This is a genomic window from Streptomyces sp. Qhu_M48 (genome assembly GCF_051305195.1).
GTDB lineage: Bacteria > Actinomycetota > Actinomycetes > Streptomycetales > Streptomycetaceae > Streptomyces.
In genome coordinates this window covers 5,487,557-5,601,885 of the sequence record NZ_CP195432.1, presented here as the reverse complement: position 1 = coordinate 5,601,885, position 114,329 = coordinate 5,487,557, and the positions used below count along the sequence as shown (strand labels likewise).

Sequence of the window (114,329 nt, the reverse complement as noted above, 5' to 3'; positions counted from 1 at the left end):
GCGCTCCTGGAGGCCGACCGGCTCGTCGGGGACGAGGGCCAGGGCCTGCAGATCGCCTTCAGCGCCCTCGACAGCGGCCGCCTCGGCATCGCCGCCTGCGCCACGGGCCTCGCCCAGGCCGCCCTCGACGCCGCCGTCGCGTACGCCAACGAGCGCACCACCTTCGGCCGCCGGATCGTCGACCACCAGGGCCTCGGCTTCCTCCTCGCCGACATGGCCGCCGCCGTCGACGCCGCCCGCGCCACCTACCTGGACGCGGCCCGCCGCCGCGACCTCGGCCGCCCCTTCAGCCGCCAGGCCAGCGCGGCCAAGCTCATCGCCACGGACACCGCCATGAAGGTCACGACGGACGCGGTCCAGGTCTTCGGCGGCTACGGCTACACGCGCGACTTCCCCGTCGAGCGCTACATGCGCGAGGCCAAGATCACCCAGATCTTCGAGGGCACCAACCAGATCCAGCGACTCGTCATCAGCCGCGGGCTGGCGCAGGCCTGAGACGCGCGCCTCCGAGGAGGCGCGCGATCTCCACGAGCCCGTGGCGGACGGCGTGGTCCAGTGCCGCGCGGCCGTGGCCTCCGCGATCGACTTCACGCTGGACGTGAGGAAGGCCGCGGACCCCGAGGGCGGGGAGCGCGCGGTCATCACGCTCGACGGCAAGCACCCGCCGACCAGGCCCTCTGACCGCTCCCCCGGCAGGTCCTCCCCGGTCGTGCCGACGCGCCCCGGACGGTCCTCCCGGTTCCGCTTCCGGGGGCGCGGCCCGCGGTTCTATGGTGGGCGGCGCAGATCGCGCGGACCGCGCGGTCCTCCGCGGGCACGCGCCCGATCCGGCGGCCAACCCGGCGGCAGGGTCGCACCCGCACGACCCGAACGAGGAGTTCCATGGACATCGCCGGCTCCGCCGCTCTCGTCACCGGCGCCGCTTCCGGTCTCGGCGCCGCCACCGCGGCCGCGCTCGCCGCCCGGGGCGCCACCGTGTACGGACTCGACCTGGACAAGGCCGTGGCCGCCGCGGGGCCGCTCCCCGAGGGCGTCCGACTGCTCGCGGCGGACGTCACCGACGAGCAGCGGGTCCGCGAGGCCCTCGCCGCGATCGACGCCGACGGCGCCGAGCTGCGGCTGGCCGTGAACTGCGCCGGCATCGCGCCCTCCGCCCGCATCCTGGGCCGCACGACCTCGACCTGTTCCGGTCCGTGCTCCACGTCAACCTGCTCGGTACGTTCAACGTCATGCGGCTGGCCGCCGAGGCCATCGCCCGCCACGAGCCCGACGAGCACGGCCAGCGCGGTCTCGTCGTCAACACGGCCTCGATCGCCGCCTTCGAGGGCCAGGTGGGCCAGATCGCCTACGCCGCCTCCAAGGCTGGCGTCGCGGGCATGACCGTCACCGCCGCGCGGGACCTGGCGCAGTTCGGCATCCGGGTCGTCACCATCGCCCCCGGCATCGTCGACACCCCGATGATGGCCGGGTTCGGGGAGGACGTCAGGGCGGGTCTCGCCGCGAGCGTCACCTTCCCGCAGCGGCTCGCGCGCCCGGAGGAGTACGCCCGGCTGGTGACGATGGTCGCCGAACACGACTACCTCAACGGCGAGACGATCCGGATGGACGGCGCGCTCCGGATGGCGGCTCGCTGAACCGGCCCGTCGGCGGCCACTGAGCCGTCCCGTCGGCGGCCCGGGGACAGCCCGCCGGCCGTTCCACCGCCCCCGCCGGCTGTCCCACGGCCCCCGCCGGCCGCCCCACCGCCTCTGTCGGCGGTTCCACCGCCTCCGCGGTCGGTGTCACCGGCGACCTCACTGAGCCTCCGTACCCTCGTGAGAGCACTCGGTGCCGGTTTAGTCCGGCACCAAGTGCCGCGTGAGGGCCGTCCGGATGTTAGGTTCGGGCCATGGGAACAGCGTCGACGAACTCCACGAAGCCCGCGATGCGGGATTCCCTCATCGCCGCGGCCTTCCAGCTCTTTCTGGAGCGGGGCTACGAGCAGACCACGGTCGACGACATCGTCACCCTCGCGGGCGTCGGCCGGAGGTCCTTCTTCCGGTACTTCCCGTCGAAGGAGGACGTGGTCTTCCCCGACCACGAGCAGTGCCTCGCCGACATGACCCGCTTCCTCGCGGCGAGCGCGGACTCCGACGACCCGATGGTCCGGGTCTGCGGCGCCGCCCGGCTCGTCATGCGGATGTACGCCGAGAACCCGACCTTCTCCGTCCAGCGCTACCGGCTCACCCGTGAGGTGGCCGGGCTGCGCACGTACGAACTGTCGGTCGTCTGGCGGTACGAGAAGACCCTCGGCGACTATCTGCGCACCCGCTGGGCGGACCGCAGGGACGGCACCCTGCGCGCCAACGTGGCCGCGGCGGCCGTGGTCGCCGCCCACAACCACGCCCTGCGGCACTGGCTGCGTTCGGGCGGGGAGGGCGACCCGCTGGCGGAGGTCGACCGGGCCCTGGAGTTCGTCCGCACCACCTGGAGCCCCGACGCCGTCGTGGACACGCCGGCCGAGGAGGCCGAGGACGTCGTGGTGGTGATCACCAAGCGCTCCACCCCGATGTGGCGCGTGGTGCGCGAGGTGGAGGCGAGCCTCGGCGAGGGCTGAGGGCGGCCGTGGGCGGCGTCGGGGATCTCGGTATCTCTAATTGAGGGAACTCAGGTCTTTATTTGATGGCACTCAGTGCCATATCTTTGCTCCATGCACGGTCGAGCCGCCGAGTGCAAGGAGAACCCATCGTGTTCCACACCGGACTGAGGAGCGGGACCGCCTTCCAGGCGGCCGAGGAGTCCGCCCCCGACGCCGAGCTCTACTTCCAGCGCTGCCGCTGGTGTCACACCACGACCTTCCAGCGACTGCTCTGCCCGACCTGCGGGTCGACCGAGCTCTCGCCCGAACTCAGCGAGGGCGAGGGCGTGATCTCCGTACGGCGCGGGGTCGCCGCGGCCGACGCGGATCTCTGGCCGGTGTACATGACGGAGGGGTTCACGGTCCGCTGCCACGTCGACGGTCCCCTCCACGCGGTGCGTCCGGGGGTCCGGGTCAAGGTCTCCTCGGGCGTCGGCGTGACCGGCCGCCGACCGGTCGTCCGGCTCTGCGAAGAGGTCCCGCTCGACGGCTGGATCTGACGCTCGACGGCTGGATCTGACACGGCGCACACGAGAAGGGGCGGTGGGTGGCACAGAGTGCCACCCACCGCCCCTTCTCGCGTCGGGCGACGGGACGGTCAGCGGGCGCCGATCTCGTCCGTCAGCTGCGGCAGCACCTCGAAGAGGTCACCGACCACGCCGTAGTCCACCAGGTCGAAGATCGGGGCCTCCGGGTCCTTGTTGACCGCGACGATCGTCTTCGACGTCTGCATGCCGGCCCGGTGCTGGATCGCGCCGGAGATGCCCGCGGCCACGTACAGCTGCGGCGAGACCTGCTTGCCGGTCTGGCCGACCTGGTTGGAGTGCGGGTACCAGCCGGCGTCCACGGCGGCGCGGGAGGCGCCGACGGCCGCGCCGAGCGAGTCGGCCAGCTTCTCGACGACCGCGAAGCCCTCGGCCGCGCCGACGCCGCGGCCGCCGGAGACCACGATCGCGGACTCGGTGAGCTCGGGGCGGCCGGTGGAGACGCGCGGGGTGCGCGAGACGACCTTCGCGGCCTTGCCGGTGAAGGAGACGGTGACGTTCTCGACCGTACCGGCGGCCGAGGAGGCCTCCGGGGCGGCGGAGTTCGGCTTGACGGTGATGACCGGCACGCCGTGCGTGACCGTCGAGCGCACCTGGTACGAGGCGGCGAAGACGGACTGGGTGGCGACCGGGCCGTTCTCGCCGGCCTCCAGCTCCACGGCGTCGGTGATCAGGCCGGAGCCGAGGCGGAGCGCGACGCGGGCCGCGATCTCCTTGCCCTCGCCGGAGGAGGTCACCAGGACGGCGGCCGCCCCCTTCTCCTGGGCGAGCTGGGTGAGCGCGTCGACCTTCGGCACGACCAGCTGGTCGGCGAACTCGGCGCCGTCCGCCACGTACACGGTGGCCGCGCCGTACTCGCCGGCGGTGGCGGCGATCGAGGCCGCGGCCTCGCCGGCGCCGAGGACGACCGCCGAGGGCTCGCCGACGCGGCGGGCCAGGGTCAGCAGTTCGAGGGCCGGCTTGCGGACCGCACCGTCGGCGTGGTCCACGAGAACCAGGATCTCAGCCATGATTCGTTGCTCCTGTGTGGGTGTCAGGCTGACGGCAGGTCAGATGAACTTCTGGGTGGCGAGGAAGGCGGCGAGCTGCTTGCCGCCGTCGCCCTCGTCCGTGACGATCGTGCCCTGCGTACGGGCCGGGCGCGCGGCCACGGCGTCGACCAGGGTCCAGGCACCGGCGAGACCGACCTCGTCGGCGTCGATGTCCAGGTCGTCCAGGTCCAGCTCCTCGACCGGCTTCTTCTTGGCGGCCATGATCCCCTTGAAGGAGGGGTAGCGGGCCTCGCCGGACTGGTCGGTGACCGAGACGACGGCCGGCAGCGGGGCCTCCAGGAGCTCGGTGGCGGCGTCGCCGTCACGGCGGCCCTTCACGGTGCCGTCCTCGACGGAGACCTCCGAGAGCAGGGTGACCTGCGGGAGGCCGAGACGCTCGGCGAGCAGCGCGGGCAGCACGCCCATCGCGCCGTCGGTCGAGGCCATGCCGCAGACGACCAGGTCGAAGCCGGTCTTCTCCAGGGCCTTGGCCAGGATCGCGGAGGTCGCGAAGACGTCCGATCCGTGGATGTCGTCGTCGTTGACGTGGACGGCCTTGTCGGCGCCCATCGACAGCGCCTTGCGCAGCGCGTCCCTGGCGTCGTCCGGTCCCACGGTCACGACGGTGACCTCGGCGTCGTCGGCCTCCTCCGAGATGCGCAGAGCCTGCTCGACCGCGTACTCGTCCAGCTCCGAGAGCAGACCGTCGACGGCCTCGCGGTCGGTCGTCAGGTCGTCGGCGAATCCGCGGTCGCCGGTCGCGTCGGGGACGTACTTCACACAGACAGCGATCTTCAGGGTCACGGCCTGTCTCCTTTCGGGGAGCTGGGGTTACGGGAGGTTGCGGGCCATGACGATGCGCTGGACCTGGTTGGTGCCTTCGTAGATCTGGGTGATCTTGGCGTCGCGCATCATGCGCTCGACGGGGTAGTCGCGGGTGTAGCCGTAGCCGCCGAGGAGCTGGACGGCGTCGATGGTGACCTCCATGGCGATGTCGGAGGCGAAGCACTTGGCGGCGGCGCCGAAGAAGGTGAGGTCCTGCTTGTCGGCTCCGGCGGAGACGCGTTCGGAGCGGGCGGCGGCGGCGTAGGTGAGCTGGCGGGCGGCTTCGAGCTTCATGGCCATGTCGGCGAGCATGAACTGGACGCCCTGGAAGTCGGCGATGGGCTTGCCGAACTGCTTGCGTTCCCGGACGTAGCCCTTGGCGTAGTCGAGGGCGCCCTGGGCGATGCCGACGGCCTGGGCGGCGATGGTGACGCGGGTGTGGTCGAGGGTCTTCATGGCGGTGGCGAAGCCGGTGCCCTCGGCGCCGATCATGCGGCTCGCGGGGATGCGGACGTTGTCGAGGTAGACCTCGCGGGTGGGGGAGCCCTTGATGCCGAGCTTCTTCTCCGGGGCGCCGAAGGAGACGCCTTCGTCGGACTTCTCCACGACGAAGGCGGAGATGCCCCGGGAGCGCTTGTCGGGGTCGGTGACGGCCATCACGGTGTAGTACTCCGAGACGCCGGCGTTGGTGATCCAGCGCTTGACGCCGTTGAGGACCCAGAAGTCGCCGTCGCGCACGGCGCGGGTCTTCATGCCGGCGGCGTCGGAGCCGGCGTCGGGCTCGGACAGGGCGTAGGAGAACATCGCGTCGCCCTTGGCGAGCGGGCCGAGGTAGCGGTGCTTGAGCTCCTCGGAGCCGGACAGGATCACCGGGAGCGAGCCCAGCTTGTTGACGGCGGGGATCAGCGAGGAGGAGCCGCACGCGCGGGCGACCTCCTCGATCACGATCACCGTCGCGAGGGCGTCCGCGCCCGCGCCGCCGTAGGCCTCGGGGACGTGCACGGCGTGCAGGTCGTTGGCGACCAGCGCGTCCAGGGCCTCCTGCGGGAAACGGCCCTCCTCGTCCACCGCCGCGGCGAACGGCGCGATCTTCGCCTCCGCGAGAGCACGGACCGACTCCCGGAGCATGTCGTGCTCCTCGGAGGGCCGATACAGGTCGAAGTCCTTGCCCATGATGTGGAGCTCCCCTAGACGCTTGTGGCACTGAGTACCCTCAGCAAAACACACTCAGTGCCATGACGCCAGAGCGCCCCGACACTGTTCGTGTCGGGGCGCTCAAGGGACCGCTCGGTCGGTTTTGTCAACCGGGAGTGTCTGCGAGGTTTCCTTCTTCCCGCCGGAGCCGGCTCGCGTCGTAGTCGAGGGCGAGTTGCCGGGCGCGGCCCTCGCTCATGTCCAGTCCCGTGAGCAGTGCGGGCGTGCAGATGCTCGGCAGGACGTGCTGGAGCAGAACCACAACACGATGCGTCAGATCATTACGTTCGCAAAGAATCTGAGACATCGTCTGAATTCCCGCGAAAGCACCCGAGAAGAGTTCCGCCGTATCCGTCACATTCACGTGGAGCAGGATTTCGCCCCGCGCCTTGGCCACCGTGAGCACCTCCGACACCTGGTCGATCCAGGCACGGAAAGGCGCGGCCCGGTCGACGCTCGTGGCCCCGCTGTCCAGGGCGAGGGCCACGCTCGCGCGCACGAGCGGGTCGCGCTGGAGTCGGTGCGCGAGCAGGAAGCCCTGGTCCACCAGCTCCTGGAGCTTGATGTCCTGGGGAGTGAGCGGCTCGTCGAGCAACTGGGCGTCGAGAACGCCGAGGGCGAGATCTTCCTTGGAAGCAAAGTGGAAGTACAGGGCTCCCTTGGTCACCCCGGCGCGCACCAGGATCTCGCCGATGGTCGTGCGCTCGTAACCACGCTCGGCGAAGACGGCTGCGGCCGATTCGAGGATCACCCGACGGGTTCGAATTGCACGCGCTTGCTGCGCCAAGGCGCCTCCTGCTGTCTCGCTGTCTGTGCTCAACGTGTGACGTGAAGCATTGAAAAGAAAACCGCGCTGTACGTATTCTACTTCTGGCGGGTTTCGCCGCCGGGGGTGTGGGGAAGGTAGGGGGATCCATGGAGGGGAACCGTCGAGGCGTGACGACGCACGTCCCTGGGGAGTACGTCCACCGCGCGGACCCCGCAGACATCATCCCCACGGGTTGGACGCAGCTGCAGGAGAATCGGTTCTCCGTCTCCGCCCGCTGGCCTGCCTCACATCCCTTCTTCTCTCCGGTGGCCGGGGTCCGTCACGACCCCGTACTGGTGGCCGAGACGATACGCCAGACGACCATGCTGGTGGCTCACGCCGAACTCGGGGTACCCCTGGACGATCAGTTCGTCATGTGGAGCGTCTTCTACGACGCCGACCCCGACGCGCTCGCCGTGGACGGACTCTCCTCGGACATCCAGGTCGACGTGGTCTGCTCCGACGCCACCACCCGGCGCGGACGCCTCCGGGAGCTGCGCGTCTCCATGGCGCTCACCCGTGACGGCCGGCTCCTCGGCACCGGCGGCGGCGAGGCCCGCTGCACCTCCGCCCTCGCCTACCGCCGGATGCGCGGCGAGCGGATGGACGCGCTCGGCCGGCCCGTACCCCTGATACCCGGCGTCGCCCCGCACCTCGTCGGCCGCGAGCGCTCCGAGGACGTCGTCCTCGGACCCGGCACCCGCCCCGGTCAGTGGCAGCTCCGGATCAACACCGCCCACACCACCCTCTTCCGGCGCCCGAACGACCACGTCCCCGGAATGGTCCTGCTCGAAGCCGCCCGGCAGGCGGCGACGATCACGCTCGGGAACCCGGCCTACCTGCCCACCGCCCTGGACACCTCCTTCTCGCGCTACGTCGAACTCGACAGCCCGTGCTGGATCGAGGCCGAAACCGTGGCTGGCCCGGACCCCTCGACGACCACGGTCAGGGTCTCCGGGCACCAGGACGGCACGCCCGTCTTCGTCTCCATGCTCACCTCCCCGACCCGCGAACCGGCGGTGGCCTCGACCGGCCTCGACCGTCGGCTGGCGGGCTGAACCGGATCGTCACGATGGGCCCTCGCATCCTGATCACCGGCGCGACCGGATTCATCGGCGGCCGGGTGGCCGCGGCGGCCACGGCGGGCCCGGCGGCGGGGAGGGCGGCGGCACCCGCCACGGCCCGGACCGCGGCACCGGCCCCGGAGGGGGCGGCAGCACCTGTCCCGGCGCCAGCGGCGGCCTCGTCGCCGACGTCCACGACGCCGCTGTTCTCCGCGACGGAGCCCCCGTACGTACGGCTGCTCGTCCGCCGCCCGCCCACCCGCGAGGGAGCCCAGGCCGGACCCGAGACCGTCCTGGGCGACCTGCGCGACCCCGACTCGCTGCGCCGCGCCTGCGAGGGGATCGACGTCCTGATCCACTGCGCCTCCGCCATCGGCGGCGACGAGGAGTCGGCCCGCGCGGTCAACGACGAGGGCACCCGGGCCCTCGTCGACGCCGCCGTGTGGGCCGGAGTGACCCGCGTCGTCGCTCTCAGCACCGCCTCCGTCCACGGCCGCGGCCCCTTCCGCGCCGCCGCCCCCGGCACGCTGCCGCTCGCCCCCGGCTCCGCGACCAGCCGCACGCGCGCGGCGGGTGAGCGGTACGTCCTGGACGCGGGCGGCTCGGTCCTGCGGCCCCACCTCGTCTACGGCGCCGGTGACCGACAGGTGATCCCCGGCCTGGTCCGGCTTCTCTCGGCCCTGCCGGGCCCACTCGACGGGGGGAGTTCGCTGCACTCCCTGGTCGAGGTGGACGGCCTGGCGCGCGCCCTGCTCGGCGCGGCGCTCTCACCCGCGACCGAGGCGGGGCCGTACTACGTCGCCCACCCCGACCCGGTCCCGGTCGCGGAACTCCTCGCGGCCGCGGAGGCACTGCTCGTCCACCGCACCGGCACCCCGCGGGGCCCGGTGGTGGACCTTGCCACGGCCCGCGCGCTGCTCGCCGAACTCCCCTTCGCGCAGCACCACTTGGCCATGCTCGCCACCGACCACTGGTTCGCCGACGACCGCCCCTGGCGGATGCCGGGCGTCGACCCGGGGCCGGGCTTCACCGAGGGGTTCGCCGACCACGCTCCGTGGTACCAAGGTCTCCTCGCTCGTTCCTGAACAGAAGGTAGGCACCACCGACATGTCCGCGCTGGCCGGCAGGACCGCGATCGTCACAGGGGCGAGCCGCGGCATCGGAAGAGGCATCGCCGAGCGGCTGGCCGGGGACGGGGCACTCGTCGCCGTCCACTACGGCAGCAACGAGAAGGCCGCCCTGGAGACGGTGGAGATCATCGAGGGGCGCGGCGGCCGGGCCTTCGCCTTCCGCGCGGAGCTCGGGGCGCCCGACGCCGTCGACACCTTCTACGCCGCCCTTGACGAGGGCCTCGCGGCGCGGGGCGAGGAGCCCTCGTTCGACATCCTCGTCAACAACGCCGCCGCGAGCGGATCGGGCCGCATCACCCAGCTCACCACCGAGGTCTTCGACCGGCTGGTCGCGATCAACGTGAAGGCCCCGCTCTTCCTCATCCAGCGGGGCCTGGACCGGCTGCGCGACGGCGGCCGGATCGTCAACATCTCCTCGGCGGTGACGAAGCACGCCTTCCCCGAATCGGTCACCTACGCGATGACCAAGGGCGCCGTCGACACGATGACCCTCGCCCTCGCCAAGGAGCTGGGTCCCCGGGGGATCACGGTCAACGCCGTGGCCCCCGGCTACATCGCGACGGACATGAACGCGTGGCGCAGGGCGACCCCGGAGGCGAGCGCGGCCCTCGCGGCCCTCTCGGTCTTCAACCGGATCGGGACTCCGGCCGACATCGCGGACGTGGTCGGTTTCCTCGTCTCCGACGACGCGCGCTGGATCACCGGCCAGTACGTGGACGCCACGGGAGGCACGGCGCTCTGAGTCAGCCGACCGGCGCGTGCGTCCGCCCCGTGCCGGCCATGGTGCCCGCCGGTTGCAGGCCGGCGAGCGCCTCCGGGTGGGCCAGCATCGGCAGCAGGGTCCGCCACAGGCCGGTGACGGTGCGGGGCGACAGCCACTCGTCGTTGTCCCGGCACAGGGCCTCCAGGCCGATGGTGGCGGCCACGATCGTGCGGGCGAGGTCCTGTCGGCTCCCTATGCCGGTGGCCAGCAGCTCCTCGTCGGCCGCCTCCGCGAGGCGTTGTTGTACGCAGCTCTGCCATTCCTGGCGCAGATTCAGCTCCGTACGGCCGCTGTTGGAGCAGCTGAGCCGGAATCCCGCGCGGACGACGATGTCCTCGCGGAGCAGTCGAGCGGCGGCGTGCGCGGTGTCGGTGAGGTTCTGCAGGGCGTTCGACCGTTGTCGGTACACGATCCGGGCGGTCCTGCGCAGTGCGGTGGAGGCCGCGCACTCGACGGCGGCGGCGACGGCCGCCTTGTTCTCGAAGTGGAAGTGGAGCGCGCCGGGGCTCACGCCCGCTCCCGAGCTGATCGCGGACAGTTTGGCCAGGGCGTAGCCGTGCCGGTCGAATTCGATGGCCGCCGACTTGATCAGCGCGTCGCGGGTCCGTGTGGCCCGCTCTTGTTTGGTCACCAATGGCTCCAGAGCACCATGCGTCTCAGCGGTACGGGCTCGCGCCCCGTCGCGCCGTACCGCTCGACGACAATTAAACCGACTGCTTGGTATTGTACGAGCTTTTCGTGTGGCCTTGAGCGCTTACCGCGCGGGTGAATTCCCGGCCCGGGACGGAAGCGGAACGCGTCGGTGCCCGAAGGGCGGACGGGGGCGGGGTCGGCGAACCGTACCAGTGGAGTGACGCCCCCATTAACAAACCGTGGTGCCGGTTTGTCAAGAAGTAGTCAAGGCTGCTCGTGTCTTCCGCTGCATACGGGGGAGTGCTGTTAAAGCGTGGAAACAAGCGGACAAACCGCCTGTGAATGCTTGATATCGGGCACTGAAATGTCAACTCGATGTCAACTTTCTGGCGCGAAGGTATCGGCATTCCCTGAAGTACGTGATAGGGAAATGACCTTTGACAAACCGGCGCAGCGGTTTCTATCGTTCCGGTGCGGGGTCCCACACGGGCCTCGCAAGTCCGGGATTCCGCGAGGGGCCCGGAGCTGAGGAAAATAGGTCCTAGGGGGAACCGTGAGCCTGTCGTCCGTAGAACTGAAGGAGCCCCATATACCCGCCCCACGTCTCGTCGGCAGGGCGAGCGTGTCGGGCGTGAGTGTCGACACACGCGGGAGACGCGGCCCTGCCGCCGCCACCGGCTGGCGGGTCCTGGTCGTGGAGAGCTGCGGCAGGGAGGGGGAGGAACTCGTCCAGGGGCTCCGGCGGCACGGCCACGAGGTCTGCCGGGTGGACACCGGAGGCGCCGCCCTCCAGGCCTACGGAGACTGCGACCTGGTCCTGATCGACCTGGAGCTCCCGGACCTGGACGGCCTGGAGGTCTGTCGGGGCATCAGGAGTGCCGGGGACGTCCCGGTGATCGCCGTGACGAGACGGGGAAGCGAACTCGACCGCGTCCTCGGACTCCAGGCCGGCGCGGACGACTACCTGGTGAAGCCCTACGGCTTCCGTGAACTGATGGCCCGTATGGAGGCCGTCATGCGCAGAGCCCGGCCGAGGCCGTCGACATCCCGCGTGGTCACCCGGGGACCGCTGCACATCGACGCGGCGGCGCGGCAGGTGACCCTCGACGGCAAGGACGTCGATCTGACGCGCAAGGAGTTCGACCTGCTCTTCCTGCTCGCCTCCTACCCCGACACCGTCATCCCCCGGGAACAGCTCATGCAGCAGGTGTGGGGGGACACCTGGTCCCGGCGGACCGTCGACACCCACGTCAGCAGCCTGCGCCACAAACTCGGCGCGAGCGACTGGGTGATCACGATCCGAGGCGTGGGATTCCGCCTCGGGCGCGGCTGAGCCCACCCCCACCCCTCCCCGACCCCCGTGACCCATCGGCACCGCCGACGCTGACCGAGGGGGACACGACCGCCCCGGCCTGACCCGCCCGGCACCACCACTGGTGCCGGGCGGGGCGGGCCTCTTTCATGTCGTGCCGGTCACCGGGGTGTCTGACGCGGTTCTGACATTCGCCTGGCGCTTCTGCCACACAGGCGCCATGGGCTTGTGAATTCTGACCGAGCCCTGAACCGATGTGTCTTGAACGACCAACCGAATCCGAACAAGCTTGTGGTGAAGGTCCGGTGCACCGGCTTCGGGCCTCTTTCCGGAAATCCGGAAGAGGCGTGGAGAAGGCGAGTCGATCAGGAGTTGAAACCGTCGTGCGTAAGGTGCTCATCGCCAACCGTGGCGAAATCGCTGTCCGTGTGGCCCGGGCGTGCCGGGACGCGGGTATCGGCAGCGTGGCCGTGTACGCCGAGCCGGACCGGGATGCTCTGCATGTCCGGGCGGCCGACGAGGCGTTCGCTCTGGGCGGTGACACTCCGGCGACCAGTTATCTGGACATGGGCAAGGTGCTCCAGGCGGCGAAGGACTCGGGTGCGGACGCCGTTCACCCGGGGTACGGGTTCCTGTCGGAGAACGCGGAGTTCGCGCAGGCGGTGCTGGACGCGGGGCTGACGTGGATCGGGCCGCCGCCGCAGGCCATCCGGGATCTGGGTGACAAGGTCGCCGCCCGTCACATCGCCCAGCGCGCCGGCGCCCCCCTGGTCGCGGGCACCCCCGACCCGGTCTCGGGTGCGGAGGAGGTCGTGGCGTTCGCGAAGGAGCACGGGCTGCCGATCGCGATCAAGGCCGCCTTCGGTGGTGGCGGGCGCGGCCTGAAGGTCGCCCGCACCCTGGAGGAGGTCCCCGAGCTGTACGACTCCGCCGTGCGTGAGGCGGTGGCGGCCTTCGGCCGGGGTGAGTGCTTCGTGGAGCGCTACCTCGACCGGCCCCGGCATGTGGAGACGCAGTGCCTGGCCGACACCCACGGCAACGTGGTCGTCGTCTCCACCCGTGACTGCTCGCTGCAGCGCCGGCACCAGAAGCTGGTGGAGGAGGCCCCCGCCCCCTTCCTGACCGAGGCGCAGAACGCGGAGCTGTACGCGGCGTCGAAGGCGATCCTGAAGGAGGCCGGCTACGTCGGCGCCGGGACGGTGGAGTTCCTGGTCGCGGCCGACGGCACGATCTCCTTCCTCGAGGTCAACACCCGCCTCCAGGTCGAGCACCCGGTGACCGAGGAGGTCACCGGCCTGGACCTGGTGCGGGAGATGTTCCGGATCGCCGACGGCGAGGAGCTCGGTTACGGCGACCCGGAGATCCGGGGTCACTCCTTCGAGTTCCGTATCAACGGGGAGGACCCGGGCCGCGGCTTCCTGCCCGCCCCTGGCACCGTCACCCTCTTCGCCCCGCCGACCGGTCCGGGGGTGCGTCTGGACGCGGGCGTCGAGTCCGGCTCCGTCATCGGCCCGGCCTGGGACTCCCTCCTGGCCAAGCTGGTCGTCACCGGCGCCACCCGCGAGCAGGCCCTCCAGCGCGCCGCGCGTGCCCTGGGCGAGTTCAAGGTCGAGGGCATGGCCACCGCCATCCCCTTCCACCAGGCCGTCGTGGTGGATCCCGACTTCACCGCCGACCCGTTCCGGGTGCACACGCGGTGGATCGAGACGGAGTTCGTCAACGAGATCAAGCCCTTCGCCCCGGCCGGCACGGACGCCGACGAGGACGAGTCGGGCCGCGAGACCATCGTCGTCGAGGTCGGCGGCAAGCGCATGGAAGTGTCGCTCCCGTCCTCCCTCGGCATGACGCTGGCCCGGACCGGTCTCGCGGCCGGTGCGAAGCCGAAGCGCCGCGCGGCGAAGAAGTCCGGCCCCGCCGCCTCGGGTGACACCCTCGCCTCCCCGATGCAGGGCACGATCGTGAAGGTCGCGGTCGAGGAGGGCCAGGAGGTCAAGGAGGGCGACCTGATCGTCGTCCTGGAGGCCATGAAGATGGAACAGCCCCTCAACGCCCACCGCTCCGGCACCGTCAAGAGCCTCAACGCCGAGGTCGGCGCGTCCATCACCTCCGGCGCCGCCCTCTGCGACATCAAGGACTGAATTCACGCGGCGGTGCCCGATCACCGCGAATTCCATCCCTTTCACGCCGTTTCCCGGCCTTCTTCAGTACGTCCTTTTCCAGGACTTCTTCCGGTGAGGAGAGAACGCAATGCACAGCACTCTGATCGTGGCCCGTATGGAGCCCGGATCGAGCACCGACGTCGCCAAGCTGTTCGCCGAATTCGACGCCTCCGAGATGCCTCATCTCATGGGGACGCGACGCCGTCAGCTTTTTTCGTACCGGGGTCTCTACTTCCACCTCCAGGACTTCGACACGGACAACGGCGGTGAGCTCATCGAACGGGCCAAGACCGACCCGCGGTTCGTCGGGATCAGCGAGGACCTGAAGCCGTTCATCGAGGCCTACGACCCGGCCACCTGGCGCTCGCCCGCCGACGCCATGGCCACCCGCTTCTACACCTGGGAGGCGAACGCGTGACCGCGCGACGCGTCGTCATCACCGGCATCGAGGTCCTGGCCCCCGGTGGCACCGGGTCCAAGGCCTTCTGGGACCTGCTCAGCGAGGGCCGCACGGCCACCCGGGGCATCACCTTCTTCGACCCGGCACCGTTCCGCTCCCGCGTCGCCGCCGAGATCGACTTCGACCCGGCGGCCCACGGGCTGAGCCCGCAGGAGGTCCGCCGCATGGACCGGGCCGCCCAGTTCGCGGTGGTCGCCGCACGCGGGGCGGTCGCCGACAGCGGCATCGACCTCGGCGCCCACGACCCGCACCGCGTCGGCGTCACCGTCGGCAGCGCGGTCGGCGCCACGATGGGGCTCGACGAGGAGTACCGGACCGTCAGCGACGGCGGCCGGCTCGACCTCGTCGACCACGAGTACGCGGTCCCGCACCTCTACAACTACCTGGTGCCCAGCTCCTTCTCGGCCGAGGTCGCGTGGGCGGTCGGCGCCGAGGGCCCCAACACCGTGGTCTCCACCGGCTGCACCTCCGGCCTCGACTCCGTCGGCTACGCCGTGGAGCTGATCCGCGAGGGCTCGGCCGACGTCATGGTCGCCGGTTCCTCCGACGCCCCGATCTCCCCGATCACGATGGCCTGCTTCGACGCCATCAAGGCGACGACCAACCGGCACGACGACCCGGCGCACGCCTCCCGGCCCTTCGACGGCACCCGCAACGGCTTCGTGCTCGGCGAGGGCGCGGCCGTCTTCGTCCTGGAGGAGCTGGAGAGCGCCCGCAGACGCGGGGCCCACATCTACGCCGAGATCGCCGGCTACGCCACCCGCAGCAACGCCTACCACATGACGGGTCTGCGGCCGGACGGCGCCGAGATGGCGGAGGCGATCCGGGTCGCGCTCGACGAGGCGCGGATGAACCCGACCGAGATCGACTACATCAACGCGCACGGCTCGGGCACCAAGCAGAACGACCGCCACGAGACCGCCGCCTTCAAGAAGAGCCTCGGGGACCACGCGTACCGGACCCCGGTCAGCTCCATCAAGTCGATGGTGGGTCACTCCCTCGGCGCCATCGGCTCCATCGAGATCGCCGCCTCGGCGCTCGCCATGGAGCACAACGTGGTCCCGCCGACGGCGAACCTGCACACCCCCGACCCCGAATGCGACCTGGACTACGTGCCGCTCGTCGCCCGCGAGCAGCTGACGGACTCGGTCCTGACCGTCGGCAGCGGATTCGGCGGCTTCCAGAGCGCCATGGTCCTCGCCCGTCCCGAGAGGAAGACCGCATGAGCGCGTCCGTGGTGGTGACCGGCCTGGGCGTCGCGGCGCCCAACGGCCTGGGACGGCAGGACTTCTGGGCCTCGACCCTCGCGGGCAAGAGCGGCATCGGCCGGCTCACCCGCTTCGACCCCTCCGGCTACCCGGCCCGCCTCGCGGGCGAGGTGCCCGGCTTCGCCGCCGAGGAGCACCTGCCGAGCCGACTGCTGCCGCAGACCGACCGGATGACCCGGATCGCGCTCGTCGCCGCGGACTGGGCGCTCGCCGACGCGGGCGTCAGCCCGGACGAGCAGGGCGAGTTCGACATGGGCGTGGTCACGGCCAGCTCCTCCGGCGGCTTCGAGTTCGGCCAGGGCGAGCTGCAGAAGCTGTGGAGCCAGGGCAGCCAGTACGTCAGCGCGTACCAGTCCTTCGCCTGGTTCTACGCGGTGAACAGCGGCCAGATATCGATCCGCAACGGCATGAAGGGCCCCAGTGGCGTGGTCGTCAGCGACCAGGCCGGCGGGCTCGACGCCGTCGCCCAGGCCCGCCGCCAGATCCGCAAGGGCACCCGGCTGATCGTCTCCGGTGGCGTCGACGCCTCCCTCTGCCCCTGGGGCTGGGTGGCGCAGCTCGCCTCCGACCGGCTGAGCACCAGCGAGGAACCGACCCGCGCGTACGTGCCCTTCGACCGCGAGGCCCGCGGCCACGTGCCCGGCGAGGGCGGTGCGATCCTCGTCATGGAGGCCGCCGAGGCAGCCCGGGAGCGGGGGGCCCGGATCTACGGCGAGATCGCAGGGTACGGCTCCACCTTCGACCCCCGGCCCGGCAGCGGCCGCGAGCCCGGCCTGCGGAAGGCGATCGAACTCGCCCTGGCCGACGCGGACGTGACGCCCGGCGACATCGACGTCGTCTTCGCGGACGCCGCCGCCGTCCCCGAGCTCGACCGCGTCGAGGCCGAGGCGATCAACGGCGTCTTCGGCACCGGGGCCGTCCCGGTCACCGCGCCCAAGACGATGACCGGCCGCCTGTACTCCGGTGCCGCGCCGCTCGACCTCGCCGCCGCGTTCCTCGCGATGGACGAGGGCGTGATCCCGCCCACCGTGAACGTCGACCCGGATGCCGCGTACGGCCTCGACCTGGTCGTCGGCCGGCCCCGTGACGCGGACGTGGACACCGCCCTGGTGCTCGCACGCGGTCACGGCGGCTTCAACTCCGCGATGGTCGTCCGCTCCGCGCGCTGACCTTCCCCGCGCCGAACACCGCGGGACACACACCGCACATGTCATACACACCACACACGTCACCCACCCCGTACAGGAGAAGAACCATGAGCACCCAGCCCTTCACCCTCGACGACCTCAAGCGGATCCTGCGCGAGGGCGCCGGCGCCGCCGAGGGCGTCGACCTCGACGGCGACATCCTCGACAGCCACTTCGAGACCCTCGGCTACGAGTCCCTCGCCCTCCTGGAGACCGGCAGCCGCATCGAGCGCGAGTACTCCATCACCCTCGACGACGACGTGCTGTCCGACGCCGACACCCCGCGCGCCCTCGTCGAGGCCGTCAACACGCACCTGTCGGCCGCCGCCGCCTCCTGACCGACCCGACGACACCCGGGCGCCCCGCACCCGCCGCCCGTACCGCCGCCCCTGGCAGAGAAGAGACGACACCGCATGTCCCAGCAGGAGAAGCAGCAGGAGAAGAGGGTCGCCCTCGTCACCGGAGCCACCAGCGGCATCGGCCTCGCCGTCGCCCGGCTCCTCGCGGCCCAGAACCACCGGGTGTTCCTCGGCGCCCGGAGCGCCGAGAACGTCGCCGCCACCGTCAAGCAGCTCCAGGACGAGGGGTACGAGGTCGACGGCACGACGCTCGACGTGCGCTCCGGCGACGACGTCCAGGCCTTCGTCCGCGCCGCCGTCGACCGCTTCGGCACCGTCGACGTCCTCGTGAACAACGCCGGCCGCAGCGGTGGCGGCGTCACCGCCGACATCACCGACGAGCTGTGGAACGACGTCATCGACACCAACCTCAACAGCGTCTTCCGGCTCACCCGCGAGGCCCTCACCACCGGCGGCATGCGCGAGAAGTCCCGCGGCCGCATCATCAACATCGCCTCGACCGCCGGCAAGCAGGGTGTCGTCCTCGGAGCCCCCTACTCCGCCTCCAAGCACGGCGTCGTCGGCTTCACCAAGGCCCTCGGCAACGAACTCGCCCCCACGGGCATCACCGTCAACGCGGTCTGCCCCGGCTACGTCGAGACGCCGATGGCCCAGCGCGTCCGCCAGGGCTACGCCGCCGCGTACGACACCTCCGAGGACGCGATCCTCGAGAAGTTCCAGTCGAAGATCCCGCTCGGCCGCTACTCCACCGCCGAGGAGGTGGCCGGCCTCGTCGGATACCTCGCCTCCGACACCGCCGCCTCCATCACCTCGCAGGCGCTCAACGTCTGCGGAGGACTCGGCAACTTCTGACCTCCCGCGCCCGACCGGCGCCCCCGGTCCGCGCCTTCCGATCCCCGGCGACCAACCCGCCCCATCCCGAGGAGAGTTCACGATGACGACCCGTGAGGTCGAGCACGAGATCACCGTCACGGCCCCGGCCCCGGCCGTGTACCGGCTGATCGCCGAGGTGGAGAACTGGCCGCGGATCTTCCCGCCCACCCTCTACGTCGACCACGTCGAGCGCGGCGAGCGGGAGGAGCGCATCCGGATCTGGGCCACCGCCAACGGCGCTCCGAAGAACTGGACGTCCCGGCGGACCCTGGACCCCGAGAACCTCCGGATCACCTTCCGCCAGGAGGTCTCCACCCCGCCCGTCGCGGCCATGGGCGGCACCTGGATCATCGAGCCGCTCTCCTCGACCGAGTCCCGGATCCGGCTGCTGCACGACTACCGCGCGATCGACGACGACCCCGAGGGCCTGAGGTGGATCGACGAGGCCGTCGACCGCAACTCGCGCTCGGAGCTCGCCGCCCTCAAGACCAACGTCGAACTGGCCCACGCCTCCGAGGAGATCACCTTCTCCTTCGAGGACACCGTGACGGTCGACGGCTCCGCCAAGGACGTCTACGACTTCGTGAACGAGGCCGACCACTGGCCGGAGCGGCTGCCGCACGTCGCCACCGTCCGCTTCGAGGAGAAGACGCCCGGACTGCAGAGCCTGGAGATGGACACCCGGGCCAAGGACGGCTCCACCCACACCACGAAGTCGTACCGGGTGACCTTCCCGCACCACCGGATCGCCTACAAGCAGATCACCCTGCCGGCGCTCATGACCCTGCACACCGGCTACTGGACGTTCGAGGAGAACGAGGACGGCCAGGGCGTCACCGCCTCCTCGCAGCACACGGTCGTCCTCGACACCGGGAACATCGCGCGGATCCTCGGCGCCGACGCCACCGTCGCCGACGCCCGCGACTACGTGCGCACCGCGCTCAGCACCAACAGCCGCGCCACCCTCGGGTACGCCAAGGAGTACGCCGAGGGCAGGGCCCGCACCGAGGGCGGCGTCCGCACCGAGGGCAAGGGCTGAACCATGCCGACCCTGGAGACCGACGTCGTCGTGATCGGAGCCGGGCCGACCGGTCTGATGCTCGCCGGCGAACTGCGGCTCGGCGGTGCGGACGTGATCGTCCTGGAGGCCAGGGCCACCCCCACCACCGAGTCCCGGGCCTCCACCCTGCACGCCCGCACCATGGAGCTGCTCGACGACCGGGGCCTCCTCGCGGCGCTCGGCACCCCGCCGTCCGAGCCCCGCGGGCACTTCGGGGGCATCCCTCTCGACCTCACCCTGCCCGGTCCCCACCCCGGACAGTGGAAGGTCGAGCAGACCCGGACCGAAGCGCTGCTCCAGGAGTGGGCCACCGGCCTCGGGGCCGACCTCCGGCGCGGCCACGCGCTCCACTCCCTCACCGTGACGGAGACGTACGTCGAGGCCGGGGCGGCCGGCCCGGACGGGGACGAGGTCCGGGTCCGGGCCCGGTACCTCGTCGGCTGCGACGGCGAGCGGAGCACCGTACGGGCCCTGGCCGGGGCCGAGTTCCCCGGCCAGGAGGCCCGGCGCGAGCTGCTCCGCGCTGACGTCGCCGGGATCGACGTGCCGAACCGGCGCTTCCAGCGGCTGCCCGGCGGACTCGCCGTCGCGGCGCGCAGGGACGGCGTCACCCGGGTGATGGTCCACGCCTTCGGCCGGCCCGCGTCCCCCCGTACCGGGGAGCCTGCCTTCGCCGAGGTCGTGGACGTCTGGAAGCGGGTCACCGGCGAGGACATCGGCGGCGGGACCCCGCTCTGGGTGAACGCCTTCCACGACGCCAACCGCCAGCTCACCCACTACCGCGAGGGACGCGTCCTCTGGGCCGGGGACGCCGCCCACCAGCAGATGCCCATCGGCGGCCAGGCCCTCAACCTGGGCCTCCAGGACGCCGTCAACCTCGGCTGGAAGCTGGCCGCGACCGTACGCGGCACCGCCCCGGCCGGGCTTCTCGACACGTACCACGAGGAGCGGCACGCCGTCGGCCGTCAGGTCCTCGCCAACATCAGGGCGCAGGCCCTGCTGCTCCTCGGCGGCCCCGAGGCGGAGCCCGTCCGCTCCCTGCTCGGCCCGCTCATCGGCCTGGACGAGGTACGGACGCACCTGGCCGGGAAGATCTCCGGACTCGACATCCGGTACGGGCCGGGCACCGGGACCGGACACGGCGCCGGGGAGGCGGCCGTCCACCCCCTGACCGGCGCCCGGCTGCCCCCCACCGCGCTCGCCGAAGGCCACGAGGCCGTGACCGCGCACCTGCGTGCCGGACGGGGCGTGTGGGTGGCGCTGTCCGGCGCCCCCACGGACACCACCTCGGCCGACGGCACCGGCGCCCCCACGGCCGGTGTCGTCTCCGAGACCGTCGCCGCCTGGCCGGGCCGGGTCGGCGTGGCCGCCGCCCGGCCCGTGCCCGGCGGCGCGCTCGACGGCCTCGACGCCGTCCTCGTCCGGCCCGACGGCTATCTCGCCTGGTCCTCGGTGGACGGCGAAGGACCGGAGGCGGCCCTGCGCCGCTGGTTCGGCGCTCCCACCCACCCACCCCGACGAAGGGCTCGGAACCATGCCTCTGATCAGTCCTGACGACGGACACCCGACCGCCACCGACCGCCTCCGGGCCGAGACCGGCACCGGGACCTCGGACGGCACGCGCGCGTCCTCGTCCGACGCCTCCACGGACGCCGACGTCATCGTCGTCGGCGCCGGACCCACCGGCCTCATGCTCGCCGGCGAACTGCGCCTCGGCGGCGCCCGGGTCCTCGTCACCGAGCGCCTGGAACGCCCCACCGGCCAGTCGCGGGGCCTCGGCTTCACGGCCCGCGCGATGGAGGTCTTCGACCAGCGCGGGCTGCTGCCCCGCTTCGGCCGGGGCGAGACCCCGGAGACCAGCCCGATGGGGCACTTCGGCGGCGTGCAGTTCGACTACACCGTCCTGGAGGGCGCCCACTTCGGCGCCCGGGGCATCCCGCAGTACACCACCGAGACGGTCCTGGAGGAGTGGGCGGCCGAGCTCGGCGCCGACATCCGGCGCGGCTGGGAGTTCACCGGACTGGCCCAGGACGCCGACGCGGTGGAGATCACCGTGCGCACCCCCGAGGGCGAACGGACGCTCCGCGCGGCGTACGTGGTCGGCTGCGACGGCGGGCACAGCGCGGTACGCGGGGCCGCGGGCTTCGACTTCCCCGGCACCCCCGCCACCCGCGAGATGTACCTCGCGGACGTCGTCGGCTGCGGCCTGAAGCCGCGCTTCCTCGGCGAACGGCTGCCCGAGGGCATGGTCATGGCCGCGCCGCTCGCCGAGGGCGTGGACCGGATCATCGTCTGCCCGCACGGCACCCCGCCCCGGGACCGCCGCGACTCCGAGGCCGTGGGCTTCACCGAGGTGGCCGCCGCCTGGCAGCGCATCACGGGCGAGGACATCAGCGGCGGTTCCGCGGAGTGGGTCAGCTCCTTCACCGACACCACGCGGCAGGCCACCGAGTACCGGCGCGGCCGGGTGCTGCTCGCGGGCGACGCCGCCCACATCCACCTCCCGGCCGGCGGGCAGGGACTCAGCACCGGCGTCCAGGACGCCGCCAACCTGGGCTGGAAGCTCGCCGCCGTGGTCCGCGGCTCGGCGCCCGACGGCCTGCTCGACACGTACCACGGCGAGCGCCACCCGGTGGGGCAGCGCCTCCTCATGAACACCCGGGCCCAGGGCACGGTCTTCCTCGGCGGCGAGGAGTCGGACCCGCTGCGCGAACTGTTCACCGAACTCCTCGCGTACGACGACGTGAAGCGGCACCTGGCCGGTGTCGTCAGCGGCCTCGACATCCGCTACGACCTGAGCGGCACCGGCCCGGACGGCACAGCCGCACCCGGCGGTCCGCACGGCCCGCTCGTCGGGGCGCGCCTCGCACCCCGGGCGCTCACCACCGCGGCGGGGGAGACCAGCACCACCCGGCTGCTCCACTCCGCGCAGGGCCTGCTGCTCGACCTCGCCGACGACACGGGGGTACGGGAGACGGCGGCCGCCTGGAAGGACCGGGTGGTCACGGTGACCGCCGTACCGCGCCCGGTCGACGGTACGGACGCGCTCGCCGGGACGTCCGCCGTCCTCGTCCGGCCCGACGGCCACGTCGTGTGGACCTCGGACGGGCAGGGCGCCGCCGGGAGCCTGGAGGCGGCCCTGCTCCGCTGGTTCGGGGCGCCCGCCACGGGCCCGGGCTCCACATCCGACGGAGGCGCGACCCGGTGACCGCCACGACGAGTGTTCCGGCGGCGCCCCTCACCGGGGGCGTACGCCGGATCGTCCTGGACGGCGCGGGGGTCCCGCTCTCCGCCCTGCTCGCCGAACCGGAGCCCGGGCCCCTCGGCGAACCGGCCGCGCCGCGCGCGACCGTCGTCGCCCTGCACGGCGGCGGCATGAGCGCGGGCTACTTCCACGGGCAGGCCCAGCAGGGCCTGTCCCTGCTCACCCTGGGAGCCCGTCTGGGGTTCACCGTCCTCTCCCTGGACCGCCCCGGATACGGCGAGTCCACCGCCCGGCTGCCCCACGGCCAGACACTGAAGGAGCAGTCGGACACCCTGCGCGCCGCCCTCGCCGACCACTGCGCCCGGCACGCCACCGGGGCGGGGCTCTTCCTGCTCGCCCACTCCTACGGCGGGAAGCTGGCGCTCACCGCGGCCGCCGACGACACCGGGGACGCCGGCGCCCGCCTCCTGGGGCTCGACGTCTCGGGCTGCGGACAGGAGTACGCGGTGGGGCCCGACGACCTCCCGGGGACCCGCGGCCACGGCCACTGGACCCGGAACTGGGGCGCCCTGCGCCTCTACCCGCCGGGCACCTTCACGGCCAGCGGCGCCCTCGTCGCCCCCATGCCGGAACGGGAGCGGGCCGAGGCCCTGCGCTGGCCGGGGATGTTCCCCGACGTGGCGGCCCGGGTCCGTGTCCCGGTACGGCTTACGTTCGCGGAGTACGAGTCGTGGTGGCGTCACGACGAGGCGGCCCTCGCCCGGCTCACCCGCCGCTTCACCGCCGCGCCCCGGCTGCTCGTCGAGCGGCTGCCCGGCGCCGGCCACAACATCAGTCTGGGTCTGACGGCCCGTACGTACCATCTGCGGGCCCTCGCGTTCCTGGAGGAGTGCCTCGCGACCCTGCGACCCGAGGTGTGACCCGCGCTCATGGTGAAGGACCGAACGAACACCTTCCGCTCCCTGTCCGTCCGCAACTTCCGGCTCTTCGCGGCCGGGCAGGTGGTGTCGGTGGCCGGGACCTGGACGATGGTCGTCGCCCAGGACTGGCTCGTCCTCGGTATGACCGGCGACTCGGGGACGGCCCTCGGGGTGGTGACCGCCCTGCAGTTCGCCCCGATGCTGCTCCTCACCCTCTACGGAGGGCGCCTCGCCGACCGCTACGACAAGCGGATGCTGCTCACCGCCGCCAACCTGGCCGCCGGGGCGCTCGCCCTGGTCCTCGCCGTGCTCGTGCTGAGCGGCACGGTACGGCTCTGGCACATCTGGCTGCTCGCGCTCGGCATCGGCGTCGTCAACGCGGTCGAGGTCCCCACCCGGATGTCGTTCGTCGGTGAACTGGTCGGGAACGACCTCCTGCCCAACGCCTCCGGCCTGAGCGCCGCGTACTTCAGCGTCGCCCGGGTCGCGGGGCCGGCCCTCGCCGGACTGCTCATCACCGGCTTCGGCACCGGCTGGGCCATCGCCGTCAACGCCGCCAGCTACCTCGCCACCGTGGCGGGGCTGCGCATGATGCGGCCCGAGGAGAACCTCGGGGGAGTCCGGGGAGAAGGCGGCGGAGGCGAGGGCGAGAGCGGGTTCGGGCACGCGACCGGAGACGGGACCGACGCCGGGGACGGGGACGCGCGGAGGAACGCCCGGATCATCGACGGACTCCGCTACACGGCCTCCCGCGCCGACCTCACCCTCCCCATGGCACTGGTCGCGGTGATCGGCCTGTTCGGCATGAACTTCCAGCTCACCCTGCCGCTGCTCGCCAAGACCGTCTTCCACGCCGACGCCACCTCCTTCGGCCTGCTCACCACCGCCTTCGCCGCGGGCTCCCTGCTCGGCGCCATTGCCGGCACCCGACGGAGCGGCCGCCCCGCCGCCCGCACCGTCATCGGCGCGGCCCTCGCCTTCGGTGCGCTGGAGACGGCCGCCGGATGGGCGCCCGGCTTCCTCGGCGCGGTCGTCCTGCTCACGCTCACCGGATTCGCCTCGATCTACTTCGTCCAGGCGGCGAACCACCGGATCCAGCTCGGCAGCGACCCCCGCTACCGGGGCCGCATCCTCGCCCTCTACACCCTGATCCTGCAGGGCTCCACCCCCCTGGGCGCCCTGCTCGTCGGCCTGCTCACCGAACAGCTCGGCGCCCGCGCGGGCCTCTGGCTCGGCGGTCTGGTCTCCCTGACCGCCGCGCTCGCCGCCCTCGGCGTCGAGTACCGCGGGACGCGCGGGGGCGCCGCCGGGACGGACACCGACAGCGGCGCCCGGGACTCCGCCCCCACCCCCACCCCCGCCCCCGCCCGCGGCCGTGGCCGCGTCTCCGACTCCGACTCCGACGAAAGGCCGGTCCGCGATGCCGCTCCCGAGGGTCGCGGACGATGACCTCCACCTGTGGACACTGCGCCCGCCCCCGGCGGACTCCGCCCTCGCCCGTGCCCTCACGACCGGGGAGCTCGACCCCGCCGAACGGCGCCGGGCGGCGGAGTACGTACGGCCCGGCGACCGCGTCCAGTACCTGGCGGCGCACCTCGCGCTGCGCCGGGTCCTCGCCCGGTACACCGGGGTCCCCGCCGGGCGGCTGCGCTTCGGGAGGGAGGCGTGGGGCCGGCCGGTGCTGCTCGGCGTACCCGACCCGCCGTCCTTCTCGCTGTCCCACAGCCACGGTCTCGTACTGCTCGGCGTGGCACGGCGGACGGTCGGCGTCGACGTGCAGCGCGTCCCCTCGTACGCGACCGCCGAACTGTGCCGTACCGCGCTCCACCCGGCCGAGCGGGAGGAACTCGCCGAGCTGCCCGAGGAGCGGCTCGCGGAGGCCTTCGCCCGGCTGTGGACCCGCAAGGAGGCCTATCTCAAGGGGCTCGGCACGGGGCTGGCGCGGGGGCTCGGCTCCGACTACCTCGGCGCGGCCGAGCGGGCCGGGGCCCGGCGCCCCGCCGGCTGGGCGGTCCTCGACCTGCCGGGCGGACCGGACCACGCGGCGGCCGCCGTGCTGCGCAGCGACACCACGCCGCGCGTCACGACGAGGGAGCTGCGGCCCGAGCGACTGGCCACCCCGTCCGCGTACGACACGCACGCGTCCACCCCGCACGCGTACGACACGCACCTGTACGGCCCGAACACCACGCACCCGTACGCCACGCACCCGAGCCACTCGCACGACATGCACACCGAAAGGGGAGTGGGAAGCGCATGACCACGACGTCCACGGCCGGAGGGCCCCTCGCGGACCGTCTCGCCGAACTCGGCCGGCTCCGGGAGCTGGCGCAGGAGGGTCCCGACCCCCAGGCCACCGCACGCCAGCACGCCAAGGGCAAACTGACCGCCCGTGAGCGGATCGCGCTGCTGCTCGACAAGGGGAGCTTCACGGAGGTCGAGCAGTTGCGCCGGCACCGGGCCGTGGGTTTCGGCCTGGAGGCGAAGAAGCCGTACACCGACGGTGTGATCACCGGTTGGGGGACGGTCGAGGGCCGTACGGTCTTCGTGTACGCGCACGATTTCCGGATCTTCGGTGGCGCGCTGGGCGAGGCGCACGCGACGAAGATCCACAAGATCATGGACATGGCGATCGCGGCGGGTGCTCCGCTGGTGTCGCTGAACGACGGCGCGGGTGCCCGTATCCAGGAGGGCGTCTCGGCGCTCGCCGGGTACGGCGGGATCTTCCAGCGCAACACGCGTGCGTCGGGTGTGATCCCGCAGATCTCGGTGATGCTGGGCCCGTGCGCGGGTGGCGCGGCCTACAGTCCGGCGCTGACGGACTTCGTGTTCATGGTCCGCGAGACCTCGCAGATGTTCATCACCGGTCCGGACGTCGTCAAGGCGGTCACCGGTGAGGAGATCACCCAGAACGGGCTCGGCGGCGCCGACGTCCACGCGGGTGTCTCCGGTGTCTCCCACTTCGCCTACGACGACGAGGAGACCTGCATCGCCGAGGTCCGCTACCTCCTGTCGATGCTCCCCCAGAACAACCGCGAGAACCCGCCCGTCGCGCACACCTCCGACCCCGTGGACCGCCCCGGCGACCGGCTGCTCGACCTCGTCCCCGCCGACGGCAACCGCTCCTACGACGTCCGCGAGGTCATCGAGGAACTCGTCGACGACGGGGAGCACATGGAGGTGCACGCGGCCTGGGCGCCCAACCTGGTCTGCGCCCTCGCCCGGCTGGACGGGCACGTCGTCGGCATCGTCGCCAACCAGCCGGCCGCCATGGCGGGCGTGCTCGACATCAAGGCCTCCGAGAAGGGGGCGCGCTTCGTCCAGTTCTGCGACGCCTTCAACATCCCGATCGTCACCCTCGTCGACGTCCCCGGCTTCCTGCCCGGCGTCGACCAGGAGCACGAGGGCATCATCCGGCGCGGCGCCAAGCTGCTGTACGCCTACTGCAACGCGACCGTGCCCCGGATCTCCGTCGTCCTGCGCAAGGCCTACGGCGGCGCGTACATCGTCATGGACTCGCGCTCGATCGGCGCCGACATCTCCCTCGCCTGGCCCACCAACGAGATCGCCGTCATGGGCGCCGAGGGAGCCGCAAACGTGGTCTTCCGGCGCGAGATCGCCGCCGCCGAGGATCCCGAGGCCATGCGCCGCCGCAAGATCGAGGAGTACCGCGCAGAGCTCGTCCACCCCTACTACGCGGCCGAGCGCGGTCTCGTCGACGACGTCATCGACCCGCGCGAGACCCGCCGCGTGCTCTGCCGGTCCGTCGCCATGCTCGCCGCCAAACACGCCGACCTGCCGCGCCGCAAGCACGGCAACCCGCCCCAGTGACACCGACGCACGCCCCCGACCCCGCCCCGATGACAGGAGCCGTCCACGTGACCGCACCCGCCCACCTGTTCCGCGTCGAGAAGGGCGCGCCGAGCGCCGAGGAGCTCGCCGCCGTCACCGCCGTCCTGCTCGCCCGTACACAGGATGCCCCCGTCCCGGCCGCCCCCGTCTCCCGGTCCGTCGCCGGCTGGCGCCGCCCGGAGCGGGCCCGCGGCTTCGACGGGCCCCGCACCTGGCACTCCACGGGCTTCGGCCACCACTGACGCCCGCTGTCCCCGCACCGCCGACCGGAGAGGGTCCACACCATGACCACGACCGACACGACGACCGGCATCACGACCGATGCGACGACCGGCATCCCGACCGACCGTACGACCGGTGCCACGCGCGCCGAGCTCGCCGAACTCCGCTCCACCGTGAAGACGTTGTCGGACCGCGCCGAGATCGCCGCCGTCTGCGACCGCTACGCCATGCACCTCGACAGGAACCGCGGCGACGACGACTGGTTCGGCGCGGTCTTCACCGAGGACGTCCACCTCGTCTTCCCGATGGGCGAGTACAAGGGCATGGAAGGCCTCGCCGCCTTCCAGCGGATGGCCCGTACGACCTTCGCCCGCACCCACCACCTCACCGGCGCCTACGCGATCGACCTGCGCGGCGACGAGGCCGAGGTGCGTGCCCACCTCACCGCCTTCCACGTCCGCGACCCCGCCGAACCCTCGGCCCACTTCGCCATCGGCGGCCACTACGACGCCCGGGTGGTCCGTACCTCCGCGGGCTGGCGCATCCGCTCCTTCACCTTCGACCTGGTCTGGAACGCGGGCGTGGCGCCCGGCGCGAAGGGACACTCCTGATGAGCACCGCCACGACACGCGCCGGCGTCACCCCGCAGGCCACCGCCGCGACACGGGCCGACACCACGGCGCGGGCCGCCGCCCCGCCGACGGTCGCCCTCACCCCACGCCGCCCCGCCGGGCTCGCCGAGCGGATAGCCCTGTCGGCCGCCACCGGCCGGGGCGCCCACCTGTCGACCGAGGAGTTCCACGGCTGGCTCGAAGGACGCCGCCGCGCGCACACCTTCCGCGTCGACCGGGTCCCCTTCGACGCGCTCGACGGCTGGTCCTTCGAGGAGGGCGGCGGCAACCTCGTCCACCGCAGCGGCCGCTTCTTCACCGTCGAGGGCCTCCACGTCGTCGAGGAGGCCGGACCGTACGGCGACGGCCCCTACCGCTCCTGGTACCAGCCCGTCATCAAACAGCCCGAGGTGGGCATCCTCGGCATCCTGGCCAAGGAGTTCGACGGCGTCCTGCACTTCCTCATGCAGGCCAAGATGGAGCCCGGCAACCGCAACCTGCTCCAGCTGTCGCCCACCGTCCAGGCCACCCGCAGCAACTACACCAAGGCGCACCGCGGCGGCGACGTGAAGTACATCGAGTACTTCACGACCTCGGAGCACGGCACGGTCGTCGCCGACTCCCTCCAGTCCGAGCACGGCGCCTGGTTCTTCCGCAAGTCCAACCGCAACATGATCGTCGAGGCCACCGGCGAGGTCCCGCTCCTGGACGACTTCTGCTGGCTCACCCTCGGACAGATCGGCGAACTCCTCCACCAGGACAACGTCGTCAACATGGACGCGCGGACCGTCCTCTCCTGCGTGCCCCACCAGGACACCGCCGCCGGCGCGCTGCTCTCCGACGTCCGGCTCCTCTCCTGGTTCACCGGCGAACGCGCCCGCCACGACGTGCGCGCCCGGCGCGTCCCGCTGCGAGGCCTGCCCGGCTGGAAGCGCGGGGACGAGACCATCGAGCACGAGGAGGGCCGGCACTTCAAGGTCGTCGCCGTCTCCGTGCAGGCCGGGAACCGTGAAGTGACCAGCTGGACCCAGCCGTTGTTCGAACCGGTCGGTCTCGGCGTCGCCGCCTTCCTGACCCGCGACTTCGGCGGCGTCCCGCACTACCTGGTGCACGCCCGGGTGGAGGGCGGCTTCCTCGACACCGTCGAACTGGCCCCCACCGTCCAGTACACCCCCGGGAACTACGCCCATCTGCCCTCCGAGGAGCGCCCCCTCTTCCTCGACGACGTCCTCGGCGCCGACCCCGCCCGCATCCGCTACGAGGCCGTGCACTCCGAGGAGGGCGGCCGCTTCCTCAACGCCGAGAGCCGCTACCTCCTGGTCGAGGCCGACGAGGAGCGGACCCCGACCGAACCGCCGCCCGGCTACGCCTGGGCGACCGCCGCCCAGCTCACCTCCCTCACCCGGCACGGCCACTACCTCAACGTCCAGGCCCGCACCCTGCTCGCCTGCGTCCACGCCGGGGCGGTGCCGGGCCGATGAGCACCCCGGCACCCCTGCGGATCGGTGTGCTCGGCTGCGCCGACATCGCCGTCCGGCGCATGCTGCCCGCCATGGCCGCGCTCCCGGAGACCGAGGTCGCCGCGGTCGCCAGCCGTGACCCGGAGAAGGCCGCCGCGGCGGCCGCCCCGTACGGCGCCGCGGCGGTCCTCGGCTACGAGGCCCTGCTCCGGCGGGACGACGTCGACGCCGTGTACGTACCGCTGCCGGCCGCCCTGCACGCCGAGTGGACCGGGGCGGCGCTGCGCGCGGGCAAGCACGTGCTGGCCGAGAAGCCGCTCACCACCGACCTGGAGTCCACCGCCGCCCTGCTCGACCTGGCCGAGGCGGCCGGGCTCGCGCTGATGGAGAACGTCATGTTCGTCCATCACCGGCTCCACACGGACGTCCGCGCACTCGTCGCGGACGGGGTCATCGGCGAACTCCGCTCCCTGCACGCCTCGTTCGGCATCCCGCGCCTGCCGGACACCGACATCCGGCACGATCCGGAGCTCGGCGGCGGCGCCCTCGGCGACGTCGGCGTCTACCCGCTGCGGGCAGCCCAGCATCTGCTCGGAGACGACCTCGACGTCCTCGGCGCGCACCTCGTCCGGGGCGCGGGAAGCCGGGTCGAGACCGCGGGCGGGGCGTTGCTCGCCACCCCGGCCGGGGTGACCGCGCACATCGCCTTCGGCATGGACCACGGCTACCGCTCGGCGTACGAGCTGTGGGGGAGCGCGGGGCGGCTCACCGTGGAACGGGCCTACACCCCGCCGGCCGGCCACCGCCCGGTCGTCCGGCTGGAGACCCGTACCGGTGTCGAGGAACGCGTCCTGGACGCCGACGACCAGGTCCGCAACACGGTCGCCGCGTTCGCCGCCCTCGTCGCGTCCGTACGCGCCGGGGAACCCGCCGCCCACGACCGGGAGGCACCGCTTCGCCAGGCCCGCCTCCTCGACGCCGTACGCCGACGGGCCGCCCTCGTCCGACCGGTGCCCGAAGCCGCCCGGCCCCGCGCCGACGCGGCCGCACGGCCCGCGCGCACCCCGACCGGGCCCTGAACCGCACCGCCCACGACAGCACCGCCCACGACAGCACCGCCCACGACAGCACCGCCCACCACCACACCGCCCACCACCACACCGCCCACCACCACACCGCCCACCACCACACCGCCCACCACCACACCGCCCACCACCGCACCGATGAGGCTGGGAAGCCCAGGAGGAGAGAACCGTGAAAGGCATCGTCCTGGCCGGAGGCCACGGCACCCGGCTGCACCCGATCACCCTCGGCACGTCCAAGCAGATGCTGCCGGTCTACGACAAGCCGATGATCTACTACCCGATCTCCGTGCTGATGCTCGCCGGGATCCGGGACATCCAGATCATCTCGTCCCCCGACGACATCGAGAACTTCCGCCGGCTGCTCGGTGACGGCGCCCCGCTGGGCATCTCGCTCAGCTACGCCGTCCAGGCCGAGCCCCGCGGCCTCGCCGAGGCCTTCGTCATCTCCGCCGACCACATCGGGGACGACTCCGTCGCCCTCGTCCTCGGCGACAACATCTTCCACGGGCCCGGCTTCTCCGCGATCCTCCAGGAGAAGGCCCGGACCGTGGACGGCTGTGTGCTCTTCGGCTATCCGGTCCGCGACCCCGAGCGGTACGGCGTCGGCGAGGTGGACGCGGCCGGGCGGCTCGTCTCCTTGGAGGAGAAGCCCGCGCACCCGCGCTCCGACCTGGCCATCACCGGGCTCTACTTCTACGACAACGGCGTCGTCGACATCGCGAAGAACCTCACCCCCTCCGCCCGGGGCGAACTGGAGATCACCGACGTCAACCGGGTCTACCTGGAGCGGGGCAAGGCCGAACTGGTGTCCCTCGGACGCGGATTCGTCTGGCTCGACGCCGGAACCCACGACGCGCTCACCGAGGCCGGCCAGTACGTGCAGATCCTGGAGCACCGCCAGGGCGTACGGCTCGCCTGCCTGGAGGAGGTCGCCTGGCGTATGGGCTTCATCGACCGGGAGGCCTGCCTGCGGCTCGGGGAGGGGCTGTCCAAGTCCCCCTACGGCCAGTACGTCATGGAGATAGCCCGCGCCGGCTGACCCCCTCCCGCCACCCCAGCCCCCCCCCCCCACGACCCCAGTCCTCCACGACCTCAGCCCCCACGCCCGCTCCGCGGAGAGAGAACCATGCGATATCTGTGCACCACCGTCCCGATCCAGCCCGACGCGCTCCCCGGGGGAACGGCATGAGAATCCTCGTCACCGGCGGGGCCGGGTTCATCGGCTCCCACTACGTCCGCTCCCTGCTCGCCGGGGAGTACGGCGGCGACGGCACGGACACCGTCACCGTCCTCGACAAGCTGACCTACGCCGGCAACCGCGCCAACCTGCCGGCCTCCCACGGACGGCTCACCTTCGTGCGCGGCGACATCTGCGACCTGCCGCTCCTGCTCGACCTGCTCCCCGGGCACGACGCGGTCGTCCACTTCGCCGCCGAGTCCCACGTCGACCGCTCCCTGGAGTCGGCCGCCGAGTTCGTCCGCACCAACGTCCTGGGCACCCAGACCGTCCTGGAGGCCGCGCTCCGCACCGGAACCGGACGGCTCGTGCACGTCTCCACCGACGAGGTGTACGGCACGATCGACGAGGGGGCGTGGACCGAGGAGTCCCCGCTCCTGCCGAACTCCCCGTACGCCGCCTCCAAGGCGAGCTCCGACCTGGTCGCCCGCTCCTACTGGCGCACCCACGGGCTCGACCTGTCGATCACCCGCTGCTCCAACAACTACGGGCCCCACCAGCACCCCGAGAAGCTCATCCCGCGGTTCGTCACCAACCTCCTGGAGGGCCTCCCGGTGCCGGTCTACGGTGACGGGCGCAACGTCCGCGAGTGGCTGCACGTCGACGACCACTGCCGCGCCGTCCACCTCGTCCTCACCGCGGGCCGGGCGGGCGAGACGTACAACATCGGCAGCGGGAACGAGCTCAGCAACCTCGACCTGACCGAGCGGATCCTCGAACTCTGTGGCGCGGACCGCTCGATGATCCGGTACGTCGAGGACCGCAAGGGCCACGACCTGCGGTACTCGCTCTCCGACGCCAAGATCCGCGAGGAGCTGGGGTACACGCCCCGGACCTCCTTCGAGGACGGGCTGAGCGCGACCGTGCGGTGGTACCGCGACCACCCCGACCGGTGGAAGGCCGACAAGGAGGGGTGAGCCGAAGGCCGTTGGGAGTGCAGGGCCAGGGTCCGGTCCCGCGCCTCAAGGGCCGGGAAACGCTCCGCGAGCAGGCCCTCGCGGGGGCAGCCCGTTCCGGGTGGCGTACGGCGGGTGTCACCCGGTCCAGAGCCGCAGGAGCGCGGTGACGGCCACCGCGCCCAGGAGGGCCAGGGGCAGTGGTGCCCGCGACCGACGCAGGACGACCACGGCCGAGAGCCCGGCGAGCACGGTGAGGTCGAGGGAGCGCCAGCCCGGCCCGGCGACCGCCGTCACGACGAATCCGGCGAGCAGGGCCGGCGCCAGGAGCGCGATCACGGACCGGGTGCGGTCGGGCAGTTCCCGGCCGGCCAGGGAGGCCGGGCCGATGGCCTTGAAGGCGAAGCTGACCAGGGCGACGGCGCCGATGGCGATCCAGAGGCTCATCGCGCCACCTCCGGGGCGGAGTCGGCGGGACCGTCGGAGGGCAGTGGGCGGGAGGGTGCCCCGCCGGCGGGTACGAAGAGGGCGACCAGAGCGGCCGCGGCCGCACCGATCAAGGCCGGTCCGGTGGGCAGGACGGTGATCAGCCCTGCCGCCAGGACCGCGCCGAGCAGAGCGGGCAGCCGGTGGGCCCGCTCCTTGCGGAGCCCGTCGACCAGCAGCATCAGGAAGAGCGCGGGGGTCAGGACGTCCAGCCCGAGCGTGTGCAGGAGGCGCGGATCGGGGGCGACGGCGACCCCGAGCGCGGTCCCCGCGACCCATGCCGGCCATTGGACCGCGGTCGCGCCGAAGAGCACGAGCCGGTCGAACCGTCCGCCGCCGAGGTGCGCGGCCGCCCACGAACCGTCCACCACCGTCTGGCCCTCCAGCGCCCGGCGCAGCCGGCCGCCGCGCAGGTCGCCCGCGACGGCCATCCCCATGGGAAGGAAGCGGCTGTTGATGAGGGCCGCCGCCGTGACGGCGGTCGCTATGCCCCCACCCGTACCCAGGGCGGCCACCAGGGCGAACTGGGCGGAGCCGGAGAAGACGACCATCGAGCACAGGACGGTCGCGAGGGCGCTCCACCCCTGCGCCCGGGCCAGTGCGCCGAAGCTGACGGCCAGCAGGAACGAGGCGACCGCCAGGCCCGACCCGATGGTCAGGCCGGAGCGGAAACGCTCACGAGGCGGAGCGGCGCCGTGCGGGGGCGAGATGCTTTCCATGATCGCAGGCTAACAGCCATAAGCCCTCAAGGTCGTTAGGTATATAGAATGGCCAGGTGGCAGCAGAGACAAATGGAACCGGCGTCCCGTCCGCGACGCGCGGTGCGCACACCCCCGACGCGGGGGTCTCGCTCATGGGCGGGCATCCGGTACTGGACTTCGCCAACACCGTCGCCTGGCGTACGGACCCCGCACGCCGCGCCGAGCGGGTCACGGGCGCCAGGGCCTGGGCGAGGTGGGGGGCCGCCGCCGGGCTGCTCGCGCCGGGCCGGTCCGAGGAGCCCGGCGGGACGTCCGCGACGGCCGAACCCGAGGAGACCGAGCGGGAACTGGCCGCGCTGCTGCACCTGCGCGCCCAGCTCTGGCCCGTCCTGGACCACCTCGTCGACGGCGAGCCCCCGCCGCCGGGGCCGTGGGGGGAGCTCCGCCGGTCCCTCCTGCTGGCCCGCCGGAACGCCGAACTGCCACCCGCGTTCCCCCTGCGCTGGCACCCGGGCACGGAGCGGCCGGCCGACCTCGTTCACGCCCTCGCGCTGGAGGCCGAAGCGCTGCTCGGCGGCCCGTCCCTCACTCGGATCCGGCGCTGCGAGGGCCCCGGCTGCGGGTGGTTCTTCCTCGACCGCAGCCGGGGTGGCACCCGGCGGTGGTGCAGCTCCGGCGACTGCGGCAACCGCGATCGCGCCCGCCGCCACTACGCGCGCACCAAGCACCCGCGATGAGGCGGCGACCGGGCCCACGGGGCGGGCGCGTACGGATCGCGTGCACTGGGGTAGGGATCGGGCGTGCGGATCAGGCGTACGGATAGGGCGGAATCCGCCCAGGGCCCGGCTCGGGACGGCACGGATAGGGTGACCGCACGATGACACGCTTCCGTGAGAGTGTTCGGTCCCTGCTGCGCGAGCAGGTGCTCGACGCCGCCTACCGCCTCGTCGCCGCCGACGGCTGGGGCGGCCTGCGCATGACCGCCGTCGCGCGGACAGCGGGCATCAGCCGGCAGACCCTCTACAACGAGTTCGGTTCGAAGGAGGCGATCGGCAACGCCCTGGTCCAGCGCGAGCTGGAGGGCTTCCTGGTCGGCATCCAACGCGAACTCGACACCCACCGGGGCGACCTGGAGGCCGCGGCCGCCGCGGGGGTCGGCTACACGCTCCAGCAGACGGTGGACAACCCGCTGGTCAAGAGTGTGCTGGTGGCGGCGCGCGGCGGCGAGGACGATCTCCTCGCCTACCTCACGACCCGCCCGGAGCCGGTCTTCGGCACGGCGATGACGATGCTCGACGCGTACGCGAGCGAGGCCTGGCCCGACGTGGACGAGGAGTCGCGCGGACTCGCCGTCGAGACGGTGGTACGGCTCACCGTCAGTCACATCGTCCAGCCGGTGGCCTCCCCGGAGGAGTCGGCGCGGCGCATCGCCGCGATCACGGCGAGGATCGCGTACCCGGGCGCCACGACGACCTGACAGAAGGTCGACTGTCCTGCTCCGCGCCACCGCTCTCGGCGCCCTCGGAGGCGTCGCCACGACCGTGGCGGTTCGGGGCATGAGGAGGCCCGGTGCCGGACACGGGGGATCTCCGGCACCGGGCCTCTGTTGAAGATTGTACAGACCCAATGGGGTGTGTACGCACCACACCCCTCCCCCGGGCCGCCCGTACGCCTTCGGGGCGACGCGGACCGAGCGCGGCCCTTCCTTGCGCACGCTTCAGGCGGGAGCCCGGTGACACCGGTCGAGGTGCGGGCAACGGGCGAACGCCGGACGAACGGGGTAAAAGTCCCCTGAGGCGTGAACGCGGCCGAGCGGGGTCCCCGCCCCCTCGGCCGCGCCACCGGTGACGACGAGGAGGCCGCCGTGGAGGGCAGAAACATAGGGTTCGTGCATTCCTTCAACCGCGCCGGCGGGTACGGATTCGTCGTTCCCGTGGGCTCCGAGGAGCAGGTCTACTTCAGCGCCGAGGACATCGAGGGGGAGGGGCGGTCGCTCTCCGAGGGGCAGCAGGTCTCCTTCGTCCTCGTCCTGGGCGAAGGCCGGTTCGAGGCGAAGGAACTGCGCGTCTGACGCCCCCGTCGGCACCTCTCCGCCACCGGTGGCACACCGGGCGAGTCGCTCACCGAGGAGCTGATCGCCGAGGTCTACCGGGCCCGCGCCGCGGTGCCCCGCCCGGACCCGGGCGGACCGCCCCGCATCCGCTTCCAGAGTGCGGTATCCACCGCCTGAGGAGCGCCTGAGGTAGCGGTCGACGGCGAGACCTGAGGAGCGCCCGACGAGCGCCCGAGGAGCGCCCGAGGAGCGCCCGAGGGGCGCCCGAGGGGTCCCCGGGGAGCGCCGCAGCGCTGTCTCCTCGGGGCCGCCTACGATGAGCGCATGTCTGAGCGCGTACATCCCGAGGCCGCGTCCCGGCCGCACGAGCGGACGCCCGGAGCGCTCGAACTCTCGGCGGCGGCGGAGGTGTTCGGGCTGCTCTCGGACTCGACCCGGCTGCATCTGGTCTGGCTGCTCACCCGGGGCGAGGCGGACGTGACCGCCCTGACGGAGGCGTGCGGGGCCGCGCGCCCGGCGGTGAGTCAGCATCTGGCCAAGCTGCGCCTCGCCGGGCTCGTCCAGTCCCGCAAGGACGGCCGCCGGGTCGTGTACGCGATGCCTGACGGGCATCTGAAGCGCCTGGTGGTCGAGGCGATCAGCCGCGCCGACCACGAGGTGAGCGGGGAGCCCTGGCACGACTGAGGACGACCCCGCCCCCACGCACGTCAACATGTGCGCAATCGTGCACACGTCGGTTACGGTGGTGACGTCCGCAGTCCGCCGTGGCCGACCGGGGGCGTCCTCATGCTGTCCGTGCTGCGCAACCCCACCTACCGCCGTCTGTTCGGCGCCCAGGTCGTCGCCCTCACCGGCACGGGCCTCGCTACCGTCGCGCTGAGCCTCCTCGCGTACGAGCTGGCGGGCGCGAACGCCACCGCCGTGCTCGGCACCGCCCTGGCGATCAAAATGGCCGCGTACGTCCTGATCGCCCCGCTCGTCGGCGCCCTCGCCGACCGCGTACCCCGGCGCGCGCTGCTCGTCGCCATGGACCTGGTGCGGGCGGCGGTCGTCCTGGCCCTGCCGTTCGTCGGCCGAATCTGGCAGGTCTACCTGCTGATCCTGCTGCTCCAGGCCGCGTCGGCCGCCTTCACCCCGGCCTTCCAGGCGACGATCCCGCAGGTGCTGCCCGACGAGCGCGACTACACCGGGGCCCTGTCGCTCGCCCGGCTCGCCCACGACCTGGAGAGCCTGGCGAGCCCGGTGCTCGCCGTCGCGCTGCTGACCGTCCTCCCGTACTCCTGGCTCTTCGCGGGCACCGCCGCGGGCTTCCTCGCCTCCGCCCTCCTGGTCCGCTCGACCGCGCTGCCGGACCCGGCGCCCGCCCGCCCCGCACCGGACCGCGCCGGAGGCGACGCTCCCTGCCCGCGGACGTACGCCAAGGCGGTCTCCGGCATCCGGCTCCTGCTCGCCGTCCCGCGCCTGCGGGCCCTCCTCGCCCTCGACCTGGCCGTCGCGGCGGCCGGTGCCGTGGTCCTGGTCGACACCGTCCTCCTGGTCCGCGACACGCTCGGCCGCCCCGCCGGGGACGTGCCGCTCGCCCTCGGCGCGTACGGCGCGGGCTCGATGGCGGTGGCCCTGCTCCTGCCGCGCGTCCTGGAGCGGTGCGGCGACCGCGCGGTCATGGTGCGCGCCGCCCTCGTCCTCCCCGGGGCCCTCGGACTCCTGGCCCTCGGTCTCGCCGTCCCGCCCGGCGCCTGGTCCTGGCCGGCCCTGCTCGCGGTCTGGCTGATCACCGGCGCCGCGGGCTCGGCGGTCCTCACCCCCGGCGGCAGGGTGGTGCGCCGCTCCGTCCGCGCGGGCGACCTGCCCGCCGCCTTCGCGGCCCGGTTCTCCCTCTCGCACGCCTGCTGGCTGCTCACCTACCCGCTCGCCGGCCTGCTCGCCGCGACGGCGGGCCCCGCGGCCTCGGCGGCCGCGCTCACCGCGGTCGCGCTCGCGGGCGCCCTGAGCGCGGCGCTCCTGTGGCCGGAGCCGGACCGGGAGTCGGAGCCGGACCGGGAGTCGGAGTCGGAGCCGGACCGGGAGCCGGGGGCGGGTCCTGGTCCGGGGGCGGAGGCGCGGCAGGGGCCGGGGCGGGGCCCCGTTCCCCGTACCGGCCCGGCGTCCCGTCAGCGCGGGAGCCGCATCTCCAGACCGTCCAGGACCACGTCGAGGCCGTAGAAGAACTTCTCGTCGCGAAGGGCGACCGGATCGGCCGTCGCGTGGACGGCGGCGTCGGCGTAGGCCCCGGTGAGATGGTCGTGGCCGGCCGCCGCCTCCTGTGCGGCGGGCATCAGGCGGGCGATGAACCCGGCCTCGGTGTCTCCCGAGCGGGCAACGGTGGTGAGCCAGGCGGCCTCGGTCGTGCTCATGCCGATGACGTACGACAGGACGGTGTCGATCGCACGGCTCGGCTCGGGGAAGCCGGTGGCCGCGAAGAGTCCGGCGAGCCGCTCGGAGTACGCCATCAGGTTGGGGCCCAGATAGGCGAGGCCCGCCTGCCCGAGGACGGCCGAGAGCCACGGGTGACGCAGGGCCGTGGCGCGGAACGAGACCGCGGCCTCGGTGACGGCGGTGCGCCAGGGGCCGCCCGGGGCCGGGACGGAGAACTCGGCCGCGACCTCGTCCACGGCGAGCTCCATCAGCTCGTCCTTGGTGGCGACATGGCGGTAGAGGGAGGTGGCGCCCGCGTTCAGCCGGGCGCCGAGCTTGCGCATGCTGAGCGCCTCGATGCCGTCGGCGTCGAGCATGACGATCGCCTCGCGGACGATCGCGGCCCGGCTGAGCGCGGGCTGGTCGGGGGCGGACTGCTGTCGGGCCCACACGGACGGAACGGGTTGCGCCTTGGCGGCCATGGTCCTCCTTCGCTGCGTACGACGTTCGCATCCAGCGTACAGCGATCGGGGTTGCGAACGGTGTGCGCAGATGCGTACAGTGTTCGCATCGAAGGAACGAGCGAGAACGAGAACCGGGGGGGAAGTCCCATGGAAGCCCGTAACCCACGCCGTTGGTGGATCCTGGTCGTGCTGTGCCTCAGCACCCTGGTCCTGGTCGTCGACAGCATGGCGCTGACCGTCGCGGTCCCGGCCATGACCGCGGACATCGGGGCGAGCGCCCAGGACATCCAGTGGATCCTGGACTCCTACATCCTGGTCTTCGCGGGACTCCTGCTCACCTCCGGAAGCCTGGGTGACCGCTTCGGCCGACGGAAGATCATGATCATCGGCCTGCTGCTCTTCGGCGCGGCCTCCCTCGCCGCGACCGTCTGCACCAGCCCCGGCGAGGTCATCGCCGCGCGGATCGCCATGGGAGTCGGCGGCGCGCTGATCATGCCCTCGACGCTCTCCATCCTCATCACCGTCTTCGACGAGGACGAGCGCCCCCGGGCGATGGCGGCCTGGGGCTCGGTCTCGATGCTCGGCCTGGTCGGCAGCCCCGTCCTCGGCGGCTTCCTGATCGACCACTTCTCCTGGCAGTCCATCTTCTTCATCAACGTCCCGGTCGTCGTCCTCGCCGTCCTGGCCGCCCTCACCCTGATGCCGGAGTCGAAGGGCCCGTGGCAGAAGCCCGATCCGCTCGGTGCGATCCTCTCCGCGGTCGGCATGACCGCGATGATCTGGTGGATCATCGAGATCCCGCAGCACGGCGCCTTCGAGGGGCGCGGACTCGTCACCCTGGCCGTCGCGGTCGTCACCCTCGTCGGGTTCTTGGTCTGGGAGAACGTCACCCCCGAGCCGATGGTGCCGCTGGTCCTCTTCAGGAACCGCAACTTCAGCGGCGGTTCGCTCTCGCTGACCCTCGTGCAGATCGGCAACGGCGGCCTGCTCCTCGTCCTCACCCAGTACCTGCAGTTCGTCCTCGGCTACTCGCCGGTCAAGGCCGGCCTCGCCTTCGTCCCGCTCGCCGTCGCCGCCCTGATCGGCAACGGCGCCGGTGCCGGTCTCGCCGCGAAGACCGGCAACCGCGTCCTGATCCTGGTCGGCATGCTCGTCATGGCCGGTTCCTTCGCCCTGCTGACCACGGTCGACGCCCACTCCGGCTTCACCGTCCCGGCCATCGCCCTCGGTCTCCTCGGTCTCGGCGCCGGACTCGCGATGCCGGCCGCCGTGGGCGCCCTGATGAGCACCATCCCCGAGGAGAAGGCGGGTGTCGGCTCCGCCCTGAACGACACCATCCAGCAGGCCGGCACCGCGCTCGGCATCGCGATCCTCGGCTCGCTCCTCACCAGCACCTACTCCGCCGAGATGCCGGACGACGCCCCCGAGGCGGCCCGGCAGTCGATCGGCGGCGCACTGGCCGCCGCCCAGGGCGACCCCGGCCTGGTCGCCGCCGCCCGCGAGGCCTTCACCTCCTCGATGGCCACCACCTTCACCATCAGCGCTGTCGGTGTCCTCGCCGCTGCCGTCCTGGCCACCCTGGTGATGCGGGACCCCAAGCCCGCGCCGCCCGCCGACGCCACGTCCGACACCCGGGCCGACGCCACGTCCGAGGCGGGGCTCGTCGCCTGACCCCACGCGAGAAGGGCCGGTACCCCCACCGGGGTACCGGCCCTTCTCCCTGCCCTGCGCTACTCGCCCGGCGCCGGCGGCAGCGCGTCCATGAACGAACTGACCGAGAACACCGCGCGACCGGGGCCCGCGGGCCCGTACCCGGGCGGCGCGGTCAGACCGTGCTCCTCCAGCGTCGCCGTGTACGCCTCAAGGAGGCGCAGGTGGTACTCCAGCGGGGCGCCGTCCGGGTTGTCGCGGCCCAGCGGCGTCGTCGGCTCCGGGCACCAGGTGGTGAAGCGGGGCGTGATCCCGCGCGACATGAAGAAGCGCAGCCCCTCACGGGTGGAGGCGATCGCCTCGTCCACGGTCAGGAAGCCGTCCGGGCGGGCCATCTCGACCCCCGCGACGAAGTTCGGGATGACGTTGCGCGGCCCGAAGACCTCGGCGGAGTCCAGGATCCGGCGGTGCCACTCGTCCCGGCCGATGTAGCGCTCCTTGCCGGGGCAGTACAGCTCGAACAGCCGCCGGTCCCACACCTCGTAGTTCGGGTGGTAGATCCGGATGCCGTAGTCGTGGAAGCGCCGCACGTCCTCCTTCGGCAGGGCCTGGGCGACGACCTTGCCGATCCAGCGGCCGGGGAACCGCTCCTCGATCGCCCGCGCGTACTGCCCGTAGAAGTCGGCCTCGTCCTTCCCGCCGACCTGGGAGGTGACCGCCCCGCCCGTGAGGGTGTACGCGGTCGAGGTCCGGGCGGTGTCGTGGCGGTCGATGATCTCCAGGGCCTCCAGGACCTCGTCGACCGGCTTCACCCCGGTGTACGGGCGGCCCGCCGCCTTGTGCTGGCGCCAGTTGTGGTTGATGTCGCAGTACTGGCACTCCTCCTTGGCGCCGAAGTACTGGCAGACCCGGAAGACCGTCAGATAGATCAGGTAACCCCACTGGATCGTCGGCGCGACCTCCATCACCGACTTGCCGTTCGACAGCGGGTGCCGGTAGTACTCCGGCATCGGCGGCAGGCCGACGTCGGCGATCCTCACCCCGTCGAGGAAGAGCGCGAGCGCCCCCTCGCCGTCGGGGGCCACCCGGTACGGGGACGACGGGTTGACCCGCACCGACACCACCGTGCGGCGCAGACCGTACGGACCGCCGGTGAGCACGATCTCCTCCGGCGGACGGTTCAGCGCCGCCTCCCCGAGCTCCGGCAGCGTGCGGTGGTCGAAGGAGAAGATGAAGTACGACTTCGGCTTCACCTCGCCCCCCTCGTTGCCGCTCAGCGCGGACGGGTCGAAGGCGAGCCCGCCGCGCAGCAGGTCCTCCTTGAACACGGCCTCCGGAGGAATCCCCGGGAAGCGCTCCATGAGGGATTCCACGACGGCGGTACGGGTCGGGGCAGCGGTGGACACAGGCGGATCTCCAGAGGTGAGAGACGACGGAGCCGACACCGCCACGCTACGCGCGCGTACGTCCGGGGCGGCGACCGGGACCCGGGCTCCGGCGCGTCCGGCCGCCGCACGGGAGGCGGGATGCTAGAAGTTCCACGGTCCGCACACCCGCACCACACGCCGGAGAGCACCCATGAGGATCAACCTGGCCGGCCTTCTCGTCGACGATCAGGAGCAGGCCCTGCGCTTCTACACCGACGTGCTGGGTTTCGTGAAGAAGACCGAGGTCCCCCTGGGGGAGTACCGCTGGCTGACCGTGGTCTCGCCGGAGCACCCCGACGGCGTCGAACTGGTCCTGGAACCCGACGCCGCCGTCCCCGCGGCCCGGACCTACCGGGAGGCCCTGGTGAAGGCCGGCATCCCGCTCACCTCCTTCGCCGTGGACGACGTCCGCGCCGAGTTCGACCGCCTGAAGGGCCTCGGCGTCCGCTTCACGCAGGAGCCCGTGGAGATGGGCCCGGTCACCGTCGCGATCCTGGACGACACCTGCGGCAACCTGATCCAGATCGCCCAGTACGCGTGACCGGGGCGGGTCCTGCCCGATGCCGTACGACGGCACGCTGTCGCCGCAGGGGAAGCGGAGGGGGCCGGGGGCCGGTGGAGAGCCCGGTGGAGAGGCCCCGTGGGGGCGTCTCCCGAGGTGCTGCCGGGCTCCGCCCTGGCTACGCTGCGCAGGGACGCAGCGGCCGGACGAAGCGAGAAGCCCTGATGACGATCCCCCCGACGCCCATGGACACCGTCACCCTGGAGCGGCGCATCGGCGCCGGCCCCGAAACCGTCTTCGGCTTCTTCACCGACCCCGAGAAGTGGCTGTCCTGGATGGGGGGCGAGGGCACGTTCGCCTTCGAGCCGGGCGGCTCGTACCGCACCCGGATCACCGGCGGGGACGTCGCCGCCGGCCGGTTCATCACCGTCGACCCGCCCCGCCGGCTCGTCTTCAGCTGGGGCTGGGAGTCCGGCCCCGTGACCGTCCCGCCGGGCTCCAGCACCATCGAGATCACCCTCGCGCCGACCTCGTACGGCACCGACCTCCGGCTGATCCACAGCGGCCTGCCCACCCCGGAGTCCTGCGAGGCCCACGCCGAGAGCTGGCAGCACTACGTCGACCGCCTCGCGACCCGCGCCGAGGGCGGCGACCCCGGTCCGGACACCTGGACGCGGCAGCCGGAGGGCTGAACGTCCGCCGGACGAGGCGGCGCCCGTCGCCCGGAGCGGCGGGAGAATCGGCGGGCCCGCCGCCCGAGGTGCGGACGGCGGGCCCGGCGTACGGGAGGTCAGGCTCCTACGGTCAGCGGAGCCCGGCCCGGGGCGCCGGTGCCGAGCTCGCGGACGAGCCGGAGCCCGAGGCGCAGGTACGCGCCCAGGTCCGCGCGGGGGGCCTTGCGGACGAGGTGACGGACCGCCTGCATGGCCTCCCAGGCGGAGGCGTGCGCCAGGGTCCCGCCCCAGCCGTCGCCGAGACCGTCCCAGAGGTACGCGCTGAACCCGAGCTGGAGCGCCCCGTCCCGGCGGCGCTCCTCCTCGTGCGCGTCCAGGGCCTCCGCGAAGAATCGTTCCGCCTCGGCAGGGGGCAGCGCGGAGCGAATGATGCGCAGGTACGGCGCGACAAGCGACGCGACCTCGGGGCACTCCCCATCGGGAACGACCTGGTCGCCGAGAACGGGTGTGGTGGCTGGCTCGCATGTCTGAGTCATGAACCTATCGATACGTCATGTCATCGCAGGAACGGCCGTGGCGCGCCCACACGACACCGGTTCGCCCCACGGGGCTCCCCGTCCGGGGTCAGGAGCTCGTCAGGACGACGAGTTGCCTGGTCGCACGGGTCATCGCGACATACCGGTCGACCGCACCCGCGATGCCTCCGCCGAACCTCTCCGGGTCCACGAGGACGACCAGGTCGAACTCGAGGCCCTTCGCCAGGGACGGGGTCAGCGACCGTACCCGGTCCGTCGGCCGGAAGCCCGGGGCCCCGATCACACAGGCCACCCCGTCGTCGTGGGCGGCGAGCCACTCGTCGAGGACCGAGTCCAGCTCCGTCACCGGACCGTGGACGACAGGGACGCCGCCGCTGCGGACCGACGTCGGCACGTTCGCGTCCGGGAGCGCCGCCCGGATGGCCGGCTCGGCCTCCGCCATGACCTCCTCCGGCGTCCGGTAGTTGATGCCCAGGGAGGCCACGGTGATCCGGTCGAGCCCGACGCGCTCAAGCCGGTCCTGCCAGGACTCCGTGAACCCGTCCCTGGCCTGGGCGCGGTCGCCGACGACGGTGAAGCTCCGGGACGGACAGCGCAGCAGCAGCATCTGCCACTCCGCGTCGGTGAGTTCCTGCGCCTCGTCCACGACGATGTGCGCGAACGGGCCGGCGAGCGGGTCCGATTCGGCGCCCGGCAGCACGGCCGTGTCGACCAGGCTCTCCTTGAGGTCCTGCCCGCGCAGCATCGTCACCGCGCCCTCACCGTCGACGTCCGCCGCGAGCACGTCGGCGATGACGTCCGCCATGCGCGCGCGTTCCGCGGCGAGGGTCGCCTCCTGCCGACGCCTGCGCCGCGCCGCCTCGGGGTCGCCGAGCCGGTGCCGGGCCGCGTCCAGGAGCGGCAGGTCGGACACCGTCCAGGCCTGGGCGTCCGCGCGCTGGAGCGAGCGCACCTCCTCGCGGCTCAGCCAGGGCGCGCACGTGCGCAGGTAGGCGGGGACCGACCACAGGTCCCCGACGAGGTCGGCCGCCTCGATCACCGGCCACGCGCCGTGCAGGGTCCCGGCCAGCTCCTCGTCCTGCCGCAGCGCCCTGGCGAACTCCTCGGCCGGGACCTCGTCGTCGAGCTTGGCGCTCAGGATCGCGACCAGCTCCTCCCAGATCTGCTCCCGCGCCTCGTTGTGCGGCGTACCGGCCTCCGGCGCGTCGAACGCCTCGGCCCAGTCGTCGGCGGTCAGCCGGATGTCGGCCCAGTCGGTCGTGACGGTCATGCCCCGGGTGGGCGGCTCCTCGTAGAACCGGACGGCCGTCTCGATCGCCCGCACCATGTCCGCGGACGACTTCAGCGCGGCCACGGCCGGGTCCCGCTCGGCCGAGGCCCGGGGCCCCTCGGCGACGAGGTCCCGGACGGTGCAGGTCCGCACGCCCTCCTCGCCGAGGCTGGGCAGGACGTCGGAGACGTAGGCCAGGTAGGGCTGGTGCGGACCGACGAAGAGGACGCCGCCCCGGCGGTGTCCGAGGCGCGGGTCCGCGTAGAGCAGGTGCGCCGAGCGGTGCAGCGCGACGACGGTCTTTCCCGTACCGGGTCCGCCGTCGACGACGAGGGTGCCGCGCGAGCCCGCCCGGATGATCGCGTCCTGGTCGGCCTGGATGGTGGCGAGGACGTCCCGCATCCGGGGCGACCGGCTGCCGCCGAGACTGGCGATGAACGCGGACTGGTCGTCGAGGGCCGCGTGCCGCTCCAGACCGTCGGCGGTGAACACCTCGTCCCAGTAGTCGCTGATCCGGCCGCCGGTCCAGCGGTACCTGCGGCGGCTCGCCAGGCCCATCGGGTCGGCGTGCGTCGCCGCGAAGAAGGGTTCGGCGGCGGGGGAGCGCCAGTCGACGAGGAGTCGCCGCCCCGTGCTGTCGGTGAGACCGAGGCGCCCGATGTACACGGGCTCGGCGCCGTCCGCGCCGACGACCCGGCCGAGGCAGAGATCCAGACCGAAGCGGCGCAGGGTGCGCAGACGGCCGCTCAGCCGGTGGATCTCCGCGTCCCGGTCCATCGCCTCCCGCCCGACGCCTCCCGGTGCCCTGCGCGTGGCGTCGAGACGGTCGGACAGTTCGGCGATCGTCTGCGCGAGGCTCTCCGCGATGTCCGCGAAGCGCCGCTCGTCGCCCGCGATCAGCGCGGGGTCGGCCTTGGAGGAGAGACGGTCGGGAAGGTCGAACGCACCGGTACCGGACTGGTCCACCGACGAGAGCACACGCACTTGATGAATCCCATTTCTGCAGGTCCGAGCTGGCTGAGATGGGTGATTCTGCGGTACCGAGGGGGCCTTGCCGCAAGCCCCCCTGTGCGCTATACCTTGAGAGTGGCGAGAGGTGAGTACTCCCTCCCGCACCCCAGCCCTCCCCCCCCGGCGTCACCGCCCCGTGCGACTAGCGCGGGGTGATGGCACCCGCGTAGACGTTGTCCGGAGTGACGATCTCGGTGATCGCCCGGGCGAGCAGGGTGGACGGCTCCTGGCCCTGGACCTGGGAATCCGTGTTGATCATCAGGACCAGGGTGGCCTTCCGCGAGGGCAGGTAGACCGTCACCGTCTCGTACCCGGGGATGGAGCCGTTGTGTCCGATCCAGCCGTTCGTCTTCAGGATCCCGAGGCCGTACGTGGTGCCCGGGATGCCGGTCGGCAGCGTCTTCAGACGCTGGGCCTGCGTCCCGGGGCTGAGCAGCTCACCGGTGGCGACGATCTTCGCCCAGCGGCGCAGGTCGTGCAGGTCGGAGATCATCGCCCCGGCCGTCCAGGCCCAACTGGGGTTCCAGTCCGTGGCGTCCGCGACCGCGCCGCTCAGCGTCTGGTCGGTGTAGCCGCGCGGGTGCGGCTCGGGGAACTCGGAACCCGTCGGGAACAGGGTGTGGCGCAGGTGCGCCGGACGGAGGATGCGCCGGTGGACGACGTCGGCGGCCCGCTGTCCCGTGACCTTCTCGATCACGAGACCGAGCAGGATGAGGTTGGTGTTGGAGTACTCGAACCGCGCGCCCGGCGCGAAGGTGTTCTCGTGCTTGAAGCCGTACGCGAGCACCTCCCGCGGCGTGAAGGAGCGCCGCGGGTCGCTCAGCAGGTCGTGGATGAAGTCCGGGTCCGAGGTGTACGGGAAGAGGCCGCTGCGCATCCCGGCGAGCTGCCGCAGCGTGATCCGGTCGCCCTTCGGCACGCCGCCCACGTACCTGGAGATGGGGTCGTCGAGGCCGATCCGCCCCTCGTCGACGAGCTGGAGCAGCGCGGTGACCGTGAAGGTCTTGGTCTCGCTGCCGATACGGACGAAGCCGTCCTTCTCCATCGGCCTGCCGGTGACGGTGTCGGCGACCCCGGTGGCGCGGACGTAGCTGCCCTTGCCGGGCATCCACAGTCCGACGACGACGCCGGGGACACCGGCCTGCTCGCGGACGTCCTCGATCGTCTCGTCCAGACGGGCGGTCAGCTCGGGCCCGAGCCCGCCCTCCGGGCAGTCCTCCGGCCCGAGCGGCCCGGGCTGCCCGAGTGACCCGAGTGACCCGACGCCCGCGGCGGCGGGTGCGGCGTGGACGGGCGTGGCGGGGGTCGTCGCCAGCGGTGCCAGCACGGACGCCACGAGGAGCGTCGCGGCGAACAGTCGGCGATGGGGGGTACGTCGCATGGCGGGACGCCTCTTCCAGGTCATGGTCAGGGACGGCAACATCACCACCGACCTCCCACCGGCCCCCGGCGCTCCCCGCTCCGCCTCCCGGCGAGTCCACTCGTTCGGCGCCACACGGGCCACCGGGGCGCGATTGTTGCAGTCATGTGTGCGGTCGGCCCGCGGCCGCGTTCGGAGGCCGCGGGCCGGTTAGCGTGGGCGGCACGGGGTCCTGTCCACGACCGAAGAGCCACCACGCACCGCCGTGGATCACCAAGGATGGCAGCCGCGATGAGCACCTCCCCGAGCCTCGACGCCGACCAGGCTCGCACCCGCCTGCACGAGCTGACCGTGATCGACGTCCGCACCCCCGCCGAGTACGCCTCCGGGCACCTGCCGGGCGCGTTCAACGTCCCGCTCGACCGGCTCGGCCACGCCGTGCCCGCGCTCAGGGAAGCCGCGGGCCGGGGCGAACTGCTCCTCGTGTGCCAGGGCGGCGGCCGGTCCGGGAGCGCCCGCGCGCAGCTCGCCGCGCACGGCGTGACCGCCCTCGACCTCGCCGGCGGCACCAGCGCCTGGGCCTCCCGCGGCCACGCCCTCGACCGTCCCGAGGGCGCCGCGGCGAAGGCGGTCTGGGCGATGGAGCGTCAGGTCCGTCTCGCGGCCGGTTCGCTGGTCCTGATCGGCCTGGCGCTCGGCCTTCTCCTGCACCCGGCCTGGCAGCTCCTGTCGGCGGGCGTCGCGGGCGGACTCGTCTTCTCGGCGCTCACGAACACCTGCGGCATGGCGGTGGTCCTGGGCCGTCTCCCGTACAACCGCGGCGCCGCGACGGGTCCGGACCTGGACACGACACTGACCCGTCTGCGCGGCGGGGCGGAGGTGGCGGCGGAGACGGGGGCACGGGGCTGAGGCCGCCGCCGGAGCCGGAGCCGGGGCCGCATTCGCCACCGCCATCGCGTCCGTCCCCCTCCGAGCCCAGCCGGTTCCCCCCAGGGGCGCTATCCGGCCAACATCCCGACGATTTCGACTCTCCGGACAACCGGGCGTCCCGTCCCCTCCTCTCACCGCACGGGCGCAGCGAGTGCCTCTCACCGCGCCGGCCGGGCGGCTGTTCCGTCCCGTCGGCCGGGTGGGCCGCTGCCTGCTCCGTCTCACAGCATCCGGAGGACGAGGGAACGATGACCACTACGCGCACCAACCGGCTGCGGCGTCCGCTGCTCGCCGGTACCACGGCCGTCGCCGCCATGGCCGTGACGGTCGGCTTCATGGCCGCCACGCCGGACCAGGCGAAGGCCGCGCCGGGCCCCAAGCTGAGTCTCATCGCGGCGACCGGCTCGGTCACGCTCACCTCGTGGAAGGAGGACCCGGGCGTCTACCTCGACCTGGGCACCTACCTGACCGCGGAGGGAACCCCGCTGGAGTTCAAGGTGACCCGGAAGTCCTACAAGGACCCGGTGACCATCACCCAGACCGTGTTCGAGGGCGGCAAGGCGAAGGCCAAGACGCTGCCCGCGGGCACGGTGAAGGACTTCTCCGGCCTGCCCGGCTTCGCGGAGATCACCGTCACCGACAAGAACGGCAAGAAGGTCGTCAGCCGGACGGAGAGCTTCTGCCCGAACAACGCCAGCGGCCGGGTCCGGCCCGACGCGCCCTCCACCTCGAAGTATCCGGAGAGCTGCCCCACGAACCCCTTCACGCTCGGTTCGGTGTGGGGCGTCGAGAAGGGGTGGGCCGCCAACACCTACGGCGGTTCCTACACCCAGCCGGTGAAGCTCGCCGCCGGCGCGTACACGGCGAAGATCGGCGTCGCGAAGAAGTACCGCGACCTCTTCGGCATCGCCGACAAGCCCGCGACGGTGAAGGTCACCGTCCAGGAGCGCAGCTGGGAGGAGGGCCCCGGTGTGGCGGGCGCCCGCTCCTCCGCCGCGGGGGAGCACGCCGGGCACGGCGCCGGCCACCAGGCCCCGTCCGCCCACGCCGGCCACGGCCCGGCGCACGCTCCGAAGCCCGCCCAGGCCGGCGCGCCGGAGACGAGCGGCGCGGGCCCCTCGTACAACGTGGGTCACGGCCCGCTGAAGGCCGCGCCGCCCGCCCTGCCGTGGGCGCTGAAGAAGCAGCAGGCCGCGCGTGCCGACATGGGGGCCGCGGACACCACCGGGCAGACCGACGGCTCGCGTCAGGCGCCCGCCCTCACGCCGCTGGCCAAGCGGCCCACCGGCAAGGCCGCCGTCCCGAACGTTCCCAAGCCCGACCTGCGGTCGCTGCCGGCCTACGGCATCACCATCAGCGACGGTGGCCAGAACGTCCCCGGCAAGGACTACCTGGCGTTCAGCGCGAACGTCTGGAACGCCGGTCCGGCCCAGCTCGTGGTGGACGGCTTCCGTTCGCCCGGCAAGGCCAAGATGGACGCCTACCAGTACTTCTACGACGCCAACGGCAAGCAGGTCGGCTACACCCCGACCGGCACCATGGAGTGGGACCCGCGCCCGGGTCACGTGCACTGGCACTTCACCGACTTCGCCAGCTACCGGCTCCTGAAGGCCGACAAGAAGGAAGCGGTGCGCAGCGGCAAGGAGGCGTTCTGCCTGGCCAACACCGACGCCGTCGACTACACGGTGAAGAACGCCAACTGGCACCCGTTCAACACCGACCTCGCCACCGCCTGCGGTCAGGAGAACTCCATCTCCGTCCGCGAGGTGCTGGACGTCGGATCCGGTGACACCTACACCCAGGACCTGCCCGGCCAGTCGTTCGACATCACCGACGTACCCAACGGCACGTACTACATCCAGGTGCTGGCCAACCCGGCCAAGCGGCTGAAGGAGACCAACCTCGACAACAACAGCGCCCTGCGGAAGGTCGTCCTCGGCGGGACGCCGGGTGCCCGGACCGTGACCGTTCCCGCGCACGAGCTCGTGAACGCGAACTGATCACCCACCTCCTGTGACGGGCGGGTGGTGCGGCCGACGCCGCGCCACCCGCCCTTCCCGTCCGCTCGACGGGCGCGGCCCGCTCGCCGAAGACCTCGTTCTCACCGGATCAGCCCCGGAGAGCGGCCCGCCCTGGCACGCTTGCCGTCGTGAGCTACGTCGTGACCGTGGAGACACGCCTCCCTGTGGGGGCCGATGAGCTGGACGCGCTGCGACAGGTCGGCGCGTCCGCGCTCCTGGAGCGCGGGTTCGACGCCGTGGCGGCGATCGAAGGGCCGGAGGGAACCGAGGTCGACGTCCTGGAGACGATCGTCGCCGTCCACCCGGGCGGGGCGATCCTGAAGGTGTTCGTCCACGCGCCTTCCCTGGAGATCGCCGAGGACGCCGTGGGCTCCGTCGCGGAGGACGTCCTGGAGCACTCGGAGCTGCTGGCCGACTGGGTGGTGGAGAGCAGCGAGGTCAAGCTCCACATCGACCTGACCCGCGAGCGTCTGGAGGCCGCCGACGGCCCGGACGTACCGTCCAGCGACCTTCAGGCCCGCCGCGCCCAGCACACGGCGGGGGCCGACACCGCGGGGAGCGCGGCGGAGAACGGTGGCGATGAGGGCCCGGTCGACCACGAGGCCCGGATCCGGGCGCTGGCCCCGCGCCTGACCTCCTTCGCGCTCTCGTCCTTCGGTGGCGTCGACCCCGTGGTACGAGAGGGAGACGGGGAGGTCCCCGCCGGCTCCGCCGTCCCCGCCGCCCTCGGCCTCCCCGCCGCCGCCGGTGCCGTCGACGGTGTCGGTGCCATCGCCGCCGATGCCGCCGAACTGGCCGCCGGAGCCCTGGTGTACGCCTCGGAGCTGCTCATCGACGAGCTGTACGACGATGTCCAGACCCTCGCCGAGGAGGAGACGAACGTCGCCGAGTGCGGCGACGAGCTCTGGCACCTGGGCGACCTGCCGCCGCGCCACGCCCTCCAGTACGACGTGCTCTTCGCGCGACGCTTCCTGACGACCGCCATCGCCCTGACCACCCGCTTCACCGACGGCAGCTTCCAGCGGCTCGGCTGCCTCGCGGAGGAGCTCGTCCTGAAGCACCTCCTGGAGGAGGCGCACGCCACGCTGGAGCTGTACGGGCTCCTCGACAGCGGCGCCGCGGAGGCCCTGGCGTGCTTCGCCGGCGGCGTCCACGAGGACAGGGACCTCGTGTGGCGCCACGACCCGGAGGACGGCGTCGACGAGGCCCCCGCGCCGGACGGAACGGGCACCACGCCGCCGGCGTTCGACACGTGGTTCACCCCGTTCGACGCCGACCGGTACGTCCACCCCTACGCCGCCGACGAGGAAGCGGGGCCGGCGGACCGCCCGTGACGGTGACCGCCGTCGGTCCGGCGCGCCGAGCGGCAGGGTGATGGGGGAGGACGACTCCTTCCCCCTCCTCACCTCACGTATCCCGGACTCGCGGGTCGTGCTGACGCCGTCGTGGCCGACGGCCGGTCGTCGGAGAGACCGCGAGGAACGACTTCCACGCGATCGCCCGCCACGGACACGGCGTCGCCCGGACCTCGTACCTCGGCACGCCGCCCGTCGGCCGACCCGCCGGCGACGCGCCCCACGAGGACCTCGGCGCCGTCCGGCGGACGGGTCCCGGTTCCCTCCCTCACCCGCTCTCGACGCCCACGCGTCGGACGCGGGCTGGACGGGTCGGCCGGTTGTCTGATCGGCTCAGCACGAGGAGCTCCTGACCGAAGACGTCCGGAGCGACGGCGTCCGGTCCGATCATGTCCGGGGCGCACCTCTCCGGGCCCCGTGGGTCCGGGGCGAAGACCTCCGGACCGTGCGGATCCGGAGCGAAGATCTCCGGACCGTGCGGATCCGGAGCCGAGGAAAGCGGGACACAGCGGTGAACGTGAGCGAACACATCGAGGCCGTGTACACGGAGGTCCGCCGGCGCAACCCCGGGGAGGCCGAGTTCCACCAGGCGGCGGCCGAGGTGTTGGAGTCCCTCACCCCCGCGCTCGAACGGCACCCCGAGTACATCGAGACCGGGATCGTCGAGAGGCTGGTCGAGCCGGAGCGGCAGCTGATCTTCCGGGTGCCGTGGGTCGACGACCGGGGCGCCGTCCGCGTCAACCGCGGTTTCCGGGTGGAGTTCAGCAGCGCCCTCGGGCCGTACAAGGGCGGGCTGCGGTTCCACCCCAGCGTCAACCTCGGGATCGTGAAGTTCCTCGGGTTCGAGCAGATCTTCAAGAACGCGCTGACCGGGATGGCCATCGGCGGCGGCAAGGGCGGCGCCGACTTCGACCCCAAGGGCCGTTCGGACGGCGAGGTCATGCGGTTCTGCCAGTCCTTCATGACCGAGCTCTACCGTCACCTGGGGGAGCACACCGACGTGCCCGCCGGCGACATCGGTGTGGGCGGGCGCGAGATCGGCTATCTCTTCGGGCAGTACAAGCGGATCACCAACCGTTACGAGTCCGGCGTCCTCACCGGCAAGCCGGTCGGCTGGGGCGGCTCCCACGCCCGTACCGAGGCCACGGGGTACGGGGCCGTGTACTTCACGCAGGAGATGCTCGCCACGCGCGGCGAGGACTTCGACGGGCGGCGCGTGGTGGTGTCGGGATCCGGGAACGTGGCCCTGTACGCGGTGGAGAAGGTCCATGCGCTGGGCGGCCGCGTGGTGGCCTGCAGCGACTCGTCCGGGTACCTCGTCGACGAGGACGGCATCGACCTGGAACTGCTGAAGGACCTCAAGGAAGTCCGGCGCGCCCGGATCTCCGACTACGTGGAGGCGAAGCCGGCCGCGCGTTTCTCCGCCCGTGGCCGGGTCTTCGACATCCCGTGCGACATCGCCCTGCCGTGCGCGACCCAGAACGAGCTGGGCCGTGACGACGCCGTGGCCCTGGTCAAGAACGGGGTGCGGGCCGTGGCCGAGGGCGCGAACATGCCGTGCACGCCGGAGGCGGTGGCGGTGTTCCGCGAGGCCGGGGTCCTCTTCGGCCCCGGAAAGGCCGCGAACGCGGGTGGCGTGGCCACGTCGGCGCTGGAGATGCAGCAGAACGCCTCCCGCGACACCTGGTCCTTCGAGCAGACCGAGTCCCGGCTCGCCGAGGTCATGCGAGACGTCCACACCCAGTGCCGTACGACGGCCGAGGCGTACGGCGGCAACTCCGACGACTACGTGCTCGGCGCCAACGCGGCCGGGTTCCTGAGGGTCGCCGACGCGATGGCGGCACAGGGCGTCATCTGAGGTCCCGCTCGGCCCGGACGACCCTGCCCTCCCGGTGGCGCCGGGCGCCCCGGCGCTCGGCGGCCCGGGCGGCGAGGGGCAGCCCGCGGCCGGGCACGAGTCCGGCCGGCGCGGCTCGGTGAGCCCGGCGAGCGCGCGGGCCGGGCGCGGATCCCGGCTGACGGCGGCCACGTCCGCGCGGGGGCGGGGCGTCGCGGGCGGGTCGTCCTCTTCATCCTCCCGGTCCCGCCGGGATGCCCACCGGTCCGGGAGTGGGCAGGCTGGTGCCTCGGGCCAGGGCGTGGAGCCGTACAGGGCAGGGAGAGGACACCATGGGCGGGACGCGTGTGGAGGAGCCCGCCAGGAGCGGGGCGGCGCGGCTGCTCGCGCGTCTCGCCGTGCTCGCGGCGATCGGTTCGGTGGTCGTGCTCGTGCTCGCGGTGGGAAAGGGCGGGATCGAGGTCGTCCTGGCGGGGTTCCTCGGACTCGTCCTCTGCGCCGCCGGCCTGTGGTGGTTCGTGGCGCACCGCGGTGCGGTGCGGCTGCTCGGCGCGGTGCTCGCGGTCGCGGCACCCGTCGCCGTCCTGGTGCTGTTCGCACGCGACGGCCTGTGGCTGACGGCGCTGGTCCTGCTCCTGTGCTGGGGCGCGACGCTGGCCTTCGCCCGGGCGGCGCTGCGCACCTCGCGGCCGAGGCGGTCGGTGCGGGCGACCGCCGCGGCCCGGCCGAGCAGGCCGGTCCTGATCATGAACCCGAAGTCGGGCGGCGGGAAGGTCGGCCGCTTCGGTCTGGTCGAGCGGGCGGAGGAGCTGGGCGCCCGGGTGATCCTGCTCGACCCGTCGGCCCCGGCCGACGTCGCCGAACTGGCCCGGGGGGCCGTGGCCGAGGGTGCGGACCTGCTGGGCGTCGCGGGCGGCGACGGCACGCAGGCGCTGGTGGCCGCGGTCGCCGCCGAGCACGACCTGCCGTTCCTCGTGGTGTCCGCCGGCACCCGCAACCACTTCGCCATGGACCTGGGCCTGGACCGCTCCGACCCGTCCCGCTGTCTCGACGCGCTGGCCGACGGCGAGGAGCTCCGGATCGACCTGGGTGACGTCTCGGGCCGGGCGTTCGTCAACACGGTGTCCTTCGGGGTGTACGCCGATGTCGTGCAGCGGCCGGAGTACCGCGACGACAAGGCGGGCACGGCGCTGAACCTCATGCCGGACCTGTTGGTCGGTGAGGGGGTACGGCGCCTGGAGGCGCGGGTCGACGGCACGACGCTCTCCTCGCAGCAGGCCCTGCTGGTCAGCAACAACCCGTACGTCTCGCCCGACGAGCTGAGCGGAGGCGGCCGTCGTCCCCGGCTGGACGACGGCGAGCTGGGCGTCCTCGGGATCCGGGTGGAGGACGCGGCGCAGGCCGCCGATCTGGCGCTGCGGGGCTCGCAGTCCTCGGGCCTCACCGTCCTGACGGCACATCGCGTCGAGGTGACCTCCGGGGCGACGGACGAGATCGCCGTGGCGGTCGACGGCGAGGCCCTGCGGATGCCCACCCCGGTGGTGTGCACGCTGCGCGCGGGCGCGCTGCGGGTCCTGGTGCCGCGGGACCGTCCGGGTGTCGTCGTCCCCACGCCCCCGGTGAGGTGGCGACGGATCTTCGACCTCGCGTTCGGCCGCACGGAGCCGACGACCGGCGACGGCCCGACCCGCGCGTGAGTCCGTCCGTGAACCGGCCGGCCACTCGGCGGCGTCGCGGCCGGGGCGGGGACAGGGGGCGGGGACAGGGGCGGGGACAGGGGCGGGGACAGGGGACGAGGGCAGGGACGAGGGGCCGAGGACCGGGACAGGGGACGAGGGCAGGGACGGGGGGCCGAGGACAGGGGTGAGGACGGGGACAGGGCCGAGGCCGGGTTCGCGGGGAGCCGGAAAATCCAAGTCCTGTGGGCGAGCGTCCATGTGCACGGCCGAGCGCCGCGCGCTTCTGTGTATCCAGCCGCCGTAGCCCCCTGCGGGGCGCGCGGTGCTTGCGCGGAGCGGCCGGTCGCCGTCGGTGCCGGTCGGGATGGATGCGCCGTCGTGCAGCGCGGCGCACGGAGACCAGCCCAGGGAGTACCCCTTGTCAACTCCTCGAAGAAGCCTGCTCGGTACCGTCCTCGCCGTGACGCTGGCGGTGGCCGGAGGGGGCGCCGCGATGCCCGCGGCGTCGGCGAGCCCGCCCGTGCCGACGGCCGAGACGGCCGCCACGGCCGCCACGTACAACGTCACCGTCGGCGCGAAGGGATCGTGGTCCCACCCCGACGACACCCCGGCCGCCACCTACATCGACAAGGACGGCACGTTCTACTTCCAGCAGGCCCACGCGCTCTACGGACCGACACAGGAACGCAGGTGGACCTTCTACACCGGTACGAACTTCGACACCGCCGTCCGGTCGAGCGCCCTCAGTGACGCCGTGAACCCGGCGAACGGCAACGACAGGAACAACGACACGACCTGGCGGTGCAACAACAGCCCGACCGGCCTGGAGTCCACCCCTCCGCCGGCCGGGTCGTCCTACTCCCAGAAGAACTTCTGCGACCTGGCGGGGGTGTGGGTCGACCCGGACACCGGCGACTGGTACGGCCTCGTCCACAACGAGTTCACCCCGCAGCCGTTCGGCGACGGCGTCCACTACGACGGCATCGACTACGCGGTCTCGAAGGACCAGGGCCGCACGTGGTCGATCAAGGACCACGTCATCACCTCCCCGTTCAGCACCCGGCGGGGCGACGCGGCGGCCTTCCCCCAGCAGACCTACCACTACGGCGACGGCGACCAGCGCCTGTTCGTCGACACCGCGTCGGGGTACTTCTACGCCTTCTACGGCTCGCGGATCGTGGAGAAGGGCGGCGGCTGGAAGGCCTTCCACGCGCACGTGGCCCGCGCCCCCATCTCCGGCAAGATGGCGCCCGGTTCGTGGAGGAAGTGGTACGACGGAGCCTGGACCGAGCCCGGTGTCGGGGGCCGCGAGAGCAACATGACGCCGGTGGGGGCCTCCTCCGGCACGACCGGCTACACCCCCGTCGAGGACGAGTACGACCCGGCGAACGCCGGCACCGTGGCGCAGCAGGTCGCGGCGGGCACGATGCCTCCCACCTCCCCCCTGTTCGTCATGGACATCACGTACAACGCGTACCTGGGGCTGTACATCGGTGAGCCGCAGGCCGTCGACCAGAGCGGCAACGCGCCCCAGGAGATCTACGCCACCGACGACCTCACCTCCCAGAAGTGGTTCCGCCTCGGGGACACGGGCGGCTACCGGAACGCCTCGTGGTACCGCTGGTTCCTCGACGGGGTGAACAAGACCGGCTCGGGGATCGTCGGCAGGAACTTCCGCTCCTACTGCTCCTTCGGATGCTCGGGCGGCACGTCGAGCGAGTACGTCAACCTCGCGATCGACTCCTCCGCCCCCGCCGCGCCCGTCGACACGAGCAAGGCGTACCGCATCGGCGGCGCGGGCGGGCGCGTCCTCGCCCAGGTCTCCGGCGGCACGGCCACCACGTCCGTGCCCTCGGCCACCGGCGCCGCACTCGAATCGTGGATCTTCCACACCAACGGAGACGGTTCGTACCGCATCGCCAACGGCGCCACAGGACAGCTCCTCGGCGTCGACTCGGCCACCACGGGAAGCCGGGCCTGGGGCACCAGGCCGACGGTCACCGCGGCCCCGGCCGGCGGACCCGCCGTCGGGCAGCAGTGGTTCGTGATACCCGGCACCTCCGCCGCGGACGGCTCGCCGAACGGCACGTACCGACTGGTCAACCGCTACAGCGGCCTCGTGGTCGGCCTGTCCGCCACCTCGAACCGACTGACCGAGACGACGCCCACCCGCACCTGGACCAACACCACGGGCAACGCGGTGGGCGGGACGCGCACCGCGAACGAACAGACCCTGACCCTCACGGTGATCGGGGAGGCCCCCGACATGATCCCCGACGGCGACCACACCCTCACCACGAGCGGAAAGGCGCTGGACAACCCCGACCACAGCACCACCCCCGGCACGCAGCTCGTCACCTGGACCCCGAACAGCGGCACCAACCAGACCTGGCGCCTCACCCGCCGCACCGACGGCTCCTACCAACTCGCCAACGCCCACTCGGGACTCTGCGCCGACATCGACGGCGGGTCGACGAGCGCCGGTGCCAAGGTGATCCAGTGGACCTGCACGGGCGGCACCAACCAGCGCTGGACGGTGACACGGCAGCCGTCCGGCACGTACACCGTCGCCTCGGTGAAGAGCGGCCTCCTCCTCACCACCACGTCCACCACCAACGGCGCCGCCGTCACCCAACAGCCCGCCACCGGATCGCCCCTCCAGCAGTGGACGGTCAACTGATCCCACCCCGGGCCACACGCCACCGCCCGACGCCGCTGTGATGTCGACGCGCGCCCCATCACAGCGGCGTCACCTTCGCCCCATCGGTGACCTGCCGCATCGGCACCTCGACGCGTTCGCGGCTCTGGTCCTTGACCGGTTGTGCGCTGTCGTGCCAACTCCTGGGCGCAGGAGGTCAACTCGGTCGGTCGGGTCGCTCGTAGCTTGAAGAAGTGCCGGGCCGCGGACGCGGCGGGCACGTTACCGACTGCTTCGAGAGGACCCCTCATGTTCGACATCGACAAGGTGCAGGCCGCCCCGAGCAAGGACCTGCTCACGCCCGACAACTCGGTCATGCTCTTCGTGGACCACCAGCCGCAGATGTTCTTCGGCACCGGCAGCGGCGACCGCGCCGCGATCATCAACAGCACCGTGGGTCTCGCCAAGGCGGCTCAGGCGTTCGATGTGCCGGCCGTCCTGACCACGGTCGCCGCCGAGTCCTTCTCCGGGCCTCTGCTGCCGCAGCTCGCGGAGGTGTTCCCCAAGAACGAGGTCATCGACCGCACGACCATGAACGCCTGGGAGGACGAGGCGCTCGTGGCGGCGGTCAAGGCGACCGGGCGCAAGAAGATCATCCTGTCGGGCCTGTGGACCGAGGTCTGCCTGGTGCTGCCCGCGCTCTCCGCCCTTGAGCAGGGGTACGAGGTGTACGTCGTCTCCGACGCGTCCGGCGGCGTCAGCCCGGCCGCCCACGAGCACGCGCTCCAGCGGATGATCGCGGCCGGCGCCGTCCCGGTGACCTGGGTGCAGGTGCTCCTGGAACTGCAGCGCGACTGGGCGCGCCAGGAGTCGTACGGCGCGGTCATGGAGATCGTCAAGGCCCACGCGGGCGCGTACGGCCTGGGCGTCGTGTACGCGCAGGCCGTCATCGGCGCGCACGCCGCCGGCTGACCCCTGTGGACACCGGCATTCTGATCCTGCGTCTGCTGGTGGGACTGCTCGTCGCCGGCCACGGTGTGCAGAAGATCAGCTCACACCTGGGCGGCAAGGGACTCGAGGGCGGTACCGAGGAGTTCCGCGCCGACGGTTTCCGCGGCGGTGCCCTCACCGCCCTGGCGGCGGGCGGTGGCCAGATCGGATCGGGCCTGCTGCTCGCCACCGGCCTCCTGACCCCGCTCGCCGCGACCGGCGTCATCGGGGTCATGACGGTCGCGCTCACCGTGAAATGGCGCCACGGGCTCTGGGTGCAGAACGACGGGTACGAGTACCCGCTCGTCCTCATCGGCACCGCCGCCGCCCTCGCCGCCACCGGACCCGGAGCGTGGTCCCTCGACGCGGCCCTCGGCCTCACGCCGTACCCGCTGTGGTGGGCGGCCCTCGTACTCGTGGCCGGTCTCGGCAGCGGGCTCCTCACCCGGCTCGTCCTGCACCGGCCCGCCGCCCCGGCGATCGCCGAGCGCTGAGCGCGAGCGGCGCAGACCGGTCCGGCCGCCCGCGTACCCCCGACCGGGCGGCCGGGCCCTCCCACCTTCTCTCCCGAACAGGAGCACCCGATGGACACCCTCACGTCCCCGCACGGCGGCGGTCAGCCGCTGCTGCATCAGAAGGGCGCCGAGACCCAGGCGTTCGGCACGCTCAAGCAGCTGCCGATCGGCCTCGGCCACGACACCCGCATGTACGCCTGCCAGCGGCTGAACCGCGTACTCGCCGACACACAGATCCTGTACTCCCTCTACAAGAAGCACCACTGGCTCATGCGCGGGGCGACCTTCTACTCGCTCCACCTGATGCTGGACAAGCACGCGGAGGCCCAGCTGGCCATCGTGGACGCGCTGGCCGAGCGGGTCCAGAGCCTCGGTGGCGTCGCCGTCGGGGACCCGCGCCACGTCGCGGAACTGACGGCGATCCCCCGTCCGCCGGACGGCGTCGAGCCGGTGCCCGTCATGCTGTCGCGGCTCCTCGACGCGCACGAGCGGATCCTGATCGACGCGAGGGACGCCGCCGCCCGGATCTCGGCGGAGGGCGACGAGGGCAGCACCGACCTGCTCGTCTCCGAGGTCATCCGGAACGGCGAGGCGCAGGTGTGGTTCCTGGCCGAGCACCTCGTGGACACCCCTTTGGTGCACGGCTGATGGACACGTACGACGTCGTCGTGGTCGGCGGCGGTCCGGCCGGAGAGGTCGCCGCCGACCGGACCGTCCGGTCGGGGCTTACCGCCGTCGTCGTCGAGGCCGAGGCGGTCGGCGGCGAGTGCTCCTACCGTGCCTGCGTGCCGAGCAAGGCCCTGCTGCGACCCGGCGCCGCCCGAGCGGCGGCACGGTCGGTCGACGGGGCCCGGCAGGCGGTCACGGCGGCACTCGACCCGGCGCGCGTCCTGGCCCGGCGTGACCGTTTCACCGGGCGCGGTGACGACACCGGCCAGGCCGGCTGGCTCGATGGTGCGGGCATCGCGCTCGTACGGGGGCACGGACGGCTCGCCGGTGAGCGCCGGGTGGAGGTGACCGGGGCCGATGGCACGGTCCGTACCCTGCGGGCCCGGCACGCGGTCGTGGTCTGCACCGGCACGGAGCCCGCCCTTCCGCCGGTCGAAGGGCTCGACCGGATCGGTGTGTGGACCAACCGGCAGGCCACCACGGCCGACGCGGTGCCCGAGCGACTCGTCGTCATCGGCGGGGGAGTGGTGGCCTGCGAGATGGCCACCGCGTGGCGCTCGCTCGGCTCCTCCCTCACTCTGCTGGTCCGCGACCAGGCCCTGCTGACCGGCTGGGAGCCGTGCGCCGGCGAAGAGGTCACCCGCGGGCTGAGCGATCTGGGCGTCACGATCCGCTTCGGGGTGTCGGCCGTCCGGGTCGTCCGTGACGCCGACACCCGCACGGTGACCGTGAACACGGACGACGGCACCACCCTCGTCTGCGACGAGGTCCTCGCCGCCGTCGGCCGACGCCCGAGCACCGCGGACCTCGGCCTGGACTCCGTCGGACTGCCGGCAGGCGACTGGCTCCCGGTCGACGACACCTGTCGGGTCACCGCGATCGAGGGCGCATGGCTCTACGGCGTCGGCGACGTGAATCACCGCGCGCCGCTGACCCACATGGCCAAGTACCAGGCCCGCGCCTGCGCGGCGGCGATCGCCGAGCGGGCGGCAGGACGCCCGGCCGTCACCGGCGGCCGACAGCCGTGGAGCGCGGAGGCCGACCACATCGCCGTCCCCCAGGCCGTCTTCACCCGTCCCGAGGTCGCGAGCGTCGGTCTCACGGAACGCGCGGCACGCGAGGCCGGTCTCGCGGTACGCACGGTGGAGTACCGCATCGACGACGTCGCCGGCGCCGCGCTCCACGCGGACGACTACCGCGGCCTCGCCAAGCTCGTCGTCGACGAGACCCGGGGAGTCGTCGTCGGCTGCACGCTCACCGGCCCGATGGCGACCGAACTCATCCACACCGCCACCGTGGCCATCGTGGGCGAGGTCCCCCTGGAGCACCTGTGGCACGCCGTGCCCGCCTTCCCGACGGTGAGCGAGGTCTGGCTCCGGCTCCTGGAGGCGTACGGCCTCTGAGGCGAGGCCCCGCCCGGCCGCCGAACGGTGGACGGCCCGGCGCACCCGCTCGCACATCACCGAAGGGGACGCGTCGCACGCCGTGGCCGTCTCCGGTCCGGCCGTGGTCACCGACGTGATCCTCGACGCCGCACGGGCGAGCCGCTGAGCCCGACCCGCACCCTCTCGTACATCCCCAGAAGGAGAACCCCTCATGAAGAACCGACCGATCCTCGAACCCGCCGCCCAGGCCTTCGCCGACGCCACCGCCCAGCCGCCGTACCTCTACCAGATTCCCGTCGCCGAAGGCCGTAAGGCCGTGGACGGTGTCCAGAGCGGTGAGGGTGTCCCCCTGCCCGAGGTCGACGAGGAGTGGATCACCGTCCACGGCGGCCCGACCGGCGACGTCCGCGCCCGGATCGTCCGCCCTCGCGGCGCCACCGGCCCGCTTCCCGTCATCCTCTACATCCACGGAGCGGGCTGGGTCTTCGGCAACGCCCACACCCACGACCGGCTCGTCCGCGAACTCGCCGTCGGCACCCGGGCGGCCGTGGTGTTCCCCGAGTACGACCTCTCGCCCGAGGCGCGCTACCCCGTCGCGATCGAGCAGAACTACAGCGTCGCCCAGTGGGTCGCCCGCGAGGGACACCACAAGGACCTCGACGGCACGCGGATCGCCGTCGCGGGCGACTCGGTCGGCGGCAACATGAGCGCCGCCCTCACTCTCATGGCCAAGCAGCGCGGCGACGTCATCCTCGTCCAGCAGGTCCTCTTCTACCCGGTCACCGACGCGAGCTTCGACACCGACTCGTACCACCAGTTCGCCGAGGGCTACTTCCTGCGCCGCGACGCGATGAAGTGGTTCTGGGACCAGTACACGGCCGAGGAGGCCGAGCGCACGCAGATCACCGCCTCGCCGCTGCGCGCCACCACCGAGCAGCTCACCGGCCTGCCGCCCGCCCTCATCATCACCGCCGAGGCCGACGTCCTGCGCGACGAGGGCGAGGCGTACGCGACGAAGCTCCGTGCCGCCGGTGTCCCCGTCACCGCCCTGCGCGTCCAGGGCGTCATCCACGACTTCGTCATGCTGAACGCACTGCGCGAGACGCAGGCCGCGGAACTCGCCATCGGTCTCGCCACCGACACCCTGCGCAAGGCCCTCGCATGACCGGGCCGTCGACGAGCATGCCGGTGGCGGGCCTCGCCCCCGCCCCGCGTCGGGAGCACGAGCACGCCGACCTCCTCGTCCGTAACGCCAAGGTCTTCACCGGTGACCCCGACCGGCCCGAGGCCCGCGCCGTCGCGGTCCGTGACGGCCGGGTCGCGGCCCTCGGGGACGACCACGACCTCGCCCACCTCGTCGGGCCGGGGACCAAGGTCGTCGACGCCCTCGGCCGCAGGGTGATCCCCGGTCTCAACGACTCGCACCTGCACGTCATCCGGGGCGGCCTGAACTACGTCCTGGAACTGCGCTGGGACGGGGTGCGCAGTCTGCGCCACGCGCTCGCCATGCTGCGCGAACAGGCCGGTCGCACCCCCAAGGGGCAGTGGATCCGCGTCGTCGGCGGCTGGACCGCCGAACAGTTCGCCGAACGCAGGATGCCGACCGTCGCCGAGCTGAACGCCGCCGCCCCCGACACCCCGGTGTTCGTCCTTCACCTGTACCAGTCGGCGCTGATGAACCGGGCCGCCGTCCAGGCCGCCGGATTCACCCGGGAGACCCCCGACCCGCGCGGCGGGCAGATCGTACGCGGCCGGGACGGCGAACCCAACGGCGTCCTCCTCGCCGCCCCGAGCGCCCTCATCCTGTACTCGACCCTGGCCAAGGCGCCGACCCTGGACGAGGCCGACAAGCGGACGTCGACGCGCCACTTCCTGCGCGAGCTGAACCGCTTCGGACTGACGTCCGCGGTCGACGCCGCCGGCGGGTTCCAGAACTTCCCCGACAACTACGCCACGGTCGTCGACCTCGCCAGGTCGGGGGAGCTGACCCTCCGGATCGCCTATCACCTCTTCCCGCAGACGGCCGGCCAGGAGCTCGCCGACCTGAAACGGTGGACCGAGACGGTCAAGCCCGGGGACGGGGACGAGTGGCTCCGGCTCAACGGCGCGGGAGAGAACCTCACCTGGGCCGCCGCCGACTTCGAGAACTTCTCCGAACCCCGGCCCGAACTCGCCGCCGGCTACGAGACCGAATTCGAGAGCGCCGTCCGTCTTCTCCTCGAGAACGGCTGGGGCTTCAGGCTCCACGCGACCTACGACGAGACGATCCGCCGCGACCTGGCCGTCTTCGAGAAGCTCGCGGCGGAAGGACTCTTCCCCGGCGACAACCGCTGGCTCTTCGATCACGCCGAGACCGTCTCGGCCGACAGCCTGGACCGGATCGCGGCCCTCGGCGGCGCCCTCTCCGTCCAGAACCGCATGTCCTTCCAGGGCGCCGCGTTCCTCGACCGCTACGGCGCCGAGGCCGCCGCCCACACCCCGCCGGTCCGGGCCATGCTGGACCGGGGACTGACCGTCGCCGCCGGAACCGACGCCACCCGCGTCTCCTCGTACAACCCCTGGGTCGCTCTCCACTGGCTGGTCACCGGGCGCACCGTCGGCGGCACGGCCCTCTACCCGGCCGGGAACCTGATCGACCGGGAGACCGCCCTCGGCCTCTACACCCGGGGCGGAGCGCGGCTCACCGGCGAGCAGGACGTCAAGGGAACCCTTCGAGAGGGCTGCTACGGCGACCTCGCGATCCTCTCCGACGACTTCCTCACTGTGCCCGAGGACGTCATTCCCGACATCGAGTCCGTGCTCACCGTCGTCGGCGGCCGCGTCGTCTACGCGACCGCCGAGTACGAGGGCCTCGACGAGGCCGTTCCGCCGGTGAGTCCCGAGTGGAGCCCGGTGGCCCACTTCGGCGGCTACCAGAGCGGCGCCCGCCAGGCATCGGCCGTGGCCGACGCCGTCGCCGAGTCCGAGCGGCACCGCCGCTGGCGCGTCGCCCGGGGCTCCGTCCCCGACACGACGCCGTCCTTCGTCGACCCCTGCTTCGAGCACTGAAAGAGAGATTCACCCGATGTCCGCAGCCTCCCCCGCCGCCGACAGCGGCGACACCCCGGCGACCTCGCCGGACGCGCCCCCGGGACGCCGTTTCGAACCGGACCTCCGGTCGATGACACGGATCAACCTGCGCCCCATCGCCTCACCCATGCCGCTCGGCTTCTTCACGATAGCCATCGCCTCCGTGATGACGGGCTGCCTCCAGCTCGGGCTCTTCGACGAGGCGGCCCGCGCCGCCGTCGCCTACACCGTGCTGCCGGCCTTCGTCCTCCAACTCCTGGTGAGTTTCCTGGCCTTCGGCGCCCGTGACGTGATCGCGGCTACGCTGATGGCGGTCTTCGCCGGCAGCTGGCTGCCCTACTCGCTCATCATGCTCAGCGGCGCGGCCGACGGCCTTCAGGTCCTCGGCGTGTTCAACCTGGCGCTCCTCTGCTTCGGGGCCCTGATGACCGCCGTGACCCGGCCCAAGCGCGCCCTGTGGCTCGTCCTCGCGGTCTCCCTGCCTCGCTGGGCGGCCACCGGTCTCGGGGGCATCACCGGCGCCGAATGGCTGACGCGCACGTCCGGTGCGCTCGGCCTCTTGGTGGCGCTGGTCGCGATGTACACGGCGTTCGCCCTGATGCTCGAGGACATGCGCAGCGAACAGGTCCTGCCCATCGGCCGCAGCGGCCCCGCCCACCTCGCCGTGGAAGGCGACCTGGCCGTCCAGCTCCGCAACCTGGAACGCCAGGCGGGCGTACGCCGCACGCTCTGACCGCGCCCACCCACCCCGTCACACCACGACCGCACAGGAGCACCCATGGAACCGCAGGTGACGGACCGGCCTCAGAAGTCCCGGTACGAGATCCTCGCCGGCGACGACGGCACCGAGACCGCGGGCTTCGCCGAGTACCACCTCTCGGAGGGCGAGATCGCCTTCATCCACACCGAGATCGACAGCCGGTTCGCCGGCCAGGGCTTGGGCGGTCTCCTTGCCCGGGGAGCGCTCGACGACGCCCGGGCCCGTGGGCTGCGCGTCCTGCCGTACTGCCCCTTCGTCCGGGGCTGGATCGGCAAGCACCCCGAGTACACCGACCTGGTGCCCGAGGCGAGGCGCGCCCGCTTCGGCCTGTGAAGCACCGCGCATCCCTCTCCCGCATCCCAGTCCCATCCCTGTCCCTGTCCCCAGCCCCATCCCCGTCACGCACCGAGGAGTTCCCCCATGCCCCGGCACGCCCGCCCCACCGTCGTCCTGGTCCACGGCGCCTTCGCCGACGCCTCCAGCTTCGCCCGCGTCATCCCCGAACTGACCGCCGCCGGCATGGAGGTGGTGGCTCCGGCGGTGCCCAACCGCGGCCTCGTCGACGACGCCGCGTACATCGCCTCGGTGATCCGCGCCGTCGAGGGCCCCGTGATCCTGGTCGGGCACTCCTACGGCGGTGCCGTCATCACCCTCGCCGGGACGGAGGACAACGTCCGCGCACTGGTGTACCTCGCGGGATACGCGCTGGAGGAGGGCGAGAGCCTGGGTGAGCTGCAGGGTCGCTTCCCCGACTCCGGCCTCGCCGACGCGCTCGTCCACACCCCGTTCCCGGTGGCCGGCTCCACCGAGACCGGCACCGACGTCTCGGTGGAGATCGAGAAGTTCCCCGCCCTCTTCGCGGCGGACGTCGACCCCGACCTCGCCGCGGTGCTCGCCGTCTCCCAGCGCCCCTTGGCCGCACGTGCCTTCTCGGAGGCGGCGCCTGTCGCGGCGTGGAAGACCAAGCCCTCGTGGGGCCTGGTCGCCTCCTCCGACCGCACGATCAACCCCGATGTGGAGCGCTACGGCTATGAGCGCGCCGGCATGACCACCGTCGAGGTCGACTCCTCCCACCTGGTCATGCTTGCCCATCCCAAGGCCGTGGCGGAGCTGATCGAGGACGCGGCCCGGTCCACCGCTCACTGACCCGATCGTCCAGGATCGAAGCGATTAGTCGATAATGTTTGAGCGCTGGTAGCTTCTGATCGCCCCCGAGGATCCTTCGGCGGGCGATCGGAGGAGCAACACCCATGAGGTTCGGCGCGAGGCTCGCGCTCGCGGTCATCGCCCTCGCCGCCCTTGCCGCCGCCTGCGGTGTTCCGCAGGACAGTGGTGCGCAGTCGCACACCGCCGTGGACTGTGGGCCGTACGCCAGGTACGGCAGGCACCCCGGCACCAAGGTCACCGTCTACGCGGAGAACCGGGACCGGGAGGCCGATCTGTTCGAGGAGACCTGGGCGGACTTCGCGGACTGCACGGGAATCGACGTCCACTACGAGGGGGACGGGGAGTTCGAGGCCCGGATCCAGCTCCGGGTCGACGGCGGGAACGCGCCTGACGTGGCGTTCTTCCCTCAGCCCGGGCTCCTGGAACGCTTCGCGCGGGCGGGGAAGCTGAAGCCCGCGAGCGCCGGGGTCGTGGCCCTCGCGAAGCAGGGCTGGTCGGCGGACTGGAACAGCTACGCGACCGTGAACGGCACCCTCTACGGCACGCCACTGGTCGCGAACGTGAAGTCGTTCGTCTGGTACGCGCCGAAGTTCTTCCACGCCAGGGGACTGAGCGTTCCCCGTACGTGGTCCGAGCTGATGGCCGTGACGGAGAAGGTCGCGGCGTCGGGCGTCAAGCCGTGGTGCGCGGGCATCGAGTCCGCCGAGGCGACCGGCTGGCCCGTGACGGACTGGATCGAGGACGTCCTGCTGCGTCAGCAGGGCACGGACGTCTACGACCAGTGGGTCGCCCACGAGATCCCGTTCAACGACCCTCGGGTGATCAAGGCCATGGACACCGTGGGGTCCATCCTCAGGAACGACCGGTACGTCAACGGCGTTTTCGGTCCGGCCCGTTCGATGGCGTCGGTCTCCTTCCAGGAGGCCGGCACACCGATTCTCTCCGGCGACTGCGCGATGCACCGCCAGGCCTCGTTCTATGCCGACATGTGGCCGAAGGGCACCGAGATCGGACCGGACAAGGACGTCTACGCCTTCCTCCTGCCGGGGGCCGACCCGGCCAACCGCCCCGTACTGGGCGGTGGAGTGTTCACCGCGGCGTTCGCCGACCGTCCCGAAGTACGGGCCTATCAGGAGTATCTGGCCTCCGCGGACTTCGCGAACGCGCGTATGAGGAAGGGCCCGTTCGTCTCGGCGAACAAGGGCGTGGATCCGGCGAACGCCGCCACCCCCGTGGACAGGCTCTCGATCCGGCTGCTCCAGGATCACAGGACACAGTTCAGGTTCGACGGTTCGGACCTGATGCCCGCTTCGGTCGGCGCCGGGACGTTCTGGAAGGGATTAGTCGACTGGATCGGCGGCGCGCGCACCCGGCAGGTCGCCGACTCCATCGAACGGTCCTGGCCGAGCCGCTGATGTCGTTCGACGTCGTCGCCCAGCAGCCCAAGCTGCTGTACCTGCTCCAGGGCGTCGCCGCCTTCGCGGCGGTGGTCTCCCTGATTCTGCTGGCGCTGCACCGGGGGCCGGTTCGGAGAAGGGCCGCGGCCCTCCTCCTGCTGGCCCCCGCGCTGCTGCTGCTCACGGTGGGTCTCCTCCTGCCCGGTCTGCGCACCCTGGTCCTGTCGTTCACCGACAGCGGGGGAGACGCGTGGGCAGGCTGGGACAACTACGTGTGGATGGTCACCGACCCCCGGGCGAGGGTGGCGCTGCGCAACACCCTGGCGTGGGTGGTGCTCGTGCCGTTGCTGGCGGCCTCGGTCGGTCTGCTCTACGCGGCGGCCGTCGAACGGTCGCGGTTCAGAGCGTTCGCGCTGTCCCTCGTCCTGATGCCGATGGCGATCTCCTTCGTCGGCGCGGGTGTCGTCTGGAAGTTCGTCTACGCCTACCGTCCCACGGAGACCGGGCAGATCGGGCTGCTGAACCGGCTCGTTGTCGCGTCCGGCGGCGAACCCAGGCAATGGCTCGTGGACTCTCCCTGGAACGTCCTGTTCCTCATCGCGGTGATGGTGTGGACACAGGCGGGCTTCGCGGCCGTCCTGCTGGCCGGCGCGATCAGGGCCGTTCCCGGAGAGCTGACCGAGGCGGCCCGACTCGACGGCGCGTCCCCCCGGCAGATCTTCTGGCGGATCACCATGCCGTCGATCAGGCCCACGCTGCTCGTCGTGGTCCTCACCCAGGCGATCGGCACCCTCAAGGCCTTCGACATCGTCAAGACCATGACCGGCGGACAGTTCGACACGGGCGTCATCGCCCACGAGATGTACGACCAGGCCTTCCGCTACGGCGAGACAGGCCGCGGCGCGGCGCTCGCCGTGCTCCTCTTCGTCCTCGTCACCCCCTTCGTCGCCCACCAGGTCCGGGCACGGCGGAGGACGGTGTGAACGGCGTCCGGGAGCGTCTGGCCTCCCGCGCCTTCACGTCGATCGCCGTGGTGATCGCGGTCCTCTGGACGACACCGACCCTTGGTCTGCTGCTCTCCTCGTTCCGTCCCGAGGAGGAGATCAAGACGACGGGCTGGTGGACCGTGTTCGGTACGCCGCACCTCACGCTCGACAACTACGGCGAGGTGCTGTCCGGCGGCGGGAACGCGTCGGGGCGGCTCGCGGAGTACTTCGTCAATTCCGTCGTCATCGCCCTTCCCTCGGTGCTGTTCCCGCTCGTACTGGCGTTTCTCGCGGCGTACGCCCTGGCGTGGATCGACTTCAGGGGGCGGGACGCGCTCGTCGTCGGCATCTTCGCGCTCCAGGTCGTGCCGCTCCAGATGGCGCTCGTCCCCCTTCTGAAGCTGTTCTCCCAGGGCTGGCTGTTCCTGCCCGCGTGGGACCTCACCGGTCCCGCGCGTTTCGGCCAGGTCTGGTTCGCCCACACGGTCTTCGCGCTGCCGTTCGCGGTGTTCCTCCTGCACAACTTCCTGGCGGGGCTGCCACGGGACCTGATCGAGGCCGCCCGCGTCGACGGCGCGTCGCACGGGACGTCGCTGCTCCGGATCGTCCTGCCCTTGGCCCGCCCGGCCCTGGTCTCCTTCGCCATCATCCAGTTCATCTGGGTGTGGAACGACCTCCTCGTGGCACTGACGCTGTCGGGCGGGACGGCCGAGACCGCGCCGATGACGGTCAGACTGGCGAGCCTGGCCGGGACGTACGGCGACGAGTGGCAGCGGCTCACCGCAGGAGCCTTCGTGGCGGCTTTCGTCCCGCTGCTCGTCTTCTTCTGCCTCCGGCGGCACTTCGCACGGGGACTGCTCGCCGGATCGGTCAAGGGATGAGCCTCGACCGGCCCGAGGGGGAAGGCATGGCGGTGGCCGGGAGCACGGCGCTGAGCCGGCCCGGTCTGCGGGGCCGCGAAGCCGAGCTGGAGCGGTTGCGCGCCCTGGTCGAGGCGGTGCGCGACGGCGAGGGAGGAGCGATCGCGCTGCTCCTGGGCGAGCCCGGGATCGGGAAGACCGTACTGCTGCAGGAGACCGTCTCGGTCGCGCGGGCCCACGGGTTCGTCGTCAGCCATGGACGCGCCGAGGAACTGCACGAGCTGGCACCGCTCGCCTCACTGGCCTCCGGCCTCCTGCACGGTGACCCGCCGCTGCTGTCCAGCACGGACTTCGCAGACCTCGCGGGCCATCACGGCCAGCGCGTCTGGCTCGTCGAACGACTGGCCCAGCTGATCGAGGAACGCTCGACGGGCACGCCCGTACTGATCGCGGTCGACGACGTCCAATGGGCCGACCCGCTGAGCCGGTTCGCCCTGAGCGTCATGCCGGCACGGCTGCTCAGCTCCCCGGTCCTCTGGCTGCTCACGGGCAGGAACGACCCGGAACTGTACGGGCAGGGGCCGCGGACGACGACCCTCCCCCTCCGGCCGCTGTCCGGCACGGCCCTGGCCGAGCTGGCGCGGGACGTCCTCGGCGGGGACGTGCCGACGCAGGTCGCGGAACTTCTCGATGGCGCGGGAGGCAACCCCTTCCTCGCTGCCGAGATGCTCTCGGGCATCGCGGCCTCGGGCGCGAACGCGCCGGAGCCGCCGGAGCGGCTGGTCCGCGGTGTACGCGACCGGCTGGCCGACCTGCGGCCGGACACCCTCCACTTCCTGCGGATCGGCTCGGTCCTCGGCCGCGCGTTCTCGCTCGCCGACGCCGCCGCCCTGTGTGGCCGGCCCGCCTCCGGACTCAGCGCCGAAGTGGACGAGGCGCTCGCCGCCGCCCTCCTCCACGACGACGGTGAACGCCTCCTGTTCCGCCACGACCTGCTCCGCCAGGCGGTGTACGCCGATCTCGCCCCCTCCGTACGCCGGGCGCTCCACCGCGAGGCCGCGAGCCGGCTCGTCGCGGCAGGCCGGAGCTCCACCGACGCGGTCCCGCATCTGCTGAAGAGCGCCGAACCAGGCGACCAGGAGGCGATCGGGCTGCTCGGCACGGCCGCCACTGACGTGATCGCCGTGATGCCCGACCTCGCCGCCGACCTGGCCGTACGCGCCCTGGAACTCGTACCGCCCCACCTGCCCATGGTGTTCGACGTGGGAGAACGGGCCATCGTCGCGCTGACCCGCGCGGGCCGGTACACCCAGGCACGGGACACCGGCGACACGCTGCTCGCCCGGCAGCCGCCCCTGGACGTCTTCGCCCGTCTGCAGTCCGTACTCGGCGACACGCTGTGGCACCTCGACGACGTCCACGAGCTGACCCGCCGCTCGACGGCGGCACTGGCGGTCGTCACCGACCCGACGATCCGCGCCCGGCTCACCGCCCGACAGGCCCTCGCCCGGTCCCGCGGGCGCGACCTCGGGGCCGCTCGCGAGACCGGCGAACGGGCGCTCGCCGAAGCGGAGCGGTCCGGTGACCGGGAGGCCCGTGTCCTCGCGCTGTGGGGCCTCGGCGAGATCGCCCTCAACGCGGGCGACTGCGCCGCCGCCGTCGAACACCACACGGCGCTGAGCGTGTTCGACACGGCCTTCCTGCCCGAGGAGGCCGTCGCCCGGATCCACCTGGACGACTTCGACACCGTACGGCGACTGCTCCGGACGGCGGGCGACGCTCCCCAGCGTCCCGCCATGCTGAGCTGGGCCCAGGGAACCCTGAACATGGGGCTCGGCCGGCTCGACGACGCGGACGCCGATCTCGTCACCGCCGAGCGGATCGAAGCGGACCTCCGCGTGCCCGGCAACCTGGTCAACATCCGCGTCAACCGCGGCCTCCTCGCGATGCTGCGCGGCGACCGCGAAGCCGCGCGGGAACACCTGGACGTCGTGCGGGCGACCGTGGCCGAGCGGCCGAACACGGGCAACCACGCCACGCACCAGTACTTCGAGGCCGTCGTCGCCGACGCCGACGGCGACCACACGGCAGCGGCCGAACTGGTCCGATCCGTGCAGCGGGACCATCCCTTCCTCCGATGGCGGCTGCTGCGCCCCCATGTCGTCCAGGCCGTGCGGATCGCCCTGCGCGGCGGGGACCGGAACCTGGCCGAGGACCTCGCGGCCCAGGCTGTCGAACACGCCACCCGCAACCCCGGCGTGCCGACCGCCCAGGGGGCGGCCGCCCACGCGTCCGCCTTGGCGAACGCCGACCCGGGACTCCTGGAGCGGTCGGTCCGCATCCTCCTCACCGGCCCCCGGCCGCTGGCCCTCGCCGCCGCGTCCGCCGACCTCGGGCACGCGCTGCTCACAGCGGGCGACCCCGCCGCGACACCCGCTCTGACCAGGGCCCACGACATCTACGCCCAGGCGGGGGCCGATGCCGAGGCCGCCCGGGTCCGGGCCGATCTGGAACGGGCCACCAGCCGCTCCGGCCGGCGCGCCGGAGGCCTCCGGCCGCGTCCCGGCCAGGGCTGGGACGCGCTCACTGCCTCGGAACGCAAGGTCGCCCGGCTGATCGCCGCGGGCCACACCAACAGGTCGGCCGCGGAGGCCCTCGTCGTCTCCCCGCACACGGTCAACACTCATCTGGCGTCGATCTTCCGCAAGCTCTCGGTGCGCTCGAGGGTCCACCTGGCCCGGATCGTGCTCGCGGAGGGCGACGCCGGAACAGCCACCGACGGCTGAGTGACCTCTGCGTCCCCGTGCAAGGGGTGGTGCGTCGTACGGCAACAGAAGGTGCGGGACCGGGCCTAGCGTGACGGGCATACCGCGCCGCTTCGACGCGCGGACCAGCCGACCCGGAATCGAGGAAGCATCCCCATGCCGTACATCACCGTGGGCCAGGAGAACACCAACCCCATCGAGCTGTACTTCGAGGACCAGGGTGCCGGGCAGCCCGTCGTCCTCATCCACGGCTTCCCGCTCGACGGCCACTCCTGGGAGCGCCAGAGCGCCGCGCTGCTCGACGCCGGCCACCGCGTGATCACGTACGACCGCCGCGGATTCGGGCAGTCCTCGCAGCCGACCGTCGGCTACGACTACGACACCTTCGCCGCCGACCTGAACACCGTGATGGAGACCCTCGACCTGAAGGACGCCGTCCTGGTCGGTTTCTCCATGGGCACCGGCGAGGTCGCCCGCTACGTGTCCACGTACGGCTCCGGCCGGGTCGCCAAGGTCGCCTTCCTGGCCTCGCTCGAGCCCTGCCTGCTCAAGAGCGACGACAACCCGGACGGCGTCGCCCCGAAGGAGTTCTTCGACGGCGTCGTCGCCGCCGTCAAGGCCGACCGCTACGCCTACTACACGGCCTTCTTCAACGATTTCTACAACCTCGACGAGAACCTGGGCACTCGCATCAGCGAGGAGGCCGTCCGCGACAGCTGGAACACCGCGGCCCGCGGCGGCTCCTTCGCCGCGTCCGCCGCGCCGGCGACCTGGTACACCGACTTCCGCGCCGACATCCCCGCCGTCGACGTGCCGGCCCTGATCCTGCACGGCACCGCCGACCGCATCCTGCCGGCCGAGGGCACCGCACGCCCCTTCCACAAGGCGCTCCCGTCGGCCGACTACGTCGAGATCGAGGGCGCCCCGCACGGTCTGCTGTGGACCCACGCCGAGGAGGTCAACACCGCCCTGCTCGCCTTCCTGGCGAAGTGACGCCGCACCGTCGACCCGCCGGGTGGCGCCGGATCCCCCGGCGCCACCCCGGCCCCCGGTTCCCCGGCGCGGGAACCGGACGAGCTCAGGAGAGCAGACACCCCATGCAGTTCGGCATCTTCACCGTCGGGGACGTGACCCCCGACCCCACCAACGGCCGTACTCCGTCGGAACACGAGCGCATCAAGGCGATGGTCGCCATCGCCCTCAAGGCCGAGGAAGTCGGCCTGGACGTCTTCGCGACAGGCGAGCACCACAATCCGCCGTTCGTCCCGTCGTCGCCGACGACCATGCTCGGCCACATCGCCGCCCGCACCGAGAGGCTGATCCTTTCCACGTCCACGACGCTGATCACCACCAACGACCCGGTGAAGATCGCCGAGGACTACGCGATGCTCCAGCACCTGGCCGACGGCCGGGTCGACCTCATGCTGGGGCGCGGCAACACCGGGCCGGTCTACCCGTGGTTCGGCCAGGACATCCGCCAGGGCATCGACCTCGCCAGGGAGAACTACACGCTGTTGCGCCGGCTGTGGCGCGAGGACGTCGTGGACTGGGAGGGCACCTTCCGTACGCCGCTCCAGGCCTTCACCTCGACACCCAGGCCCCTGGACGGCGTCCCGCCGTTCGTCTGGCACGGATCCATCAGGTCCCCCGAGATCGCGGAGCAGGCCGCCTTCCACGGAGACGGCTTCTTCCACAACAACATCTTCTGGCCGGCCGACCACACCCGGCGCATGGTGCAGCTCTACCGGCGCCGGTTCGCGCACCACGGCCACGGCCGGCCGGAGGACGCCATCGTCGGCCTGGGCGGACAGGTCTTCATGCGGAAGAACTCCCAGGATGCCGTACGGGAGTTCCGTCCCTATTTCGACAACGCTCCCGTGTACGGCCACGGCCCGTCGCTGGAGGACTTCACCGAGCAGACCCCGCTGACGGTGGGCTCTCCCCAGCAGGTCATCGAGCGGACCCTGTCGTTCCGGGAGAGCGTCGGCGACTACCAGCGCCAGCTGTTCCTGATGGACCACGCGGGCCTGCCCCTGAAGACCGTCCTTGAACAGCTCGACATCCTCGGCGAAGAGGTCGTGCCCGTGCTGCGGAGGGAATTCGCCAAGGGGCGTCCGTCCGACGTGCCGGAGGCCCCAACGCACGCATCCCTCCGGGCCTCCCGGGAGGTGTCCGCCGCATGAAGCTGATCGTCGTCTCCGCGGGGCTGAGCACCCCCTCCTCCACCCGCCTGCTCGCGGACCGGCTGGCCGAGGCGGCCCGCGACGAACTCGCCGCCCGGGGGCAGGCGCCGTCGACCGAGGTCGTGGAGCTGCGGGAACTGGCCGGCGACATCGCCGACCACCTCGTGACGGGCTTTCCGCCGCCGCGACTGAGCGCCGCGATCGACGCGGTGACGGCGGCTGACGGCCTGATCGTGGTGACTCCCGTGTTCGCGGCTTCCTACAGCGGTCTCTTCAAGTCCTTCTTCGACGTGATCGACCCGGACGCCCTCTCCGGGAAGCCGGTCCTGACCGCGGCGACGGGCGGTACCGCCCGTCACTCCCTGGTCCTTGAGCACGCCGTGCGCCCGCTCTTCGCCTATCTCCGCGCCGTCGTCGTCCCCACCGCCGTGTTCGCGGCCTCCGAGGACTGGGGCTCGGGGGGAGACGAGTACACCGACGGCCTGCCCGGCCGCGTCCGCCGGGCGGGCGTCGAGCTCGCCGCGCTCATGGCGGCGCGCCCGGTCGGTGAAGAGCCCGAGGACGACGTCACCGTCCTCGAACGGCAACTCGCCGACCTGCGCTTCGACTGAGACGGGCCCCTGGGGGCGGGCGACGGCGAGGTGGTTCATATGGTTCATACTGTTCCGCCGTATGAGCGTGAACCGAGTGACGACAAGGACCGTGCCCGAGGAACCCGAAGGGGTACGGACGCGCCTCCGAGGCAGGGACGCCGAACTGGCGTCCATCGAGGCGCGGCTCGACGCGCTCGACCGGGGCGAAGGCGGGATCATCCGCGTCGAAGGCCCCGTCGGCATCGGCAGGTCCAGGGTCCTCGCGGAGGCCGCGGCAGCCGCGAGGCGGCGCGGGACGAGGGTGTTCGAGGGAGCGGCGGACCCCGACGAACAGTGCGTGCCGCTCGGCCCGCTCCTCGACGGTCTGCTCTCCGGCGAGGAACCCCTGTCGGGCGCCGTCCGTCTCAGGGACCTCGCCACGACACCCGGCCAGCGCTTCTGGCTGCTCCAGGAACTGGGGGACCGCCTGCGGGAGACGGCTCGAAACGGCCCCCTGCTCGTCGTCCTCGACGACCTCCAGTGGTGCGACGACCTGACCCTTCTCACCTTCAACACCCTCGCGGCCGGACTCTCGTCGCACGCCATCCTGTGGCTGGTCGCCGTGCGCGGCGGCAGCGTGCCGTCGGGAGTGCGCACGACCCTGGACCGGATCCGGCAGGCAGGCGCGCAGGAGCTGGCGCTGGGAGCGCTGGACGACCAGGCCACCACACGGATCACCGAGGACGTCCTCGGCGCCGCTCCCGACGCGGACGTCCTCCGTGTCGTCCGTCGCGCCGAAGGAGTACCGCGACTGCTGGTCGAACTGCTCGGCTCGCTTCGGGAGGCGGTGACGACCGAGGACGGCACGGCCAGGCTGTCGGCCGGACCCCCCGCCCCACAGGAACTTCCCTCTGTCGTGCGCCGCCTCGACCAGCTGTCCGACGAGGCACGGGCGCTGGTGCGGACGGCGGCCGCCGCGGGCGGCCCGGTCACCGTCGCGCGGCTGGCCGAACTGCTCGGCAGGTCCTCGGCGGCGCTCATCACAGCGGTACGGGAATCCCTCGACGCCGATCTGCTCATCGAAAGCGGCGATCACCTCGCCTTCCGCCACGACCTGATCCGCGAGGCGGTGGATGCCGGCCTCCCCCTGCCCCTGCGTCAGGCCCTGCGTGGTCAAGCCGGCGGGCTGTCTCCGGGGAGCGCGGCCTCCCCCGTCGATCGCCTCCAACCATCGGCCGGGAGAGCACCGGCAGACGCGGCGGAGGCCGACCTGCTGCGCACCGCCGCGGCGGAACTCGCCGCCACCGCTCCCGGACCCGCCGCGGAACGCAGTCTCAAGGCCCTGGAACTCACCTCGGCGGACGCCCCAGAGCGGCCGCGGGTCATCGCCGAGACGATCCCGCTGCTCTGGCAGACGGGCCGGGCCGCCCAGGCGCGTGAGCTGGGAGCCTCCGTCCTGGCGACCGGCGCTCTCGGACCGGAGGACGAGGCCCGCATACGCCTTGCCCTGGCACGCCTCGCCGTACCGTTCGACTTCACCGAGGCGGTCCGCCAGGCCCGCGCCGGGTCGGCACTGCACGGGACCCCCGTGGACTTGAGGGGGCGACTGCTCGCCATGCTCGCTGTCGGCCTGTCGATGTCGGGCGAGCACTCTGCGGCCGAGCGGGTCGCCGCGGAGGCGTGGGAGACCGCGGCGGCAGCGGGGGACCGTTCCGCCGAGGCCACGCTGACGACGGTCCGCTCGGCCGCGAGCTTCCACCGCATGGACTTGACCGAGGCGTTCCGGCAGGCCGAGCGGTCCGTCGCGCTGGCCGACGCTCTGGGCGTCAGCACCTCGCTGTGGGTTCCGGAGGCCTTGTGGCACGCTCTCCTGTCGAACACCACCGGACGCTCCGCGGAGGCGCTCGCCGCCGCGGAGGAGGGCATCCGGATCACCAGGGAGCAGGGCCGGACGGCGGCCACCGCCATGTGGCTCATGACCCGTTCCCGCATCCTTCTGGAGGCCGGACGGCTGACGGACGCCCGGGCCGACGCCGAAGCCGCGTCCGCGACGACCGACGATCTCGGCCCGGGCAACCTCGCCGACGTCACGCTCCGGTACGTGATGATGCGCGTCGCCCTCCACACCAACGACCAGCAGACCGGACGAGCGTACGCGGCGGAGGCGCGGCGCATGCGGAGCGACGGCGCACCCGTCGTCCGGCACTTCGGCTCCTGGATGCTGGCACTGATGGCCGACTTCGAAGGCCGGCCCGACCGTGCCATGGCCGAACTCGACGAGGTGATGACGTCGCCCGTCGCGGACCGGCCGGCCTACGCCGGCTTGGTCGACCCCGCCGACGCCCCGGTCCTCGTCCGCCTGGCGCTGCGCGCCGGCGCACACGAACGGGCCGCGCAGGCGGTGGCCCTGGCCGAGCGACTTGCCGTGCTCAACCCCGACCTCACGTTCCTCGCCGCCACCGCCGCGCACGCCCGGGGGCTCCTCGACAACGACCTCGCCCCTCTCGTACGCGCCGTCCGGCTGTACGAGGACTGCCCTCGGCCGTTGGCCCGGGCGTCGGCACTGGAGGACGCCGGACGCAAGCTGGCGGCCACCCGCAAGTCCGAAGCGGTGCCGTACTTCGACACGGCCCTCACGCTCTACGCGCGAGCGGGCGCCGAGCGGGACGTCGCACGCGTCCGCCGGCGCCTGCGGGCCGCTGGTGTCCGCCGCCGGCCCTCGACGGCCGGACTCTCCCGTGCATGGCCCGAGCTGACGGCCGCGGAGATGCGGGTGGTGCGGCTCGTGGCCCAAGGGCTGACCAACCAACAGGTGGCCGAGCACCTCTCCCTCTCGTCGCACACGGTGAGTTCGCACCTGCGCCGGTCCTTCACCAAGCTGGACGTCACCTCGCGCGGGGAGCTGACCCGGCTGACGAAGGACCGTGACAGCGGAGAGTAACCGCTTCGCATCCCGTGTGGGCCTCATGGCAATGGACGATTCGTGTGATGTGCCGACGTCGTCGCCTCCTCAGAATGATCAAGAGCCGCGGAGTGGAGAAGTCCGCGGGGACAGTTGGTCGAGAGAGGAACAGCGCATGACCCTCAGGCTCCAGCGAGCCCGCCCTGGCAGCCCCGAGCTCCAGGCGCTTGTCGACGAGCTCGCGGAGCGGCTCGGCCGGTCCGTCGCCGTCGACGACCCGCTGGTCCGCCTGGTCTGCACGAGCCGCCATTTCGGCGACGAGGACCCGGTACGCATCGGCACCCTGTTGCAGGGCCGCGCCGACAACGCGGCCATCCGCTACGTCCTCGCCCAGGGCGTGACCCAGTGGTCCCGAGCCGGATTCGTGGACGGCCGTGACGATCTCGGGCTGCTGCCCCGTTACGTCGTGCCGTTGCGTGAGCGCGGGCATCTCCTCGGGCTGCTCATGGTGGTCGTGCCCGACAAGGTGCTCGGGGAGCAGGAGACGCGTGCCATCGCCCGGGCCGCGGACGCCATGGCCGCCCAGATGTACGGGGAGCGCATCTCCGCCGACACCCGGAGGGCCGACGAGCGGGACCTGGTCCTCGAACTCGTCGGCACCGACGTCGCGGCCCGTACCAGCGCGCGGCGGCGAGCCAAGGAACTCGGACTGCTCGGAGCAGCCGAGCACGTCCTGGTCACCGTCGTCCAGCTGAGCTGCGCCACCGAGCTCGTGCGACAGTCCGAGGCGGCCCTGTGGGGGGCGCTGGAGGGGTTCCGGCAGACGCGCTCCGCCCAGGGCCTCATCGCGATCGGCAAGGAGCGGGCGACCTTGCTCCAGCTCCGCGACCGCCCACCCGGCCCGGACGAGGTCGCTGCCCAGTCCGCTCGCATCCTCGACGAACTCCGCACCTTCCTGGGCCCGTCGGCGGACCCCGTGATCGGCGTCGGCGGCCGGCACCCCAGTCTGGACGACGCATGGACGTCGTACGAGCAGGCGCTCGTGGCCGCACGCGCGGCACGCCGACTGCCCACCCTGAAGAACGCCGCCGACTGGGAGCTGCTCGGGGAGCTCGCGGTGCTGCTCCAGCTCCCCGAGCACGCCCTGAACGCGTCCTTGGTCCCAGAGCCGCTCCGTACCCTGAGCGACACTCATGGCGGCGACCGCCTGCGGGACACCCTGCACTGCTTCCTCGAACACGCGGGATCGATTCCCCGGACCGCGGACACGCTGGGAATCCACCGCACCTCGCTCTACTACCGCCTGCGCCAGATCCAGGAGATCACCGGACTGGACCTCGACGACGGCGCCCACCGGCTCACTCTGCACCTCGGCCTCAGGATCGAGGAACTCCTCGCCCCGGGCGGCGACGGGGCCGTCTGACCACGGCCCCTCCGACCACGGACGTGCTTCGACAAAGCGTGGAGGATTCACGGCCCGATTCCTACAGCTCGCGGTGGTGCGGGCGGCGGGCCCCATTCGATGATGTTCGGGACGGGCGGGAACGACGCACCGCCCTCTGACCAGGGGAGAGGTCATGAAGGAACTGATCACGACGGACGGCGCGCGGCTCGCGTACCAGGACACCGGCGGCGAGGGCGTCCCGCTCTTGATGCTGCACGGCTGGGGGCAGACGCAGGCGATGTTCCGCCACCAGATCGAGGGGTTGGCGCCCGGCCGGCGCGTCGTCACCGTCGACCTCCGCGGCCACGGGAAGTCCGGCAAGCCGCGTCACGGCTACCGCATAGCCCGGCTCTCCCGCGACGTGCTCGAACTCGTCGACCATCTCGGTCTCGACCGCTTCGACGCACTGGGCTGGTCCATGGGCGCCTCGGTCTGGTGGAGCTTCATCGACCAGTACGGGACCGGACGGATCCGGCGCTTCGTCGCCGTCGACCAGCCCGCGGCGGTCGCCGCCGTGCCCTGGATGACCGAGCGGGAACAGCGGGACTCCGGTGCCATCTTCGATGTGTCGGGGCTGTTGTACCTGGGCGCGGCTCTCGCGGGTCCCGAGGGCGACTCGGTCCGCGCCGACTTCGTGCGCGGCATGTTCTCCGGCGAGCCCGACCCCGAGCTGCTGGCCTTCGTCGGAGAGGAGATCCGGTCGACACCCGCCTACGCGGGCGTACCGCTGCTGTTCGACCACTGCGCGCAGGACTGGCGCGACGTGCTTCCCCGGATCGATGTGCCGACCCTGGTGATCGGCTGTGAGGGAAGCCATGTGCACCCCGATTCGCAGCGTTTCGTCGCCGAGCGGATTCCCGGCGCACGCCTGCACGTCTTCGCCTCCGACGTGGCGAGCTCGCACTTCCCCTTCCTGGAGAACCCGCCGGCCTTCAACGCCGTGGTGGAGAAGTTCCTGGCCGAGGAAACGGCGAACGGGGCGTGAATCTGCCCGCCGCCGCCCGCACCTACGGCTAGGAAGGAATCCCATGCCCCCCACACTGATGTCTCGTGCGCCCGAACGGGTGCCCCGGCAAGCGCCCGATCCGACCTCGCCCTCCTCCCGCTCGGGGTGGCTGGTCCAGATGCTTTCCGAGATGCCGGAGACGAACGACCGGACCCACGTCTACCTGGGCGTCCATGTCCGTGGGCCCGTCACCGTCGTCCACGAGAGTGCCAGGACCCTGTTGGAGCGGAACGACCTGGTCTTCTGCGACCCGGGCCGACAGCACCTGCTGCAGTTCGGCGAGGACTGCCAGATGATCTTCTTCCGGGTGCCCCGCTGCTATCTGGGCGTCACGGAGTCGGAACTGAACCAGGTGCTCGGCGTGCCCGTACGTGGCGGGGAGGGGATCGGGGCGCTGGCGTCCGACTTCCTGACCGCGCTCGCCGCCAGGGCCGAGTTCCGCCGGTCCACGATCGGGGACCGGCGTGCCCGGACGGCCGTACACCTCCTCTCCGTCCTGGTCATGGAGCTCCTCGACGCGGACACGACGGACGAGGCCGACGACGCGTCCGGGGCCGTCAACGAGATGCTGTCCCGTATCCACGGCTACATCGAAGAGCATCTGATGGACCCGGACCTCTCACCGGAGTCGATCGCACGCGCCCACCACATCTCCGTCCGCTACCTGCAGAAGCTGTTCCAGAACGACGGCAGCACGGTGAGCCATTGGGTGCGGCAGCGCAGGCTCGAGTTCTGCCGGCTCGAGCTGGGCCGCTCCAACCGGAGGATCACCATGGCCGCGGTGGCACACCGCTGGGGCTTCAGCAGCCCCTCGCACTTCAGCCGCACGTTCCGCGGGGCCTACGGCATGAGCCCCAGCGAATGGCAGGCGCTGGCGACCTCGGCCTTCGCGTCGACGGCCGCCGGCGCCCAGGACGAGCGAAGGCCCTGAGGCGCGTGTGCGCTGTCATGCCGGCGCGGATGCGCGCACGTACAAGAGGCGCCGTTTCCACGGCTCTACCGTGAGTAAGAGCCGCACGGACCTCTTGCCGCACTCCGGGCCGCGCCCTGACCGTCGTGACGACGCCCCACCCGTGGCCCGACACCGAGAAGAGAACTCGCATGCCCCACCCCACCGTCGTCCTCGTGCACGGTGCCTTCGCCGACGCGACAGGCTGGATAGGCGTCATCTCGGAACTGCGGAGCAGCGGTATCCCGGTGATCGCTCCGTCGAACCCGCTGCGGGGGCTGACGTCGGACGCCGCCTACCTCACCTCCGTCCTCGCGCAGGTCGACGGCCCGGCCGTACTCGTCGGCCACTCCTACGGCGGTGCGCTGATCACCGTGGCCGGCGCCGCGGAGAACGTCGTCGCGCTCGTCTACGTGGCCGCCTACGTGCCCCGCGCGGGCGAGAGCCTCGGCCAGCTCCAAGGGGGCTTCCCCGAGTCCCCGCTGACGGCCCACCTGAAGGAGTGGACGTACCCGCTCCTCGACGGCGACTCGGCGGTCGAGGTCACCATCGAGGAGACGGCCTTTCCCTCGGTCTTCGCGGCGGACGTACCCGAGGACGTCGCAGGTGTCCTGGCAGCGACCCAACGCCCGCTCGCCACGGCCGCCTTCACCGAGACCGCGTCCGCGGCGGCGTGGCGGACGAAACCGTCCTGGGCTCTGGTGGCCGGGGCGGACCGCACGATCAGCCCCGAGGTCCAGCACTTCGGCGCCGCACGGGCCGGAGCTGTCGTCGTCGAACTCCCGGACGCCTCCCACGCCGTCGTCCTGTCCGAGCCCACCCGGGTCGCCGACCTGATCAGGGACGCGGTACGGGCGACGAGCTGACGGACCGACCTCCGCGACGACAGGAGCGGGTCCGGGCCGGCCGGGGTGCCACCCTCCGTTCGGACCGGGCTCGGACCGGAAGGCCTCCCCACCTGGCCGCGCGGGCGGAGCACCGCCGGTGAGCCTGCCCCTCTCGGCTGACACGGCCTCGGGATCGGCGGGGCCGTTGACTTCGTCGAAGTCGGCGGTCACCTCGTCGAGGTTGTCCCGCTCGCTCTGCCGCCGCGCGGCTCAGGGACTCCCCGGAGCCCGAGACGGGCGGTCCGTGGAGGGGGTGCTGAAGCACACCAAGCGCGCGGCATGAGCGGGGTCGATCGCTCCCTAGAGCCAGTCACGCCGCTTGAAAATCACGTACAAACTCGTGCAGACAAGTCCCATCAGGCCGATCGCGAACGGATATCCGCCCGTCCAGTGCAGTTCCGGCATGGAGTCGAAGTTCATGCCGTAGATGGTTCCGACGAGTGTGGGTGCGAAGAGAATTGCCGCCCAGGCCGAGATCTTCTTGATCTCCTCGTTCTGTTCGAAGCCCGCCTCCGCCAACGCCCGCATCTCCGCGTTCTGTTGTTGGGTGACCAGGGTCGCGTTGACCGTCAGGATGTCCGTCAGGGCCTGGCGGAAGCCGTCCACCCGTTCGCTGGTGTGGGTGACGTGGTCGGCCACGTCGCGGAGGTAGCGCTGGAGTTCCTCGTCCGTGCCGTACTTGGCGAAGCCGGCCATCAGGCCGTGGAGCATGCCCACCAGGGGACGGGTGGCGCGCTGGAACTCGACCATCTCGCGGGAGAGTTCGTAGATGCGGCGGGAGACCGCCGGGTCGCCGCCGAAGACCTCCGTCTCGATCTCGTCGATGTCGTTCTGCACCCCCGCCACCACCGGGGCGTAGCCGTCGACCACCGCGTCCAGGATCGCGTACAGGACCGCCTCCGGGCCCAGTGCCAGGAGGTCCGGGTCCTTCTCCATGCGGTGGCGGACCGTCGAGAGGTCCGGGGCTGCGCCGTGGCGGACCGTGATCAGGAAGTCCGGGCCCACGAAGATGTGGAGTTCGCCGAACTCGACCTCCTCCTGGGCGTCCAGATAGCGGGCCGCCCGCAGGACGACGAACAGGGTGTCGCCGTACCGTTCCAGCTTGGGCCGCTGGTGGGCTTCGAGTGCGTCCTCCACGGCGAGTTCGTGGAGGTCGAACTCGGCTGCCAGGGAGTGGAGTTCCTCCTCCGTCGGGCGATGGAGGCCGATCCACGCCATGCCGTCCGGGTGCTCGCGCAGCTGCCGGAAGGTGTCCGCGAGCGTCGCGGGGGAGGAGACCCGGAGGCCGTCCCGGTACAGGCTGGCCTGCACCACGCTCGACCGCTCCGTCGGCGGTTCCTGGACGGTCGTCGCGGGCGGCTCCGCCTGGGGGCGGCGCCACGCCGCGCGAGGGCGGCGGTCGGGCATCTCGGGTACCTCCTGGGTCTCGTGGGAAGGATATATGGGGTGAATCGCTGAGGCCCGGTCCGTCCCGGAGGATGCCGTGGCTCGCCCAGGGTCACCTCGTCGTCCTGTAGCGGGCCCCCGGGCGCCTCGCGCGTTCTCGCGGTGCGCCCCCGGCCGCCTCCCGTCGTCCCGTGGTGCGCCCGGGACGCCTCGCCCTCTTGCGGACCGTATCTGTCCGCAAGTCCGGGTAGCGTGCCCGACATGGCCCTCAAGACGACGCATCCCGTCCTCGGCACCCGCGCCCTGAACCGCGCCACCCTCGCCCGCCAGCTGCTCCTGCGCCCCGCCCCGATGGGCGTCACGGAGGCCGTCGAGCACCTCATCGGCCTCCAGGCGCAGAACACCAAGCCTCCGTACTACGCGCTCGCCGCCCGCCTCGACGGCTTCCGGCCCGAGCAGCTGTCCGCGCTGATGGAGTCCCGCGCCGTCGCCCGCATCGTCACCATGCGCTCCACCGTGCACACCCACACCGCCCGCGACGCGGTCGCCCTCCGCCGGCTCGTCCAGCCCGGGGCCATCGACCGCGAGCTCGCCGTCTTCGTCTCCCGCAAGGGGCTCGACGGCGTCGACCTCGACCGGCTCGCCACCACCGCCCGCGCGCTCGTCGAGGAGCGGCCCCGCACCCCCAAGGAGCTGCGCGAGGAACTCCTCCCCCTCTGGCCCGACGCCGACCCGCAGTCCCTCTCGGTCGCCGCCCGCTGCCTGCTTCCCCTGGTCCAGGTCACCCCGCGCGGCCTGTGGGGGCGCGGCGGCCGGGTCGCGCTGACCACCACCGACCGATGGTTCGACGACCCCGCGCAGGAGGCGGCCGACGTCGACGAGACGGTCCTCCGCTACCTCGGCGCCTTCGGGCCCGCCTCCGTGAAGGACATGCGCACCTGGTGCGGGCTCACCCGGCTCGGTGAGGCGTTCGAGCGGCTGCGGCCCCGGCTGCTCGCCTTCCGGAGCGAGCGCGGCACGGAGCTCTTCGACCTGCCCGACGCCCCCCGCCCCGACGAGGACACCCCGGCCCCGCCCCGGTTCCTGCCCGAGTTCGACAACCTGCTCCTCTCGCACGCCGACCGCGGCCGGGTCGTGCCCGAGGAGGCCCGGGGCCGCACGTGGACCGGCAACCAGGCGCACCGCGTCTTCCTCCTCGACGGCTTCCTCGCCGGGATCTGGCACCTCGACGAGGCGAAGGACCGCACCACCCTCACCGTCGAACCCTTCGCGCGCGTGACGCGCGACCGGCGCGCCGCGCTCACCGCCGAGGCCGAGCGGACCCTCCGGCTCATGACCCCGTCGGACATCCCGTACGACATCGTCTTCGGCACCCCCGAGACGTAGCCCCCCGCCCGGGCGATCCGCACCCGCGACCTCGGCCTCACGGCAGCGCGCCCGCCCGGCGGGCCGACACCACCGCCTCCATGCGGGTGTGCGCGCCCAGCTTCCGCATCGCCGAGCGCAGATAGCCCTTCACCGTCTCCGGGCGCAGACCGAGCCGCGCCGCCGCCGTCGCGTTCGTCGCCCCCGTCGCCACCGCCGCCAGCACGTCCGTCTCGCGGGCGGTCAGGAGCACACCCGGGGCCGGTACGGAGGTCCCCGAGGCCGATTCCAGACGTCCGCACACCGCGAGCAGACGGTCCCGCAGTTCCGGGTCCTCGACCCGTGGCGCCAGCTCGCGCAGCTCCCCGTACGCCTGCCGTACCTCCTCCCACGACGGCCCCGAGGGCGGTGGCGTGAGCAGTCGTCCGACCTCCTCCCGTACCGCGAGCGCCTGCTCCACGTCACGGGCCGCCGCGACGGCCGCGTCGTAGACCCGCCCGCCGATGGGCAGCCCCCGAACGGGGGTAGTGAGACCTGGGTCACTGATTGCACGATGTCCCGGACCGGTCCCGCAACGAGGAGGACGCATGACGGCTACGAGCGCGACCAGCGCGACGGAGAGGTTCCGGGCCGCCCGGGACTTCCTGCTCCAGCATCGCGAGGACTACGGGACGGCCTACGAGGGCTTCGTCTGGCCCCGGCCCGACCGGTTCAACTGGGCGCTCGAATGGTTCGACGTCATCGCCGAGGGCAACGACCGGACCGCGCTGCACCTCGTCGAGGAGGACGGCTCCGAGACGAAGGTGTCCTTCGCCGGGATGTCCGCCCGTTCGAACCGCGTCGCGAACTGGCTGCGCGCCCAGGGCGTGCGCGCGGGCGACCGGATCATCGTGATGCTCGGCAACCAGGTCGAACTGTGGGAGACGGTGCTCGCCGCGATGAAGCTGCGCGCCGTCGTCATCCCCGCCACGCCGCTCCTCGGCCCCGCCGATCTGCGCGACCGCGTCGACCGGGGCCGCGCCCGCCATGTGATCGCGCGCGCCGAGGACATCGCCAAGTTCGACGACGTCCCCGGGGAGTACACCCGGATCGCGGTCGGCGGCGACGGCGTGGGCTGGCTCGGCTACGAGCACGCGGAGCGCGCGTCCGAGGTGTTCGAGCCCGAGGGCGTCACCCTCGCCGACGACACCCTGATGCTGTACTTCACCTCCGGTACGACCGCCCGGCCGAAGCTGGTCGAGCACACCCACACCTCGTACCCGGTCGGGCACCTCGCGACGATGTACTGGATCGGTCTCAAGCCCGGCGACGTGCACCTCAACATCTCCTCGCCCGGCTGGGCCAAGCACGCCTGGTCCAACCTCTTCGCCCCGTGGAACGCGGAGGCGACTGTCTTCATCCACACCTACACGCGCTTCGACCCGGCCCGCCTGATGGACGAGATGGAACGCAACGGCGTCACCAGCTTCTGCGCCCCGCCGACCGTGTGGCGGATGCTGGTCCAGGCCGACCTGAGCCGGCTCAGGACCCCGCCGCGCGAGGTCGTCGCCGCCGGCGAACCGCTCAACCCCGAGGTCATCGAGTCGGTGCGGCGCGCCTGGGGCGTCACCGTCCGGGACGGCTTCGGCCAGACCGAGACCGCCGTCCAAGTGTCCAACAGCCCCGGACAACGGCTCAAGGAGGGCTCCATGGGACGCCCGAGCCCCGGCTTCCGGGTCACCCTCGTCGACCCGGCGAGCGGCCGCCCGGACGTGGCGGAGGGCGAGATCTGTCTCGACCTGTCCGCCCGGCCGATGGGCCTGATGACCGGATACCACGGCGATCCGGAGCGTACGGCGGAGGCGATGGCGGGCGGCTACTACCGCACCGGCGACATCGGTTCGCGGGACGAGGACGGGTACATCACGTACGTCGGGCGCTCCGACGACGTCTTCAAGGCCTCCGACTACAAGATCAGCCCCTTCGAGCTGGAGAGCGCGCTCCTGGAGCACGAGGCCGTCGCCGAGGCGGCCGTCGTCCCCGCCCCCGACCCGCTGCGGCTCGCCGTCCCGAAGGCGTACGTCGTCCTCGCGGCGGGCTGGGAGCCGGACGCGGAGACCGCGAAGATCCTCTTCGCCCACTCGCGCGCCGTGCTCGCCCCGTACAAGCGCGTCCGGCGCATCGAGTTCGCCGACCTGCCCAAGACCGTCTCGGGCAAGATCCGCCGGGTGGAGCTGCGCCGCCTCACCGCGGAAGGCGGCGGCAAGGAGTACACGGAAGGGGACCACCTCGCGTGAACGCGCCGCAGGAACGTCCGGAACCGCACGGGATGGCCACCGGCGTCCCCGCCGGGGAACTCTCCGACGCGCGGGGAGCGTCCACCGCCGTCCCCGCCGGGGAACCCTCCTACGCGCACGGCGTGTCCACCACCGCGCTCCTCGGCGACACCATCGGCGCCAACCTCGACCGGGCCGTCGCCGCCTGGCCCGAACGGGGGGCGCTCGTCGACGTCCCCACCGGGCGCCGCTGGACGTACGCCGAGTTCGGCGCGGACGTCGAACCCTCTACGCAGCGGTACCTCTGACGCACGACGTCACATGAACACCGCATGCGCGACCGCGCGGCGAACATGGCACAGCTCCGGCATCGACTTGGCGGAAGACCCGGAGCTGTGTCCTCAACAGAGGAGAGGGGCACAGGGGGGCGTGCCTCGCTCCAGGGGCCCCCAGCGTCCCGCGTGTGACGTCTCGGGTGCCGGTTGCGCAGCGTTGCCCGACGCAAGGTGATCGACGAGGCAGTGACGGCGATGCGTGCCGGCGCCGAATTTCCCGACGACATCGGGTCGCGCGCGGCCGACGCCCACAGGGACGCTCTGGAGGCGGAGTCAGAGGTGCTGGGGCTCAGCGAGGGCATCACCAGCCTCCGTTACCACCTGGAGTACCTGCGGACGACCGACGGCGCGGAGACGGCCCTTGAAGCGCTCGGCAAGCGACTGACGGAGTTCCTCGCGGAGGTGAAGAAGCCTGCCGCCGACCTGAACGGCGCCCGGTCTGCTGAGGAAGCTGTCCAACGTGGCGGTAAGGCGCCTGCGGCGTGGAAGGCGCTCACAGACACGCTTGGAACGCTCCGCAACATCCGGCAGGCACAGTTCGACATCCTCCGCCCACTCGGCGACGGACAGCGGCTCCAGCAACTGCGCGAGAAGGGGCACTTCGAGGCGCCCGTGTACCGCGTGGGTGGCCCCCGCGGGGTCGATGTCGGTAGCGGGGGACGAGGCGTCAGCGCCGGAGCCGCCCTCTACCGCGAGCGCCACGGCCTGGACGAGGACGGGCGACCGTCCCGAGCGGAAGCCTGTACCGAAGAGGAAACGCAACCCCGTTCGTCGAGAACTGCTACACCATGGAGCGGTGAGTAGGTTGACACGTCGGAGGGGCGACCCGACCGGTCGCCCCTCGCGAGGACGTTAGTTGCGCTTGAGGTACTGGAGCACGATGAGACCCGCACCAGTAACCGCGAGGCACGCGGTTCCGGCCTTGGTGAGGCCATCAAGAGGAGTGCCACCAAGTGCGGTGACGACGATGAAAGAAAGAAGGCCCGCCACCACACCGACGAGCATCACGATGATGATGTCGCGAACCGGGTGCGCGCAGATAGTGGTGGTGCCGCTGGACGTCACGCTGTTTCCTCCCGAGTATCACTGACGCATATTGCATGGAGACAAACCTCACCTATCGGTGTGGTCTCCAGCTAGGAGCCGACAAGGCAGCTCCTGGGCCCACGCCGTCACGGCGAGGCCACATGCGATCAGTTCGTCCTTTTCGGATTCGGGAAGGGTCAGACGCGTGCGCAGGTTTCCAGCCGATACACGCACCCAGGAATCTACAACATCGTCAACTACACAGCAAGCGCTCGTCGTTCGGCGGCGAAGTGGGGGCGCCGTCGCGCGGGGCTGGGTTGGAGCTGGCGCCTGACCAGGGGAGTGTCCCCCTCCGGGACACCTCCGGATCGTAAGGGTGCTGGCCCCCTCCCCGTGTGCGGGTCTGGGGGATCGGAGCGAGGCCGTTCGGCTCTGCCGTGCGGTAGGCCCCGAGACGGCCGTACAGCCCTTCGGGGCGAACCGGAGAAGACCGCGGAGGCGGTCGACCCCGGCCGCTGGATGTACACCGGGGACCTCGCGGTGATGCGGGAGGACGGCTATGTCCAGATCGTCGGCCGCATCAGGGACATGATCATCCGGGGCGGCGAGAACGTGTACCCCCGCGAGGTCGAGGAGTTCCTCCACGGACACCCCGGCATCGCCGACGTCCAGGTCGCGGGCGTCCCCGACGCGCGCTACGGAGAGGAGGCCCTGGCCTGCGTCATCCCCCGCGACCCGGCCGCCCCGCCCACCCTGGAGGACGTCACCGCCTTCTGCCGCGACCGGCTCGCCCACTACAAGATCCCGCGCAGGGTGGAGATCCTCGCGGAGTTCCCGATGACGGTGAGCGGCAAGGTACGGAAGGTGGAACTGCGGCAGAGGTACGGGGAGGGGGAGGGGTGACGGGAGGTCTTCCGGGGCCGGTGGGTGGGCCGGAGCGGGCGTGCGGGCCCGGGCTGCGCGCGGGCCGGGGTCGGTGAGCGGGGTCTGAGCGGGCGTTCGGGCCGGGGCCGGTGAGCGGGCCGGAGCGGTGGCCCCGGCCCGCACGTCCGCCCCGGCCCGCACGCGCGCGTCAGGCCACCGTGCCGGCGACACCGGTGCGGCCGTCGGGGACGCCGACGATCGTCACGATGACCTGCGCGCGGACGGCCCGCCGAGCACGCCGGCCAGCGCGTCGGTGGTGGTGGCGACCAGACGGGCGGGGGCGTCCGGGACCTCGGGCAGGTGGTACGCGGCCTCGCGCATGCCGAGGGTGACGAGCGGGGCGTCGTCGTCGGTCGGGACGCCGCCGACGCCGCGGCGGTGCCGCGGGACGCCGACCGGCGTCGGCGTGCCGGGGCGGTCCGCGCCCGGTCGTGCCGGCCGTTCGGCAGGCGGTCTTCGGCTCCGGGACCACGGCAGTTGGGGCGGGTGCCGGCCCGTGTTTCCGTCGCGCGCCCGCCCGGCGAGGGATAGCTGAAGCGGTCATTCCCCATGCCTTGGAGCGCAGTACGACGTTCATGGCCATGACACCGACGGGGAGTGGGATGAGTTCGCTCGTCCCACTCCGAAGGAGTCATCGCCTTGAGAAACTTCCTTCGCCGGATCGGCGTCATCGCCGCGGGAACCGCCCTTCTCGGCGGCGCACTGTCCGTCTCACCGGCAGCCGCAGACGACACTGTCGACGTCCAACTCCTCAGCATCACCGACTTCCACGGCTATCTGCAGCCGCCCACCGCCGGCCAGGGCGGCTCCATCCCCACCGGGCGCGGGACCTCGGTCACCGTCGGCGGCGCCGCCTATCTCGCCACCCACCTCCAGCGGTTACGGGGCGACCACCCCCGCTCCGTCACCTTCGCGACCGGTGACAGCTTCGCCGGCTGGCCCTTCGAAGTGGACGCCTTCCAGGACGAGCCGACGGTCGAGGTGCTCAACAAGCTCGGCGTGCGCTTCTCGGCCCTGGGCAACCACGAGCTGGACGTCTCACCGGAGTTCCTCGTCCAGCACATGGAAGAGGGGCGGTGCTTCGGCGAGGTCGACGTGGACAGCTGCTTCACGGACTCCACCGGACGGCGCTTCCACGGCGCCGACTTCGACTTCCAGTCGGGCAACATCGTCGACACGCGCACCGGTCGCACGGTGGTGGACCCGTACCGGGTCGAGTGGTTCCGCTCCGCCGGCGGCAAGCGGGTCCCGGTCGGCTTCATCAGCACCACGGTCGAGGGTTCCGTCACCAACTCGACCTCCTTCCAGCCGCGGTTGCGCGCCCTCGACCAGGCGCGGACCATCGAGCGCTACACCAGGGAACTCAAGCGGCGCGGTGTCGAGGCCATCGTCCTCAACGTGCACGAGGGCGGTTCGCCGACGGACATCACCGCGGGCTACGACGCGTGCGACTCCGTCTTCGGCCCGGTCTTCGAACTGGCCAAGAAGGTCCCCGCCGAGATCGACGCGATCGTCACGGGAGACTGGCACTGGCGCTTCAACTGCATGGTGCCCGACCCGGCCGGCGTACCGCGCCCGATCGTCGAGGCGGGCCACCACGGCGGTGTGATCAACGAGATCAACCTGTCTCTCGATCCGAAGACCGGTGAGGTCCTCAGGGACCGCACCCGGTCCGTCAACCACGCGGTGACGCGTGACGTGGCACCGGACCGCGACGTCCAGAAGATCGTCGACTACTGGGCCGCGCGCGGAGCCCAGCGGTTCGCCGAGCCGCTCGCCCGGCAGACCGGCTCCTTCACCCGTACGGCGAACGCCGCGGGGGAGAGCACGGCGGCCGACCTGTACGCCGACGCCCAGTACTGGAACGCCAACCGCACCCGTCAGGGGCGGGCCGATCTGGCGCTGATCTCCGCGCGGCCCGCCAAGGGCAGCAACGCCGTCCGGGGCGACCTGCCGTTCGGCAAGGGGAGCCACCCCGCCGACGCGGACGGGCGCATCCTGTTCGGCGAGTCCTGGAACGCCTACGGCTACGGAAATCCGGTCCTCACCGTCAGCGTGAAGGGCCGTCAGCTCGACGCGATCCTCGAACAGCAGTGGCAGAAGCAGGCCGACGGGACGGTGAGGTCAGCGCCGCTCGCCGTCTCGCGCAACGTCTCGTACAGCTACGACCCGGCGCGGCCCGTCGGCGATCGCGTCGCCCCCGGCGACGTGAGGATCAACGGCCGGCCGCTCGACCCCGCTCGTACCTACCGCGTGGCCGCTCTCGCCTACACGGTCATCGGAGCCGACGGATACGGCGCCTTCGCCGGCTACACCGCCCCCGTCCGCAACGGCGCCGACCACGAGAGCTTCGTGGACTACCTCAAGGCCCGCAAGACGATCTCCCCGGCACCCCTCGACCGCGTCCGCATCAAGCTCAAGAGCTGACGCGATCGCGTCCCACCGCCGCACGCCCACGCGTACCCGCTCCCACGCGTCGGCGTGCGGTCGCGGGGGTCGCGGCTTTCCGTGAGGTCAGACCGGGGAGCCCGCCGCCTCCACGGACCGCGCCGCCCGTTCCTCCCGCGCCGCCCGTTCCTCCCGCGCCGCCCGTTCCTCCCGCGCCGCCCGTTCCTCGGCGGGGAACAGCGCCGGCCGCGCCTCCCCCTCGAAGAACGTCCTCGCCCGGGCCATCGCCCGCTCGTCGCCGCGCACCTGGCCCGGTCGCGACCCGTTGCCGAGCAGGACCCCGCCGAAACGCATCCGCAGGTACGCCGCCGTGTTGTGGAGGGTGGTCACCACGCCGTCGGCGACGGCCTCGTCCTCGTCCGCCATGGCCGCGACCGCCCACAGGGTCCGTCCGGCCATCCTCTTCTTGAAGTCCAGGCCGGGAACCCCGAGCCAGCCCGACCAGTAGTCGAGGTAGCGCTTGGTCTGGGCGGAGAGGGTGTACCAGTACAGCGGCGAGGCGATCACGATGTCGGTGGCGTCCAGCGTGGCCTCCCGCAGCATCCGCTCGTTCTCCGGGACCGGCCAGTCGCCGTCCTCGTGGCGCCCGTCCTGGAAGTCCGGCAGGGGAAGTCCGTTGAGGTCGATCCATCGCCGCGGGACGTCGGCGGGCAGCGCCTCCGCGGCGGCCCTGGCGAGTATCCCGGTGTTGCCGTCGGCGCGTGAGCTGCCCAGCACGAACAGGAACGATCGGTCCGCGGAACGCGGGGAATCAGGGGTCATGGCTGGACGCTAACGGTTGACACCGGTGTGAAGGTCAACTCCGCGAGCGGGGCCGGACTCGCCGCCCCGCTCCCCGCCTCGCTGGCCAGCTCCCGGCGCATGCAGACGCGCGGCCACACCGACAGGCCGTGGTCGGCCTCCGCCCGGCTGATCGCCCGCAGGCCCTCCGTGAGCGCGGGATCCGACTCGGTGAGCGGGCGGAAGCCGAGCCGCGCGTAGTAGGGGGCGTTCCACGGCACCTCGGTGAACGTCGTCAGCGTCAGCGCCGTCAGACCCTGCTCCCCGGCGGTCACCGCCAGATGCTCGATCAACGCCCGTCCCACCCCCCGGCGAGCGGCGTCCGGATGCACCGACACCTGCTCGATGTGGGCGGCACCGTCGACCGTGTCGGTCAGGAGGTACGCGACCGGACGGTCGGCGGCGTCCACCGCCACCCACGCCCGGCCCGCACAGCGGTAGGACTCCAGGACGTCCAGGGGAAGCGGGTCGTCGTCGGCGATCGCCGCCATGCCGAGGGTGCGGAACGGCTCGCCCGCCGCCCGTTCGATGTCCTGGAGCAGCGGGAGTTCGGCCGCAGCGGCCGCTCTGATGCGCATACGACAGTATGGCGCGGCCTCACCCCGCGCCGCCGCCCGTACCCGCACCCCGCTCCCAGGGAGGCCGGTTCCGGTCCTCGCCCCCGGGCCGGGCGAGCAAGCCGCCCTCCTGTGAGAAACGGGGCAGAAACAGGGCGAGCGCCGGATCGCCGTACAGCGCCACGTACAGCTGGACCAGCCGCCCGTCCGTCACCTCGCGCCGGTGCGCCGGCAACGGGTGCCGCTCCCGCAGCGTGGCGAGCAGCCGCCGCGCCGCCCGGGTCGCCGGCGGCAGCCGCAGCAGCACCGTCGCCACGAGCACCGGCAGCGCCCCCACCGCCAGCGTCCCGGCCAGCCCCGGGCCGGACGCCCCCGTCGCGTACGCCCCCACCGCCACCGTCAGCGGTACGCACCCCAGCAGCGCCCGCGCCGCCCACCACCGCGCGGGCGGCCGCAGCAGTCCCGCCCCGCGCAGCTCACCGCGCAGGGCGTCGACCGCCCGCCGCGCCTCGGGGCGCAGCGCGAGATCTCTCAGCGCGAAGGCCCGGTGGAGCGCTCCATGGACCCCCAGCTGTACGGGGTCCCGGGTGCGGCCCGGCCCGCCGTTGGCCCGAATCGTATGTTTGCGGCCCGCCGCGACCGCCCCGTGCTGGTGCAACGCGACCAGCGCCACGGTGACGGCCGCCCGCCGCCCGCCCCGCAGCAGCGCCAGGGCCTGCGGCGGCGGCACCTCGTCCGGGCGCTCCGTTCCGCTGTCCCGGCTGCGGGTTCGCAACAGCACGGCGGCCAACAGCAGTTGCCCGCAGGCCACTCCGATGAACCACCACATCCCCGTCGACATGACACCCACCCCCGAGGGTGTTGTGCCCGGGGGAGCGTGATCGTCACGCGTGAATGGCCGGTTTCGGATGCCGAGGTCTTGTGGGGGCTCTCGCGGGGGTACGCCTCCGGGCCTCAGGCGCCGCCCGAGGCCAGATCGTCGGCGGCGTCGTTGACCGGCTGCGGGGTTCCGGTCAGGTCGAGCACGAAGAGCGGGAGGCCGATCTCGGCGGCCCGGGAGCGGGCTTCCGGGGTGTAGCCGGCGAGCGAGAAGAACACGCTCACGCCCGAGGCGCTCAGCCCGTTGAGCCACAGGCACTCGACGGCCCGCAGCGCGGTGGGCCGGGTGCTCGGGTCCACCTGCGCGACGAGCCCCGGCCCCCGCAGGTCCACCCCGGACGCGGGGCGTTCCTCGGGCTGGACGACGTCCCGGAACCCCAGCCAGCGCAGGTATCCGGCCGCCGCCGCGACCGCGTCCCGCGCGGTCCGGATCGTCAGGGGCCGGAAGGCGCCACGCACCTGCCCCGGGCGCGGCGCGGTGGGCGGCAGCGGGATGTGCGCGGGATACCGCTCGGCGAAGGTACGGGGCGCCCCCGGGAAGGGCGGCGCGCCCGGTCCCGTGCGGAGCGCGTCGGAGTCACGGCCGTCCGCGGGGGCGCCGCCTGCCCGAGGGCTTCCCGCTTCGGGCTCGGACGTACGGCCTTCGTGTGCGGACGTACGGTCGTCGGGTTCGGACGTACGGCCTTCGGGTACGGACGTGTGGTCTTCGCGGCCCTTCGTGAGGCCCGTCCCGAACCACCCCGAGCCGGGCTCGACCCGTCGGCGCGGTGCGGCGGCGCCGGATCCGACCGCCTCCGCTCCGTCCGCGCCGGGCCCGCCCGCATCCGTTCCGGATCGTGAACCGTCCGCTTCCGGCCAGGGGCCACCGCCTCCACCCGCTCCGGGCGCGGTGAGTCCCGCGCCGGGAACTCCGGTCCCCGCTCCGGGCGCGGTGAGTCCGGCTCCGGGAGCGGCGAGCCCCGGCCCGAGGGGGCCACCCCCGTCGCCGATGTCCGCACGGTCCGTCCCCGGGACGCCGGCCACCGAGGTCCCCGAGTCCGTGGAGTCCACGGAATCCGCCGAGTCCACGGAGTCCACGGAGTCCACGGAGTCCACCGGTTGTACCGGTACCCGCAGGACCGTCCCGCACGAGCAGCCCAGTTCCGGGTGGGGCCAGTCGTTCTCCCGGCCGCAGGCACCGCAGCGGACGGTGACCCATGCGTCGGTCCAGTTCCGGTGCGTGATGGGTGCCGCCGTCGCGCCCGCCGCCAACGGTGGCGCCACGGGGCTCCCGCACACGCAGGGGAAGACGGGTGCCGCGTACGCCTGCGTGCTCAGGCATTCCGGGCAGCGCACCGGTACCGACTCGCCCACAACGAACCCCCTGTCGTCCGGTCCCATCGTCCACCCATCGGCCGTCCCGGGGGGAGGTGTTCGGCCACTTCCCCGATCCCGTGGAGCGGACTTCTCTTGACGGCTCTCCGGAGCCCGACCTACATTGCTTCCGTATAGCAGAACAGTATTTCCGCATTACGGAAACAAGCCCCTCGGGCTCGGTGAGCCGACCCGGTGGCCTTGGATCCGCCCGGCCGAAGCAGGAGCACTCCCATGCCTCGTATGACCGCCGCCGCAGCGGCCGTTGAGATCCTCAAGCGCGAAGGCGTCACCCAGGCGTTCGGCGTCCCCGGCGCGGCGATCAACCCCTTCTACCGCGAGCTCAAGAACGTCGGCGGCGTCAACCACACCCTGGCCCGCCACGTCGAGGGCGCGTCCCACATGGCCGAGGGCTACACCCGGGCCAAGGCCGGCAACATCGGTGTCTGCATCGGTACGTCCGGCCCGGCCGGCACCGACATGATCACCGGCCTGTACTCGGCGATCGCCGACTCGATCCCGATCCTCTGCATCACGGGTCAGGCCCCGGTCTCGAAGCTCCACAAGGAGGACTTCCAGGCCGTCGACATCGCCTCGATCGCCAAGCCGGTCACCAAGGCCGCGACGACCGTCCTGGAGGCCGCTCAGGTCCCCGGCGTCTTCCAGCAGGCCTTCCACCTGATGCGCTCCGGCCGTCCCGGCCCGGTCCTCATCGACCTCCCGATCGACGTCCAGCTGACCGAGATCGAGTTCGACCCGGAGACGTACGAGCCGCTGCCGGTCTACAAGCCGCAGGCCAGCCGCGCCCAGGCCGTGAAGGCGCTGAGCTTCCTCCTGGAGTCCGAGCGCCCGCTGATCATCGCCGGCGGCGGCATCATCAACGCCGACGCCACCGACCTCCTCGTCGAGTTCGCCGAGCTGACCAACATCCCGGTCATCTCCACCCTCATGGGCTGGGGCACGATCCCCGACGACCACGAGCTCGCCGCCGGCATGGTCGGCGTCCAGACCGCGCACCGCTACGGCAACGCGACCTTCCTGGAGTCGGACTTCGTCCTCGGTGTCGGCAACCGCTGGGCCAACCGCCACACCGGCTACAACATGGAGGCCTACACCAAGGGCCGGAAGTTCGTCCACGTCGACGTCGAGCCCACCCAGATCGGCAAGATCTTCGCCCCGGACTACGGCATCGCCTCCGATGCCAAGGCCGCGCTGGAGCTCTTCGTCGAGATCGCCAAGGAGTGGAAGGCCGCGGGCGAGCTCCCGGACTTCTCCGCCTGGGCCGCGTCCGCGCAGGAGCGCAAGGCGACGCTGCAGCGCCGCACGAACTTCGACAACATCCCGATCAAGCCCCAGCGTGTCTACGAGGAGATGAACAAGGCCTTCGGCCCGGAGACCCGCTACGTCACCACCATCGGTCTCTCCCAGATCGCGGCCGCGCAGTTCCTGCACGTCTACAAGCCTCGCCACTGGATCAACTGCGGCCAGGCCGGCCCGCTCGGCTGGACCATCCCGGCCGCGATCGGTGCCGCCACCGCCGACCCGGAGACCCCGGTCGTCGCGCTCTCCGGCGACTACGACTTCCAGTTCATGATCGAGGAGCTGGCGGTCGCCGCGCAGCACAAGGTCCCCTACGTCCACGTCCTCGTGAACAACGCCTACCTGGGCCTGATCCGCCAGGCGCAGGGCGGTCTGGGCATCAACTTCGAGGTCAACCTCGAGTTCGAGAACATCAACACCCCGGAGATCGGCGTCTACGGCGTCGACCACGTCAAGGTCGCCGAGGGCCTGGGCGTCCAGGCGATCCGCGTCACCGACCCGGAGAAGCTGGGCGAGGCCCTGGAGCAGGCCAAGAAGCTGGCCGTCGAGCACCAGGTCCCGGTCGTCGTCGAGGCCATCCTGGAGCGCATCACCAACATCGCGATGAGCAAGACGGTCGACATGAGCGACGTCACCGAGTTCGAGGAGCTCGCGACGGAGCCCGGCCACGCGCCGACCGCGATCAAGGCCCTCCAGGTCTGATCCCGGAGCCGCGACACGGCCCCCGTCCCGAGGAGCACCGGGACGGGGGCCGCCCCCACGCCCACCTCCGGCACGAGTCACCCCACGTCCGGCACGCCCACCTCTCGCACGAGTCACCCCACGCCCGGCCTCAGGCGCCGCTCGTTCCCACCTGGGCCCGGACGAGCACCGCGCCCGCCTCCGTCCACTCGTACAGGACGGACCGGCCCGCCCGTCCCCGCCGTACGAGCCCGGCGTCGAGCAGCACCCTCAGATGGCGCCCCACCGATCCGAGCCCCTGCCCGGTCAGCGCCACCAACTGGCTGGTGGACTTCGGCGATTCGAGCCGTACGAGGACACCGGCGCGGGCCCCGCCGAGCAGGGCGCCGAGCGCCTCAGGTACGAGCGGGCCCGCCCCGCCCGTGAGGGCGCCGGAGCACGCGTACACGATCGCGTACCGTTCGGAGCCCTCCCAGGAGACCCACCCCTGGTCCGGCGTCACCGGGACGAAGAGCAGCCGGCCGCCGTCGAGCCGTCTCGGCGGATAGGCGCGCGGGTTGACCTGCAGCCGCCCGTCGCCCAGCCAGCGCATCTTCCCCGGGGAGAGCTCGTCGAGCGCCGCCACCCAGCCGTCCCGGGCCAGCCGCGCGGTCCGCGCCACCACATCGGCCTCCAGGACCCGGCGGCGGCGCGGCCAGTCGGGCAGCACCGTCTCGCGCCAGACCCACTCCAGGACTCCCGCCATCCGGTGCGGAAGATCCCTCGCCGAACGCAGCGGCTCCGGTACGGGGCCGCCGACCGCCACCTCCAACTGCGGTACTGCTTCGGCGGGTTCGGCGTCCCGGACGGCGGCGACCTCCTCCTCGAAGGACCGCCCGCTCTCGCCCGTCGGCGTCGGCGTCAGGAAGTCCGCGTTCCAGGTGGGCCCGAGGGCCGCCCGGACGAGCAGCGCGTCGAGCGGCTCGGCGGTCAGACGCTCCCGGTACGCGGGCAGATGCGCCGCCAGCCAGGCCCGCTCGCCCGGGTGGGCGCCGACGGCCAGGTCCAGGGTCTTCAGGGCCGCCACCGTCTCGGCGAGCGGTGAGACGACGAACCGGCTCCCGGCGAGGGAGTCCGTACCGATCTGCCACCAGCCCATGGAACCCGCCTCGTCCTTTCGCCCCCACGCGAAACAATACCGACGCGGACGGGCCGCCCGGAGACTCTCCGGCATGCCCCGCTACCGCGCGCTCTTCCGTACCCCCGAGTTCACGCCGCTCTTCCTGACCGGTGCCGCCCACAACGCCGCCCAGACCATCGCCGGGCTCGGCCTCGCCACCCTCGTGTTCCGCGAGACCGGCTCCCCGCTCCTCTCCGCCCTCGCGCTCTTCGGCCCCTCCCTCGCCCAACTGGTCGGCGCGACCACCCTCCTCTCGGCCGCCGACCGGCTCCCGCCGCGCGCCACGATCGCCGGGCTCGCCCTCTTCTTCGCCCTGGGAACCGCGGTCCTGGCGATCCCGACCCTGCCGACCTGGGCGGTCTTCGCGGTCCTCCTCGCCGAGGGCCTCGCGGCCTCGCTCGGCGGCGGTGTGCGCTACGGGCTCCTCAACGAGATCCTGCCCCGGGAGAAGTACCTCATCGGCCGCTCCGTGACGAACATGGCCGTCGGCATCTGCCAGATCGGCGGCTTCGTGACCGGCGGCGTCCTGATCGCCCTGCTCGCGCCGCGCGGCGCGGTGCTCGTCGGCGCGGGGCTCTACCTGGCCGCCGCGCTCCTCGCCCGCCTCGGCCTCACGGGGCGCCCGCCGCGCGCCACCGGGCGCGCCTCGGTCGCCGAGACCTGGCGCACCAACCGGCGACTGCTGTCCTCGCCCGCGCGCCGACGGTGCTACCTCGCCCTCTGGGTGCCCAACGGGCTGATCGTGGGCTGCGAGTCGCTCTTCGTCCCGTACGACCCCGAGCGCGCCGGGCTCCTCTTCGCCTGCGGAGCGCTCGGGATGCTGGTCGGGGACGTCACCGTCGGCCGTTTCGTACCGGCCCGGCTGCGCGGCCGGCTCCGGTTCCCGCTCCAGGCGCTGCTCGCGGCCCCGTTCCTGCTGTTCGTCCTGGACCCGGCGCCGCCGCTCGCGTTCCTCGTGGTGACGGTCTCGGCGGTCGGGTACGGGGCGAGCCTCCTGCACCAGGAGCGCCTGATGGCCCTGGTGCCGGAGGCGTCGAGCGGTCACGCCCTCGGTCTGCACAGCTCGGGGATGCTCGCCCTGCAGGGGGTGAGCGCGACGCTCGCCGGCACCCTCGCTCAGTTCACGTCACCGCGGACGGGGATGGTGCTGCTCGCGCTCGCCTCGCTCACCGTCACGTTCCTGCTGGCGCGGGCCGACCGCGGGGCCGCGGCAGGGAAGGCCCCCGAGACCGGTCCCGAGTCCGACGGCGCGGCCGACCCGGGGGCCGGCCGCGCCGGGCCGCCGCTCGGCGCGCCCGCTCAGTGAGGTGACGTCGACCGGATCACGACCGTGTCCTCACAGGGGCCGTCGGCGAACAGCTTGAGCGTCTCGACCTCGTCCTTGTCGGCGGAGAGGTCCCAGCGCAGCTTGGTGCCCACCCAGTCGCCGAGGTACCGGCAGTACCGGGCGGCGTCCGTGGGCACCCAGGCGGCCGGGTCCCGCCCCGCCCGGTCCCGCTGGCTGCGGGCGGTGACGGCGACGAGGGTGGCGGCCGCGCCCTGGTCGTTGGCGAAACGCTCGCGCCGGTCGGCGGTCCAGTCGGAGGCCCCCGACTCCCAGGCCTCCGCGAGCGGGACGAGGTGGTCGACGCGGAGCGTGGCCGGGTCGGAGACGCTCTGGCCGTCGTAGGGCGAGGTCCACCGGCCCCCGGTCAGCGCGCAGCCCGCACCGGTCGTGGGCGCCTCGACGGCCTCGGTGAGCAGGACCTCGGAGCGGGTGTCGCAGCCGTCGGCCGGGTCGAGGCCCGCGTTCCAGTGGGGGAAGGCACTCACCTGGAAGCCGGCCGGTTCCTCGGCCGCCTCGGTGAGCTCGGCGAGCGCGTCGGGCAGGAGGACGACGTTCGCGGAGAGGGCGGGGGAGGGGACGGCCAGCGGGGACAGGACGAGTGCGAGCGGGGCGAGCCCGCGCATCAGGTTCTTGATCATCACGTACGAGTGGATAGCGCCGGTCGCGGGGAGCGGGGGCCCGAATCGCGGTGCACTCCTCCGAGCGGGTGCCGATCTTCACCGCAGAAACGATGCGCTGCGGAGCCGTACACCGGGGAACAGGAAGAGCGCGGAACCAGGGACCGTAAACCTGGTTCCGCGCTCTCCGGCCTTGTGACCGCCCGACGGCACGAGGCTGGCGCGACAGGACGTTCGCACCGCCGGGCGGAGTCTTGGGGTTCTGAGGGTTCCTCGTAAGGGTTCTCCCAGTAAGGGGTCCCCTCGGGAAGGGCGTTGGGACCGCGGCGGTGCCGACGGGCGGATCAGCTGTCCTCTTCTTTCAGGTCAAGAAGGGGGACCGACGCCCTTACCACCGCACTGGCTCGGCGCCGCCGCGGTCCTCACGCTTGTCCGGTTCGCCGGCCACCCCTCATCCGGGTCGGCGATCCGGACCACGCACGGCACTGACCTCCCGTCAGGTGCCGTACGCAGTCTGGGTGCTGCGGGCGGATCAGTCGCGCAGGGCGTTGACCGCGTCCGCCACGCGCTTGCCGTACTCCGCGTCGGCGGCGGCGAAGTGCGCGAGATTCCTGTCGATGACGTCCTCGCGGGACACCTGGGAGAGGCTGCCGGCGATGTTGGCGATCAGGCGCTTCTTCTCGTCCTCGGACATCAGGCGGTAGAGCTCGCCGGCCTGGAAGAAGTCGTCGTCCTTGGTGTGCTGCGGCGCCTCGTGGGTGCCGGTCCAGCCGTGGATCGCGAGCGGGGCGGAGAGCGCCGCGTCGGTCTGGGCCGGGCCCTGGTACGAGTTGGGCTCGTAGTTCTTGTCGTGGCGCGAGCCCTGACGGGTGGCCATGAGGCCGTCGCGGCCGTAGTTCTCCGCCACGGTCGCCTTGGGCGCGTTGACCGCGAGCTGGGTGTGGTTGACGCCGAGGCGGTAGCGGTGGGCGTCCGCGTAGGCGAAGAGGCGGCCCTGGAGCATCTTGTCCGGCGAGGGGCCGATGCCCGGGACGAAGTTGTTCGGGGAGAACGCGGCCTGCTCGACCTCGGCGAAGACGTTGTCCGGGTTGCGGTCGAGGACCAGGCGGCCCACGCGCTGCAGCGGGTAGTCGCCGTGCGGCCACACCTTGGTGAGGTCGAACGGGTTGAAGCGGTACTCGGCGGCCTCGGCGGCCGGCATCACCTGGACGTACAGGGTCCAGGAGGGGTTCACGCCGCGCTCGATCGCCTGGAGCAGGTCGGTCTGGTGCGAGTTGGCGTCCTTGCCGACGAGCTCGGCGGCCTGGTCGGCGGAGAGGCAGCGGATGCCCTGGTTCGTCTTGAAGTGGTACTTGACGAAGAAGGCCTCGCCCGTCTCGTTGGTCCACTGGTAGGTGTGGGAGCCGAAGCCGTTCATGTGACGGTACGAGGCCGGGATGCCGCGGTCGCCGAACAGCCAGGTGATCTGGTGGGTGGCCTCGGGGGCGTGCGCCCAGAAGTCCCAGACGTTGTCCGGCTCCTGCCTGCCCGTGAAGGGGTCGCGCTTCTGCGAGTGGATGAAGTCGGGGAACTTGATCGGGTCCTTGATGAAGAACACCGGGGTGTTGTTGCCGACGAGGTCGTAGTTGCCCTCTTCGGTGTAGAACTTCAGCGCGAAGCCGCGCGGGTCGCGGACCGCGTCCGCGCCGCCGAGCGAGTCGGCCACGGTGGAGAAGCGGACGAACGTCTCGGTCCGCTTGCCGACCTCGCCGAGGAAGTTCGCGCTGGTGTAGCCGGTGACGTCGTCGGTCACCTCGAAGTAGCCGTACGCGCCGGAACCGCGGGCGTGCACCACGCGCTCCGGGATCCGCTCACGGTTGAAGCGCGCGAGCTTCTCCAGCAGGTGCTGGTCCTGGAGGAGGAGAGGGCCACCGACGCCGGCGGTGGCGGAGTTCTGGTTGTCGGCGACGGGGGCGCCGGACTCGGTCGTAAGCACGCGCTTCGACATCGTGACCTTCCGTACGGGAGCTCTGCTGACGGTCCGTGGAGCGTAAATTCGGCCCGAACATAACGTCAACAGTTTGTTGAAAAGGAAGTGTGGTGTTCCGGTCGGCGGCGGCGCCTGGGCGCGACAGGACAGTTGTCAGCGCCGCCGCCGACCGGAAATCTGGGGCCCCGGGAAGAGGGGCGACGGGTCAGACCTGCTGGCCGGAGAGGCGCTCGACGGCGCGCAGCAGGGCCGAGTGGTCCAGGCCGCCGTCACCCTGGGCGCGCAGCGAGGCGACCAGCTGGGCGACGACCGCGCCGACCGGGAGGGCCGCACCGACGTTGCGGGCGGCGTCGGTGACGATGCCCATGTCCTTGTGGTGCAGGTCGATCCGGAAGCCGGGCTTGAAGTCCCGGTTCAGGAAGTTGTCCTTCTTGCGCGTCAGCACGGTCGAGCCGGCCAGGCCGCCGTTGAGGACGTCGAGGGCGGCCTGGAGGTCCACACCGGACTTCTCCAGGAAGACGACGGCCTCGGCGCAGGCCTGGATGTTGACCGCGACGATCAGCTGGTTGGCCGCCTTCACCGTCTGGCCGGAGCCGTGCGGGCCGCACAGGACGATGGTCTTGCCGAGGGTCTCCAGGATCGGGAGGGCCTCGTCGAAGTCGGCCTTCTCGCCGCCGACCATGATGGAGAGCACGGCCTCGATGGCGCCGGCCTCGCCGCCGGAGACCGGGGCGTCGATGACGCGGATGCCCTTGGCGGCGGCGTTCTTGGCGAGGTCGACCGAGGTCTGCGGGGTGATCGACGACATGTCGACGATCAGCGCGCCCTGCCGGGCGTTCTCCAGGATGCCGTCGGGGCCGTAGGCGATGGCCTCGACCTGCGGGGAGGCGGGCACCATCGTGATGACGACGTCGGCGTCCTTGACGGCCTCCGCGATCGACGCGGCGGCCGTGCCGCCGGCCGCGGTGAGGCGGTCCAGCTTGTCCTGCTCCAGCGTGAAGCCGGTGACGGAGTAGCCCGCCTTGATCAGGTTCTCGGACATGGGGGAGCCCATGATGCCGAGGCCGATCCAAGCGATCGCCGGGCGGGCGGGCTGGGAGGAATCAGCGAGGTTGCTCATGAGGGTGCCTCTCAAAACAAGGTGGTACGGGGAGAAGTCGCTGGTCAGTGGGCCGGACGGGCCTCGGCCGGGAGCCACTCGAAGGACGCGGCGGCGTCGGCGGCCTTGTACTCCAGGCCGACCCAGCCCTCGTAACCGGCCTTCTTCAGCTCGTCGAGGAGCTGTTCGAGCGGCAGGTCGCCGGTGCCCGGCGCGCCACGGCCCGGGTTGTCCGCGATCTGCACGTGGCCGGTCTTCGACGCGTACTCGGCGATGACCTGGCCGACGTCCTCGCCGTTCATCGACAGGTGGTAGATGTCGAGGAGGAACTTGGCGTTGCCGAGTCCGGTCGCCGCGTTGACCTTGTCGATGACCTCGATCGCGGAGGGGGCGCTCACCAGCGGGTAGAGCGGCGACTCCGGCTTGTTGAGGGTCTCGACGAGGAGGATCGCGCCGATCCGGTCGGCCGCGCGGGCGGCCAGGACCAGGTTCTCCAGGGCGAGGGTGTCCTGGATCTGCGGGTCGACGCCCTCGACACGGTTGCCGTAGAGCGCGTTGAGCGCCTTGCAGCCGACCGAGGCGGCGAAGTCGGCGGCCACCTCGATGTTGGCGCGGAAGCGGTCCGACTCGTCCCCGGGCACGGAGAGGGCTCCGCGGTCCGGGCCGGGCAGCTGCCCGGCGTAGAAGTTCAGGCCCACCAGCTGGGTGCCGGCGTCCTCAAGGGCTTTCCTGAGGGCGTCGAGCTCGCTCTGCTCGGGGGTGGCGGTGTCGATCCAGGGCCACCACAGCTCGACCGCGGTGAAGCCCGCCGCGGCGGCGGCCGCGGGGCGCTCCAGGAGCGGGAGTTCCGTGAAGAGGATCGACAGGTTCACATCGAAGCGCTGGTCCGTGCCTGCGCCTACTGGGAAGCGGGCCATGAGGGGCGGCGCTCCTTCCGTATCGCGGAAGTAAGTTTCTGTCTGACGGAATGTTGCAAGGTTCCCGACACACTTGTCAAGAGGTCCCCGCAGGTCCGGGGCTCCCGCGCGCCGGAGCGGGGCCGTAGCGTGGGGCCATGGTGCGTTTGAGAGTGGAGTTCACGACCGAGCCGTTCGACCTCGACGAGGCGCCGGCGCACGCGGTCGTGGCCCGTGAGGTCATCCAGTCGGCCGAGCTGGACGCGGTCGACGTCGGCCCCTTCGGCAACACGGCGGAAGGCGGCGCCGACGAGGTGCTCACCGCGGTCGACGCGCTGCTGCGCAGATCGCTCGCGGCCGGCGCCACCCGCGTCTCGCTCCAGGTCAATGTCATCGGGGAGGGCGAGAAGTGACCGAGCACCCCTTGATCGCGGCGGTGAAGCCCCTGGTCGACGCCATGGGCGCCGAGCTGCTCGTCCCCGCGCAGGCGGAGGGTGACGACGTGGTCCTGTCCTGGGAGGGGGAGGATGTGCTCGCCGTGCGCCTGCCCCAGCTGTCCGAATCCCTCGACCACATCCTCGCGGCGATGGAGCGGCGGCACGGGATGCCACTGGCCGAGCTCGACCGCAGGGCCAAGCAGGAGGTCGTCCGGCTCCTGGAGGCACGCGGCGCCTTCTCGGTCCGCCATGGAGTGGAGACGGTGGCGGGGGCACTGGGTGTCAGCCGCTTCACCGTGTACAACTACCTGAACAGGGAGACCGCCCTGAGCAGGGAAAAGGCCGCCAAGAGCGAGTAGTTGATCATGTATGGCCGCAAGCCGTCGTTCGCATGTCGGGACGACGGCTTTTGCGTGACCGAGTTTTCAACAAAGTGTTGACGTTGTGTTGCGGAGGGCGTTAGCTATCCGCAGCCCGTCCGACGCACAGCGAAAAACAGCCACGGAGGCTTCCCGTGACTTCAGGTACGACACCGGGTCTCACCCGGTTCAACACCTCGGCGGACAGCGAGGCCGTCGCCGCGCTCCACGAGGTGTGTTCCAGTTCGGCGTGGGGGAGCAGGATCCTCGCCCAGCGCCCGTACACCACCGCCGAAGCTCTCTTCCTCGCCAGTGACGCCGCCATGGCCGAACTGACCGCCGAGGACCTTGCCGAGGCGATGGCGGGGCACCCGCCGATCGGTCGTCCGAAGGCCGGGGACCCGACCTCCTCCCGCGAACAGAGCGGGATGGCCGGCGCCTCCGCGGAGCTCAAGGCCGAGATGCTCGAACTCAACCTGGGCTACCAGGACACGTTCGGACACGTCTTCCTCATCTGCGCCACCGGCCTGACCGGCGAGCAGATGCGCGACGCGCTCCGGCAGCGGATCGGCAACTCGCCCGAGGAGGAGCGGGAGATCGTCCGCACCGAACTGGGCAGGATCAACCGCATCCGGCTGACCCGTCTCGTAGAGACCTCCGAGGAAGGGAGCTCCGCATGAGCACCGACACCACGGCCTCGGTGTCCACCCACATCCTGGACACCAGCATCGGCCGCCCCGCCGAGGGCGTCGCCATCACGCTCGCGGCCCGCAGCGGCTTCGACGCGGAGTGGGTCGCGCTCGGCGGTTCCGCCACCGACGCGGACGGACGCTGCAAGGACCTGCCGGCGCTGCCGGAGGGCACCACCCACGTCCGTCTCGACTTCGAGGTCGAGACGTACTTCTCCAAGAAGCAAGCCGAGGCGCAGCAGGACGCCCCCCGCGTAAGGGACAGCGGTGCGTTCTTCCCCGAGGTGGCGATCACGTTCGCCGTCACCCCGGGCGAGCACTACCACGTACCGCTGCTGCTCAACCCGTTCGGCTACTCCGTATACCGAGGGAGCTAGCAGACATGCCCACGATTCTCGGCCAGAACCAGTACGGCAAAGCAGAGAACCGCGTCGTCAAGATCACGCGGGACGGCGACACCCACCACATCAAGGACCTGAACGTCTCCGTCGCCCTCTCCGGCGACCTCGACGACGTCCACCTCACCGGCTCCAACGCCCACTGCCTCCCCACCGACACGACGAAGAACACCGTCTTCGCGTTCGCCAAGGAGTACGGCATCGAGTCCGCCGAGCAGTTCGGCATCCACCTCGCCCGCCACTTCGTGACGAGCCAGGAGCCGATCAAGCGGGCGCGCATCCGGATCGAGGAGTACTCCTGGGAGCGCATCGCCTCCTCCGACGCCAACTCCAAGTTCATCGGCGCCGAGGAGGTCAACCACTCCTTCGCCCGCAAGGGCCAGGAGACCCGCGTCACCCAGGTCGCCTACGACGGTGAGACGTGGGAGGTCATCTCCGGCCTCAAGGACCTGGTCGTCATGAACTCCACCAACTCGGAGTTCTGGGGCTACATCAAGGACCAGTACACGACGCTCCAGGAGGCGTACGACCGCATCCTGGCCACGCAGGTGTCCGCCCGCTGGCGGTTCAACTGGACCGACGACGACCAGCGCATGCCCCACTGGGAGCGGTCGTACGAGCAGACCAGGAAGCACATGCTCGAGGCCTTCTCGGAGACGTACTCGTACTCCCTCCAGCAGACGCTGTACCAGATGGCCACGCGCATCATCAACCACCGCTCGGAGATCGACGAAGTCCGCTTCTCGCTCCCGAACAAGCACCACTTCCTGGTCGACCTCGAACCCTTCGGCCTGAAGAACGACAACGAGGTCTACTACGCCGCCGACCGCATGTACGGCCTCATCGAGGCCACCGTCCTCCGCGACGGCGCCACGGCGCAGATCCCGGTCGACATGACCAACCTCTAAGCGGAGTCTGAGTGACCGGCCCCCGCCCGCCCGCAGTCGGGCGGGGGCCGCGCCAGACCGGAGGGATTCCCATGGCACAGCCCGCAAAGGGGCCGGCGCACGCCGAAGGCCCGTGTTCCACCCCGCCGGACACCACCCACGCGGTCCATCCGGTGGACGAGAAGCTCCCCGCCTCGCGGCTCGTCCCCGCGGCGCTCCAGCACATCGCCGCCATGTACGCCGGCGTCGTCACCCCTCCGCTCATCATCGGCCAGGCCGTGGGCCTGGACACCGCCGGGATGACCCGGCTCATCGCCGCCGGCCTGCTCATCGCCGGCTGTGCGACCATCCTGCAGACGCTCGGCGCCGGACGCTTCGCCGGCAACCGGCTCCCGTTCGTCAACGCCGCCTCCTCCGCCGGAATCGCCCCGATTCTCGCCATCGCCGAGACCAGCGCCCCCGGCCACCAACTCCCCGCCATCTACGGCGCGGTGATGGTCGCCGGAGTCTTCTGCCTCGCCGTCGGCCCCTTCTTCGGCAGGCTCCTTCGCTTCTTCCCGCCGCTCGTCACCGGCGTCGTGATCACCCTCATCGGGGTCACCCTGATGCCCGTGCCCGTCGGCTGGGCCCAGGGCGGCGACAGGACCGCCGCCGACTTCGGCGCCATGAAGTACCTGGCACTCGCCGGCTTCACCCTCGTCGTCATCCTGCTCTTCCAGCGCTTCGGCAAGGGCTTCCTCAAGCAGGTCGCCCTGCTCCTCGGCCTCTTCATCGGCACCCTCGCCGCGATCCCCTTCGGGATGGCCGACTTCGCCGCCCTGCGCGAGGCGCCCGTCGCGGCCCTGCCGACCCCCTTCTCCTTCGGCGCCCCCGAGTTCCAGCCCGCCGCGATCCTCTCCCTCTGCATCGTGATGCTGGTCCTCATGACCGAGTCCAGCGCCGGCATGCTCGCCCTCGGCGAGATCTGCGACCGGCGCAGCGACGGCCGGACCATCACCCGCGGGCTGCGCACCGACGGCGTCGCCACCCTGCTCGGACCCGTCTTCGGCGGCTTCCCGACCTCGGCCTTCGCCCAGAACGTCGGCGTCGTCTCGCTGACCCGGGTGCGCTCCCGCTACGTGGTCGCCGTCGCCGGCGGCGCCCTGCTCGTCCTCGGAGCCTTCCCCGTCCTCGGCGCGGTCGTCTCCATGGTCCCGATGCCCGTCCTCGGCGGCGCCGGCATCGTCCTCTTCGGCTCGATCGCCGTCAGCGGCATCCGTACCCTGTCGGAAGCCGGGCTCGACGACAGCTCCAACATCATCCTGGTGGCCGTCGCGCTCGGAGCGGGCATCATCCCGCTCGCCGCGCCCACCTTCTACGCCGGGTTCCCCGCCTGGACTCAGACCGTGCTCGGCTCCGGCATCAGCGCGGGCGCGCTCGTGGCCGTCCTGCTCAACCTGTTCTTCCACCACCTCGGCACCCGGAGCCGTCAGACGGCTCCGGCACTCAAATCCTCCTAGGGTCCTGCCGTGCCCACTCCACCCCAGAGGAATGAAGGAACCACCGCCATGGCAGCACCTTCGGCAGCCCAGCGCATCGTCATCGAGAACGCGGCGATCGCCACGGTCGACGCGAACGACACCGAGTACGCCTCCGGCTACCTCGTCGTCGCCGACAACAAGATCGAGTCCATCGGTGCCGGCCGGGCTCCCGAAGGCCTGGAGAACGTGGTCCGGCGCATCGACGCCACCGGCCACCTGATCACGCCCGGCCTCGTCAACACCCACCACCACTTCTACCAGTGGATCACCCGCGGTCTGGCGACCGACCACAACCTCTTCAACTGGCTGGTCGCCCTCTACCCGACGTGGGCGCGGATCGACGAGCGGATGGTGCGCGCCGCCGCCCAGGGCTCGCTGGCCATGATGGCCCGCGGCGGTGTCACCACCGCCATGGACCACCACTACGTGTACCCGGTGAACTCCGGCGACCTCTCCGGCGCCATCATCGGCGCCGCCTCCGAGATGGGCGTCCGCTTCACCCTCGCCCGCGGCTCCATGGACCGCAGCGAGAAGGACGGCGGCCTGCCGCCGGACTTCGCCGTCGAGACCACCGAGGGCGCGCTCGCCGCGACCGAGGAGACGGTGAAGAAGTACCACGACGCCTCCTTCGACGCGATGACCCAGGTCGCCGTCGCCCCCTGTTCCCCCTTCTCCATCTCCACCGAACTCCTCCGGGAGGGCGCGGCCCTCGGCCGCCGCCTGGGCGTGCGCATGCACACCCACGGTTCGGAGACCGTGGAGGAGGAGAAGTTCTGCCACGAGCTCTTCGGCATGGGACCGACGGACTACTTCGAGTCCACCGGTTTCCTCGGCGAGGACGTGTGGATGGCGCACTGCGTCCACATGAACGACTCCGACATCGCGGCCTTCGCCCGCACCAAGACCGGTGTGGCCCACTGCCCCTCCTCCAACGCGCGCCTCGCCGCCGGCATCGCCCGCGTCCCCGACATGCTGAAGGCGGGCGTACCCGTCGGCCTCGGCGTCGACGGCACCGCCTCCAACGAGTCGGGCGAGCTCCACACCGAGCTGCGCAACGCGCTCCTCATCAACCGCCTCGGCGCCCACCGCGAGTCCGCGCTCAACGCCCGCCAGGCGCTGCGCCTCGGCACCTACGGCGGCGCCCAGGTCCTCGGCCGCGCCGACAACATCGGCTCCCTCGAAGCCGGCAAGCTCGCCGACCTCGTCCTCTGGAAGATCGACGGCCTCGGCCACTCCACGATCGCCGACCCGGTCACCGCCGTCGTCTTCGGCGCGGCGGCCCCGGTCACGGCCTCCTTCGTCAACGGCAAGCAGATCGTCGAGAACAACCGACTGCTCACCGTCGACGAGGACACCATCGCGCGCGACGCGCGCGCGGAGGCCCAGCGTCTGGCCCGCATCGCGGCCCAGGGCTGATCCTCCCCATGGAGTCCGACCGAGGGGGACGGCCCTCGGTCGGTCGCCGCGGACCCGAGCGGGGTCCGCGGCAGCCTGACCGGGAGGCGCCGTACTCAGAAGCAGTACGGCGCCTCCCGGGACGGTGACGCCTGCCCGTACCCCCACCGGGCACCCCGTCCCCGCACCGCGGACTCCCGCCGCGCGCACCGCACGACCCCGCAACGAGCCGCACCTCCTGCACCTCGCACCGCATCGCACCACCTCCCTGAACCCCGCGTCACCGCCGACGTGTAACCGACCGGAGGAACCGCCGTGGCCGAAGCGCCCCAGGTTCGCAATGCACAAGACGCAGGCTCCGCCCCCGAAGACCGCGAGACACATCCGGTCGACGAGACGCTGCCCCCACTGAAGATGCTCACCAGCGGCCTCCAGCACGTGGCCGCCATGTACGCGGGCGTCGTCGCCCCACCCCTGATCGTCGGAGCGGCCGTCGGCCTCTCCGGTACCGAACTCACCTTCCTGACCGGCGCCAGCCTCTTCACCGCGGGGCTCGCGACCTTCCTCCAGACGCTCGGGGTCTGGAAGATCGGCGCCCGGCTGCCGTTCGTCAACGGCGTCACCTTCGCCGGTGTCGCCCCGATGCTCGCCATCGTCGACACCACCGACGACAAGGCCGACGCACTCCCCGTGATCTTCGGCGCGATCATCGTCGCCGGACTCCTCGGATTCCTCGCCGCCCCCTGGTTCTCCCGGCTCGTGCGGTTCTTCCCGCCGGTCGTCACCGGCACCGTGATCACCCTCATAGGCGTCTCCCTCCTCCCGGTCGCGTTCGGCTGGGCCCAGGGGCCCAACCCCAAGGCCGCGGACTACGGTTCGACCACCTTCCTCACGCTCGCCGGCATCACCCTCGTCGTCGTCCTGCTGCTCCGCCGCTTCACCCGCGGCTTCCTCAAGCAGATCGCCGTCCTCGTCGGCCTCGTCATCGGCACCCTCATCGCCATACCGTTCGGCGTCACCGACTTCTCCCCGGTGACCGAGGCGGACATCGTCGGCTTCCCGTCCCCGTTCCACTTCGGCGGACCCCAGTTCGCCCTCGCCGCCATCATCTCGATGTGCGTGGTCATGCTGGTCTCCATGACCGAGTCGACCGCCGACATGCTGGCGCTGGGCGAGATCGTCGACCGGCCCGCCGACGAGAAGACCATCGCGGCCGGACTGCGCGCCGACACCCTCGGCTCGGCGATCAGCCCGCTCTTCAACGGCTTCATGTGCAGCGCCTTCGCACAGAACATCGGCCTGGTCGCCATGACCCGGATCCGCAGCCGCTTCGTCGTCGCCTGCGGCGGTGGCTTCCTGGTCCTGATGGGCCTCTCCCCGGTCGCCGCCTCGCTCATCTCGGTCGTCCCCCGACCGGTCCTCGGCGGCGCGGGCGTCGTCCTCTTCGGCTCGGTCGCCGCCAGCGGTATCCAGACCCTGGTCAAGGCCGGCCTGGAGAAGGACAACAACGTGCTGATCGTGGCGGTCTCGCTGGCCGTCGGCATCATCCCGATCACCGCGCCGGAGTTCTACCACGCCTTCCCGGAGACCGCGAAGATCATCCTGGACTCCGGCATCTCCACCGGCTGCGTCGCCGCCGTCCTGCTCAACGTGGTCTTCAACCACCTGGGCAAGGGCCGCGACGACGACGACGTCACCGCGCCGATGGAGCCCGGCGACGAGATCTCGGGCAGCCGCACCGCGAAGGCGGCGCACGTCCACTGAACCCGCCCGGCGTCCCACCGCACGCCCCGGTCCCCGCGCACTCGGCGGGGCCCGGGGCCGTGGTGCTGATCAACCCCAACACCTCCACCGCCACGACCGTCATGATGACCGCCCTCGCCCGGCGCGCCCTGGGCCCGGCCCTCGCCGTCCGCGGCGTGACCGTACCCCGCGGCCCGCGCATGCTCACCGACCCGGCCGCCCTGCGCGCCGCCGCCCCCGAGGTGCTCGCCGCGGGCCTCCGCGCCACGGCCGGGGGCGGCTGCGCCGCGCTCCTCGTGGCCGCCTTCGGCGACCCGGGTGTCAAGGAGCTGCGTGCGGCGACCGACGTCCCCGTGGTGGGCATCGGCGAAGCCGCCCTCGGAGAGGCGGCCGCCGACGGGACGCCGTTCGGCATCGCCACCACGACACCGCTCCTGGCCGACGCCCTCGCCGTCCATGTCGCGTCCCTCGGCCTCGCCGACCGGTACACGGGCTCGCGCCTCACACCGGGAGACCCCGAACTCCTCACCCGCGACCCGGAGTCGCTCCTCGACGCGCTGGAGCGTGCGGTCCGCGCCTGCGTCGTACAGGACGGCGCCCGGGCCGTCGTCATCGGCGGCGGCCCGCTGGGCGAGGCGGCGGAGGCCCTCCGGTCCCGTTGCGCGGTGAGGATCGTGGCCCCGATCCCGGCGGCCTGCCGGGTGATCGCCGGCCTGCTGTCCCCGTGACGGCCGGGGAAGCGGTACGCGTGGCCCCTCATCCCTCCCCCGCGATCCGCCGGCGGCACTCGTGGGCCAGCGCCGGGTAGGAGGCCGCGATCGCCTCGTACAGCCGCCGCCGCAGCAGCCGTTCGGCCTCGCCGCGCCCGGTCGCCCCGTACAGGCCGTCGAGCAGCGCCTCGTACCGCGAGAGGGCGTGCCGCAGATAGCTCACCTGCCACCGCGCGAGCGCCCCGGCGGGAGGGCAGGCGGGCGGGCCGGCGGCCGCCCGGGCCGGAGACTCCGCCGGTGTCCCGGCGGCCGGGACCGGCGCTCCGAGGAGCCGTCGGTGCCGCACCGCCCTCCGCTCCAGTTCGGGCGCGGGGAGCCGGGGCACCTCGATCGGTTCCGCGCGGATCGCGGCCAGCACGGCCGCCCGGCGCCGCTGCGCGTACGCCGTGGCGGCCGCCGACCGGGCGGGGGAGAGCGCCGAGGTCTCGGCGAACTCGGGCGTCCGCTCCACGGTCTCGACCCGCGCCAGGAGGTAGAGCCGCAGGGGTGTGAGCGACCAGCGGCGCGGGTCGCGGCCCTGTACGTCGGGTGTGCCGAGCAGGTCCCGCACCATGGTGTCGGTCCAGCCCCGGCGGCGCACCCCGGCGAGCGTCACATAGGTCGTACGGTCCGTCATGATTCCCCCAGATTCGACTACGGAGCGTGATGTTCTCAGTGAAGCGCACGCCACTGACAACGCCCCCTTGCTGGGGTCGCCCCGCCTGTGGGATATAGGTCTGGACCATTCCGACGGACGGAGGCCGGACCGTGCACCCCCCACAACGCCCGATCCCCGCAAGCCTGTTGACCACCCTCGCACTCGCACTCACCCTCACCGGGTGCTCCGGCGCCGCCGACCCGGAGCCCCGGGACACCCGCGCCCCCACCGTCCCCACCGGGGTCACCGCGACCGCCGGCAGCTCCGGCACCGTCCACGTCATGTGGAGCGCGGCCACCGACGACAGGGCCGTCACCGGCTACGCGGTCTACCGCGAGGGCCGCAAGGTCAAGGACCTCCCCGCCGCCACCCTGATGACCGACATCGTCGGACTCGCCCCCGAGACCCGCCACCGCTTCACGGTCCGCGCCCACGACGCGGCCGGCAACGTCTCACCCCCGAGCGCCGCCGTCGCCGCGACCACCCTCCGCGCCGTCACCGAGGACCGCACGCCCCCCACCGCGCCGTCCGCGCTCCGCGCCACCCCCGACGGCGGCCGCGCCGTCACCCTCCGCTGGTCCCCGGCCAGGGACGACACCCGCGTCACCGCGTACGACGTCTACCAGGCCGACACCCGCATCCACACCGTGCCCGGTACCGCCACCACCGCCCACGTCTCCGGACTGCGCCCCGGCACCGCCTACGCGTTCACGGTCCGCGCCCGCGACGCCGCCGACAACTCCTCCCGGGACAGCGCCCCCGCCGACCTCACCACCGCCCCGTCCCCGGGCGCACCACCGAACACCGCCCCCACCGGCCTCGCCGTGACCGCGGCCAAGGGTGAGATC

Annotated in this window: 100 protein-coding genes and 6 pseudogenes (2 of these 106 running past the window's edge); 81 read left to right on the top strand and 25 right to left on the bottom strand. The window is 72.2% G+C overall.

Annotated elements, in window-relative coordinates; translation table 11 throughout:
- The 5 genes and pseudogenes from ACRRSS_RS25355 to ACRRSS_RS25335 form a co-directional block, all read left to right on the top strand.
- On the top strand, positions 1-495 hold the end of the coding sequence (locus ACRRSS_RS25355) for an acyl-CoA dehydrogenase family protein (RefSeq protein WP_435973419.1). 654 nt of this gene lie to the left of the window's left edge; only the last 495 of its 1,149 coding nucleotides appear in the window; its start codon lies beyond the left edge, outside the window; it ends in the stop codon at positions 493-495.
- Between the two features lie 28 nt (positions 496-523).
- Positions 524-676: pseudogene (locus ACRRSS_RS25350) on the top strand (hypothetical protein); the annotation flags it as partial.
- Positions 677-882: 206 nt separating this feature from the next.
- Positions 883-1,634, top strand: a pseudogene (locus ACRRSS_RS25345) (SDR family NAD(P)-dependent oxidoreductase).
- A 254-nt stretch (positions 1,635-1,888) separates the two neighbouring features.
- Complete coding sequence (locus ACRRSS_RS25340; protein ID WP_435973418.1) at positions 1,889-2,596, top strand: TetR family transcriptional regulator; 708 nt, start codon at positions 1,889-1,891, stop codon at positions 2,594-2,596.
- A 131-nt stretch (positions 2,597-2,727) separates the two neighbouring features.
- Entirely contained in the window at positions 2,728-3,117 is a 390-nt protein-coding gene (locus ACRRSS_RS25335) for a zinc ribbon domain-containing protein (RefSeq protein ID WP_435973417.1), read from the top strand.
- Positions 3,118-3,215: 98 nt separating this feature from the next.
- On the opposite strand, the gene ACRRSS_RS25330 is transcribed toward ACRRSS_RS25335, so the two are convergent.
- From ACRRSS_RS25330 to ACRRSS_RS25315, 4 genes are all read right to left on the bottom strand, one after another.
- Entirely contained in the window at positions 3,216-4,172 is a 957-nt protein-coding gene (locus ACRRSS_RS25330) for an electron transfer flavoprotein subunit alpha/FixB family protein (protein ID WP_435973416.1), read from the bottom strand.
- A gap of 39 nt (positions 4,173-4,211) precedes the next feature.
- Positions 4,212-4,997: an electron transfer flavoprotein subunit beta/FixA family protein gene (locus tag ACRRSS_RS25325; RefSeq protein ID WP_435973415.1), complete on the bottom strand. Its 786-nt coding sequence runs from the start codon at positions 4,995-4,997 to the stop codon at positions 4,212-4,214.
- A 27-nt stretch (positions 4,998-5,024) separates the two neighbouring features.
- Positions 5,025-6,191 carry an acyl-CoA dehydrogenase family protein gene (locus tag ACRRSS_RS25320; protein WP_435973414.1) on the bottom strand — a complete coding sequence of 389 codons (1,167 nt, stop codon included), beginning with the start codon at positions 6,189-6,191 and terminating at the stop codon, positions 5,025-5,027.
- A 127-nt stretch (positions 6,192-6,318) separates the two neighbouring features.
- Positions 6,319-6,999, bottom strand: a complete 681-nt coding sequence (locus ACRRSS_RS25315) for a ScbR family autoregulator-binding transcription factor (RefSeq protein ID WP_435973413.1) — start codon at positions 6,997-6,999, stop codon at positions 6,319-6,321.
- Positions 7,000-7,127: 128 nt separating this feature from the next.
- On the opposite strand from ACRRSS_RS25315, the gene ACRRSS_RS25310 reads away from it, so the two are divergent.
- The 3 genes from ACRRSS_RS25310 to ACRRSS_RS25300 are packed head-to-tail and all read left to right on the top strand — an operon-like array spanning position 7,128 to position 9,956.
- Positions 7,128-8,078 carry a ScbA/BarX family gamma-butyrolactone biosynthesis protein gene (locus ACRRSS_RS25310; RefSeq protein WP_435973412.1) on the top strand — a complete coding sequence of 317 codons (951 nt, stop codon included), beginning with the start codon at positions 7,128-7,130 and terminating at the stop codon, positions 8,076-8,078.
- Positions 8,079-8,092: 14 nt separating this feature from the next.
- Positions 8,093-9,169, top strand: a complete 1,077-nt coding sequence (locus tag ACRRSS_RS25305) for an NAD-dependent epimerase/dehydratase family protein (protein ID WP_435973411.1) — start codon at positions 8,093-8,095, stop codon at positions 9,167-9,169.
- A 22-nt stretch (positions 9,170-9,191) separates the two neighbouring features.
- Positions 9,192-9,956 carry an SDR family oxidoreductase gene (locus ACRRSS_RS25300; protein WP_435973410.1) on the top strand — a complete coding sequence of 255 codons (765 nt, stop codon included), beginning with the start codon at positions 9,192-9,194 and terminating at the stop codon, positions 9,954-9,956.
- Between the two features lies 1 nt (position 9,957).
- Here ACRRSS_RS25300 and ACRRSS_RS25295 read toward each other — a convergent pair whose 3' ends face one another.
- Positions 9,958-10,608, bottom strand: coding sequence for a ScbR family autoregulator-binding transcription factor (locus tag ACRRSS_RS25295; protein WP_435973409.1), 651 nt, complete (start codon positions 10,606-10,608; stop codon positions 9,958-9,960).
- A 633-nt stretch (positions 10,609-11,241) separates the two neighbouring features.
- Here ACRRSS_RS25295 and ACRRSS_RS25290 point away from each other — a divergent pair.
- The 20 genes from ACRRSS_RS25290 to rfbB all read left to right on the top strand — a co-directional run bounded on the left by ACRRSS_RS25290 (position 11,242) and on the right by rfbB (position 32,797).
- Positions 11,242-11,943 (top strand): response regulator transcription factor, encoded by a 702-nt coding sequence (locus ACRRSS_RS25290; protein WP_435973408.1) that lies wholly within the window; start codon positions 11,242-11,244, stop codon positions 11,941-11,943.
- A 362-nt stretch (positions 11,944-12,305) separates the two neighbouring features.
- Complete coding sequence (locus ACRRSS_RS25285; protein ID WP_435973407.1) at positions 12,306-14,060, top strand: acetyl/propionyl/methylcrotonyl-CoA carboxylase subunit alpha; 1,755 nt, start codon at positions 12,306-12,308, stop codon at positions 14,058-14,060.
- A 109-nt stretch (positions 14,061-14,169) separates the two neighbouring features.
- Positions 14,170-14,499 (top strand): TcmI family type II polyketide cyclase, encoded by a 330-nt coding sequence (locus ACRRSS_RS25280; protein ID WP_351910699.1) that lies wholly within the window; start codon positions 14,170-14,172, stop codon positions 14,497-14,499.
- Positions 14,496-15,767 (top strand): beta-ketoacyl-[acyl-carrier-protein] synthase family protein, encoded by a 1,272-nt coding sequence (locus ACRRSS_RS25275; RefSeq protein WP_435973406.1) that lies wholly within the window; start codon positions 14,496-14,498, stop codon positions 15,765-15,767. The genes ACRRSS_RS25280 and ACRRSS_RS25275 overlap by 4 nt, the downstream gene beginning before the upstream one ends.
- Positions 15,764-16,978, top strand: a complete 1,215-nt coding sequence (locus tag ACRRSS_RS25270; RefSeq protein ID WP_435973405.1) for a ketosynthase chain-length factor — start codon at positions 15,764-15,766, stop codon at positions 16,976-16,978. Before ACRRSS_RS25275 ends, ACRRSS_RS25270 begins: the two co-directional genes overlap by 4 nt.
- A gap of 86 nt (positions 16,979-17,064) precedes the next feature.
- Positions 17,065-17,334 (top strand): acyl carrier protein, encoded by a 270-nt coding sequence (locus ACRRSS_RS25265; protein ID WP_351910704.1) that lies wholly within the window; start codon positions 17,065-17,067, stop codon positions 17,332-17,334.
- A gap of 75 nt (positions 17,335-17,409) precedes the next feature.
- Entirely contained in the window at positions 17,410-18,207 is a 798-nt protein-coding gene (gene fabG, locus ACRRSS_RS25260) for a 3-oxoacyl-ACP reductase FabG (protein WP_435973404.1), read from the top strand.
- Between the two features lie 82 nt (positions 18,208-18,289).
- Positions 18,290-19,267, top strand: a complete 978-nt coding sequence (locus ACRRSS_RS25255) for an aromatase/cyclase (RefSeq protein WP_435973403.1) — start codon at positions 18,290-18,292, stop codon at positions 19,265-19,267.
- Between the two features lie 3 nt (positions 19,268-19,270).
- Entirely contained in the window at positions 19,271-20,842 is a 1,572-nt protein-coding gene (locus ACRRSS_RS25250) for an FAD-dependent monooxygenase (protein WP_435973402.1), read from the top strand.
- The gene (locus tag ACRRSS_RS25245) at positions 20,823-22,496 is read left to right on the top strand and encodes an FAD-dependent monooxygenase (protein ID WP_435973401.1); all 1,674 of its coding nucleotides are present in this window, start codon (positions 20,823-20,825) and stop codon (positions 22,494-22,496) included. The genes ACRRSS_RS25250 and ACRRSS_RS25245 overlap by 20 nt, the downstream gene beginning before the upstream one ends.
- Positions 22,493-23,413, top strand: a complete 921-nt coding sequence (locus tag ACRRSS_RS25240) for an alpha/beta hydrolase (protein WP_435973400.1) — start codon at positions 22,493-22,495, stop codon at positions 23,411-23,413. Before ACRRSS_RS25245 ends, ACRRSS_RS25240 begins: the two co-directional genes overlap by 4 nt.
- Before the next feature lie 9 nt (positions 23,414-23,422).
- Entirely contained in the window at positions 23,423-24,862 is a 1,440-nt protein-coding gene (locus tag ACRRSS_RS25235; protein WP_435973399.1) for an MFS transporter, read from the top strand.
- Positions 24,834-25,673, top strand: a complete 840-nt coding sequence (locus ACRRSS_RS25230) for a 4'-phosphopantetheinyl transferase family protein (protein ID WP_435973398.1) — start codon at positions 24,834-24,836, stop codon at positions 25,671-25,673. Before ACRRSS_RS25235 ends, ACRRSS_RS25230 begins: the two co-directional genes overlap by 29 nt.
- Positions 25,670-27,244 carry an acyl-CoA carboxylase subunit beta gene (locus ACRRSS_RS25225; RefSeq protein WP_435973397.1) on the top strand — a complete coding sequence of 525 codons (1,575 nt, stop codon included), beginning with the start codon at positions 25,670-25,672 and terminating at the stop codon, positions 27,242-27,244. The genes ACRRSS_RS25230 and ACRRSS_RS25225 overlap by 4 nt, the downstream gene beginning before the upstream one ends.
- Before the next feature lie 47 nt (positions 27,245-27,291).
- Positions 27,292-27,507 (top strand): acyl-CoA carboxylase subunit epsilon, encoded by a 216-nt coding sequence (locus tag ACRRSS_RS25220; protein WP_435973396.1) that lies wholly within the window; start codon positions 27,292-27,294, stop codon positions 27,505-27,507.
- A 42-nt stretch (positions 27,508-27,549) separates the two neighbouring features.
- Complete coding sequence (locus tag ACRRSS_RS25215) at positions 27,550-28,098, top strand: nuclear transport factor 2 family protein (protein ID WP_435973395.1); 549 nt, start codon at positions 27,550-27,552, stop codon at positions 28,096-28,098.
- Positions 28,098-29,579, top strand: coding sequence for an NDP-hexose 2,3-dehydratase family protein (locus ACRRSS_RS25210; RefSeq protein WP_435973394.1), 1,482 nt, complete (start codon positions 28,098-28,100; stop codon positions 29,577-29,579). Before ACRRSS_RS25215 ends, ACRRSS_RS25210 begins: the two co-directional genes overlap by 1 nt.
- The gene (locus ACRRSS_RS25205; protein ID WP_435973393.1) at positions 29,576-30,637 is read left to right on the top strand and encodes a Gfo/Idh/MocA family protein; all 1,062 of its coding nucleotides are present in this window, start codon (positions 29,576-29,578) and stop codon (positions 30,635-30,637) included. Before ACRRSS_RS25210 ends, ACRRSS_RS25205 begins: the two co-directional genes overlap by 4 nt.
- A gap of 175 nt (positions 30,638-30,812) precedes the next feature.
- Positions 30,813-31,682, top strand: a complete 870-nt coding sequence (rfbA, locus tag ACRRSS_RS25200) for a glucose-1-phosphate thymidylyltransferase RfbA (RefSeq protein WP_351903873.1) — start codon at positions 30,813-30,815, stop codon at positions 31,680-31,682.
- Between the two features lie 146 nt (positions 31,683-31,828).
- Positions 31,829-32,797, top strand: a complete 969-nt coding sequence (gene rfbB, locus ACRRSS_RS25195) for a dTDP-glucose 4,6-dehydratase (RefSeq protein WP_435973392.1) — start codon at positions 31,829-31,831, stop codon at positions 32,795-32,797.
- A 117-nt stretch (positions 32,798-32,914) separates the two neighbouring features.
- Here rfbB and ACRRSS_RS25190 read toward each other — a convergent pair whose 3' ends face one another.
- Together ACRRSS_RS25190 and ACRRSS_RS25185 are read right to left on the bottom strand one after the other, a co-directional pair.
- Entirely contained in the window at positions 32,915-33,223 is a 309-nt protein-coding gene (locus ACRRSS_RS25190; RefSeq protein WP_435973391.1) for an AzlD domain-containing protein, read from the bottom strand.
- The gene (locus ACRRSS_RS25185) at positions 33,220-33,981 is read right to left on the bottom strand and encodes an AzlC family ABC transporter permease (protein ID WP_435973390.1); all 762 of its coding nucleotides are present in this window, start codon (positions 33,979-33,981) and stop codon (positions 33,220-33,222) included. The genes ACRRSS_RS25190 and ACRRSS_RS25185 overlap by 4 nt, the downstream gene beginning before the upstream one ends.
- 56 nt (positions 33,982-34,037) lie before the next feature.
- On the opposite strand from ACRRSS_RS25185, the gene ACRRSS_RS25180 reads away from it, so the two are divergent.
- From ACRRSS_RS25180 to ACRRSS_RS25160, 5 genes are all read left to right on the top strand, one after another.
- A complete protein-coding gene (locus tag ACRRSS_RS25180) occupies positions 34,038-34,700 on the top strand; it encodes a CGNR zinc finger domain-containing protein (protein ID WP_435973389.1) in 663 nt (220 codons plus the stop codon).
- A gap of 140 nt (positions 34,701-34,840) precedes the next feature.
- On the top strand, positions 34,841-35,440 hold the full coding sequence (locus ACRRSS_RS25175) for a TetR family transcriptional regulator (protein WP_435973388.1): 600 nt from the start codon (positions 34,841-34,843) through the stop codon (positions 35,438-35,440).
- A 411-nt stretch (positions 35,441-35,851) separates the two neighbouring features.
- Positions 35,852-36,034 carry a cold-shock protein gene (locus ACRRSS_RS25170; protein WP_435973387.1) on the top strand — a complete coding sequence of 61 codons (183 nt, stop codon included), beginning with the start codon at positions 35,852-35,854 and terminating at the stop codon, positions 36,032-36,034.
- Between the two features lie 306 nt (positions 36,035-36,340).
- Positions 36,341-36,700: an ArsR/SmtB family transcription factor gene (locus ACRRSS_RS25165; protein ID WP_435973386.1), complete on the top strand. Its 360-nt coding sequence runs from the start codon at positions 36,341-36,343 to the stop codon at positions 36,698-36,700.
- A 102-nt stretch (positions 36,701-36,802) separates the two neighbouring features.
- Positions 36,803-38,218, top strand: a complete 1,416-nt coding sequence (locus ACRRSS_RS25160) for an MFS transporter (RefSeq protein ID WP_435973385.1) — start codon at positions 36,803-36,805, stop codon at positions 38,216-38,218.
- On the opposite strand, the gene ACRRSS_RS25155 is transcribed toward ACRRSS_RS25160, so the two are convergent.
- A complete protein-coding gene (locus ACRRSS_RS25155) occupies positions 38,167-38,892 on the bottom strand; it encodes a TetR/AcrR family transcriptional regulator C-terminal domain-containing protein (protein WP_435973384.1) in 726 nt (241 codons plus the stop codon). The two genes, ACRRSS_RS25160 and ACRRSS_RS25155, sit on opposite strands and share 52 nt — an antisense overlap.
- Before the next feature lie 129 nt (positions 38,893-39,021).
- Between ACRRSS_RS25155 and ACRRSS_RS25150 the strand changes: the two genes are divergently transcribed.
- Entirely contained in the window at positions 39,022-40,545 is a 1,524-nt protein-coding gene (locus tag ACRRSS_RS25150) for an MFS transporter (RefSeq protein WP_435973383.1), read from the top strand.
- A 59-nt stretch (positions 40,546-40,604) separates the two neighbouring features.
- On the opposite strand, the gene ACRRSS_RS25145 is transcribed toward ACRRSS_RS25150, so the two are convergent.
- Entirely contained in the window at positions 40,605-41,885 is a 1,281-nt protein-coding gene (locus tag ACRRSS_RS25145) for a radical SAM protein (RefSeq protein ID WP_435975421.1), read from the bottom strand.
- Between the two features lie 217 nt (positions 41,886-42,102).
- Between ACRRSS_RS25145 and ACRRSS_RS25140 the strand changes: the two genes are divergently transcribed.
- Both ACRRSS_RS25140 and ACRRSS_RS25135 read left to right on the top strand, forming a co-directional pair.
- A complete protein-coding gene (locus ACRRSS_RS25140; RefSeq protein WP_435973382.1) occupies positions 42,103-42,492 on the top strand; it encodes a VOC family protein in 390 nt (129 codons plus the stop codon).
- A 185-nt stretch (positions 42,493-42,677) separates the two neighbouring features.
- Positions 42,678-43,145 carry an SRPBCC family protein gene (locus tag ACRRSS_RS25135; protein ID WP_435973381.1) on the top strand — a complete coding sequence of 156 codons (468 nt, stop codon included), beginning with the start codon at positions 42,678-42,680 and terminating at the stop codon, positions 43,143-43,145.
- 98 nt (positions 43,146-43,243) lie between these two features.
- Here ACRRSS_RS25135 and ACRRSS_RS25130 read toward each other — a convergent pair whose 3' ends face one another.
- The 3 genes from ACRRSS_RS25130 to ACRRSS_RS25120 form a co-directional block, all read right to left on the bottom strand.
- On the bottom strand, positions 43,244-43,663 hold the full coding sequence (locus ACRRSS_RS25130) for a hypothetical protein (RefSeq protein WP_435973380.1): 420 nt from the start codon (positions 43,661-43,663) through the stop codon (positions 43,244-43,246).
- Positions 43,664-43,751: 88 nt separating this feature from the next.
- Positions 43,752-45,899: an RNA polymerase recycling motor ATPase HelR gene (gene helR / locus ACRRSS_RS25125; protein WP_435973379.1), complete on the bottom strand. Its 2,148-nt coding sequence runs from the start codon at positions 45,897-45,899 to the stop codon at positions 43,752-43,754.
- Between the two features lie 187 nt (positions 45,900-46,086).
- Positions 46,087-47,325, bottom strand: a complete 1,239-nt coding sequence (locus tag ACRRSS_RS25120; RefSeq protein ID WP_435973378.1) for a serine hydrolase domain-containing protein — start codon at positions 47,323-47,325, stop codon at positions 46,087-46,089.
- Between the two features lie 270 nt (positions 47,326-47,595).
- On the opposite strand from ACRRSS_RS25120, the gene ACRRSS_RS25115 reads away from it, so the two are divergent.
- From ACRRSS_RS25115 to ACRRSS_RS24985, 27 genes are all read left to right on the top strand, one after another.
- A complete protein-coding gene (locus tag ACRRSS_RS25115; protein ID WP_435973377.1) occupies positions 47,596-48,213 on the top strand; it encodes a rhodanese-like domain-containing protein in 618 nt (205 codons plus the stop codon).
- A gap of 269 nt (positions 48,214-48,482) precedes the next feature.
- The gene (locus tag ACRRSS_RS25110; RefSeq protein ID WP_435973376.1) at positions 48,483-50,234 is read left to right on the top strand and encodes a lysyl oxidase family protein; all 1,752 of its coding nucleotides are present in this window, start codon (positions 48,483-48,485) and stop codon (positions 50,232-50,234) included.
- Between the two features lie 149 nt (positions 50,235-50,383).
- Entirely contained in the window at positions 50,384-51,589 is a 1,206-nt protein-coding gene (locus tag ACRRSS_RS25105; protein WP_435973375.1) for a hypothetical protein, read from the top strand.
- Positions 51,590-52,121: 532 nt separating this feature from the next.
- Entirely contained in the window at positions 52,122-53,468 is a 1,347-nt protein-coding gene (gene gdhA / locus ACRRSS_RS25100) for an NADP-specific glutamate dehydrogenase (RefSeq protein WP_435973374.1), read from the top strand.
- A 311-nt stretch (positions 53,469-53,779) separates the two neighbouring features.
- Positions 53,780-55,144, top strand: coding sequence for a diacylglycerol/lipid kinase family protein (locus ACRRSS_RS25095; RefSeq protein ID WP_435973373.1), 1,365 nt, complete (start codon positions 53,780-53,782; stop codon positions 55,142-55,144).
- A gap of 400 nt (positions 55,145-55,544) precedes the next feature.
- Positions 55,545-57,806, top strand: a complete 2,262-nt coding sequence (locus ACRRSS_RS25090) for an RICIN domain-containing protein (protein WP_435973372.1) — start codon at positions 55,545-55,547, stop codon at positions 57,804-57,806.
- Between the two features lie 267 nt (positions 57,807-58,073).
- Complete coding sequence (locus tag ACRRSS_RS25085) at positions 58,074-58,736, top strand: hydrolase (RefSeq protein WP_435973371.1); 663 nt, start codon at positions 58,074-58,076, stop codon at positions 58,734-58,736.
- Between the two features lie 5 nt (positions 58,737-58,741).
- On the top strand, positions 58,742-59,248 hold the full coding sequence (locus ACRRSS_RS25080) for a DoxX family membrane protein (protein ID WP_435973370.1): 507 nt from the start codon (positions 58,742-58,744) through the stop codon (positions 59,246-59,248).
- A gap of 90 nt (positions 59,249-59,338) precedes the next feature.
- Positions 59,339-59,917, top strand: coding sequence for a Dps family protein (locus tag ACRRSS_RS25075; protein ID WP_435973369.1), 579 nt, complete (start codon positions 59,339-59,341; stop codon positions 59,915-59,917).
- Positions 59,917-61,341, top strand: coding sequence for a dihydrolipoyl dehydrogenase family protein (locus tag ACRRSS_RS25070; RefSeq protein WP_435973368.1), 1,425 nt, complete (start codon positions 59,917-59,919; stop codon positions 61,339-61,341). Before ACRRSS_RS25075 ends, ACRRSS_RS25070 begins: the two co-directional genes overlap by 1 nt.
- 193 nt (positions 61,342-61,534) lie before the next feature.
- On the top strand, positions 61,535-62,488 hold the full coding sequence (locus ACRRSS_RS25065; protein WP_435973367.1) for an alpha/beta hydrolase: 954 nt from the start codon (positions 61,535-61,537) through the stop codon (positions 62,486-62,488).
- Positions 62,485-64,371: an amidohydrolase gene (locus tag ACRRSS_RS25060; RefSeq protein WP_435973366.1), complete on the top strand. Its 1,887-nt coding sequence runs from the start codon at positions 62,485-62,487 to the stop codon at positions 64,369-64,371. Before ACRRSS_RS25065 ends, ACRRSS_RS25060 begins: the two co-directional genes overlap by 4 nt.
- Before the next feature lie 16 nt (positions 64,372-64,387).
- A complete protein-coding gene (locus ACRRSS_RS25055) occupies positions 64,388-65,125 on the top strand; it encodes a GPR1/FUN34/YaaH family transporter (protein ID WP_435973365.1) in 738 nt (245 codons plus the stop codon).
- A 45-nt stretch (positions 65,126-65,170) separates the two neighbouring features.
- The gene (locus tag ACRRSS_RS25050) at positions 65,171-65,485 is read left to right on the top strand and encodes a GNAT family N-acetyltransferase (RefSeq protein ID WP_406055351.1); all 315 of its coding nucleotides are present in this window, start codon (positions 65,171-65,173) and stop codon (positions 65,483-65,485) included.
- Between the two features lie 87 nt (positions 65,486-65,572).
- Complete coding sequence (locus ACRRSS_RS25045) at positions 65,573-66,298, top strand: alpha/beta fold hydrolase (protein ID WP_435973364.1); 726 nt, start codon at positions 65,573-65,575, stop codon at positions 66,296-66,298.
- Between the two features lie 104 nt (positions 66,299-66,402).
- Positions 66,403-67,734, top strand: a complete 1,332-nt coding sequence (locus ACRRSS_RS25040; RefSeq protein WP_435973363.1) for an ABC transporter substrate-binding protein — start codon at positions 66,403-66,405, stop codon at positions 67,732-67,734.
- Positions 67,734-68,699, top strand: a complete 966-nt coding sequence (locus ACRRSS_RS25035) for a carbohydrate ABC transporter permease (protein WP_435973362.1) — start codon at positions 67,734-67,736, stop codon at positions 68,697-68,699. Before ACRRSS_RS25040 ends, ACRRSS_RS25035 begins: the two co-directional genes overlap by 1 nt.
- Complete coding sequence (locus ACRRSS_RS25030; protein WP_435973361.1) at positions 68,696-69,583, top strand: carbohydrate ABC transporter permease; 888 nt, start codon at positions 68,696-68,698, stop codon at positions 69,581-69,583. The genes ACRRSS_RS25035 and ACRRSS_RS25030 overlap by 4 nt, the downstream gene beginning before the upstream one ends.
- Positions 69,580-72,348, top strand: a complete 2,769-nt coding sequence (locus ACRRSS_RS25025) for a helix-turn-helix transcriptional regulator (RefSeq protein ID WP_435973360.1) — start codon at positions 69,580-69,582, stop codon at positions 72,346-72,348. Before ACRRSS_RS25030 ends, ACRRSS_RS25025 begins: the two co-directional genes overlap by 4 nt.
- Before the next feature lie 135 nt (positions 72,349-72,483).
- Positions 72,484-73,320, top strand: coding sequence for an alpha/beta fold hydrolase (locus tag ACRRSS_RS25020; protein ID WP_435973359.1), 837 nt, complete (start codon positions 72,484-72,486; stop codon positions 73,318-73,320).
- A 104-nt stretch (positions 73,321-73,424) separates the two neighbouring features.
- Positions 73,425-74,510 (top strand): LLM class flavin-dependent oxidoreductase, encoded by a 1,086-nt coding sequence (locus tag ACRRSS_RS25015; protein ID WP_435973358.1) that lies wholly within the window; start codon positions 73,425-73,427, stop codon positions 74,508-74,510.
- Positions 74,507-75,121, top strand: coding sequence for an FMN reductase (locus ACRRSS_RS25010; RefSeq protein WP_435973357.1), 615 nt, complete (start codon positions 74,507-74,509; stop codon positions 75,119-75,121). Before ACRRSS_RS25015 ends, ACRRSS_RS25010 begins: the two co-directional genes overlap by 4 nt.
- 61 nt (positions 75,122-75,182) lie before the next feature.
- Positions 75,183-78,023: an AAA family ATPase gene (locus ACRRSS_RS25005; RefSeq protein WP_435973356.1), complete on the top strand. Its 2,841-nt coding sequence runs from the start codon at positions 75,183-75,185 to the stop codon at positions 78,021-78,023.
- 136 nt (positions 78,024-78,159) lie between these two features.
- Positions 78,160-79,407 carry a PucR family transcriptional regulator gene (locus ACRRSS_RS25000; RefSeq protein ID WP_435973355.1) on the top strand — a complete coding sequence of 416 codons (1,248 nt, stop codon included), beginning with the start codon at positions 78,160-78,162 and terminating at the stop codon, positions 79,405-79,407.
- 154 nt (positions 79,408-79,561) lie between these two features.
- Entirely contained in the window at positions 79,562-80,413 is an 852-nt protein-coding gene (locus ACRRSS_RS24995) for an alpha/beta fold hydrolase (protein ID WP_435973354.1), read from the top strand.
- Between the two features lie 151 nt (positions 80,414-80,564).
- A complete protein-coding gene (locus ACRRSS_RS24990) occupies positions 80,565-81,365 on the top strand; it encodes a helix-turn-helix domain-containing protein (protein ID WP_435973353.1) in 801 nt (266 codons plus the stop codon).
- 170 nt (positions 81,366-81,535) lie between these two features.
- Positions 81,536-82,249, top strand: a complete 714-nt coding sequence (locus ACRRSS_RS24985; RefSeq protein WP_435973352.1) for an alpha/beta fold hydrolase — start codon at positions 81,536-81,538, stop codon at positions 82,247-82,249.
- A 321-nt stretch (positions 82,250-82,570) separates the two neighbouring features.
- Here ACRRSS_RS24985 and ACRRSS_RS24980 read toward each other — a convergent pair whose 3' ends face one another.
- The gene (locus ACRRSS_RS24980) at positions 82,571-83,677 is read right to left on the bottom strand and encodes a magnesium and cobalt transport protein CorA (protein ID WP_435973351.1); all 1,107 of its coding nucleotides are present in this window, start codon (positions 83,675-83,677) and stop codon (positions 82,571-82,573) included.
- A 240-nt stretch (positions 83,678-83,917) separates the two neighbouring features.
- Between ACRRSS_RS24980 and ACRRSS_RS24975 the strand changes: the two genes are divergently transcribed.
- Entirely contained in the window at positions 83,918-85,042 is a 1,125-nt protein-coding gene (locus tag ACRRSS_RS24975; RefSeq protein WP_435973350.1) for a winged helix DNA-binding domain-containing protein, read from the top strand.
- A gap of 37 nt (positions 85,043-85,079) precedes the next feature.
- Here the strand turns inward: ACRRSS_RS24975 and ACRRSS_RS24970 are convergent.
- Positions 85,080-85,538: pseudogene (locus tag ACRRSS_RS24970) on the bottom strand (response regulator transcription factor); the annotation flags it as partial.
- A 70-nt stretch (positions 85,539-85,608) separates the two neighbouring features.
- Here ACRRSS_RS24970 and ACRRSS_RS24965 point away from each other — a divergent pair.
- The 3 genes and pseudogenes from ACRRSS_RS24965 (at position 85,609) to ACRRSS_RS24955 (ending at position 88,415) form a co-directional block, all read left to right on the top strand.
- Positions 85,609-87,297 carry an AMP-binding protein gene (locus ACRRSS_RS24965; RefSeq protein WP_435973349.1) on the top strand — a complete coding sequence of 563 codons (1,689 nt, stop codon included), beginning with the start codon at positions 85,609-85,611 and terminating at the stop codon, positions 87,295-87,297.
- A gap of 32 nt (positions 87,298-87,329) precedes the next feature.
- Positions 87,330-87,560, top strand: a pseudogene (locus ACRRSS_RS24960) (hypothetical protein); the annotation flags it as partial.
- Between the two features lie 222 nt (positions 87,561-87,782).
- Positions 87,783-88,415: a hypothetical protein gene (locus ACRRSS_RS24955; RefSeq protein WP_435973348.1), complete on the top strand. Its 633-nt coding sequence runs from the start codon at positions 87,783-87,785 to the stop codon at positions 88,413-88,415.
- Between the two features lie 48 nt (positions 88,416-88,463).
- Here the strand turns inward: ACRRSS_RS24955 and ACRRSS_RS24950 are convergent, their stop codons facing one another.
- Positions 88,464-88,676: a hypothetical protein gene (locus ACRRSS_RS24950; protein ID WP_435973347.1), complete on the bottom strand. Its 213-nt coding sequence runs from the start codon at positions 88,674-88,676 to the stop codon at positions 88,464-88,466.
- Positions 88,677-89,111: 435 nt separating this feature from the next.
- Here ACRRSS_RS24950 and ACRRSS_RS24945 point away from each other — a divergent pair.
- Positions 89,112-89,540 (top strand): annotated as a pseudogene (locus ACRRSS_RS24945) (AMP-binding enzyme); the annotation flags it as partial.
- A gap of 660 nt (positions 89,541-90,200) precedes the next feature.
- Positions 90,201-91,988 carry a bifunctional metallophosphatase/5'-nucleotidase gene (locus ACRRSS_RS24940; RefSeq protein ID WP_435973346.1) on the top strand — a complete coding sequence of 596 codons (1,788 nt, stop codon included), beginning with the start codon at positions 90,201-90,203 and terminating at the stop codon, positions 91,986-91,988.
- 87 nt (positions 91,989-92,075) lie between these two features.
- On the opposite strand, the gene ACRRSS_RS24935 is transcribed toward ACRRSS_RS24940, so the two are convergent.
- From ACRRSS_RS24935 to ACRRSS_RS24920, 4 genes and pseudogenes are all read right to left on the bottom strand, one after another.
- Positions 92,076-92,771 (bottom strand): flavodoxin family protein, encoded by a 696-nt coding sequence (locus ACRRSS_RS24935; protein WP_435973345.1) that lies wholly within the window; start codon positions 92,769-92,771, stop codon positions 92,076-92,078.
- A complete protein-coding gene (locus tag ACRRSS_RS24930; protein ID WP_435973344.1) occupies positions 92,768-93,367 on the bottom strand; it encodes a GNAT family N-acetyltransferase in 600 nt (199 codons plus the stop codon). The genes ACRRSS_RS24935 and ACRRSS_RS24930 overlap by 4 nt, the downstream gene beginning before the upstream one ends.
- 19 nt (positions 93,368-93,386) lie before the next feature.
- Positions 93,387-94,187 (bottom strand): TIGR04222 domain-containing membrane protein, encoded by an 801-nt coding sequence (locus ACRRSS_RS24925; RefSeq protein WP_435973343.1) that lies wholly within the window; start codon positions 94,185-94,187, stop codon positions 93,387-93,389.
- A 113-nt stretch (positions 94,188-94,300) separates the two neighbouring features.
- Positions 94,301-94,729: pseudogene (locus ACRRSS_RS24920) on the bottom strand (hypothetical protein); the annotation flags it as partial.
- A gap of 1,092 nt (positions 94,730-95,821) precedes the next feature.
- On the opposite strand from ACRRSS_RS24920, the gene gcl reads away from it, so the two are divergent.
- A complete protein-coding gene (gene gcl / locus ACRRSS_RS24915) occupies positions 95,822-97,600 on the top strand; it encodes a glyoxylate carboligase (protein WP_435975420.1) in 1,779 nt (592 codons plus the stop codon).
- A 130-nt stretch (positions 97,601-97,730) separates the two neighbouring features.
- Here gcl and ACRRSS_RS24910 read toward each other — a convergent pair whose 3' ends face one another.
- Complete coding sequence (locus tag ACRRSS_RS24910; RefSeq protein WP_435973342.1) at positions 97,731-98,717, bottom strand: ArsR family transcriptional regulator; 987 nt, start codon at positions 98,715-98,717, stop codon at positions 97,731-97,733.
- 73 nt (positions 98,718-98,790) lie between these two features.
- Here ACRRSS_RS24910 and ACRRSS_RS24905 point away from each other — a divergent pair, with 73 nt between their 5' ends.
- On the top strand, positions 98,791-100,044 hold the full coding sequence (locus ACRRSS_RS24905; protein ID WP_435973341.1) for an MFS transporter: 1,254 nt from the start codon (positions 98,791-98,793) through the stop codon (positions 100,042-100,044).
- On the opposite strand, the gene ACRRSS_RS24900 is transcribed toward ACRRSS_RS24905, so the two are convergent.
- From ACRRSS_RS24900 to ACRRSS_RS24885, 4 genes are all read right to left on the bottom strand, one after another.
- The gene (locus ACRRSS_RS24900; RefSeq protein ID WP_435975419.1) at positions 100,038-100,703 is read right to left on the bottom strand and encodes an HNH endonuclease; all 666 of its coding nucleotides are present in this window, start codon (positions 100,701-100,703) and stop codon (positions 100,038-100,040) included. The two genes, ACRRSS_RS24905 and ACRRSS_RS24900, sit on opposite strands and share 7 nt — an antisense overlap.
- Before the next feature lie 511 nt (positions 100,704-101,214).
- The gene (locus ACRRSS_RS24895) at positions 101,215-102,669 is read right to left on the bottom strand and encodes a catalase (RefSeq protein WP_435973340.1); all 1,455 of its coding nucleotides are present in this window, start codon (positions 102,667-102,669) and stop codon (positions 101,215-101,217) included.
- A gap of 187 nt (positions 102,670-102,856) precedes the next feature.
- Positions 102,857-103,771 carry a 2-hydroxy-3-oxopropionate reductase gene (locus tag ACRRSS_RS24890; protein ID WP_435973339.1) on the bottom strand — a complete coding sequence of 305 codons (915 nt, stop codon included), beginning with the start codon at positions 103,769-103,771 and terminating at the stop codon, positions 102,857-102,859.
- Positions 103,772-103,815: 44 nt separating this feature from the next.
- Positions 103,816-104,667, bottom strand: a complete 852-nt coding sequence (locus tag ACRRSS_RS24885; protein ID WP_435973338.1) for a TIM barrel protein — start codon at positions 104,665-104,667, stop codon at positions 103,816-103,818.
- Between the two features lie 140 nt (positions 104,668-104,807).
- Here ACRRSS_RS24885 and ACRRSS_RS24880 point away from each other — a divergent pair, with 140 nt between their 5' ends.
- The 9 genes from ACRRSS_RS24880 to ACRRSS_RS24840 all read left to right on the top strand — a co-directional run bounded on the left by ACRRSS_RS24880 (position 104,808) and on the right by ACRRSS_RS24840 (position 112,802).
- Positions 104,808-105,059: a hypothetical protein gene (locus tag ACRRSS_RS24880; protein ID WP_078627122.1), complete on the top strand. Its 252-nt coding sequence runs from the start codon at positions 104,808-104,810 to the stop codon at positions 105,057-105,059.
- 44 nt (positions 105,060-105,103) lie between these two features.
- Positions 105,104-105,442, top strand: coding sequence for a helix-turn-helix domain-containing protein (locus tag ACRRSS_RS24875; protein WP_435975418.1), 339 nt, complete (start codon positions 105,104-105,106; stop codon positions 105,440-105,442).
- 155 nt (positions 105,443-105,597) lie between these two features.
- Complete coding sequence (uraD, locus tag ACRRSS_RS24870; RefSeq protein ID WP_435973337.1) at positions 105,598-106,122, top strand: 2-oxo-4-hydroxy-4-carboxy-5-ureidoimidazoline decarboxylase; 525 nt, start codon at positions 105,598-105,600, stop codon at positions 106,120-106,122.
- The gene (uraH, locus tag ACRRSS_RS24865) at positions 106,119-106,508 is read left to right on the top strand and encodes a hydroxyisourate hydrolase (protein ID WP_030323849.1); all 390 of its coding nucleotides are present in this window, start codon (positions 106,119-106,121) and stop codon (positions 106,506-106,508) included. Before uraD ends, uraH begins: the two co-directional genes overlap by 4 nt.
- Before the next feature lie 5 nt (positions 106,509-106,513).
- Positions 106,514-107,437 carry a factor-independent urate hydroxylase gene (pucL, locus tag ACRRSS_RS24860; RefSeq protein ID WP_435973336.1) on the top strand — a complete coding sequence of 308 codons (924 nt, stop codon included), beginning with the start codon at positions 106,514-106,516 and terminating at the stop codon, positions 107,435-107,437.
- A gap of 71 nt (positions 107,438-107,508) precedes the next feature.
- Positions 107,509-108,915 (top strand): nucleobase:cation symporter-2 family protein, encoded by a 1,407-nt coding sequence (locus ACRRSS_RS24855; protein ID WP_435973335.1) that lies wholly within the window; start codon positions 107,509-107,511, stop codon positions 108,913-108,915.
- Positions 108,916-108,963: 48 nt separating this feature from the next.
- The gene (locus ACRRSS_RS24850) at positions 108,964-110,352 is read left to right on the top strand and encodes an 8-oxoguanine deaminase (RefSeq protein WP_435973334.1); all 1,389 of its coding nucleotides are present in this window, start codon (positions 108,964-108,966) and stop codon (positions 110,350-110,352) included.
- A 294-nt stretch (positions 110,353-110,646) separates the two neighbouring features.
- Positions 110,647-112,095 (top strand): nucleobase:cation symporter-2 family protein, encoded by a 1,449-nt coding sequence (locus tag ACRRSS_RS24845; RefSeq protein ID WP_435973333.1) that lies wholly within the window; start codon positions 110,647-110,649, stop codon positions 112,093-112,095.
- A 59-nt stretch (positions 112,096-112,154) separates the two neighbouring features.
- Complete coding sequence (locus tag ACRRSS_RS24840) at positions 112,155-112,802, top strand: aspartate/glutamate racemase family protein (protein WP_435973332.1); 648 nt, start codon at positions 112,155-112,157, stop codon at positions 112,800-112,802.
- A 28-nt stretch (positions 112,803-112,830) separates the two neighbouring features.
- On the opposite strand, the gene ACRRSS_RS24835 is transcribed toward ACRRSS_RS24840, so the two are convergent.
- A complete protein-coding gene (locus tag ACRRSS_RS24835; RefSeq protein WP_435973331.1) occupies positions 112,831-113,460 on the bottom strand; it encodes a hypothetical protein in 630 nt (209 codons plus the stop codon).
- A 167-nt stretch (positions 113,461-113,627) separates the two neighbouring features.
- Between ACRRSS_RS24835 and ACRRSS_RS24830 the strand changes: the two genes are divergently transcribed.
- Positions 113,628-114,329: the 5' portion of a fibronectin type III domain-containing protein gene (locus ACRRSS_RS24830; protein ID WP_435973330.1), read on the top strand. The gene runs 237 nt beyond the window's last position; the window shows 702 of its 939 coding nt (coding positions 1-702); the start codon lies at positions 113,628-113,630; its stop codon lies off the right edge, out of view.

Excerpts from the sequence above, each read along its gene's own strand:
- ACRRSS_RS25340 (WP_435973418.1), top strand. The coding sequence starts at position 1,889 with ATGGGAACAGCGTCGACGAACTCCACGAAGCCCGCGATGCGGGATTCC.
- ACRRSS_RS25330 (WP_435973416.1), bottom strand. The coding sequence starts at position 4,172 with ATGGCTGAGATCCTGGTTCTCGTGGACCACGCCGACGGTGCGGTCCGC.
- ACRRSS_RS25320 (WP_435973414.1), bottom strand. The coding sequence starts at position 6,191 with ATGGGCAAGGACTTCGACCTGTATCGGCCCTCCGAGGAGCACGACATG.
- ACRRSS_RS25310 (WP_435973412.1), top strand. The coding sequence starts at position 7,128 with ATGGAGGGGAACCGTCGAGGCGTGACGACGCACGTCCCTGGGGAGTAC.
- ACRRSS_RS25305 (WP_435973411.1), top strand. The coding sequence starts at position 8,093 with ATGGGCCCTCGCATCCTGATCACCGGCGCGACCGGATTCATCGGCGGC.
- ACRRSS_RS25300 (WP_435973410.1), top strand. The coding sequence starts at position 9,192 with ATGTCCGCGCTGGCCGGCAGGACCGCGATCGTCACAGGGGCGAGCCGC.
- ACRRSS_RS25280 (WP_351910699.1), top strand. The coding sequence starts at position 14,170 with ATGCACAGCACTCTGATCGTGGCCCGTATGGAGCCCGGATCGAGCACC.
- ACRRSS_RS25270 (WP_435973405.1), top strand. The coding sequence starts at position 15,764 with ATGAGCGCGTCCGTGGTGGTGACCGGCCTGGGCGTCGCGGCGCCCAAC.
- ACRRSS_RS25265 (WP_351910704.1), top strand. The coding sequence starts at position 17,065 with ATGAGCACCCAGCCCTTCACCCTCGACGACCTCAAGCGGATCCTGCGC.
- fabG (WP_435973404.1), top strand. The coding sequence starts at position 17,410 with ATGTCCCAGCAGGAGAAGCAGCAGGAGAAGAGGGTCGCCCTCGTCACC.
- ACRRSS_RS25255 (WP_435973403.1), top strand. The coding sequence starts at position 18,290 with ATGACGACCCGTGAGGTCGAGCACGAGATCACCGTCACGGCCCCGGCC.
- ACRRSS_RS25250 (WP_435973402.1), top strand. The coding sequence starts at position 19,271 with ATGCCGACCCTGGAGACCGACGTCGTCGTGATCGGAGCCGGGCCGACC.
- ACRRSS_RS25245 (WP_435973401.1), top strand. The coding sequence starts at position 20,823 with ATGCCTCTGATCAGTCCTGACGACGGACACCCGACCGCCACCGACCGC.
- ACRRSS_RS25235 (WP_435973399.1), top strand. The coding sequence starts at position 23,423 with ATGGTGAAGGACCGAACGAACACCTTCCGCTCCCTGTCCGTCCGCAAC.
- ACRRSS_RS25230 (WP_435973398.1), top strand. The coding sequence starts at position 24,834 with ATGCCGCTCCCGAGGGTCGCGGACGATGACCTCCACCTGTGGACACTG.
- ACRRSS_RS25225 (WP_435973397.1), top strand. The coding sequence starts at position 25,670 with ATGACCACGACGTCCACGGCCGGAGGGCCCCTCGCGGACCGTCTCGCC.
- ACRRSS_RS25215 (WP_435973395.1), top strand. The coding sequence starts at position 27,550 with ATGACCACGACCGACACGACGACCGGCATCACGACCGATGCGACGACC.
- ACRRSS_RS25210 (WP_435973394.1), top strand. The coding sequence starts at position 28,098 with ATGAGCACCGCCACGACACGCGCCGGCGTCACCCCGCAGGCCACCGCC.
- ACRRSS_RS25205 (WP_435973393.1), top strand. The coding sequence starts at position 29,576 with ATGAGCACCCCGGCACCCCTGCGGATCGGTGTGCTCGGCTGCGCCGAC.
- rfbB (WP_435973392.1), top strand. The coding sequence starts at position 31,829 with ATGAGAATCCTCGTCACCGGCGGGGCCGGGTTCATCGGCTCCCACTAC.
- ACRRSS_RS25190 (WP_435973391.1), bottom strand. The coding sequence starts at position 33,223 with ATGAGCCTCTGGATCGCCATCGGCGCCGTCGCCCTGGTCAGCTTCGCC.
- ACRRSS_RS25185 (WP_435973390.1), bottom strand. The coding sequence starts at position 33,981 with ATGGAAAGCATCTCGCCCCCGCACGGCGCCGCTCCGCCTCGTGAGCGT.
- ACRRSS_RS25175 (WP_435973388.1), top strand. The coding sequence starts at position 34,841 with ATGACACGCTTCCGTGAGAGTGTTCGGTCCCTGCTGCGCGAGCAGGTG.
- ACRRSS_RS25165 (WP_435973386.1), top strand. The coding sequence starts at position 36,341 with ATGTCTGAGCGCGTACATCCCGAGGCCGCGTCCCGGCCGCACGAGCGG.
- ACRRSS_RS25160 (WP_435973385.1), top strand. The coding sequence starts at position 36,803 with ATGCTGTCCGTGCTGCGCAACCCCACCTACCGCCGTCTGTTCGGCGCC.
- ACRRSS_RS25155 (WP_435973384.1), bottom strand. The coding sequence starts at position 38,892 with ATGGCCGCCAAGGCGCAACCCGTTCCGTCCGTGTGGGCCCGACAGCAG.
- ACRRSS_RS25150 (WP_435973383.1), top strand. The coding sequence starts at position 39,022 with ATGGAAGCCCGTAACCCACGCCGTTGGTGGATCCTGGTCGTGCTGTGC.
- ACRRSS_RS25145 (WP_435975421.1), bottom strand. The coding sequence starts at position 41,885 with ATGGAGCGCTTCCCGGGGATTCCTCCGGAGGCCGTGTTCAAGGAGGAC.
- ACRRSS_RS25140 (WP_435973382.1), top strand. The coding sequence starts at position 42,103 with ATGAGGATCAACCTGGCCGGCCTTCTCGTCGACGATCAGGAGCAGGCC.
- ACRRSS_RS25135 (WP_435973381.1), top strand. The coding sequence starts at position 42,678 with ATGACGATCCCCCCGACGCCCATGGACACCGTCACCCTGGAGCGGCGC.
- ACRRSS_RS25130 (WP_435973380.1), bottom strand. The coding sequence starts at position 43,663 with ATGACTCAGACATGCGAGCCAGCCACCACACCCGTTCTCGGCGACCAG.
- ACRRSS_RS25120 (WP_435973378.1), bottom strand. The coding sequence starts at position 47,325 with ATGCGACGTACCCCCCATCGCCGACTGTTCGCCGCGACGCTCCTCGTG.
- ACRRSS_RS25115 (WP_435973377.1), top strand. The coding sequence starts at position 47,596 with ATGAGCACCTCCCCGAGCCTCGACGCCGACCAGGCTCGCACCCGCCTG.
- ACRRSS_RS25110 (WP_435973376.1), top strand. The coding sequence starts at position 48,483 with ATGACCACTACGCGCACCAACCGGCTGCGGCGTCCGCTGCTCGCCGGT.
- ACRRSS_RS25095 (WP_435973373.1), top strand. The coding sequence starts at position 53,780 with ATGGGCGGGACGCGTGTGGAGGAGCCCGCCAGGAGCGGGGCGGCGCGG.
- ACRRSS_RS25085 (WP_435973371.1), top strand. The coding sequence starts at position 58,074 with ATGTTCGACATCGACAAGGTGCAGGCCGCCCCGAGCAAGGACCTGCTC.
- ACRRSS_RS25075 (WP_435973369.1), top strand. The coding sequence starts at position 59,339 with ATGGACACCCTCACGTCCCCGCACGGCGGCGGTCAGCCGCTGCTGCAT.
- ACRRSS_RS25070 (WP_435973368.1), top strand. The coding sequence starts at position 59,917 with ATGGACACGTACGACGTCGTCGTGGTCGGCGGCGGTCCGGCCGGAGAG.
- ACRRSS_RS25065 (WP_435973367.1), top strand. The coding sequence starts at position 61,535 with ATGAAGAACCGACCGATCCTCGAACCCGCCGCCCAGGCCTTCGCCGAC.
- ACRRSS_RS25060 (WP_435973366.1), top strand. The coding sequence starts at position 62,485 with ATGACCGGGCCGTCGACGAGCATGCCGGTGGCGGGCCTCGCCCCCGCC.
- ACRRSS_RS25055 (WP_435973365.1), top strand. The coding sequence starts at position 64,388 with ATGTCCGCAGCCTCCCCCGCCGCCGACAGCGGCGACACCCCGGCGACC.
- ACRRSS_RS25050 (WP_406055351.1), top strand. The coding sequence starts at position 65,171 with ATGGAACCGCAGGTGACGGACCGGCCTCAGAAGTCCCGGTACGAGATC.
- ACRRSS_RS25045 (WP_435973364.1), top strand. The coding sequence starts at position 65,573 with ATGCCCCGGCACGCCCGCCCCACCGTCGTCCTGGTCCACGGCGCCTTC.
- ACRRSS_RS25040 (WP_435973363.1), top strand. The coding sequence starts at position 66,403 with ATGAGGTTCGGCGCGAGGCTCGCGCTCGCGGTCATCGCCCTCGCCGCC.
- ACRRSS_RS25035 (WP_435973362.1), top strand. The coding sequence starts at position 67,734 with ATGTCGTTCGACGTCGTCGCCCAGCAGCCCAAGCTGCTGTACCTGCTC.
- ACRRSS_RS25025 (WP_435973360.1), top strand. The coding sequence starts at position 69,580 with ATGAGCCTCGACCGGCCCGAGGGGGAAGGCATGGCGGTGGCCGGGAGC.
- ACRRSS_RS25020 (WP_435973359.1), top strand. The coding sequence starts at position 72,484 with ATGCCGTACATCACCGTGGGCCAGGAGAACACCAACCCCATCGAGCTG.
- ACRRSS_RS25015 (WP_435973358.1), top strand. The coding sequence starts at position 73,425 with ATGCAGTTCGGCATCTTCACCGTCGGGGACGTGACCCCCGACCCCACC.
- ACRRSS_RS25010 (WP_435973357.1), top strand. The coding sequence starts at position 74,507 with ATGAAGCTGATCGTCGTCTCCGCGGGGCTGAGCACCCCCTCCTCCACC.
- ACRRSS_RS25005 (WP_435973356.1), top strand. The coding sequence starts at position 75,183 with ATGAGCGTGAACCGAGTGACGACAAGGACCGTGCCCGAGGAACCCGAA.
- ACRRSS_RS25000 (WP_435973355.1), top strand. The coding sequence starts at position 78,160 with ATGACCCTCAGGCTCCAGCGAGCCCGCCCTGGCAGCCCCGAGCTCCAG.
- ACRRSS_RS24995 (WP_435973354.1), top strand. The coding sequence starts at position 79,562 with ATGAAGGAACTGATCACGACGGACGGCGCGCGGCTCGCGTACCAGGAC.
- ACRRSS_RS24990 (WP_435973353.1), top strand. The coding sequence starts at position 80,565 with ATGCCGGAGACGAACGACCGGACCCACGTCTACCTGGGCGTCCATGTC.
- ACRRSS_RS24985 (WP_435973352.1), top strand. The coding sequence starts at position 81,536 with ATGCCCCACCCCACCGTCGTCCTCGTGCACGGTGCCTTCGCCGACGCG.
- ACRRSS_RS24980 (WP_435973351.1), bottom strand. The coding sequence starts at position 83,677 with ATGCCCGACCGCCGCCCTCGCGCGGCGTGGCGCCGCCCCCAGGCGGAG.
- ACRRSS_RS24975 (WP_435973350.1), top strand. The coding sequence starts at position 83,918 with ATGGCCCTCAAGACGACGCATCCCGTCCTCGGCACCCGCGCCCTGAAC.
- ACRRSS_RS24965 (WP_435973349.1), top strand. The coding sequence starts at position 85,609 with ATGACGGCTACGAGCGCGACCAGCGCGACGGAGAGGTTCCGGGCCGCC.
- ACRRSS_RS24935 (WP_435973345.1), bottom strand. The coding sequence starts at position 92,771 with ATGACCCCTGATTCCCCGCGTTCCGCGGACCGATCGTTCCTGTTCGTG.
- ACRRSS_RS24930 (WP_435973344.1), bottom strand. The coding sequence starts at position 93,367 with ATGCGCATCAGAGCGGCCGCTGCGGCCGAACTCCCGCTGCTCCAGGAC.
- ACRRSS_RS24925 (WP_435973343.1), bottom strand. The coding sequence starts at position 94,187 with ATGTCGACGGGGATGTGGTGGTTCATCGGAGTGGCCTGCGGGCAACTG.
- gcl (WP_435975420.1), top strand. The coding sequence starts at position 95,822 with ATGACCGCCGCCGCAGCGGCCGTTGAGATCCTCAAGCGCGAAGGCGTC.
- ACRRSS_RS24910 (WP_435973342.1), bottom strand. The coding sequence starts at position 98,717 with ATGGGCTGGTGGCAGATCGGTACGGACTCCCTCGCCGGGAGCCGGTTC.
- ACRRSS_RS24905 (WP_435973341.1), top strand. The coding sequence starts at position 98,791 with ATGCCCCGCTACCGCGCGCTCTTCCGTACCCCCGAGTTCACGCCGCTC.
- ACRRSS_RS24900 (WP_435975419.1), bottom strand. The coding sequence starts at position 100,703 with ATGATCAAGAACCTGATGCGCGGGCTCGCCCCGCTCGCACTCGTCCTG.
- ACRRSS_RS24895 (WP_435973340.1), bottom strand. The coding sequence starts at position 102,669 with ATGTCGAAGCGCGTGCTTACGACCGAGTCCGGCGCCCCCGTCGCCGAC.
- ACRRSS_RS24890 (WP_435973339.1), bottom strand. The coding sequence starts at position 103,771 with ATGAGCAACCTCGCTGATTCCTCCCAGCCCGCCCGCCCGGCGATCGCT.
- ACRRSS_RS24885 (WP_435973338.1), bottom strand. The coding sequence starts at position 104,667 with ATGGCCCGCTTCCCAGTAGGCGCAGGCACGGACCAGCGCTTCGATGTG.
- ACRRSS_RS24875 (WP_435975418.1), top strand. The coding sequence starts at position 105,104 with ATGGGCGCCGAGCTGCTCGTCCCCGCGCAGGCGGAGGGTGACGACGTG.
- uraH (WP_030323849.1), top strand. The coding sequence starts at position 106,119 with ATGAGCACCGACACCACGGCCTCGGTGTCCACCCACATCCTGGACACC.
- pucL (WP_435973336.1), top strand. The coding sequence starts at position 106,514 with ATGCCCACGATTCTCGGCCAGAACCAGTACGGCAAAGCAGAGAACCGC.
- ACRRSS_RS24855 (WP_435973335.1), top strand. The coding sequence starts at position 107,509 with ATGGCACAGCCCGCAAAGGGGCCGGCGCACGCCGAAGGCCCGTGTTCC.
- ACRRSS_RS24850 (WP_435973334.1), top strand. The coding sequence starts at position 108,964 with ATGGCAGCACCTTCGGCAGCCCAGCGCATCGTCATCGAGAACGCGGCG.
- ACRRSS_RS24835 (WP_435973331.1), bottom strand. The coding sequence starts at position 113,460 with ATGACGGACCGTACGACCTATGTGACGCTCGCCGGGGTGCGCCGCCGG.